Below are 100,235 nucleotides of genomic sequence, written 5' to 3' on the forward strand. Positions count from 1 at the left end.
TGAGGACAACCGTTGGCGCCGTGACGACAAGCTATCGATATCGGGCATCCGCATCTTCGATAGACGAACCCTGTGTAACAAGGGCTTTGCGGTACAGGGATTGCGAAGGGCGCCCGCAAATCTGTCAGGCTCGGCCTATGACAGTCTGCTCTCCAAACGCATCTCCAGATCCATACGCTCGTGAAGGACTGCGACGATGAGCGCCGGTTCGGCCTCGCGTGGCAGACAAAAGATAAAGTGGTTTTCGCAGTAAACCATCCGAAGTCCCGGGTGGAGTTCACTCATCTCGTTGAGCGATCCCAGGCCAATCGCAAGGCGAACCATACCTTGTTCGAGCTTGAAAATATAGGAACGAACCTGTGCATTTCCCCATTGCTTGCGGGTCTAGCGGATGATCGAACGCAAGTCGTCTTCGGCTGCCGCCGTCAGAACATAGGGAGCAGTCAATCCCGGCTATCTTCGCCGGGTTCTTCATCCAGTATCGTGCCAACACTTTTGGCTGAAATGCCGCCCGCCAGACCTTGGGCAACGCGCTCATTCAGAAGTGCTTCAAGTTCCTGCCATGCCTGATCGGTACCCGCATTGGCCGGGAAAAGCCGTTCGATCGCATATTGCCTGATTGTCTTGCCTTGCAAGGCTGCCAAGGCCTTCAAGCTCTGGTGCTGTTGTTCAGAAATGTCGATTGTAAGCCGGCTCATGGGAACCTCGCCTGGGACCCTCGCCAATTTTCACGAGCCCACATCAGCACAAATGTGGGTTTGTTGTCATGCCCGTCTACCGAAAGCAAAGTCGCGGCCCGCCATGCACTGAATGGAATGGACTACCCTCTCATTGCAACTTTATTGATAATGACTTGCAAGATCACCAGCAGTTCCCTAATCGCTCGGCCGAAAGGGAGATCATATGTCCGTCAAGTTTCGCCGCGCCCTGCTCGTTTTGCCGATGACCATCGGTTCAGCTCCGGCCCTCGCCCAGACTCCGGTCAACTTCGATGCGAAGGCAGATGCTCCCATTATCGTAACCGCGGCACGCACCGAGTTGCCCGCCAATGCCTTGCCGATGACGATCGATGTTCTCGACAATGCGACGCTTACACAGCAAGTGGCGATCGGCGGTTCCGTTGTCGACGCGGTGTCTGCCCTCACGCCGTCCTTCTCGCCGACCCGCCAGAAGCTGTCAGGAGCGGGGGAAACGCTGCGCGGAAGATCCCCGCTCTATGCCATCAACGGGATTCCACAGACAGCTCCTCTGCGCGACGGGGCACGCGACGGCTTCACCATCGATCCGTTCTTCGTCGACCGGGTCGAGGTGATCTACGGTTCGAACGCGCTCCAGGGCATTGGCGGCACCGGCGGCATCGTCAACCAGGTGACGGTGGGGCCTGCGCAACATGACGGAATTTCCGGTCGCGTCATGGTGCAGGGGAATGCGGACAACGGCTTCAGCAGCGACGGGATCGGCGGCAAGGTCGCGGGCCTGATTGGCTGGCGTGGCGGACGCTTCGATGCGACCGTTGGCGCCGCCTTCCACAAGCGCGGCGTCTACTACGATGGCAAAGGTCGCCGTATCGGCGCTGACCTGACCCAGGGCGAAACGCAGGATAGCCGTTCCTGGTCCGTCTTCGGCCGTTTCGGCTACGCGCTTTCGGATACGGCACGGCTCGACCTGATGCTGAGTCGTTTCGAACTGGAAGGCGAAGGCGACTACGTCCCCGAGAATGGGGACTACACCATCGATCTGCCGACGACATCGGTGCGCGGGTCACCGCCGGGCAAATCGGCGACGAACCGAACGGAAAGCGCGGCACTGACGCTGACCGACAGCGACTTGTGGGGCGGCAGTTTCATGGCCCAGCTGTTCTGGAACCGCTCGCGCGACACATACGGCGGCGAACCGGTCATCGCCGGCGAGCAATTCATCGCCACTTTCCAGGACGCCTCCATCGCGCCCTTCGGCTCGCTGTTCGACCAATCGCAAAACCGCAGCCGCAAGTATGGCGGCAAGCTCTCCTACGAGCGCAAGGTTCCCGGTCTGGAAGCACTGACGGCAACGCTTGGCCTCGATGTGCTGTATGACGCGACCGAACAGCGTCTGATCGCTACCGATCGCAGCTGGGTTCCGCCTACGGATTATCGCAGCCTCGCGCCCTTCGCGCAGTTCAACCTGGCGCTGCTGGGCGACAGGCTGCGCCTTGCCGGCGGCGTGCGCTACGAAGACGTGAAGATCTCCATCGACGACTACACGACGCTGGCCAGCTATGGCGGATTCGATGTTTCGGGAGGCACGCCCAGGTTCAGCGACACGCTGTTCAACGGCGGCGTCATCCTTGAGCCGGTCGCCGGCCTGCGCGCCTATGCCAGCTATGCGGAAGGCTATACCGTCCCCGACGTTGGCCGCATTGCACGCGCCGTCAACTCGGCAGGGGTGGACATCGACGACTATGTGAACATCAGTCCGATCGTCTCGAACAACCGCGAAATCGGCATAGAAGCGAAACGCGGACCGCTCGATGCGAGCGCCGCCTATTTCTGGTCCACCAGCAAGAACGGCTCGCTTCTGGTGCGGACCGGCGGCGTCTTCGAAGTCCAGCGGCAGCGGGTGGAAATCGAGGGGTTGGAGATCAACCTGTCGGCCAAGACACCGCTCCCCGGTCTCCTGCTATCAGCCGGATACGCCCACCTTATCGGCCGCACCGACGGATCAAATGATGGCATCGACACGGTGGACCGGGATCTCGACGGCGCCAACATCTCACCCGACCGCCTGAACCTGGCCGCCAGCTACCGCAGCGGCCCATTCTCAGCGCGGGTCCAGACGCTGCTTTTCCTGTCCCGCAAATTCGAGCGCACACCCGGTAATTTCAGCGACACGTACGCTTTCGATGGCTACGACGTCACGGACGTGAGCCTGCGCTACGAAACCGGCTTCGGCGCCCTGACACTGGCGGCCCAGAACATCTTCGATACGTTCTACATCGACTACTATACCCAGACCGTGCGCCCCACCGACAACGCCCACTTCTTCGCAGGGCGCGGCCGCAACTTCACGTTCGGTTGGGACTATCGCTTCTGACGTGCCGGCGGTCATGAAGTTGCTCGACACCCTGCACCGCTGGACGGGGGGCCTGATCGGCCTCCTGCTGGCACTGCTCGGCCTGACGGGAACGATCCTGCTGCACAAGGATGCGTGGATCACGCTTCCCCATAGCAGCGACCCGCAAGTGCAGGAGACGGCCCTGCTGGCCGAAACGGCGCAGCGCCTCATGACAGGTGCCGCCAACAGGCCGCAATCGATCACTTTCGCGACTGCCGATTTCGGCCTCGATCGCCTCGCTTTCGCCGATGGCGCGGGCGCCTACGTCACACAGACGGGCGATCGGGTAACTACCTGGTCCAGTCAGTGGCAGCGGCCCGAGCTCTGGATCTTCGATTTCCACCATCACCTGTTCGCTGGCGAGCGCGGCGAGTTCGTGATCGGCATTGCCGCCCTGTGCGGGCTGTTCTTCGTGATCAGCGGTCTCATCCTCTGGTGGCGCACACGCAAGACTTTCCGCTTCCGGCTTGTACCGCCACGCCTCACCCGCCCTGCAATCCTGCGACATCACCGCGATCTCGGTGCCGTCTTCGCCCCCTTGCTCGCAGTTTCGCTTGTGACCGGCGCCGTGCTCGTATTCCGTCCGATGGCGGCCGTCCTGTTCGGGCCCGGCGCACCGGAAGAGATCAGCCAGGCCCTTGCCGCGCCGAGCTACCGGCCCGTAGCCATCGCCAGGGATCTCGATTGGGCTGCAATGATAGTAAGCGCACGCCGGCGCTTCCCCGATGCGGAAGTCCGCAGCCTATCGCTGCCCCGCAATGACAGTGGGCTGATCACCCTGCGAATGCGCGGCCAACAGGAATGGCTGCCCAATGGGCGCACGACGGTCTGGTTCGCGGCAGATACGGGCAAACTCGTTGCTGCGCGCGATGCCGCTGACCTGTCCTGGACCGTCGTCGGCTACAACGCGCTCTATCCACTTCATGCAGCCAAAGTCGGAGGGCTGGCCTTTCGCATCGTGGTGACGCTCTCCGGACTGGCCCTCACCATGCTGGGATCGCTCGCTGTCTGGAGCTTCTGGTTCGCAAGGCCCATGCGCAAGGTGATACAGCCGCGGGCACCAGCGGCACGCAGCTCCTGAGCCGAAAGCCATTTCGGGCCAATGTGCGAAGCGCGGGCAAGAACGTCAGCCCTCGAAGTTGGCCGCATGACAAGCCAAGCCAACAATTACGCACCAGCATTGGCGTAGAGTTGACGACCGACACCGCCCATGACGGCCCCAAGTTTCAGTCGAGGTCCCTCGCGTCAGATTGAATGATTAGTTTCTGCTAAAGATAAGTGCAAAGCCAGCGCGTGGATCGAGCGAAACGAGCCGAATTTGAGCTTCGATCGCTCGCCCGGCGGGCGAATGCCTCGGAACACCGACGAACCCCATCGATAGTTACCTAACAGATTTATCTCATGACCCGCTTTACCCCTTGTTGTTGAATGCATTAAGAGCGCCAATCGCGACATACCAGGCCCTTCACCTGTCTCAGTTGGGGACAGGCAGCTCTTTTATCGCTACGTAATTTCACGGAATCCTGCGGTTTCCCGGTAGGGTTGTGGAGCAAACCACAACCACAATGCTCTCCCATCCTTTTTTAAATTACTTCCATAGGTTAGCTAACCTTCGTCACGGGGCCGATTGATTCGCAGTCGGTGAATAACAGGGTCGCAGTTCCCGGGCGCATACACATGGAAGTGCAATTTGAAGGGGTATAACAAGTGAAGAAGCTTTTTCTTGCCACCGCGGCTCTCGCCGTCATCGCGACTCCTGCCTTTGCCGCGGATTCTGACTCGAAGGACTTCCGCATCCGCGCGAACGTGAAGCCGGAATGCAGCATCGAGGATCCCGAGAACGTCAACTTCGGCAACCTCTCGATCAACCGTGCGCCCGGCACTGATGCCCTGACGCTGACCACCGATTACGACAACAATTACCAGAACGTCTGGGCGAGCTGCAACTATGCGGCCGGCATCACCCTGAGCACCGAGAATGGCGGCCTCACCACCGATGAAGTCAACGACGGCCCCGATGCCGCAGACTTCACCGACATCATCTACTACCACGCTTCGCTGCGTCCCTCGGATGGTTCGGCCTTCTCGCCGGTCTTCCTCAACACCGAGAGCACCCCGGGCAAGACCCGCACCCGCACGCAGACCGACGCCTTCCATGACGACGCGATCCTGCGTATCGTGATCCCGTCGGGCGTTAACACCAAGCGCCCCCTCGCTGGCCAGTACAGCGACGTCGCGACCGTTTCGCTCGGCCCCGTCTGAGCATAGCGCACAGGGGGAGGGGCTTAGCCTTCCCCCTGATTTGCCCGGCACCGTCCCTTTGACAAGGTTGATGACTGCGCGGGCTTCAACGGCCTTACGAATAGAACCAGACTTTCCTATGGGGGGCGCCGGGCAGCAAGCCTGGCGAGCGGATCAATGCTTTCCAGAATTCTGACGGCCTTTGTCGCCGCGTTTCTTGTCCTTGTCCCGCTTACTGCAGAAGCAGCGCGGGTATCGCCCATGATCGTCGATCTGGAACCGGCCGGCCGTAACTCGATCGCGCGCGTCGAACTGACAAACGACAGCACGCGCAATATCCCCTATGAAGTGCAGATGATGCGGGGCGATATCAGCCCCGACGGCGAGCTGAGCCTCACCCCGGCGGACGACCAGTTCATGGTCTTTCCCGCGCAGGCCATCGTGGAGAGCCGCTCGCAGCAGGTCTTCCGCATCCAGTACGTCGGCGAGCAGGCAATGGCAGCCTCGCAGATCTACTATATGTCGATCCGACAGGTTCCGGTCGAGATGCCGGATCAGGCGACCCAGGTCCAAGTCGTGATCAATTACAATGTCCTGGTCAACGTGGTGCCCGATGGCACGCAGCCGCTTCCCGTGGTCAGCAGCGTCGCATTGTCAGAGAGAAAGACCGAGGTCGATCCCGATGCGCCCCAGGATTCTCCAGCCAGCAAGCCACGCATTCTCAAGGGCATTGCCGTCGATGTCGGCAATGATGGCAACCGCTTTTTTCTCGCGGGGACTTCCGATTGGCTGATCAGGGCCACCACGACCACCGGCGAACCCTTCGAGAAGAGCTTCACCGGCGAACAGATTTCCAAGATCATCGGCGTGGGCGTCATAGCCCCGGGCAAGCACAGGCGCTTCTTCGTGCCTGTCGACAAGGACCTTGCCAAGGGTTCTGTGTCAGTCGAGCTGAAGCTCTGATCCGATCATGAGGGGCCGCAAAATCGCCCTTGGGCTGCTGGTCAGCAGCTATGCCATGGCGGTGTCCGGGGCCGCACTCGCGCAAGACGGCACAACGAGCGCGAAAGCCACGGAAAGACCACAGGATTCGCGGGCCGCGGACATTCCGGCACCCCGCCCCGCTTCGCGCGCGATGGCCTTTACCGTGCCGTTGGTTTCCGGAACCAAGGTCCTTGGCGACGTCCTAATCGACGTCGCAAAGGATGGCGGGGTCAGCATCGATAGCCAGACTTTGCGCAGCGAGCTCGACAAGCTGCTAAACGATACCGGCCATGTACGGCTCGATGAAGCGATTGCCGGGCGGCCCTATGTCGCAGCGGCCGACCTGAAATCGATGGGCGTCGACCTTGCGTTCGACAGCAGTCGCCTTGAACTTCAGGTCTCCTCGATCGAAGGTTCTATCCGCAGGGTCGAAACATTGGGTGAAGCAGGCGAGAACCGCGCCCGCATCGATCTGCCGGTCATCGCCCCAGCGGGTTTCAGCTCCTACCTCAATCTCGTCTCCAACGTCGACTATCTTTCAGACACCGGGTTCGCCAATCCGGACGTATTTCTGACCGGCGCGACAAGGGTCGCAGGCCTGGTTCTGGAGTACGACGGTGCCTTCACCGACCAGTTTGGCGAAGGTTACAGCTTTTATCGCAGGTCTACTCGTGCAGTGTACGATCAGCCGGACAAGTACCGTCGCTTCTCGGCGGGCGATCTCCGGCTCAACACGATGACGTTGTTGCGCACGCCTTTCCTGGGCGGCATCGCAGTTGAAAAGAGCCGCCAGATCTTCGATCCATTCCTGCCTGCCGCAAGGCTGGGTGGCCGCGAGATTTTCCTCGACAACTCCTCGACCGTCGACGTGATCATCAACGGCCAGAAGTATCAGTCATTCCAGCTCCAGTCCGGAACTTACGACCTCGCCAGCCTGCCGGTCCAGCTCGGCTCGAACGACGTTCAGCTGCAGATCCGCGATTCCTTCGGTCGACAGCAGACGGTCAATCTCGACTATTTCTTCGAACCACTCGACCTTGCGCCCGGCGATGAGGAATATTCCTTTGCACTCGGCATGATCGCCAGCAACCTCACCTTCGAGCCGGACTACGGCAAGGACCCTGCCTTCACCGGCTTCTACCGCAAGGCCCTGTCGCGCACCGTCATCCTCGGCGGCGCTGTGCAAGCTTCCGAGCGCGTACAACTGTTGGGCGGGACCGCCTCGTTCGTGCCGCAGGTCATACCCGGGGCATTCGACATTGAAGCGGCGGTCAGCCGCGGCAACAACGGGACCGGCTATGCCTTGCGCGCCAATTACCGTTATCGCTCGGGCTCAAGCCTGACCCATTCCAGCCAACTTAGCGTCAATGTCGACTTCGAAAGCCGCAATTTCGATACGATCGGCGATATCGTGCCCAACGATTTCAATCTTTTGAACGTCGGCGTGAATTACACCCAGGGCTTCACCGATCGCACTTATGCCAGCATTGGCGTGATCCATACGCGTCGGGGTGGTGGCCTCAGCAACCGCACAACCGTTTTCGGCGATGTGATCCATCGCCTGACGGATCGGATCCGTCTGACGGCAGGCGTCGAGTATGGCGACAGCGAATTCTATTCAAGCAACTTCGGGGTCCGTCTTGCTCTTTCCTTCGCCTTGGGTGGCGGGGTACGCGCCAATGCCGATTATCGCAGCCGGACGGAAACTTTCCGCTCAACGGTATCAAAGGGCAACGACAGCACGGTTGGCTCGATCGGTTACGATCTCGGCTTCACCGATACGCGCGGCGAAACATCCGCGGACGGGAGCTTGGATTACATCGGCAATCGCTTCGACGCACGCGCGTCACTTTTCACGCAAGGGTCCGACATCGGCCATCTCGCAGATCAGCAACGCGCGCGCCTGCAAGTCGGCACATCAATCGCTTATGCGGGCGGAAGCTTCGGCGTTGGTCGCCCGATCGGGGATTCCTTTGCCCTGGTGAAGCCGCATGAGACGCTGAAGGACAATGCCGTGATCACCTCGCGCAGCCTGACTGGGGCAGAATACTATGCGCGTAGTGGCATTCTGGGAGCGGCGTTGCAGGGAGACCTCTCCTCGTACAATGGCCAGGACATCCAGTACGACGTGGACAGCCTGCAACCGGGCTACGACATCGGCGATGGCACGGTGCGGGTCGATCCACCTTATCGCAGCGGCTATCGCATCACCGTTGGCAACGATCACTTCGTCAGCGCGGTAGGCACGCTGGTTTCGAACGGTGAACCGGTCTCGCTGATTTCGGGGACAGTGCGTGCCGACGATCCGGATGAAGACTTTCAGCCATCGCCTTTCTTTACCAATTCGGCCGGTCGCTTCGGGCTGATCGGGCTCGCACCGGGTAAGTCATATACGGTGACATTGAACGGCAAGCAGGGTCCATTCGTGATCAACGTGCCGAAAGACAATTCGGGGCTCTACCGTCTCGATACGGTAGATCTGCGCCAGGCAGGCGAATAGGAGACAGGCATGCGCATTCTATCATCCCTCCTCGCTATCGGAACGGCCATCGGCTTGAGCGCTGCGACAGCCACACCGGCCCTGGCCGGTCAGGGACAAGGCCAGGGGCAAACCTGTTCGCCGGAATTCGTGCAGTCCTCGCAGAGCGTTACGGTCACGGGCCTCGAGATCGGCACTAACGCGCCGACTTCCGAAAATTTTCAGGTTCGCCTTCGCAATGATGGGAACGGGCAGTGCGGCGCGGCCTTGCGTGTCGCCCGATTGAGCACCTCGCCCTCGTCGGACCTCGCCTTCATTCTGCGCTCGGGCGGTTCGGTCTTCGACATTCTGCCTACGGAAACCAGCCCAGGCACGACCAGCAGCGACGTATATGTACCCGGCATTTCCGGCGGCACAAACGGGCGGGCCCTGCCCTTCGTGCTGACAGTCCCCGGAGAATGGGGCATGGCCGCCGGCACCCGCCAGGAGCAATTACTGCTCTCGTTGATCGGTACGGACGGAACCGTCTTCGATACCATGATCCTCAACATCGTGATCGACGTGCCGCCTTCGGTTGAACTGCGCATTGTTGGCGTTACCGGCAACAATGAGATCGCGGGGATCAATCTGGGTACACTCGATCCCCAGGCGGTGAACGTGTCCGACCCCTTCGGTGTTCGGATCTGGAGTACATCGCCCTATTCGGTGACTTTCCAGTCAGACCACATGGGCAAGCTGGCGCATGATAGTCTTGGCGATGCCATTCCATACAAGCTGCGCATGGACGGTAGCCTCGTCGATGTGAAAGGCGGCCAGGCTGTCCATTTCGGTACGCGTACGGATTCGCTGGGCGACCTGCATCCGCTCGAAGTGACTGTCGAGCCATTCACGGCGCGAGCGGGCGATTACTCCGACAGGGTTCTGGTAACAGTGACGGCCAGCTAGGCCGCGCAGGTCAAATGGCTGTAAGCCCGAATTCGAGCGCGATTGGAGCGCGCAGGTTCGTGGCTTCGATAGAAACCGGCACATAACCGAAACGGGCACCGGACCGGAATGCTACCGGAGACATGCCCGTGAGATCGAGAGTGCTGCGGCTTCCGCCGTAGTCTACCGATATGCTTTCATCTTGTGCCAGCATACGATGGCTTGCAAAGACCTGGAAGCCGCGGTTCGAATTGCAGAATTCCTGCACTTGCCCAACGAAGTGCTGCCCGCTGGCATCGAGTTCGAAAGGCTGGGCATCGAGGTCGCAGACTACCGGAACATTGAGCGAGATCCTGAACCCGCCCGATGCGCTTTCGCCTGCGATTGCAGGGGTTGCGAAGATCGCAGATGCGGCCAGCACAGTGCCACAAACGCGCGCCGGGATGTTCTCTCGCCAAGCCATGGAAACGGCTTAGGCTCAATATCTTAAGAATCAGTCAAATGGCTGCGCGATCGGCAAGTAAGCCCAGAGAATCCTGCGCCGACCTGCCAAAGTTAGCCACCGCCGGTAGCCAATCTGTACAATGCGCCATATCTGCAAGCCATCGATAAAAATGACCAGCGCTTTGTTCGGACGACCACGCGAACTGGCGAGCTACGGCCGTGTCGCGCTGAGAACTGGATGGGCGAGAAAAGCGCAAGGTCAGTTCTCAAACCCAGGAGGAAGCTAAAGCCTCAAAAGTTCGGAGGCTCGGCAGCGGATCGAGTGCTACAATATTGCGCGACTGCACGATGGGATTCTCGCTGTGCAGCCGGTATTTGTACCGGCTACGTAATGGCTGTCCAAGAAAGGAACATCAATCGTGACGCCACGTGCCGCCATCCAACAGATTGCACGCATGGTTCGGGATGATATCCGCTCGGGCGAACTGTCGCCCGGGGCCCACAGCGTCGGAGAGATGCTGGCAGCTCAACCCGAAGCCTTAATCCTGATCGTCAACCTCACCGCTGCCGAAGGGCGCAAGAAGCGGCCTGACGCCACGATGCATCAGGCATATTCGTTCATGCTTGGTCAGGCTCTTGAGCAGCTACGGCAGCGCAGCGAAGCCGGCAACGGCCATGCGGGCATGGCCATGGAGAATGTCAGGGCCGCGATCGCTCAGCAGATGCGTGCCGGCAAGCTCGTGCCGACAGCAGCGGTGGCGCTTGTCTCGGCGTTTTCACGGGCTGGGATCGACGTGGGGGAAGACATACGCAGCGCAATGGATCACGCAATGATCCAGACCGGAGCCGACCAACAGAATCTCCCGACGGCAGATATCGACGAAATGTTGAAGGACTTGGTGACAGCCTGTGAGGGCGACCCTTTCCTGATCCACAGCCAGTTCGCCGAGTTGACGGCCGCCATGCCTGCCGAGCTGCAACTCAGTCTGTTGGAAGGTTTCGTCCTCGCTGACGATTCCAGTCTGCGCGAGGCCGCTATCGGTTGGCTTCTTGCAGAACCCGCGATCACCTTGCCGTTAGCCTCCATGATGAAAGAGACCGCGAAACGAGGGCTCATACCGGCATCGTCGGTTACCAACCTCATGCTGATCCGAAACTGGGTCCCAGAAGATCGGCGCCGTGCAATCGACGCGATCATTAGAGCCGCACGAGCTGTCGACTCGGTGCCGGAGAAGCGCCCCGCAATTCAGGTCAGGGAACTTCTGCTATCCGAGCGCGATGGGGCGGGAGCCCAAAGCATATTCGCATCGATCAAGCAGGGCAGGAAGAACGCGCTGGTTTCGATTTTGGTCAAGCAGGGTCATGGTGTGCGGGACGCTTGGGTAGTGCACTCGCTGAGCAGGCCTGAGATCGAAGACATGCTTGACCATATTGCATCCGAGATGTCGGTCCATGAAGCGACGGCTGAGGATACGGCCATGATCCTGAGCAGCGCAATGGCAGACGGTCCGGCTAACTCGCCGACCCCATTTGGCCTCGTTCAGGCGATCACGCTTATGGGGCTCTCCGATGTCGCGCCCACTTTTCTATCGGTGGAAGATCTCATTGCCTCGATGCTCGCGGAGGCCGACGCTGCGGAAACCGATGCCAAGGCGGTGAAGAGGGCAGTGCGCGCTTCAGGCCGGTGGCTGGCGACCAACCCTCAGATCGATTCCTGGTTTGAGAATGGCGACGATGTCGCCGCAGCGATCAAAGGCAAGCGCAAGATCGAAGACCGGATCGCCGCAATTATCGAGAAGGTGCTGGAACCGAAGCGGGCCTATTGGGCCAGCGTCATCGCTTGGAGTGCATTTGCACAGCGAGGTGACGGCAACGGCTCGGACTGGATCGAAATGGCGCTCGTCGCTCGTGAGATGGCTTCGGAACGACCTCTGAGCGAGATTCCACTAGCGCGCTTCATTGCCGTACAAACGACGGAGGCGGCCCGAACAGGCCAACGGCTTGTTCCGATGTCGTGACGGTCAAGCAGCCAATTTGGCAAATTTTGCCATGGGTGGAAGAAGCGGCCTATGGCGACGATGAACATTTCGCTTCCCGACGCGCTCAAGGCTTTTGTCGATCAACAGGTCCAAAGCCGCGGCTTTGGCACGGGCAGCGAATATGTGCGCGGTAGGCGTGTCCGAAGCCCAGGAAATAGAGCAGCGGATCGCTGCCGAAGAAGCGGGAACCATGCTATTTAACATTGAAGTTGATATTTAACACCGCTGATGTTAGATAAACGGTGCGATGTTAGATGAATTTCCTGACCTGCGATTACGCGCGCTGGCGAACGCATCGGAAACTTATGCGCGCGAAGCTTTCGGTGCGCACCTCCATCTCGATCCCATTAAGCCGCTCGGGCTCCCGCACTTCTTGTATGATCGCTATGCCTTGTGGCGCGGGGAACTGCTCGACAGTCCGACCGTGTTCATCGTTCCGCAAAGCGGCGGAATAGGCGGTGTTGACGAGTTCCTGAAGCATCGGGACCAGATGCGACGCCATATCGATGCCCGCCTGTTCGTGCTGTTGCTCGAAGCTGTACCGGCGGCATTGCGTCGGCGCCTCGTGGAGAAGCGCGTCGCGTTCATCTCGCCGGGCGCACAATTCTATGTGCCCGAAGCGTTTGTCGACCTGCGCGAAACCTATTCCAGCGAACCGGGACCGTCGTCCGAGCGGGTGTCTCCCACCACTCAGGTCGTAATTCTGGCCGCCCTGCTTGGGCACGATGTGAACGATGCCAGCCTGACCCAGCTCTCCGAGCGCTACCAAGTCGCGATCATGAGCATGAGCCGGGCGTTCGATGAACTGGAAGCGCTCGAACTGGCGCGGCCGCACCGCGTCGGCCGCCAACGTCGCCTCAGTCTTCGCTTTGGTGGCGGCGACCTTTGGCGCGCGGTCGAGGGGCGCTTGCAATCGCCGGTGCGCAAGACTCGTTATGTCACGGGCGATCTGCCCCTGAACGAGGCGGTGTTGGCGGGCGAAAGCGCCCTTGCCCGATATACGATGCTCAACGAACCGCGAATTGAATGCAGGGCGGCGCCGGCCGCCGCATGGAAGCGGATGGCGCGGCATCACGGATTGGAACCTGCCTGGGCCTATGACGAACACCGGATCGAGGTCCAGACATGGGCCTATGATCCTAAAGTCCTCAGCGACAATGAGGTTGCCGACCGACTTTCGCTCTATCTGAGCGCACGGCATGACGCCGACGAACGAGTCGCGCAGGCAGCCGATCACCTTTTGGAGCCCTTTGGATGGTAGCTGGCGTCGACCGCTTTCGCGCGCACTTTTCCGGCCATGAGCACCAATATGTGCTGATCGGCGGAGCCGCATGCGAGCTGATCATGGAGGAGGCCGGTCTCGATTTCCGCGCTACCAAGGATCTCGATATTGTCCTCATCGTCGAGGCGCTCGACCCGGCATTCTCCGAGACGTTCATGGCCTTTGTCGAGGCGGGCGGATACGAGATCCGGCAGCGGAGCGAAGGCGAACGGATTCTCTACCGGTTCGCCAAACCGTCAACCGAGGGCTACCCGGCGATGTTGGAGCTGTTCTCCAATGCGCCGGAAGGATTTGAGCTGGCGCCCGGTAGCCAGCTCACGCCGATCCCGATCGCCGAGGAAGCTGCGAGCCTGTCGGCCATCCTGCTCGACGCCGACTATTATGCGTTTCTCAAGACGATGGGGCGGTCGCTGGACGGCGTGCCGGTTCTCGACGAAGCCGGCCTTATTCCCTTCAAGGCGCGTGCCTGGGTTGATCTCAGCCGCCGTCGTGCGGAGGGCGAGAAAGTCGACGACAGAGACGTGAAGAAGCACCGCAACGATGTGGCGCGTCTGTTGCAGCTCCTGAGCGCGGAGGCGGCGTATGACCTGTCCGAAACGATCAAGGCCGATATGCAAGCGTTCATCGACGCTCTTGGCGAACAGGACGATTTCACGCCGAAGCAGTTTGGCGTCGCGATGACAAGAGAGGTCGTGATCGATCGACTGCGCCACGCCTATAATCTCTGAATTACAGGGTCATAACAGCGCCCGGGCCGACTGCGGTGATTATCAGGAGGCCGCGCGGCAAGTCCTGGGGCTGCGCGCGCTGAGTGAGCACGCTCGCCGCAAGCTGAAGGCGCATCTGCGCAGGATCGTGCCTACCCACCGCCGGGACCAATCCGTGCAAAGCCCAATATCGGTACGCCAATGATGAAAACGACCATCGTTTTGTCCGTCTGCCCATGCGGACTGACGACTTGCGGCCTTGCCCCGCTACACATTGGGATCGCGAGAAATGCGCGGGATCGGTTCATAAGCCCACGAGAAGACCAGGCTGCGGATCGAGTGCTATAATAGCCCACGATGGCACTATGGGTTGTCACGGCGCTACGGCTAGTTGCACCGACCACGCAGGATTGGGCGCTTCCAGAGCGTCAGATATCGCAAGCTGAGTCTGCTAAGGCTACTATTTGCGATCTGACTTACGCACGCTTCGGCGTTAACCCATGTCTCGCGACTTGACGACGATGGTATCGCACGAGCTGTCGCCATCCAATCACCACGCCCGAAATCGACATAACTACGCCAAGCGCTGAAAACAGCCACATCAGCGGATCACGCACAATGCGATTCGCGAGAAGAAGCGGCAAGTCGAAGCTATGCAACGCATTGAACAACCAGCGATAGTTGCGCCCGTTTGCGTTCTGCAAAGCCAGCAGCGCGCCGCTGCGTGGTTCGATGGTAGCCCATGTCCGATCAGGATCGCCGAAGATGACGCGGATCACCGGCAGGGGCCGTTCCCGGCCGTGCGCATACCAGTATAGGTCCGGCTCAGTGAGGACCATGACCCGTCGAACGGGCAGGTCGGGCACGATCCGCCGAGCATTGGTTATTAGCTCTGCTTGTGTGAAGCGCAGCGCGTCACCGTTGGGGGTAGCGATTATTGGGCGCCCCTCGCGCGCCACGAGGCTGACGACCGGGCGCCCACCGACCCAGGCGAACCGCGCTTCGCGCGCCTGCGGTCCGCGCACGGCAAGCCCGGCGGCATCCAGTGCGGGAAAGTCCGCTCCATCGTGCGCCGCATAGAGGGCGGCGCTGCCGACAGGACCGTCCCGCGCGAACCAGTCGAATGGATTGACCGAGAGCCAGCCACTGAACATCCAGGTCACTGCGCAGAGCCCTCCGATCAGCCCGCTCAGGTGATGCCACTTCATCCAGCCACGATAGGGCGTGATGGCGCGGCTCCGGTAGCGCCGCCGCAGACGCAGCCGCAGGATGCCGATCCACAGGCCGGTGACACCCACGACCACCGCCGGGCCGGAGGTCCATAGCACAACCTGTCGCCAGAAAGAGCCGTTGCGCCTGACCGCGGTGAGATAGAGCCAGTGCGGCACCGACCCCACCCAGTTCCATGCCCTCTCGCGCGCATCGCTGTTCTGGACCGGCTCCGCCGTCGTGGAGGAAATGTAAACCTGCGTGCCGCGCCCGTCTGCCAGCGAGACCTTCCAGAGCGGCCGCGCCCAGTTGAACCCTTGTGCGACCGTCCACTGGTCGTCATGGCTTCGCTCGACATCGCTGACCGGCGTCCCGCCTGCGAAGCGTCGCGCGACCGTGATCGCGGCAGCGGCATCGGAAGCAGAGAGGCGCCGGCCATCGACAGCCGAGATTGCAGTGCGCCGATTCTCGCCGCGAATGCGCCAGGCTGGCTCTCCCGCCGCCATGTCGAGGCGCAGCTCGGAGGGAAAGCTGTGCTCCCCTGCCCGGCGCAGGGCTTCGGTCGGACCGACCCTGACCCGGCTCCAGTCGATCGGGGCCATTCCTGCCAGTCGTTCCGCGTCGGTCAGCGACGGATAGGGCACGTACATCATGACCAGGCCCGACAGGAACCACAGCAGGAACAGCAGGCAGGCAGCGATGCCCAACCAGCGATGGAGCAAGTAAAGCCACCGCAGGCCAGCCTTCACCAGAGCCGGGCGCGTCATGGCGACTAAAGGCTCATGTCGAGGCGAACGTCGAAGCGCCGGGGCGCTGCGAGCAGCCATTGCGACGAATTGCTGCCGATCGAGTACACCTTATCGAAGGCATTGCTCACCCGTCCGTCGATTGCCAGCGTGTCGCTGATTGTCCATCGCAGGCCGAGATCGACCACTTCGTAGCCGGGCACGCGCAGGGTATTCGCGTTGTCGGTCCAGCGCGGCGCGACGAAGCGGGCCGAGACGCGGGCCTGCAGGGGTTCGGCGACGCGCCAGTTGGCGGAGATGTTGGCGGTCTTCGTCGGTATCCCCGGCGGCGTGTTTCCGGCCCGGTCGATGACGACCCCATTCACGATTTCGCCGAAATCCTTGAACCGCGCCTTCAGGACGGTTCCATTGGCCTCGATCCCGAATGCATCGGTCAGCTGCAGCGCCAGCGTCGCTTCGACGCCTTGCGACGTGCGCTTGCCGACCTGCTGGGTAATCAGGCGGTTTTCCGGATCGGGAGTGAGCAGGCGCCGCTTCTCGATATCGAAAAGCGCGATCGAGGCCGAGCCACGTCCCTCGAGAAGACGCTGCTTTACGCCCACCTCGAACTGCCTCGCGGGTGAGAGCCCGAAGTCTTTCTGCACATTGGACGTGGTGACGAGCGTGCTGATCGGGTCGGTGCCCACCGTGAAGGAGCCATAGAGCGCGGTATCGACCGTCGGATTCAGCACTACGCCGAAACGGCCCGAGGTACTGTGGTAGTTGCGCCGAAAGCCGTTCACCGGAATCCGTGCGTCGATACGCTGCAGGTCGTACCAGTCCTGCCGGAAACCGCCCACCAGCGATACAGATCCGTTCAGCTTGAGCTGGTCTTCCATGAACACCGAGTGCTGCGTGGTCAAGGTGCGGAAGCCCAGGGTCGTGGGCACCGTGGTGATAAAGCCGCCGGGCTCAAAGTCGAATGGATCGACGATGGAACTGCCGCCGTAAGGCGAGTTGTTGAGATGGCGGAATTTGACGCGGTTAAGATCGAAGCCGACCAGCAGGGTGTTCTCAACGCCGCCGCCCAGCGGCGTGCGGACAGTGAGATCCCCGCGATCGCCGATCTGATCCTGTCGGTGCATGATGTTGAGGTAGTCACCGCGCGTCACCAGCCCGGTAGCGGCGGAGAAACGATAGCTCTCGGCATTGAGCCAGTCGCGGTTCGAACTGAGGTAGTAGACCGAGTTGCGCAGCGAAATCGCGTCCGACGCATGCCACTCGGCCGTCAGGCGCGTCCAGCTGTCACGGAAATGGTCTTTGCTGCCCGCGATGTTGAAATTGATGAAACGAAAGCGCTTGTCGAACTTGCCCTCGTTCAGCGGCGCGCCGAAATAGGGCAGAATATCGACGTCGCCATAGTCGGAGGCCAGCGTGAAGCTTAGCGTCGGGCTGGCATCCCAGCGCAGTGCACCGGAAATGGCGAGGTTGCGGTTGTCGCTATTGCGAGCGAGCCAGCCATCGGAACGAGTGGAACTGGCGGCCAGACGATAGGACAGCCCCCCGCCGATCGGGCCGGCCGCATCGCCGGCGATTTGTATCGCATTGTCCGAACCATAGGCCACGCGCGCACGCGCCACGGTGCGGTCGGTCACCGGTTTTTTCATGATGACATTGATCGCTCCCCCGATCGCGCCTTCGCCCGAAATGACCGAACTCGGCCCGCGCAGCACGTCGATGCGATCGACCGTCCAAGGATCTACCGGGAAAGTCAGCGTACCTGAGGCCACGAAGAGGCGCGTGCCGTCCACCAGCAGTTGCACCGAGCCCTGCCCTGAGAACCCGCGCGCCGCCATTGCCGTGTTACCGTTGCCCGGTGTGCCCTGAAAAGTCAGACCGGTGGCACGGCTGACCGCCTCCTGGATGGACAGATCGCCCCGCGCCCGAATCGCGTCGCCGCCGAGCACTTCGACGCTGGCCGGTGTCTCAAACACCGTCAGGCCCAGTCGGCTGCCGCTGCTTCTGGTATCGAGGCTGGTCTCCGCCCGCAGCCCTGTCACCAGGATGGTGTTTGCAGGATCGGCCTCGTCGGCGAGCGCGGTCGAAGAAAGCACGGGGAAGGAAAATACGGCAATACCGCGCGCTGCGCACAGCACAAACTTGGAAGTCGTCATGTAAAAACTTAACCCTGTCCGGCGTCATCGACGTCTGGCGAGGGCGTCCGCGCGAACGGTCGACCCGCGCAACGACACGACGCCCCGGGCGCCGCCGCTTGGGTCGATGCGGCCCTCGCCGCACATGCGTCGCTCAGACGGATTTCACCGTGCCTCGGCCATCCCCTGGACCAGGGCAAGAGCGACCGGACGCTGGCAGGTCTCCTGGCTTGCGGGTCATCGCACGATGCACGGCCTTCCCAGGCCCCGCAGAAATTTGCGTCCGGCCCAGTGGCTGCGGCAGAGCCGGTTGGCCCGCCGCGAATGTGCATCGCACTCGCCGCTTACAGTTGCAGGGACAGCCTCGGATTCGAGGGGCAGGCCCCTCTCACCGCGTTCCCTTTTAAGCTCCCTTTCGGGGGCACCAACGCGATCATTGCCTCCCTGAATTTGAGAGGCAGGAGCGCTCTATTCGAGGCAATCAACATTGGCAAGAGGAACTAAAGCCCTGTTCTCGCGCGGCAAAAAATGGAGGAATGGCAGTCTCCTACCCCTTGTCGGTCGATCAGGCGCCGAATTTCTCACGCCATCAACCGATCGACCAGGATTCACATTTGTGTACTTAACCCGGGCTACTTCGGGCGCCACGGTCAGGGATTTTGGACTCTATCTACGGGCAAATAACCAGTGCGGCGTCCCCCGGCAGAATCCTTCTCCAGCCCGCCACTTTGCGTCGTTTCCAGCATGTCATACTAAGCCTTCCGCTCGGCACGGATCTGAGCTGACATGCGACAGAAGCGTTGTACTGTGCCTTCCGCACGTGCCAACGCAAGATCAGCGATTGCACGCGCAATGCGCCCGTTCCCATCATCGAATGGATAGATTGTTACGAACCACAAGTGCGCAACCCCGGCCTTCAGGACCGGGTCGAGCATCGCCGTCCCGAACCACGCGAGGAAACGGGACATTTCCCGATCCAGTAGGTTTGACGCTGGAGCTTGGCAGTAAGCCCGCTCACGGCCATTCGGCCCGAAGAAGACCTGCATGGGACCACCTTCATTATCCCGCCAAGCACCCACCGTAATCTGGGTTCATCCCGCTTCGCCCCGTCGGGAATAAGGTCGCATGCCAGTCGAAAAGGCACTCAGCTGTCAGAGGTCGACCGTAATTCTGAGTCGCATCCAGCATCATTTCCACGACGCCTTCGACATCGCGATCGGCTTCGACCAATCCACTGATCTCCATCCCGAGGCGGCGAGCAACGGATGAGCGCACTTGCTCCCTATCCAGCACCTCCCCTTCAATCTCGCTGGATTTCAGGACCTTCTCGGTCAGCGCCTGGAGCACCGCTTCTTCGCGCAAAGAAAGTAGCAATGCTTCCATGTGCCCGATCAATCTCCCTTGCCTGTGGCGGACTGATTCTTTCGGGTCTTTTCAAATGTTTCGATACTTCGCAGACTCAGCGCCGAACGATGCGGACGTGGTGCCGTGGTGGCGTCCTAATGACATTCGAACGAGACGATCCCGAAGTTGATGACCGTTCGAGGATTACCTACGAAGCGCATGAAGACATCAGTTCGTTAAGAACGACCCTGCGGCACACAATCGGGGGTAGCGCCAAGTTAAAGTGCTGCATCGCGCCCCTTGAAGCCCGTCTACCCCGCAAGCATAGTATGCCATCGGATGATGGCCCGAATCTCGCAGCCGCAGTATCGCTATCGAAGACCCACCAGCCTTACACGACAGAGCACCCGTGAATGGCCTGGAGACGTCGCTCTGCCCGCGGCGGAACAGACCTGGCGATGATTGTGTAAGGACGGTCAAAGGGCCGCTCCTGCTCCCGTAGGAGCGGCCCTTTTTAGTGAATTGCTCTCCATTTCAAAACTCGCTTATGCTCGTCCGACCAGGTGAAATTCGCACATGCGAAGGTCTGTGAACAAAGCTTAATCTCGGCGTCTTGGCGAACCGGTTAACATGTCAGCTTTGAAGCAGGAGGTTCGAAATGGACCGTCGTATCGGATCAATAATCCGCGGCATCATCAGCTCGCCCAGGCTCAATCCAGCGGCGGCGCGCGATCGGATCTGGAGTCTGGTGAACGGCACCCTCGACGAAGAGAGCATGGTTGCCTTGTTGCATGCCTATGACGTGATCATGGGGATCGCGATCAATCATCTCGAACGAATGGGCGAAGATGTTCACGCCCTGCGCAATCTGCTATCTGCGGACCGCCAAAGCTTCGCGTTGTTCGAGGCGATGCGCAACAGGAATGGTATAGAGCCGCGCACATTGTGTCGGATCGTCGACCGCGAAGAGCAGGCTGGACGAATGAACAGATCCGAGGCTTTGCTGACGTTGGATGCGGCGGCCCGGTATCTGTCGCCGCGGCAAAGAGCGCCAGGCCGCACATCAAGGAACATTCGCTCGTCTGCAGGGTGACGCAGAAGCGGCCCGGGCAAAGTCAAAGCACGTGGAGCCGCTCTACGTTCCCCGTGGGCGGTACCATGTCGACCAGTCGGTCATGCTCGGCAAGGATACGTTCGATTTCCTGGCGCTTGTCAAAGACGAGCTTGGCAACGCCGGCAGTCATCCCGCCTTCGTCACCGACGCGGCCGAGCACCGCAGCAAGGTCCTTGAGGGTCGCCTCTTCGAGACCGGCGTGGAGACCACCTTTTGAATCACGAAATGCAACGCACTGACTGGCCATATTCGCCTCCAGTAGCTGGATCACAGCAACGCTAGTGCGGGGCGGATTGTTGCCGGAAAGGCGGTCCCCGCGTCCGCGAACATGCGCCGATCTTCACCGCCCGACAATCGGAAAGGTGAGCTTCCGGCCGGCACAGGGCACATTTGCCACCGTCTTGGTGGCTTCTGACGTCGCGCACTTTGAAGCTCGATTCGCTTCCGCTCAGTTCGAACGCCATGCTATGAAGGCCGGGCTTCGATGACGGAGGTTCGCATGCGGATTCGCCTTGCTCTTGTTGCACTCTCGATCTTTGTCGCCTCGCCGGTCCTGGCCCAATCTACTCTCACTCCGAAAGATCGCGCTGCCGCGTTTCGTGCGGCCGGTTTCAAGTTCGCGGCCGGTAAGTGGTCAGCCTGCGGCGATCCGGGAACGCCCAGCTACTCGCCGGGGCAAATTGTGTCCGTCCGCGACCTTAATGGAGATGGCCGCCCCGAAGCCGTGATCACCGAGGGCGGCACTTATTGCTTCGGCATGACGGGCACCGGTTACACAATCGTGAGCAAACAGGCCGACGGTACCTGGAAGAACATAACCGGCGGCACCGGCATTCCGAATTTCCTGGCAACGAAGGGTGTCGGGGGCTGGCCTGATATCGAGATCGATGGTCCGGGTTTCTGCTTCCCGGTCGAGCGCTGGAACGGCAAGGCCTACGTGCTCAATCGGCATCAATACGATGGCAAGGCATGTCGACCGCAGATGTAGGTTTGCGGTTGATCGCCGGATAAAGAAGACCCGGCACAATGGCCGGGTCTTCCCGGGTCTGGTCGAGTCAGCCCGGGAACGGGGGCTCCGAAGAATGCCACCGGGAAGACTCGCATCGGCGTATGCAACAGGCTGAAGGACTTTGCTACTTGCGCAAGACCAACCAGACCGAGAATCCGATCAACGCGAACAGGCCGATCAGGAACAGCATTGCCATGACCTCGACGGTGCGCTCAAGCGCGCGCCGGGTCAACGCGGTTTAATGTCGGGAGAGTCGAGAACAGTGGGCGCCGGGGAGTGAAGCGGTCGGCGCTTAATTCAGCCATGGAAGTGGCCCACGATCCGTTCATAACCCGCATCGATCCTGTTCCACAGATCTTCAAAAGCCTACCCACCGCCGAGGCCAATCTAGACAAAGCCCAATATCGGTACGCCGGGGGTGAAAATGGCCATCATTTTGTCCGGCTGCCCATGTCGACTGGCGACTCTGGGCTGTGTCGCGCTACAAATTAGGTGAGCGCGACATGTGCAAGATCATCAAACCCTGGAGAAGGCTGAGGGCCATGCCCTGAGCATAGACTGATGTCTGGATATGGCCGTTTGCTGTCGATTTCAGTGATGCATAGCTTTGCTTCCCGCGGCGGCGAACACAGCCCGAAACGTGACGATTAGCTCCGTCCGGCCAAAAAAATCGCGGCCGATGTCACATCCCGGGGTGCAGCGTCGTCAAGGCTTGCATCACTATCACAGGAGCAAGTCATGTCGCAGCGTCTGGACCACCTTAGGCAGCATCCCGAACTCACCGCCAAGCTCACGGAGCTCACTCTGGCGGTAAAGAAGGGGGCTGTAGAAAGAGACATTCTCTCCCTCGCCGAAATTCGCGCCTCGCAGCTCAATGGCTGCGCGTTCTGCGTAGACATGCACATCAAGGAAGCGACTCTTCATGGGGAGCGCCCGCTGCGGCTACATCATGTCGCAATCTGGCGGGAATCGACCTTGTTCACCGATCGGGAACGCGCGGCGCTGGAGTGGACTGAAGCCGTGACGCGCCTTTCGCCGCAAGGCGTGCCGGACGCTGTCTATGCACAAGCGCGGGAGCACTTCTCGGAGCGGGAACTGGTCGACCTCACCTACATGATCATGGTCATCAACGCCTGGAACCGCGCCTCCATCGCCTTTCGCTCCGTTCCCGGATCGGCGGACAAGGCCTTCGGCCTCGACCGCGCCGGTCTCGCCTGAAGGCAGGAGCAAACTAATGGCTTCCATTCTTTCCATCCTTGCCAGTCCTTACGGCGCTGCTTCGCGCGGCGCAAAACTGGCGGCGCGCGCGGCCGCCAACCTCAGGGCGGGCGATCCGTCATTGGCGATTGTGGAGCGCGATCTGTCCGCGCTTCCGCGTGCCGTGATTTCGCCGGCTTACTCCGATGCGGTGCTGGCGCGGCAGCCGGATGATCACTCAGCCTTCGAGCTATCCGAAGCGCTCATCCGTGAAGTGGAGGATGCGGCCTTCATCACCATCGCCGCCCCCATGCACAATTATACGGTTCCAGCCTGCCTCAAGCTATGGATCGATCTGGTCCTTCGCCATGGCCGCAGCTTCGCGACCGTAGGAGGCGTGAAGTCCGGGCTGCTGGGAAACAGGCCGGTGCTGGTGGTCGTGACTGCCGGCGGCCCGATCACCGGCCGGCATGGAGGGCAACCCGACCATATGACCGGCTATCTCACCGACGTGCTTTCCACGCTAGGCATGACCGATGTGCGCTTCATCTACCTTGATGGCCTCGTGAACCCGGTTCAAGCTGGCCAGGCGCTGCTGGAGGGAGCCGAGGCAATGCTCCAGGATCAGGTGTTTGGAAGAAGCGAGGCGGAGAGGCAGCCATGCCATGCACGGTGAACGAGTGATGGTCATGCAGCCTTCATCTGCCGCATTGGAAGCATTCGGCCCGCTCCGCCCAAGGCTGATACGCGTAGCCTATCGCATGCTCGGCTCTGTCGCCGATGCGGAGGACGTTGTGCAGGAAGCCTTCATCCGCTGGCTGCGCATTGACCGTACTGCGATCCGGGAACCTGAAGCGTTCTTGCGCACGACAGTAACACGGCTGTGCCTCGATCACCTCAAGTCTGCCCGGCATCGCCGCGAGAGCTATATCGGCCCCTGGCTGCCCGACCCGGTGCTGGACGAGGAGGGAGAGGAGGATGTCACCCTTCCGCTTATGCTTGCGCTCGAACGGTTGTCACCACTGGAGCGAGCCGCTTTCCTCCTGCACGATGTATTTGGCGCTGCGTTCGAGGATGTCGCTACTACGATCGGCCGCGATGTCGCTGCCTGCCGCCAGCTCGCGGCGCGGGCCCGCGCGCATGTGCGGGAGGAGCGGCCCCGTTTTACACTGGAGAAACAGCGCGGCCTCGCCATCGCGCAGGCTTTCTTCGAAGCATCGCGTAGCGGCGACATGGCCGCGCTCGGATCGATGCTCGCCAGCGATGTTGCCATGCATTCGGATGGCGGCGGGAAACGCCCGGCCGCAGTGCGGCCGATCTTCGGCAGCCGCCCGGTTCTGCAGTTGCACAAGGCGCTGGCCGTGCTGTTTCGCAAGCAGGGATCGCAGCTGGTCGGCACACGGATGATCAACGGTCTTCCCGGCTTCATCACAAGGGAAGCCGACGGTGAGCTGCAGACCACGGCGCTGGAAATCCAGGGGGAAAGGATCGTCGCCATCTACGTCATGCGCAATCCGGACAAACTCAAACATCTGCACTGAACGTGCCGGGCGGCTGCGCGGCCAGGTCGGCCGCCAATGTCTTGATTTGTCCGCGCCCGAAGCCAGCCATTTCAATTGCGGCCTCCAAACGATTTGACCTACCCAAAAGGAACGCCCGCCCGATCGAAGCCGGACGAGCGTAAGAAATAGAGCCGGGCTTCCTGAGGGAAAAAAGCCCTCTTGTGTCGCACGGCGCAGATAGCATGCGGGTGAACCGGATACTGGACCGCAACGCCAAAAGAGCAGTGCTCACACCTCAGGGCCAGGCCGCAACCGGAAGGCGGAACGGTGCGCCCAGCCTGTTGAAAGCATTCATCGCTGCAATGGCGATCGTCAGGTCGACCAGGTCTTTCGGCTCGAAGGCTTCAGCTGCCGCGGCATAGGCCTCGTCGGAAGCATGTGTCTCGCTCACGCGCGTGACTTCCTCCGCCCATGCGAGCGCTGCGCGATACTGGTCGGGGAACAGATGTGGGACCTCGCTCCACACCGGAAGCAGCGCGACCTTGTCGACCGGCATGGTCTTGAGAAGATCGCGGGTGTGCAGATCGATACAGTGTGCGCACCCGTTTATCTGTGAAACCCTCAGGAAGACGAGGTGAATCAGCTCTTCCGGAAGGGCTGTGCCATCGGTAATGTAATGGTGCACGCCGTAAAGTGCCTTGGCCCCTGCGGGGGCTAGTTCGGACCAATTCAAGCGCTTCATCTGATCTTCCTTCTTTCGTCGAGCCGGGATGGCGGCATCATGCATGACGAGCGAAGGGCATCGAATGTGACATCGCGCCTGGAAAAACCGGCAAGCGACAGGATTGCGGGGAAGAGACCGGTCCGCCCCGGGGTACAGTAAGTCGGCGCCTGAATGACTGACTACCCACCGCCGGGACCAATTCGTGCAAAGCGCAATATCGGTACGCCGATGATGAAAATGACCATCGCTTTGTCCGCCGGGGAGCGCATACCTAGACCGCAAGGCACTTTCGATGCTTGTCGATTGCCGCCGCGACTTCTCCTGAAAAAGGTAGATGCGCCTTTTCCTGATCCCAAAGCGCGTCAAATTGCTCGACGGTCTCTTTGACTGTCGAGATGACGAGGTACGAGGGCAGCCGCGCCTTGTCCGCGATCGTTTCCAGTTCGCGGTAGGTGAACGACTCCCATTCGCGCGAGCGATGGAATTTGAGAGCGGAATCCTCCCCGGGGATATAAGCGACCGTCGACAGGAGGTCGTAGGCGGGGGCGAGGATTGGTCGGCGCCGGTCGGGATAGATCAGCGACCAGTTCTTCAAATGCATGTCGCCATTGCCGATCAGCACGGAATAGGTGAGACGGCGGACAAACTCGACGGCGCTGGCTTCGTCTGTCTCGATCGCGAGCACCGACAGGATTTGGCGATAGCTGGCGTTCTCGTACTTGTCGTCGGCGTACACGCCATAGACCTGGGCAAAGTCCTCGACGTGGATTGCACCTTCCTCGCTCCGATCGAAGCGGCGTATGGCGTAGGCCGACGCCCCGTATCGGGTGATCCCATCGGGCAATCCTTCAATCGTATCGAGCGGCACGAGATCGATATCAGGGACATCGATCCCGAGTTTGGAAGCCAGGTTCATGGCCGCGAATTCGTTCTCGGGAACGTCGGGATGTCTGGCTGAGGGCAGTTTGACGATCCAGTCGCCGCCTGTGCCGTTCACCGGAATGGTGAGGCCGGCATTCTTGCCCTTGTTCTTCAATGCCGAGAATTTGAGTTGGACGCCCGCGAGTGAGAAGCGAAGGGCATGCCTGGCCTGCCCTGCAATGCTACCATCCTCAACATCGTCGGACAGCCCATCTTGTGCATCGACGGGAACGGCCTGGACCGCTCCCGGCAAGTCCCCGCCAAGTTGAGTGAGTAGCGGGTACTCGCGCACCGCTTTGACGCCAGCGCGGCGCGCAAGATAGTCGCGCAAGGTGCCTTCGGGCAGAAGGTTGGAGAAGAATGGCTCGATCCGGGTCTGATAGGCACGCGGCGTATTGACGATGCCGCCATAGGGGTCACGGTAGGCGAGCGAGAGAACTGGGCGATCCTCGTCTGCGAGGTAGGCATCGTCGAAGGTGAAGATGCTGCGATCTCCATCGAGACGCGCGAGCGTTCCGATCCGGCGGTCATGCAAGAGTATGTCGAGCGCGGCTGCGTCGATCATTCGTCATCCTCCTCCAGTCGGTATGCGGGAAGCTGACGCTGTGTCTCTATGAATGGGGTACGCACTTGAATCTTGCGGAAGTGCCTGAGTGACGAAGTTGCTTCCTCAAGCTGCTTTGCCAGTCTGGCCGCACTTCCCGGCGCATCGATCAGGGATTTGAGACGTTTTGCAGGTTGCAAGGCTTCGTCCAGAGCCTTCAGTTGGGCAGCATCGAATTGCAGCCTGGGAATGTTCCGGATCGCGTTCTGATATCCTTCAACCTGCGAGAGCTCGGGAAAGCTACCCTTGATGCGTTCGGCAAGCTGCGCTTGCTCATTGAGCAGGTTCAGAGCGCGACTGGTTTCGACTGGCGTACCGTGGGCGCGAACGGCGCCCTCCACAGCGGGCAGGGCCTTGCGTGGGATAAGCTTGACCTCAAGGCCGAGTGCGCGCGCGATTTCGACAAGGCTGGAAAGTTGGAGATCTACTGCGCCCTTCTCTATCTTGGAGATATGGCTCTGAGGCAGGCCGACACGCTGCCCCAGTTCCTTCTGGGTCATTGCCTTTGTCTTCCGTACCGCGCGAATGCTGGCGGCTATCTCGTCAATTCCAGCGCTCATTCATCTGCTTTTGCATATATTGAATAGAAAATATATGCCATTGCATATCATTCGGCCGACTCTTTGATCAAACGAAATATGCTTTGGCATATACACTGCGCTTGGCATATGTAGTAGCATATATATGCTGGCGTAGCTGCAGGGACACGGCCCTGAAACCGCGGATTTCCTCCGGATTCGTACCTCATGCGGCCTATCGAAAGTGTCTTGTGCCAATCTTTGGCTTGGGCACCGTCGCGCCATCGTGAAGCGGGTCCAACTCGTCCGACCAGAATTGCATCATCGCGACGCGCTCATCCCGGCCTTCTCCGCGCATGTGGCTGCCTGGCCTCAATTGACCCGCTTGCGGAAATGAGATGGCGCAAGAATCAAAGACCTGAAGCGCACAATTCGACTTTTCGGAACATCCACGGCCCGCCTCAGGTTGTTACAAACATACCCGCCCAAAACGCGGAGGAAACCATGAGAAACCTGCTTTTTGGCGCCACTGCCCTGGCACCCGTCCTGGCCGTTCCCACCGCGGCACAAGCAAACGAACCGTCGCCCTGCCCGGATCCGCCCCCACCAGTCGTCCTCCCAGATAGCGAGCCCTCGCAAGAGAGCGATCGCATCTCGGTCAGCATGGGTGCCAACATGGTGACAGAGTACATCTCGCGCGGCGTGATGTTTGCAAAAGAGGTGAGCCTGCAGCCCAGCGTTACCGTTTCGCTGGATCTGGTAGATGATAACGGAGGGCTGGTCACCGATGCCAGTGTCTTTGCCGGCACCTGGACGAGCATCAAGCTCGGGTCGGTACCGCCTGGCCCGGCCGGAAGCCTCAACCGCTTTTTCGAGACCGACCTTTATGCCGGCGCCGCCGTCCAGCTGGCCGACAGATGGAACATCTCTGCCACCTACTATCGCTATGAATCGCTCAGCGATTCCTTCGAGGGATACAACGATCTCGAATTGATCGTAGGATACGACGATTCAGGGACCTGGGACCGTCTGCCGCTGGATAACTTCAGCCTGTCGCCCTCGCTACGACTGGTGCAAGAGGCTGGGCGCCCGGGGCGAAAGGACGCGCTCTATATCGAGCCATCGCTGACACCTTCCTTCGATGCAGAGATCGCCGGCGTGCCCCTCAACGTGGCCATTCCCCTCATGATCGGCCTGTCCGACGAGTACTATGATGGTATCGATGGCGGCAAGGAAACCTTCGGCTTCTTCCGCACCGGCCTTCTACTTTCCGGCCAACCCGCGCCGGAGAGCCTCCCTGGACTTACCATTAGCGCAGGTGCCGACCTGTGGGTTCCGAACAGCGCCGTTGCCAGCGGCATCGACCGATACGACCTTGTCGGCCGAATGGGCATCAACTGGGGCTTCTGACTTACGGAACGCGGGTGGTAACGCTCAAGGCTGACGCTCCGGCCTGCGCCCGTTTCAAGGGGTATGAAGAGATTCGCAAATTGCTGTCGAGGTTGTGCGCTATCGCCGCGAGCGTTGGCAGACGGCGGACAGGAAGCGGCTTATCGCGCCTCTTCCTGCCAGCATCATAGGTGGCTTTGGGCCGGAGCCACGACGCTTCATCGCGGCCGGACACTTTCGGGGACAGGTTACCCTCGACCACCGCTTTCGGCCGTCCGCGCACCAATACGGGAAGACCCCCGGCTGCATCCAAGCCTCTCCTTTTCGCCAGATCGCCACCCAGGATCGACGCTACATGCTCGTCGAAGCCCACAGCGGGCGGCGACGATCACACGCGGGACCATCAGCAGATGATCCTTGGAGGAGGGAAGTCATTGTCAGCGTAGCTTATCAAGCTGGCGCACCGCGAGCTAACTGTTGGTTAACCATCGCTGCCATACATTTCGTGCAACATCGGGGGATGTGCAATGGACCAACGCAAACACGAACGCTTTGTAGTTGAGCGCAAGATTGAATGCTTTGTCGATGATAGACGCCATGAGGTTTCGCTCTACGACCTTTGTTCTGGCGGGTGTATGATCCAGGCTTTGCGGGTTCCGCTCAAGGTCGAGACCATCGTCGATCTCAAGCTAAACCATTTCATCGAGGTGAACGGCCAGATTGTCTGGAAAGCTGGGGCGAGCGCTGGAGTGCGCTTCGGCCAAAAACTTCATGAAGCGGCTGTCAGGTATCTCGGCTTTATGCCGCGACACCAGACTTTCGAGGCGTTGGCGCCGCGTGACCGGTTTGGCCGATTGCTGCCGCCATTGCCACAAATGGGATCGGGATATTGATGTCGCAGCTCCGAAGCCCGGGCATCGTTCCAAGAGATCTGCACAGATGGCAGGGCGCCGCGGCTTTGGGATCGCATTGGAAGCGATCGCGGCTGCAATCTTCAACGCAGTAACGCACGGGCAACAGCATGAGGCGACCGGCGATTCGAGGAAATGTCGCATCTCGCCCATGCAGCGCCGAACTCTTCACATCAGATTCCAGCATCGTTTGCGACACATCGGAATCTCCAGCTAAGTTCATCACCTCATATTCAGGTATAGTTCTTTGCGCAAACTCACCCGAATATTGAAATGAACGCAAAATCACATTTTATTCATTATTGTCGGTCAATTTATTACCCGGTGATTCGGGGGAATTGCAATGGACGAGCGTGAACACGAGCGTTTTATCATTGACCGTGAAGTCGAATGCTTTGTCGGTGAGCGCAGACATGAGGTCTTTGTTTACGATCTGTCTGCCGGGGGCTGCATGATCGAGGCTCCCCATCTTGAACTTGAGGGCGGAACGCTCATTCATCTACGGCTGAACCATTTCATCGAAGCGCAAGGCAGGATCGTCTGGCTCGCAAAGGGGCACGCTGGCGTGCGCTTCGATTGGAGGCTTGCTGAAGTTGAGGTCCGACATCTGGGCTTCACGCCGCGCCAAGAACCCTTCGAGACCATCGCGCCTTGCGACCGGCTTGGTCGGCCATTGCCCGCATACAAACAATATTAAGCCGCGACCGCGCAGACACGGCACTCGGCTCTTTGTGCAAAGCCCAAAGGCCCGGAGGGTCTTCGCCCGGGGAAGCAGCGAAGAAGTCCGGGCCTGCGGAACTGGGATCAAATAACGGATTGATCCCTTGAGGGCATCGATGTTTACCGTCACCGGTGAACTTACTCAATAGGCAAAGCATCGATCTTAACCGCCGCAACATCGCGTTGCATTAGCAGCAATGCCTATTCTCAAGTTGCCCGTACTATAGCCGTCCCAAACCAACCGATTTTCGCGTCCCAGGATGAAGGGGGCAATCGGCAGAGACGTTCCAGCTCACGTCATTCAAAAGCGTTTGTCCTTCGATGAATGGAGGGCCGCTTTCAAAGAACTCACCGGGGCCCGAAACTTCTGCTTCGCCGGCGCCTCTTGTAGATGCCCGAACCGATTCAGACATCGAGGATAGCCCAAGCGATAGCGCTGTCAGCGAGATCGAAGTGGTCAGGATGTCCATCAGCAAGCGCGCATTGGGGTACTTTATTCCCTTCCAGGACCAATTGATTGTTGCGCTTATCTTCCTTGCGCGACAATATAGCCAATGCGGAAATGATTCTTTTGGGAGCACGCGTAGTTAGCAACTGCGCGGGGGAGGAATTGGTGCCGCTATATAAGCTAATCCTGCTTGAGAGCGACAATGGCCCCGAAGAGGTCATTACGTTCGAGGCCGCAGATTCGGTTGCTGCGCTAGTTAAAGCGCACAAGGAAAGTCCCAATAGATCTGCCGAATTGTGGTGTGGCGACAATAGGCTCTGCCAGCTTCGGCGCAAGCCAGTCTCTGAAGAAGCCCTCTGGGCCGTCTTGAGCACAATTGCCTGATCACCCCGTCGATAAAGAAAGCGGCCCAAGTTCGGGTCGCCTTCCCGAAGACCTCGCCCTGCGGAAATGAAAAGGACGAACCTTCTGGTTTCGATGCAATCGAAACCTACCAATTAAACGCACAACACCGCCAGTTTGTTTCCAAGTTCATGACAAATCGCAAGAAATGCTGCGCTGCACCATTTTGGTTGTGCAGTGCAGCGTGATTGCATATATGGAATCACATCCAAGGCTCGACAGAGCCGAGATAGCGAGAGGAAATCTTGAATGGCGCGAGTGGCAATCGTCACCGGTGGAACACGCGGAATTGGCAAGGCAATCGCACTTAGGCTGAAGGAAAGAGGTCTGACTGTGGTCGCCAGCTATGCGGGCAATGAAACCGCAGCCCAGACCTTCACAAAGGAAACGGACATCCCGGCATTCAAATGGGATGTGGGAGACCATGATTCTTGTCTCGAAGGCTGCGCGCGCGTTGAAGCCGAAGTCGGCCCGATCGATGTCTTGGTTTACAACGCAGGAATAACCCGCGACGGCACACTCCACAGAATGAGCTGGGATGATTGGAGCGAAGTCATCCGAATCAATCTGGGCGGTTGCTTCAACATGGCCAAGGCGACATTTCCCGGCATGCGAGAGCGGCGCTGGGGGCGCGTGATCAATATTGGTTCGGTCAATGGTCAAGCTGGGCAATATGGCCAGGTCAATTATGCCGCAGCCAAATCTGGCATTCACGGCTTCACAAAGGCGCTCGCCCAGGAAGGGGCGAAGTTTGGTGTAACAGCCAATGCAATTGCGCCTGGATATGTCGATACGGACATGGTCGCAGCCGTCCCCGATACGGTGCTGGAGAAGATCGTTTCCAACATTCCTGTTGGACGCCTGGGCCACGCCGACGAAATTGCCCGTGGGGTCGCCTTTCTTGCTTCAGATAACGCTGCCTTCATCACCGGCTCGACCCTGTCGATCAACGGCGGGCAGCACATGTACTGACCCCTGGCCGCTGCGCTTGGGCACACATGCTCATTCAGCGGCGACCATGCTGCACTGCAGCAATCGTCATCACTTTCGGCCTCTATTTATCCGATCGCGAGGCAAAAGAGGTGACTGATTGCAACTTCCACAGGAAGGCCGAATTTTTACTACGGAGAGAGAAGAAAAAATGGATACTACGACAAAGACGAGTGCCGAGAAGATTCCCTTCGACGCAATCAGCGACAAGGCAAAGACTGCCATCGATAAAGGGGCGTCAGCGTTTGGGGCTTACGGCGAATTCGCGAAGGCAAACGTCAGCGCACTTTGGGAGGCGGGAAAGATCTTTGCCGATGGCCTGCAGAAGCTTGGAACCTCTTACTCTGAAGACAATCGAGCCAGCTTCGAAAATCTTTCAGAAGGTCTGAAGAGCTTGGCCGCTGCCACGTCACCGGCAGAATTCTACAAGCTGCAGAGTGAGCTTTTGCGCCGCAATGTAGAAACTGCGATCGCGCTTGGCACGAAAAACAATGACGCCCTTGTGAAGCTCACCAAGGCTGCAGCTGCCCCTCTTGCAAAGCAGGCCGATGTGAACGTGCGAGCCCTTCAGAAGATTGCCTAGGGGCTCGTTCCAGGAACAAATTTAGGCTCCCCCGGATTTGCTCAACACCTTCGCCGCGCAGATCCGGGGTATTTTTCCATTCTTTCTGCCACCTCAACTCTGTGCCGGCGTACTCTCGGGCTATGCGGTGATCCTTCCCCCAAACCCTGCATCCATTCCGGAACAGGAAGCGATGAAGGCAACCTTGTCACCCCGTTCCGGTCGTCACGCGCGACAACCGATAAGTAATGTGGGGCAGGTTCTGAGGACCCCGGATTTTACGTTGGCCGGCAGACAGGTCCCAGACGTCGTCGTTCTTGCCCGTCAGCTTTGTCAGTCCAAGGCGAAAGCTCCATCAGAGGATCTCGGCTCATGCACGAGCGTGCTTCGCGGGCGGGTCGCTCGGTTGCGACGTTGAGTCATATTCATAGGCATTGAGCGAAGGGATTTCCCATGTCCACCGCATGCCCGATCATCCAGATTGTTTGAGCGATCCCGTGGCTTGCCCGGATAGCCGACCAACCTTCGATGATTCCTGATCACTTTCAGCCGTGCCGTCGCCAGACAACTGCCAGGCGCAGCCCAACGCAACAGCGCCTGCCAAAACGTGGACCCAGAAGGCGGAAGCGCTGGAAGGCCCAAAGCCGACAATCGTCGGTGCCATCAGCGTTCCAAACCCCGCCAGCATCAAAAGCCCGGTGAACCAGGATTCGTTCTGCCTTACGGCAGCCGTCACAAAAAATCCGGCTGCGCAGGTCCAAGAGCTCCAGGTGGCTGACTGGTTCGCATCGAACCCCAACAGGTGAGGGGCAAGAGCCAACCCAGTCCCACTCGCGACGAGCGCCCAACACATCGTCCGAAATTGTGAAACAGAACGTGCTTGCATATCCATCCTCCACCCTTCCCTTCTCGGGAATTTTCAAGAGCGGCTATTTCGGATGATTGTCCGCTAATTCGTGGCCGAATTGGAAGGATCCGCGCCGGGCTCATCGAGCGAACGCAGTGCGCTGAAAACTTCGTCGACGCCAAATGGCCTGCTGATCCCCTTTGGCTTGCGCAAGGCTGGCTGGTCTTTCACTGCCGAGCGATCAGATGCCCACGAGGCCAGGATTGCGCGCTTTACCTCCGGTTCAAGACTGGGATGACGCGCGACGTCGAATGGATGAAGAAACCGAGAAATTGGCCGCGACATGGCTATCCTCCTTTCGTTCTTGCCGCTTCTGACTCGATATCTAGCTTTCGGCTGCAAGGAATTTTGGGATTTTCCATTTCGGCGTCAAGAGGGTTTTGGCACTCTACCCACATGAGTGCCAAGGAGCATTTCAACCCCCGTTTCAAAGGCGAAATTATCTTCTCCAAGTCCTTATGGAGTCCTGCCCGGAGGCAGGGTCTACAGCGTGTCAGCTACTGGAGCGGTCATTCAAGACCGGAATCCTGCGAACTTGTTGCTTCGCATCAGTCTGCGGCATAGTCACTGTCAGGACCCCACCATTGAAGTTGGCTTCGCAGTCATCCTCTTCCTATCAAGAACGGCCAGGAAGTGGCTTGCCGCCCGCCACTTGCGCGGCGGTGTCGGCAAGCCCATTTTTAATCAGCGCTAAACCGCTTCCGGTTCTTGGGCCTTGGATGCCGTAATTTTGCCTTGGACCGGCTCGCTTGCACCGATATCGATCTTGCGCGGCTTCATGGCTTCAGGAACGCGCCGCTTCAGTGAGATGCTGAGCAGGCCGTTCTCGAAGTTGGCCGACGTCACTTCAACAAAGTCCGCAAGCTGGAAGCGACGCTCGAAGTCGCGCGTCGCAATGCCGTGGTGCAGAAATTCGCCCTGCTCTCGGGCATCTGCCTGCCTGCCGGTAATGGTCAGCTGGTGCTGCTGCGCGACGACATCGATTTCATCACGGTGGTAACCAGCGAGGGCAAGGTCGACCCGATAGCTGTCCTCTCCCTCCTTCACGAGGTTGAAGGGCGGATAATCGCTTACATCCGAGCGCGTGGGGCTGTCTAACAAATCGAACAGACGATCGAAGCCCACCGTGGAGCGGCGATAGGGTGTAAAGTCAAAGTTCGTTCTCATTTCCAAATCCTCCAATGAGCAATCTGAGCATGAGATGCGCCGGGATGAGAGCCAGCGCCCTCTGTGTCCAACCGGACCCGCAAATAGGCATCCGGTACTTCAAGATTTGGGATCGGCAATACTCGGTTCAAGAGCAGAATTGAAACACGCCTAGCGGCGCTGAGCGAATTTCCGCACCGGGGATCCCCTCGCGACGACTTGAGCGCAGGTCTGCGGACGCCAGCATTCAAACGCCGCGTGTTAATCGCATACACCGTAAATGGAACGGTCGTAACATTGCAGCGAATTATCAATGCATCCCGCGATCTGGCGCCGGTTCTTCAAAACCCATGAGATGTTCGGCGGTCATCGCCGCAAGTGGCCCCGCTCAAGGTCCTCGTACATTCGAAATGAGGACGTGATTGCCATTTCTGGCACCGGTCATTGCCAGCGCGCAGGGCGAAGCAATGCAGAGCCGGTCGCGGCATTCTCAAAACTGTCCGATCGGCTGTTTCCCGGCAAGGTGAAGGTGCGGTCCCACGACCAACACCGTGCTACAGGTATCGTATGGAGGGCAGGTCGGCGGGCAGGTTTTTGTTGTGCAGCTGGATGGTCGCATCCGTCAATGCGGTGTAAAATTGGGTGTGGCCAGCGGGCTGCAAGTCCTGTTCGCTATAGACGGTAAGTCTGTGTGTCGCGATGGCTATCGTGACCATATGGGCTCGATTACGTGCGCGAAGCTTAAGTTTGATGGTGTCGATGTGCCCCTCGACAGTGCGAGGTGCAATGTTGATTTCCTGCGCTACTTCTTTTGCTGAATAACCTTGGGCAACAAGTTCCAGAATTTGGAATTCCCGTTGAGTCAATTCGGGCTCAGAATCCGGCTTCATATTCCTCTCCATCCCCCAAAATTGCCGGACATTTCAATGCGACGATATCATCGGACTTCGTTACATCAAAATACCATGAGTGTAACTCATGGTATTTCCGGCATTGCCCTGACATCTCTGTGAAGAACAAGCGTAATCACTAGCCCGCCTTATTCACCAAAAGTGTCCTGAAGGGTTGGCGGGAGTGGCGTAAGCCTCTGATCTGAATTAGGAACTTGGTGCCTAAGCCGAACCTGCCGCAGGGCAGAAAATGCCACAAGCCACACCCGCCATGAACGACGATATCGCAAGCTCATTTGGATTCTCAGCAGTCGGCCGCAAGAAAATAACAGCTGCATTCGACGGTGGCCGGCTTACCTCGGATGGCGGTGTTCTACTGCTTGCACAAGCCGAGCGCGCGATGGGGATTTGCCAGCGCCTGGCGGCTTGTATTGCCGATCCGCGCGATCCAGCGCGGGTGATCCATCGCCTGGATGACATTCTGCGTGCCCGTGTGTTCGCGATCGCGTGCGGCTATGAGGATGCTGATGATCTCGATGCTCTGCGCGACGATCCAGGCTTCCGTCTGGCGCTCGGCAAGCTGCCGGAATCGGGCGCGGGGCTGGCCAGCCAACCGACGATGAGCCGGTGGGAAAATGCACCGACTACGCGCGAACTGGCCAGCATGATGGCCGCGATGATCGACATCTACTGCGCCAGCTATCCCGCCCCACCGACAGCGGTCACGCTGGATATCGACGACACGTGCGACGTCGTGCATGGCTATCAACAGCTCTCGTTCTGGAACGGGCATCATGGGGAGCGCTGCTTCCTACCGATCCATATCTACGACACCGCGACCGGCAGGCCGGTGGCCATGCTGCTGCGCACGGGCAAGACGCCTTCTGGAAAAGAGGCGGCGGGGCACATCCGACGCCTGGTGCGTCACCTGCGCCGTAACTGGCCCGATACCCACATCACCATCCGCGGCGACGGGCACTATGGTCGACCCGAGGTCATGGCCTACTGCGATGCGGCCCGCGTCGATTACGTGTTCGGCCTGCCCACCAATGCAGCGCTGCGCGCCGATCCCGCCATTGTTGCGGTCGCCGATGCCTGCGCGGTCAAGCGCGCCCAGCGTCAGTGTCCCGTCCTGCGCAACTACGCAGAGACCCGCTATGGGGCAAAGACCTGGAAGTGCCAGCGTCGTGTCGTTGCACGGATCGAGGCCAGCACGCTGGGCATGGACATTCGCTATGTCGTCACGTCGCTGACCGGGGCCTCAGCCGAGCACATCTACGATGCGCTTTACTGCGCGCGCGGGCAGGCCGAGAACCTGATCAAGCGGCACAAGGCCCAGCTGGCCAGTGATCGCACCTCGTGCCGCTCGGCCAATGCCAATCAGATGCGCCTGATCCTGCACACTGCCGCCTACTGGCTGCTATGGCGCATCCAGCAGGCGATGCCCAGGACCGCTGCTCTGGCAAGCGCCGAGTTTACAACCTTGCGCCTGCGGCTGCTCAAGGTCGCTGCGCGCGTCGTAGAAAGTGCTAGCCGCATCCGCATTGCCTTCGCTTCGGCCTGTCCGGATGCCGATCTGTTCCGCGCCCTCGTTCTCTGGCTCAAGCCTGCGCCGACGTAGCCCATGCGGCAGTGCCGCAGAACTCCGAGCCCAGCCCTTCGACCCGAAAAGCCCATCAATCCGAATGCGGTGAAACAAACGCCAGCGACGCCGGTCGTCCGCGCAACACCGCCAGCGGCAGCAAATGCCCAGAGCGGGCCTGAAACCGAGCGTCGTGAATAAGAGAGGCTAGATATATCGTTTTTGGCTGCCCATTAGATACTGATGACATGTTTACTGCAACATATCTTCCGAAATACTCCTTAATGATAGTCCGATATATTCCATGTGGAGCAGACTTGGTGCAGGCGACCATTGGTCCGTAAATTTACGTAGATCAAAATACCCCGGAGTTTGACGATTCGACACGCCTCCAAACTCCCGTCTGATTTCAACGCACAGCAAAACTATACCTAAATACCAACAAGATGAAGATCATTTTGGAATCGAATCTTATCTACCTGCATAGCGTAGTGCCGCTTGCCGAACGGGTGTGAGCCCCCGTGGGCATGACAAATCGCAATATGCCCGTGCAGGAGAGGCATAGACTGAGTCAGGTCTGCATGCGTGGACGAGTCTGCGGCTGCCTGCCGTTTCAGGTTCCAGGGGGCGGGCGCTCGCATCAACAAAATGGGAGTGAAACATGAACAGGAAGCACATCTTCGCAGCCTCCGCCATCGCGCTCGGCATCGCACTCAGCGGTCCCGCATTCGCCGATGATCGCCGGGGCGGTCACGACACGAGCGGAGGTACCGAGCTCGAACAGAACCAGGGTCAGGCCCAAGGGCAAGCGCAGGGCCAAGCCCAGGGGCAGGCGCAGAACACCAGCGTCGATTCCGACCAGAGGCAGTCGAACTCGCAGAACCTCGCCGTGGTCCTCGACAACGACTACACCGTCGATGTCGACGTCAACAAGGACTACGTCATCGCAGATCAGGAACTGAGCGCCAGCAACGTCAACTTCATGATGGACCAAGTCGTGGACATCGGCGACGAGTATGACAGCGGCAGCAACACGGTCAAGGACAGCGCCTTCGCTTCCTTTGCCGGCATTCTGACCCAGGCCTGGAACACGGGCATCAACGTTAACACTCAGGCCGCGACCAATGTCGCGGCGCGAGGCACCGTGTCCATCGGCAACTGATCCTTGCGGATCACGCTGATCGGGTCGGCTCTCCGGGTCGGCCCGATCTCCCGCCGTCGCGAATGACGGCTTTGGGGGAGATGTGACATGATGCGCAATGTCTGCCTGAGCCCGGCAGTGATTGGGCTGATTCTCGTTTGCGCCTCACCTGCCCGTGCGGAGGCCGTGGCGGATTCGTCACATAACGTGGCGGACGTAGAAGCGGCGGCGAAGGCTGCGCCTCTCAACGACGATGATCTTGCCGATTTCCGTGGGGGCCAGGCGATTACGATCGCCAATCAGACCATGACCTCGATAGTATCCGGCGCGAACATCGGCGGTAATGTTTCCGCAGGCGCGGTGAACCTGACCGAAAACGCCCTGTCCAGCTTCAACGGCCTGGGCAATATCGTGATCAACACCGGATCGCAGGTAAGTCTGCAGTCGGGGATGAACCTCATCGTCAACGTCAATCAGTGAGCAAACGCCATGTTCACGCAATCTCGACGCCACTTTGAATGCTACAGGCGACGAATGGTCATGTGGCGCTTGATCGCGCTTCTACCGGTGGCTACGGCAATTGCCCTCGCCGTGCCCGCGAAAGCTGACGTGCGCGTCGGCGGCGGTTCGAACGGATACTACACCGTTCAGGTCAAGAGCTGGTGGGAGATCCCCTTCCGCACCGTGGTGCGCCAGCACTATGACTTCAGCTGCGGTTCCGCAGCCGTCGCGACACTGCTGACTTACCACTACGATACACCGACCAACGAGAATGCCCCCTTTGTCGCGATGTGGAAGGCAGGCGAACAGGACGCCATCCGCAAGACCGGCTTTTCGATGCTCGACATGAAGCACTATCTGCAGAGCCTGGGATTTCAGGTGGCGGGCTTTCGACTGGACGCCCAGCAGCTTTCGGCGCTGGATCAGCCCGCGATCGTGCTGCTCGACCTCAAGGGCTACAAGCACTTCGTTGTCGTCAAGGGCGTCAGCCGCGGCGAGGTTCTGATCGGCGATCCGGCGCTGGGCCTGCGAAAGTTGAGCATGGATGATTTCACCAGCGCCTGGAACGGGATAATCCTGGCTATCGTGAAGACGCCAGACAACAGGAAGGCGATCTTCAACCGGGCTTCGGAATGGGACCCATGGGCAAGAGCGCCTGCAAGGCAGGGGGTCGATCGCCGTTCGGTCGGCGATCTGATGACGTTCATTCCGCCGATCTACCAGATTACCCCGCAGATTCTGATCGACTTGCGTCCGGGTGGGAACTGAAATGGTCGCGCTCTCCTGCTGCACCATGGCGATACTGGCGATCCGTCAGGACATCGGCCTGTCGGCAACGGCGCCGCCGCCAATGGCGGAAGATGCGGTGATCGCGGCGGAGCAGCCATTGGCAATCGTTGCTCCGGCTTTCGGCGCGCCTGCGCAGGTGGCCGGATTGACCGTGCCGCTGCCTGCGCCAAAGGGGCCATCCGCGAAAGCAGCAATGGATCCCGCCAACGCTTCTTCCCAAGCTGCAATGTTCGGCGGGCTCGTCGAGGAGGTCGGTGACGATCTCCTGGCCCAGCAGCGCGGCGGCTTTTCGATTGATGGCTTGGACATCACGCTTGGAGCGCAGATCGAGACATTTATCGACGGCCAGCTATCGCTGATCACCACTGTCAACTGGACAGCCACCAGCGCCACCACCACACAGACCGTTTCCGGCCTCCTCACCCCCGCCAGCGCCGCTGAACTGCAAGCCGGATTGCTGAACACGGGCCAGATCAGCATGAATGTCGGCGATGCCTCCGTCTATCTGGCAAACGGCGGCCAAACGGCGGTCATTCACAACACCGACAGCGGCATCCAGAACGTGCTGATCAATACCGCCAGCAACACGAGCATCAAGACTCAGGTTACAGCGACCATCGACCTCAGCGGCTACTCGGCGTTCAAGGAAAACTTCCTGGGCGGAGCCTTGGCCACCAGTCTGGGCCAGGCCATGGGCGCGGCCACACTGAACACCATCATGAACTGAGCCGCAAAGCAATGGCCGGCAATGGCGGCGAGGGCAAATCCGCTGCAGGGCAACGGATGAAGTCGCATCCCCGTCCCGATCCGGTGCCGATCACACATCGTCGCGTCTTTGCCTTTCTCGGCACGGGCAAAGCGTAAGCGATCACTGCTATAGATGAACGTTTATCGGCAGCCGCAGGGTTATGGCAACATTTGGCGCGTCATTGGTCACGCCGAACTGGAAACTCCAGTTCATCGTCTGTTTCTCGGTCAGGCGATAGGACATGCCGAAGGCAAGGGAACCGACCTGGAGCCTTCTCGACTTCTGCACCGTATCGCCGATTTCACTCTTCGTCGGGAAGATATAGGCGTGTTCATAGCCGAGCGAGAACGAAAACCGCGGATTCAGTGCGAAACCGAAGCCCAGATTGCCTGAAATCGCGTCACCCGGGTCAACGTGGCCCACTTGGGCGCCGCCGATCGTTCTGTTGATGTCCCTGCCGATGTTGAACAAGTAGCTGGCACTGCCATAGATCACGACTGGATCGGAAGGCAGAAGGAAGTTGAGCCCGGGCTGGACGCTCCAGAAGCCGGATCCGGTGGCGAGATCGGTCGCGATTCCGAACTCGTCGTAGTCTACATCGAACGGACCGATGCCGGTGTCGCTCTTGACACGGACGCTCCCGACAAAGATCGGTTGCTGCGCCCGCTTGGGATTGTTGAGCTGGTAGCGCAAGGCGAATTCCACATCGCCGATGTCCTTCTCTTCGTATTTCAACGTGCGGACTATGCCTTCGTCGCGCTGCTGGACGAACTCGACAGTGTCATGCCGATAGACAAAGGGAACCCGGACCTCCGCTTCTAGCCGATTGGTCACGCCGTAGCGCATGGTGCTCGTGGCGACTATTGTGTTCCTGTCGGCGGTGCTGGCCTCGATCACGCCGATCTGGAGGCCGGGCACCAGCTCAATTCCTCTGAATACCAGTCGGTTGCTCGACGATTGCACATAGGCGATCGACGGCTCGATACCCAAAGTGCCGCGCGGTGTTAGAACGCCTTGCCCCTCGGGCACGGCCTCCACATGGGCTCGCAGCTGTTCCTTCTGGCTTTCCCCTGACGGCGCTTCGCCAACGGGGCCCGTGGGGAGCGGCTCTGCGGCAGCCTGCCGGTTCGGTGAGGCTGCCGTTGCCTGCGCATCATATGACAAGGATGGCTGGGTCGGGGAACCGAGTCCCCGGCCCTTCATCATCACCAGTTCGCTGTCTTGCTCGCGCAATCGCTGCTTCAGGGTGTCGATCTCGGCTTGCTGCTGAAGGAGCAGGGCCTCGAGCCTTTCGAGCCGTTGGATGGCTGATGCTTCCGGAGCCAGGTCCTGAGCGTGAGCCTCGCTTCCAGCCAGGGAAGGGCAGGCAAATGCAACGGCCGGTAACAAGGTAGCTCGAGATATGACAATAGCATAGCGTTCCATGATCGGGTCGCTCCCTTCACCTTGGGTAGTGGGTCCTGTGCGGGGGGAAATTGTCGCTTGCATGGCCAGGAGGGATTTCGTCGGTTCCAACGCCTGCCAATGCCTCGAGACGCTCCTGGTCGATAATCTGCACCAGATGATCCTCCAGCTGCGCGATAAGGCGCTTGCGTCTCAGTTCGCTGAACATTCGGCTGACCGTCTCCACGGTAAGACCCAGATAGTCCGCGATATCCGCCCGGGGCATAGGCAGCGGAATCCATTGAGAACCTTTGGTGCGCAGGCGGATGTCTGCCAGGAATGCCGCGACGCGGCTCAATGCCGTGCGGCGACCGATCAGAAGTATTGAGTTTTCCAGAAGTCCCAGAGACTTATTCAGTGCACGCTCGTCTTCGGCGCTATCGCCCCAGCAGAAGCGCCGCACGCGAGCCGTCTCGCTCACAACCTCCGCCGACGTCTTGTAAATCCCCTGATCCGTTCCGAAGACCTCACCCTCGAAACAGAAGCCCGTGACCTGCCGACGGCCGTCGGCAAATAGATACGTCGTACGGATAACGCCGGCGGCGACTTCGAAACGAAACCGCGCCAGGTCGTTCTGATGATAGATGACCGCTCCCTTTTGTGCGCGACTGATGGGGAAGACGTTTCCCTTCATGCAAGTAATTGCATTTTCGAGATAGTTCATTGCTCCCCCCATTCTATCGTCACTCAGAAAGCAACGCGAAGACGCTAGTTGTAATGCGCAAGTTCTATGCTCGAGTGATCCAGTTCTCGCTCCCGTATATCGTGCCATCGAGCGATTTCACGAGTGCACGAAATGCCCAATACTCTGTAATTTCGAGATAAATTTCGAAACGATCTTTCATTGCGAGGAACGTTACCAGCTGTAACGACAGCTGAGGAGAGCACTCCTACCCGGGTAATTTTCCGGTAATGGGGAGCATCTTTTCCAACGAAGGGGTTGTGTCCCGGGGTGAATCAGACCCAATAGTCATTGTCGATTGATTGTAAGCACGCAAATCTCTGCACCTGTACACGGCAGCCGGCCTGATTGAGTGTGTTCACACCTGAGACTATGGACACAATGGCATTGGGTGACACGATTTCAGGGCCGCCATATGGACGCGCACCCGGGGCAATCCATTGGTCTGCGTTGGTCCGATATCGCAGTGGCTTGAGGCCGCAAGCGTGGAGGAACTTGCCCTACGCGTTAAACATGAGCAGTTGTGCTTCACGTTTGAGCCCGCACACATTTTCGAACCGGGCAAGCGCACAAAAGGGGCGCATTTACGCAACTCGGCATTAGGTTTCGTCGCGAGCGCACCCAGTTGCGCCGTTCGGATCTCAGGACAATGCTCGCATTTCGGCGCGGTTTTCCTACGCCGCTTCTACGATCCGTTCCACCTTGATCTCATCTTCATGCGCGCGTGCGCCAGCCAGGTCATAGGCCGACTGCATGCGAAGCAGGGTGTCGGCCTTGATCCCGAATGCCTTCTCGAAGCGGATCGCCATGTCGGCCGAAATCGACTAATGCCCGTTCAGCAGGGTGCTGAGAGCTTGGCGCGAAACGCCAAAGTGCCTCGCCAGATCCTTGATCGTGTAGCCGGAAGGATCCACGATCTCTTCCTTGAGCCAAACCCCGGCATGGACACGGAGCGAAGGATGCATCTGCAGAGCCATCAGTGATAATCCTCCAGATCGAGGTCGGCGATCGTTGTTTCGTCAACCTTAGTGAAAGTCAGCCGCCAGTTCTTGATGACGGTCATGGCGAAAGTCCCTGCCCGCTCACCGGACAGCGGGTGGAAGCCGAAATTGGGAGGACACGCCAGTTCATCAAACGAGCCTGCATCCACGATGTACTGAAGCATGTTGATCACGCGACGATGCTCGATAACGCCTTTGGTCAACCCTGTGGTGAACATCTTGCGAAGCGCATTGTGCGTGATGCTTTCGATTTCCACGTGTCAAGTCATGGGCGACACGGCGGTGCGTGCCAACCAGCGCTTGACAGGGGCGGCCTAGCTGTACCGGGCCACAACACACATCACCCTTCATCCGCAAAGGCGATTGATCCTCCCCGCTGCCGTCCGTTGGCGCTTCGAGCGAACCCCATTGCACCCGTCTGCGGCGGTTATGCCAGCGTTTCGTGAGAGCACGCCTTTCTGAAACGCCGCGATTGAAGATGCATTGGCGACATGTCACCTTTGCATCGCGGATTTCGGGGCGGCACAACGATGGAACTTCTTGAATGGCTGAGATCGGGTGTGGAGCTAGCGCTCGAGTGGCTCAAATCGAAGGGCGCGCCGGAGTGGATCGAGAGCATTCCGACAGCCATCACCATCATCCTGGCGCTGGTCGCTCTCCTGCTGATCTATCAGGAGTTTGCGAAATGCTTCATCCTGCTTCGCCGAATGAACCCGAACCAGAGGCGCGGTAGTTTCAGCCAAGTGTTTGGAAGCGTGCTTCGCCTCGCTTTCACGGACCGCGCCTTGCTCTCTCTCGACCGACGCACCCTGGCCAGGCGCACGCGCATATTGATCGAGCACGAGATGTTCTCGACCAAGCCGCAGCCAGATTGGCGAGACTCAGGGACTGAGCCAGTGGAGAGTCTGTTTCCCATTCGGGCCATCATGACCCTGGGGCGCTGGCGCAAGATGAAGGTCGCGTATTGGAAAAAGCGGCGCGAGTGGTGGAAAAGCATGCGGCGCGCGCTGGCGATCGAGGGTAATTGGACGATCTATGTCGACAATCCGGCGCTCGTGAGCGCCCGCATTGAAGAGATCGATCGATACTTCGAATGTCTGCGCTCGCTGGGCTATGAAGGCGAGGAGGGCGATCGCTTCATTTGCCCGATCGAGATCGCATCGGGGTTCGTCACGCCCCTGCATCTGTTGACGGGGCTGCTGGTAAAATTCGACCAGAAATGGCCGCAGATCCTGGAGTCATTCGATCGGGACGCGAACACAGGAGCGCAACACAAGCCGCTATCGGCAAGCGACCGCGACCTTCGGCAGATCCAACTCTTCATCTACAATTGCTGGCTGCTCTGGGGGCCCAGCATCCCGATCTGCGAATGCCGCAATTGGGCCGCCCGTTACTCGGTCATCCAGTATGGCTTTGGCGACGAAAACAACTCCATCGAAATTGTCGGTGAAAGCAAGGAAATCCGTAGCAGCCTCGATCAGCTGATGGCAGCGCAGATCGAGCACGAACGCGCCATTCGTACCATAGGCGCCGATCGCCCCGAACCAAAGCCGTTCACGGGCATGGCTATTCCCGCAAACGTCATTGGCCGTGTGCGACTATCGGGCAGTCTGGGCGGACGCCAAAAGGAGCAAGTCAATGCGCTGCCGCGTGCGGCGCTCAGCAGTTGGGGCGGATCGCAAGACGAGCGACCGGTCTTGTTCATTTCCGAAATCGTCGCCTCGAATGCGGTCGAAGGCGACGTCGAATTCCGCGGCGCGCGGCGCGGTCGCATCGCGGCGGACGCAAACGCACTGCCATCCCGATATTACTCGGCCTATCTTTGGGCGGCGATCGTGGTGCTGGTTCCCACCGCCGAGGGGGCGATCGCAATAAATAGCCTGCCCACCGAGGGTGCTGAACCGTGGAAGGACTTCATCCCCTTCTTCGAACACGGAAATCTGGCTGATCCCGAAAGCTGCCTGTTCGGAAAGCGTCAGCTCGCAACGAAGGTGATAACGGGCCTGGCCTCCGCACTTCGCGACTGGGGCGAGGATCGCGAGCCGCTTCACTTCGCATTCGCCTGCGCAATCGACGAGGCGGGGTGCGGGCATTCGCTCGCGTATCCGGAGTGGTCGGGCCACGTAACAATGCGTGAACTGATCGGTGAGGCGCTGAACACCCTCGCCCTCACTGACCCCATCATAAAGCGTATGCGCGACGATAAGCTCCTCGATATGAAGCACTTTAGCGGCGCCCCGGGGCAACATGATTTCTCGGCCTGCGGTTTCCCGACTATCGTCGCGTCACATTACGCGCGCATGGAGAGCGCCGAACGGATGCTGTAAGGGCGATCGGGGCGATCGAGCTCTGCTACGGGATCGTTGAGGGCCCTGAGATATGGCAGCGGATCGAGCAGCGCGATCGGCTCGTCCGCCGCCCGCATCCGTTCCAGCGCATTCAGTTGCTCGGTCGCAACGGCGACCCGGTCGAGCGGTGCGCCCTTGAGAACCGAGATCCCAAAAAAGCCCGCCAGGTGGTGGCGCAGCACGGCCGGATCTATCTGGTCGCCAGATATCCCCATGACTGAATAGACGAGCGTATCGTCGGCACTCTGTTCATCTGACAGCGGCGGCTGAACGTAAGGGAAATCGACAACGCGGGCCTGCATGCGCGCCCAAATCAGCAGACGCGCAAATTGATCCATGCCACTGTGTTCAGAGTCGCGTTCATAGGCCTCGCGCGACATGCTAAACGGGTCATTCTGCTCGATGAAGATGGCGACCCCAGCGGCATCGTCTTTACCGAACAGCGATCCGATCAGATCCGACAACGCCCCGATAAAGGTCCGCAAGGCACCCCGTCCCCGCGCGGCCGGACAAATATAGAGGTAGTTGAGATTGGCGGTGGCCGGCAGGCCAGGCGCCGCAGGTGCTAGCGAGATAAAGTTCGCGCCGCCGATCATCTGACCTGAATGGGCGTCACGCGCAACAACGCAGAGCTCGCGAAACGCCCCAAACTGACGCGCCAACCGGGCGTGTTCAGTTCCGTGATTGAGCGCCAGGCAGCGCGAAAAGCCACTGCGATCTTCAGTCTCCTCGGGGAGCGTGAAGTTCTCCTCATAGCCATCAAAAAAGCAGTCGAACGTTGCACTTTCGACGGTGTCGGTCACTTCCAGAGAAAGATGGAGATTGGTCATATCCTTCCTTCACCACAGCATCTCTCTTGCTTCAACCATCACAGACTGAAGGGCAACAGATGTGCAAGGATAAGACAGTCCGCCTTGATCTGCCGATCCCGTGAAGCGGCAATTCTCTTTCAGGCTGAGTTAGGGTCGCTGTGCGAGGGCAAGGGCCGCAAGGACCGCATGATCCCGATCGGCGAACGCGCACTGCGCTGGGTCCAGCGATACCGCGAGGAGGTGCGCCCCGACTTCGCCTGCGGCGCGGATGACGGCACGCTGTTCCTGACCAAACTGGGCGAAGCGTTCGCGGCGGAGCGCATGACGCAGCTCGTGCGCGGCTACGTCACCGCCGCCGATCTCGGCAAGACCGGCTCTTGTCAACTGTTCCGGCATAGCATGGCGACCCAGATGCTGGAGAACGAGGCCGACGAAGAGGAAGGGTCAGATGCTATCCGCACTCTCAAGAAGTGACGAAAAACTGCCAATCCCGCCAAGCGTCCCGGAACGAGGGTGCCGATAGCATCCCCTCAAACCCGCAGAAAACCGGCATGCAGCCGTGCGTAAGGTGTGTATCCGAATTATGGGTCCGATGCGTCAGCATCACGGCCCTTCCAGCGGTCCGGGAATAGGGCTGCCCGGTCAGGCCGCGCGCAACACGTCGCGGGCCGCGTCGGGCAGCCGGGCGATGACCAAGAGATAGGCGCTGGCGGTGGCATCGGGCTGACGGCGGCCCTGTTCCCAGCCCTTCAGGGTGGCCAGCGGGATATGGTAGGCGCTGGCGAAAGCCTGCTGCGACAGCCCCAGTTCCTCGCGAATCGCGCGCACGTCGGGCACCTCGATCGTATGGACGCGGGCCACCTTGCCCTTGCCCTGGGCGTGCGCTGCGGCCTCTTCCATCGCCGCGAACAGGTCCTTGTCAAAGTCCGACATCGCCATGCTCCTTACGCTCAATCCACCGCGCTCTTGATCATCGCCGCGAAGGCGGCCACCGCCTTCTTCTTCTCCGCGCTCACGTCCGTTGCCTGCGCCTTGGCATAAGCCAGCAGCAGGTACAGCGGACAGTCGGGGCGGTAGTGGAAATAGATCACCCGCGCCCCGCCGCGCTTGCCGCTCCCCGAACGCGCCTAGCGCAGCTTCCTTACTCCGCCGGTGCCGGGGATCACGTCGCCCGCCTCAAGGTTATGGGCGACGTGATCGACCAGTTCGGCCCGTTCCTCCTCGCTCCAAATCTTCTCGGCCGCGAGCAGAAAAAAGTGCGTCGCGGCAACGGTGATCGGACGGGTCTTCACCGCAACCATATACGTCAATGACGCCCAAATAGCGAGCCGGTGTTGAGCTGCTCATCCGCTCCCGTCACACCTGCTGCCATGATCGTGACGGCCCGCACATCACCTTCTCAGCCGCTGACCCTTCCGGGCCGCAAAACCGCCTCTGGCGGTCTCGCAGCCGTGCCCCGGCTTCGTGCCCGTCGCCGGGGTCGAGTAGCCGCAGCAGATTACTCTGCTGCGGCTCTCTCAGAACCGGACATGCGGGCCACGCATCCGGCTCTTTGGATTGATATATCAGAGCGCCAGCGATAGCTGGTTCGATACCAACGGCGGGTTCAGGTCGAACCACCGGGCCTGCAGCGAAGTCAGACGCACCTTGAACCATGACGGCGGGTAGGCTTGCACGCTTCGGCCAATCCCGGTTTTTGCGACTTCGCGGTTGCCGCTCGCATCGTGCAGGATCGTACGATCGCCGACGGCATTTCGCCGGATATCAATCCTACAAGCCGCACCTTGCTCGTGGCTCTGACCGAAGACGGTTCGCTTGGTGCGTTGCTGAAGGCAGGAGCCCGCCTGCATCAGGCCGGCTGCAATGGCTGCATTGGAATGGGCCAGGCACCCGCACAGGGGCGCAACAGCCTGCGCACGGTTCCGCGTTTTTGGTGTTTGACAGCATGATAGCTTAGCGCATGCATGTCCGTGGTCCTAGGACAGCGGACATACGGGTTCATCATGAAAAGCCAAGACATCGTCATATTGCTCAAGCTGGTGAGTTTGGAAGACCAGATCAGGCAGGGCTGCCTTGATGAACCGGTAAGCTCCGACCCATTTGCATTGCGCAGTCTGGAAGGCGCATTGGGCATCAGCAAATCGGAGATAAGCGCATCACTCCGGCGCAGTATCGCTGCGAAATTAGCCATCAAGTCCAACGATCGTCCGAAAGTGAACCGCCGCAATCTTACCGAATTTGTCCAGCACGGGCTGAAATATGTGTTCCCCGCCAAACCTGGTGCACCACAGCGGGGCGTCGCCACTGGCTTTGCTGCGCCCATGCTCGAAGGGCAACTCGTTAGCTCCGGCGCGGATATCTATGTGTGGCCTCAAGCCGAAGGAAGCCAGCGAGGGTCATCAATAACGCCATTGTTCAAATCTGTCCCCGAAGCAGCTGTCAAAGATGAGCGACTTTACGAATTGCTGGCGCTGGTCGATGCGATCAGGCTGGGCAATCAGCGCGAAGCAATTCTGGCCAAAGACAGGTTCGAAGAACGGATGGCGCGCGCATGAGCCTTCAAGGTGAACTTCTCGCAATGTTGGAGACTGTCGCCGAAGCATTGGGCGATGATCTGTGCCGGCAGATGGTGTTTGTAGGCGGATGCTCAACCGCCGTGCTCTTCACCGATGAAATCACCTTGCAGGAGGTGCGGGCCACTGACGATGTAGACCTGATCGTGGGCCTGTCCGGCATGGCGCAGTGGATGCAGCTCCAGGAAACCTTGAACAGGAAGGGCTTTACGGTATCGGGAGAGGACGAGGTCATCTGCCGAATGCGGCTCGGCAACCTCAAGGTCGATTTCATGCCCGACGATCCGGACATTCTCGGGTTCAGCAACCGCTGGTACAAAGAAGGCATCTACACCGCGATCAAGTACGTCCTGCCGAGTGGGCGCGTAATAAAGCATCTAACACCGCCCCTATTTCTGACCACCAAACTCGAAGCTTACGCTGGGAGAGGACAGAACGACCCCTCGGGAAGCCACGACCTGGAAGACATCATCAATGTCGTGGACGGAAGGCCGGCACTCTTGAGCGAAGTGCAGGCAGTACAGGGCGAGGTGCGCGGCTACCTGTCGGAGCAGTTTCGGGCGCTGCTAGAACATGCAGACTTCGAGAATTATCTCTACGGAAATATCAGAGGCCCTGAAGGCAGAGCCGAAATTGTACACACGAGGGTACAGGCGCTGGCCGCACTGGGGTAAGAGCCGCCGCCAGAACTACCCACCGCCGAACCAATCCAGGCAAAGCCCAATATCGGTACTCCAATGATGAAATTTGCCATCGCTTTGTCCAGCTACCCATGCGGATTGGCGACTTACGGCTCTGCCCCGCTTCACATTGGCTGCGTGAGATATGCGCAGAATCGGTTATCAAACCCGGGAGAAAGCCAGAGCGCTGAAAGTTGCGGAAGGCTGGCCTGCGGATCGCAATCCGCAGCGATCAATCCGGCACTCCTCACACGGGCCGGGCGGATGGAGCAGCCGCCTGGGCGGACGACTGCTCCTGCGACCCGGGCGCACCTTCCTTGCAGGTGCGCCTCAGAAGGCAACGCTGAGCGAAGCACGGGCGGACAGGTCGGTGCTATCCGAGGTCTTTTCCATCCGCGTCGCGATCTGCCAGGTAAAGTCGTAGCCGCCGGCGAGCATGCGCAACTCGCCGATCCAGGCCCCCTGCAGGTCATCGGGCGTGATCGTGAAGGCATCGCCCGCATCGTAATTGTCACCGCCGCTGAAGTAGGCGGTGGTCTTGCCATAGCTGCCTGCAAGGACCTCGCGACGGCCGCCTTCTAACTGGAACGTCAGCGGGCGCCAGTCCGGCGATATGGGACCGAGGCTGTAGGAAGCCGTAATCGTAGGGGTTACCGTCGTCGACCTGCTGGTGCGATCGGCCACCGTCAGGGGCATGGCATCGCTGTCCGCGGATTCCGTGTAACCATCTTCCTTCAGCCAGAACTGTTGCAGCTCGACTTTCGGCTTCAGGCTGAACCGGCGGGAGAATTCCTTCTTCCATGAAGCCCCGGCCATGCCGGAAAGCAGCCACCCTTTCCACTTCGCATCGGCTTCATAGGTGAAATCGTCATCATCGATGGTACCGGTGAAAGTCCGCGTCGAGTCGACCGAAATGCGCGAAGCACCCAGGCGGCCCCAAGCCATGAACGGCCCTTTTTGTGTCCGCCAGAACAGGCCGAGGTCGTGCTGGCCGATACTGAGATCGCCGGTGCCCGCCCTGTTCTCGACCGAGCCATGCAACCAGGCGTAGGACGCACCAACGTAACCGAGAGGGGTGAGCCGCTCGAAACCGGCGGAAAGTCCCCAACCGCTGGCGTCGTAACCGGCGGTTCCGGCCTTGTCCCTGGTCGACTTCCAGTAGATGGGCTCGAACCAGCCATCGACTTCACTGATGTCGAAGGTCGATGCATCATCGCCGATGTGCCGGGAAGCAAGGCGCGTGCCACGCGTCACCGCATCGAACACGCCCCCCGACCAGTCGGGCAGAAGGCCGTCGACCTGAGACTGCAGGGTGTCTGCGTCTTCGACCTGCAACAGGCTCTGCGTCAGGTAGTCATCGTTCTCAGCCGCTAGGTACACGGCATCCCAAACCGCTCCCCCAGCACTGTCGAGCCCCAGCTCGGCGACGGACTTGCGCGAGATCGACAAGGTGATGCTGCTGTCATCTGCCGAGACGGCGCCGTTGTAGATGAACGGAAGGTCACTGACGCCTGCGTCCAGCGTGCCTTCGATGTCGAGGGTGTCGGCCGTCAGTACGGTGTAGTCGCCTTCTGCGGTCGCCAGGTCGCTGACCGTAGCAGTCACGCTGGCCCCGTCCTCGAAAGTGGCGCTGTTGACTACGAAAAGCGAGCTTTCATCGCCATCGACATAAACGCCAAGCGTGCCGTCGGCGGCAACATAGAGACTGTCGAAGGTCGAGGTTTCGGTGTCATTGGCGGTCAGGATGCCGCCGTTAACGGTGACCGCCAGATTCTCCGCGCTGGAGCACAGACCGGAATAGACGGCCGAATCGTTGATTGTGAGGGTCGCGGCATTTCCGGCGAAATCCATCGTCCCATCGAAGCTGGATTCGCCCGAAAGGGTGGCCGTCGCAATGCCGCTACCGAACCAGACGTCACCGGTATACGCGGTGTTTCCCGATAGCTCGAGCGTGTCGTCGCCCGCATTGAAAAAGCTATCGCCTACGATCGCACCGGAGGACGCAGTGATGAGGTCATCGCCCGAGCCGGTATAGATGTCCCCGTAGATCCGCGTGTAGATCGTTGGGTCCTCCTCTTCGTAGTCCTCCACGTACTCAGCGCTCGTCTGCGCATCCTCGTCATTGAGGTACTGACGAATGGTGACGCCGCTGGTGTTGGCGGAAAGGTCGACGGCAACGCGCGTGTCCGTGCTGGAGCCGCCTGCCGTGATGAAGCCGGTGTTCGCGATCGTCGTCAGCGTGCCGGAAAGGTCCTGGATGGCCGTAGTCACGCCTTCGCCAGGCGAAGACAGCGTCGCGGTGATCGTACCGCTGTTATAGAGCGAACTCACATAGCTGCCTTCGTTGATCAGCAGCGCAGTGGCACTCGAATCGTAAGTGGTCGCCTTCAGGGTGCCGGTTACGCCGATGCCGTTGGTCAGGATGACGTCGCCGCCCTCCCCACCAATGACGAGTCCGAAGGCATCGGTATTGCTGTAATAGGAATTGGCGGTAACCGTGCCGTCGATCGCAATCGAGTAAGTGCCGGAATTGCTCGAGACGCTGCCGATGGTGATGGCCTCGGCGCCGCCGACCTGGATCGCCGGGCCATTGCCGTAGGACACGACTGCACCGGTGCCCTCTTCGTCATCGTCGACACCATCATTGTCTTCGTCGTCGTTGTCGTCATCGGTGTCCGTAGGCGGAGCGGCGATGTAGATACCGCCATCGACATTCCCGGTTATCGAGACGGCGGGCGTTCCCGAACGCAAATCGGCCCGTGAGAGATAGACCGAATCGCCCTCATCGTTGGTGTAGGTATATTTCTGGGCCACAGTCCCCTGCACGGTAACCGTCCCGGTCACGTCTCCGTTGACGGCCAGCGCAGTTGCACCGTCGCCCACGACATAGACGGTGCCTTCGACAGTGACATTGCCGACGACGTCCTGTGTGGAAATGCCGGTCGAATTGTCGCCGATGACAGAGATCGAGCCGGTGTTCGCAATGTCTCCGGTGTAGGTCCCGTCGACGCGGATGCCGCTCGAGTTCAGGCCCTCGACCTTGATATAGCCTTCATTGGTGATCGTCCCCGACGCGCCGTCCGCTGCGTGGATGCCGTAGCGATCACTGGCCTGGGCAATCGCGCCGTCTGCGATGCTGTTGTCGTCATCATCCTCCGCGATGAAGTCCTCGAGCACATAGATGGACGCATCTTCGCCAACATAGACGTCGGACGAAGTCCCGGACTTGACGGCGATCGCGCTGGCGCCGTCGGCATCGCCCAGTTCGATACCGCCTTCGAGATCGACGGCGTTGTCGCTGTCTACGGTGATCGCAGTGCCACCTGCCAGGGTAATAGTTCCATCCTCGGTCACCGTCACGTCGCCAGCGCCAGAAGTCGCAAGGGCACTGGTCGTGTCGGTCTTGATCGTGGTGGCGGCAATCGCGGACTGGCTGCACAGCGCCAGGACCAGCGCACCAAGGCTGGTGGAATTCTTCAGGGATGACATGGATTTTGGTCTCTTGTCGAAAAGGATGATCGCGCGAGAGGCGCCCCTCTCGCGATCGGGAGGAGGTCAGACGGCAATCCCGATCACGTTGGTGCCAGAGTAGCCGGCCGTCACGCTGCCCGAGAGCGTTGGCGTCATTTGAGCCAGCTGGGCCGAGGAATTGTCCCCGAACACATTGTCGGAAGAGAGCGAGATAGCGTTGTAGTTAGCGATGCTAGAAGTGTAGCGCGTGTCGCCGGAAAAGACTGCGGTGTTGTTGGCAGCCGGCATGGCGATCTGCGAGATGAGGTCGGCAGTCCGACCTGTGCTTGCCGAAGTCAGACCATCGAGGAACACCTCGAAATGGATGTGCGGCCAGCGACCTGAATAGCACGCAGGGTAAATCGTGGTGAAAGTGACCTTGCCATCGGAGTCCGTGACCTGCACGCCGCGCAGATAGCTCTCGGTGGTCACCCCGCTCGAATAGAGTGAGTAATGCCCATCGGCATCGCAATGCCAGATGTAGATCGCCGCGCCTTCGATCGGGGCGCATCCGGTATTCACGTCAACCAACTGAAGCTCGAGATCGAGCTGGACGCCATCGGCGGTCGTAGTCGAGCCGATGAAGCTCGATCGGATATCCGAACGTTCGATCCCGCTCGATTGCAGGACGTTCGAGGTCGATCCACTCGAGGTGTTCGTACCGTCCGCCGGATAGGGACCATTGGTCTCGGTAGGATCGGCCACGCAGCTCGTATCGGTGCTGCCGCTCGAGGACGAGGTGTTCGTGTCGCTCGGCGACGAAGATGTCGATGTACTCGTGGTCGAACCGGAGGAGCTGTCATCGCTCCCACCGCAGGCGGCTACAAGGGTCGCGGTCCCTGCACTTGCCAGTAAGCCCAGCGCACGGCGGCGCCCGATCAATTGCTTGCGGATGACTTCCAAGTCTTCCGACAATCCATGCCCGTGCTGCTCCAAACCAACCTCCATCTTGCTCTGTCCCGCCATCCGACCGGCTCATGACCGGGACGGGGCGTCGCAAATGCATCTGGACAGTTGCGGTTGCCCTGAGATTTCAGCGAGATTTCATGCGAATTTCGCGAGATTGCCGCAGCCCCGCGAGAGGTCGAGCGCGGTGAGCATGCTGCTCAGGCGTTGGCCGAAACCGGAGGGACGAAGAGATACCCCTCGTTGCGCACGGTACGGATGATTTCCGAACCGCCGTCGCCATCTGAGATCTTGCGGCGCAGGCGGCTTAACTGGACATCGATGGCCCGGTCGTAGTGATCGCTGTCCTCGCCGCGCGACCAGTCAAGCAATTGGTCGCGGGTAAGGACCCGGCGCGGATGCTCCGCGAAAGCGCGCAGCAGGCGGAACTCACCATCGGAAAGCGAAATGAGCTTACCGGTTGGATCGAACAGCAGGCGCAGGCCCAGGTCCATGCGCCAACCGGCGAAATAGAGGCAATCCCCCGAGTTGTCATCGCCCTGCCCGGCCCACGCGCCCGCATCGGCATCTGGGGCCGAGGCCACACGGCGACGCAGGACAGTGCGGATGCGGGCCAGCAGTTCGCGCGGATTACAGGGCTTAGCGAGGTAGTCGTCCGCGCCCATCTCCAGTCCGACGATCCGGTCGACATCGCTGCCCACTGCGCTGAGCATGATCACCGGCGGCGCGTCGGTACCCAGGTTGCGCAAGGCGGTAAGGCCGTCTTCGCGCGGCATCATCACGTCGAGCACGATGAGGTCGATGCTTTCGCGCGCGAGGATTTCGCGCATCTGTGCCGGCTCGCCGGCGGTTATCGTGTCATAGCCGTGCTTGGCGAGGAAATCGCCGATCAACGAACGGATGCCCTCGTCGTCGTCGACGATGAGGATGCGGGTCTGAAGGTCCATTGCGGGTTGTTCTAGAATCATGCCGGAGGATTAGGAAGCCCATGTACCCGACGAATTTCAGTCGCGGTTACAGCTTGCGACAGCCGTGAAACACCGTTGCAAACTCGCTGAAATCCGGCCGCAAACTGGCTCGCCCACTTATCCGGCATGAAAGGTTCACCCAGCCAATGGTCGTTTCGGGCAGGTGACTTCGCTCTCAATTCGGCGTCCCCCGTCGTGTCCGATGCGAAGTCGTTTACGCCCGAAGTGATCGGCGACGCCGTCCAGCGCAGCACCGCCAAGGTGCCGGACGGTGCCGGGACCGCCGAGCGTGCAGGTCATTCAGTCGCACCCGCCCTGCAACTCGGCGGTCCCGGAACTGCAATGTTTCAGTCTTACTTGCCGCCCCGGCATTACCAGTACGCGCGGCATCATCGCTCGGGCAGATTCCTTCCAAACCCGGCCTTGCGGGCTCTTGACCGCGAGACATGCCATTTACGAGGTGACCGTTCCCGTCATCCAACCTGCCGCGAGGCAGGCGCAGCGGCGGGAACGCGGAACGGGAACGGGAGGGTGGTGTCCCTCTCTCCCGGTCCCGTTCCGCAACCCAGCCTGCCCCATCGCCTTGCCGCAGGCCTCGCGCCTCGAAATTGTCCGATTGGCGTGGCAATGGCTGCTCCATGACTCCTCCCAGCTTTCCGCGCCGGTTCGGCCTGCCACTGGCGATGCAGATGATCGCCATCATCGTGTGCGCCCTGATCGGCGCGCAGCTCGTGACGCTTGCTCTCACGGTCATCCTGCCGCCCAGTCCAACGGCGCGCTGGGACCTCGACGAAGTGGCCGCGGCGCTCAACGGCAAGGACGCCGGCGAACGACTTGAACGCAAGAGCATGGACGGTCCGCCCGACGTTTCGGGACAGGGCTGGCTCGTTTCCGAATCCTCGCGCCAAGCCCTTGCACGACGTTTGGGGCGCAAACCCGGAGACATCGTACTCGCCTTCTACACCCAATTGCCGGTCGGCGGCGTGGCCGTACCTCCCGGTGCCCACTCGCCGCTGGCAGTTGTGCAACCGGCGCAGAGTAGCATCTTTCCCGGCCTGCTGATCGAAGATGCACAGGCCCAGTCGATCCCCGGAGGCCCGCCTCCAGGCGGCGCTCCTACGGCAGGCGGCATGCCCGGCGGAGGCTTTCCCGGCGGAATGCCGCCAGGAGGATCCATTCCGCATGGCCCCACCATGCCGGCCGGCTCACTGCCGCGCCTTCCCTCACCCCCTGCTGGAAGCACAACATCGGGCAACATCCAGGGCCATCCAGGAGGAGCGCTTCCCGGAAATGGCGCCATGGGAAGCGGCTCAGCCCCTGCTTCGGGTCCAGTGCAAATCCCATCCGGCCCGGGCAGCACTGCTGCTACCGGCACTGCCGGACTGGGCACTCGCCCCAGTCAGCCCTCAACCAACCAACCGGCACCCCGCCTGTTGGTACCAGGCGGAATGAGGGGGCCAACCGTCCAGGCAGGCAGCGCCTTGCCCCCGATCACCGCCATTCCGCGCAGCACCACCCCGAGAATCGATGCCCAGCCACTGGCGAAACCGCGAGCAGCGCCCTTTGCCAGCCAACCTGCGCCGCGAGCCGAGCCGAGCCTGGCCCCTGCGACACCCAGCCCGCTTGCTGCGGCCTCGCCTACCAATCTTGCAAGTCCAGTGCCATCGCAACAGCAGCAGCACACACCCGGCGCCGCACCCGCCAAACCGCAGCCGATTCCTTTCAAGCGCACCCGCAGTTCGCTGTTTGATGCCGCATCGCCGCCCTTCATCGAGGGCGACTTCGTGGCGGCCGCGCGCCAGCCCGACGGACACTGGCTTGCTGTTGCCCCGCGCGCCGAGCCGTTCCCGAACAGTTGGCAGCAGCGGGTCATGCTCTGGTTCCTGCTTTCGCTGGCGATCGTCAGCCCGCTCGCCTGGCTCTTCGCGCGGCGCATCGTCGATCCCCTGCGCGAATTCGCCAAGGCAGCCGAACAACTGGGCCGCGACCCTTCCGCTACGATCCTGCCGCTCTCGGGACCGGCCGAGATCGGCCGCGCGGCGAATGCGTTCAACCAGATGCGCTACCGCCTTCGCGCGTTCGTCGACGACAGGACTGCCATGGTCGGCGCGATCAGCCACGACTTGCGCACGCCGCTGACCCGCCTGCGTTTCCGCATCGAGGACGCACCGGACGAACAGCGCGAAGGCTTGCTCAAGGAAGTCACCGAGATGGAGCAGATGATCAGCCAGGTCATCACCTTCATCCGCGACGCCTCGACTCCTGGCCCGCGTGAACGTCTCGACTTTGCCGAGCTGATCGCCGGTAGCGTCGCCGATGCCCGACTGGTGGGCGGCGACGTGGAAATCGAGCAGAACGCGCATATCCCGGTCGATGTCGACCCGGTAGGTATAAGGCGCCTGCTGGGCAACCTGCTGGAGAACGCGGTGAAGTACGGCGAACGCGCGCGCGTGCGTGTTCGACTCTCCGGTGGCGAAGCCATTGCCGAAATCGTCGATACCGGCCCGGGCATTCCCGAGGATGAGTTCGACCGCGCTTTCGAGCCCTTTTACCGCAGCGAAGCGGCCCGCAAGTCCGGCCGCACCGGCAGCGGCCTCGGCCTTGCCGTATGCCGCTCCATCGCCCGCGCTCATGGCGGCGACGTCAGTTTCGCGCATGGGGCCGACGGTTTCACCGCCCGCGTGTCCGTGCCGGTGGCGGCCAATCCCATCATGCGCAAGGCAGCATGATCATTCGCAAGTTCGTGCAACTCCTGCTAGCCGCCGCTGCGACCACGCTACCGCCTGCAGCGCGGGCGCAGGAAGCGGCTTGCGGGAATATCGGTGAGACTTCTTGTGCGCAGACCGAAGCCCAGCCTTTGCCGGATGTGGAAAGCCCGTCGGTCCATCTCTGGTCGGCTTCCGTATCAGCCGGTATCTCGACCCTCGACGATGGTCCTGACGGCAGCTACCAGGCGCTGTCGCTCACCCGCAGCGTAGGCCGCGGGTATGTGCGTGCCGGTTTCATGCGCTATCATGGAACGCTGTTGCAGGCCGACATCGCCCTGCCCTCGGACTATTACGTGGGAACGATCGCGACCGGCGGAAATTTCGATAACTGGGTGACTGACGGTTGGGTCAGTTATGGTCGCCAAGTCTATGGCGACATCGACAGCAGCGCAGGCCAGCGCAAGAGCACGGGACCGACCGGGAGCGATTATTACGCCTTTGGCGGCGATTTCGGCCGCATCATCACGCTCGCGCCGAACTGGTACCTGACATCGACTGTGGCGGGATCCTACGCTCACGGAAAGTTGCTGCGCCCGGCTCCGACCGGGATCGAACTCCTCGACCTCGAAACTGACGAGCCGACCTGGTCGGGCACCGCAACGCTTCGCGTGGACCACGCCTTCGGCGCATCCCGCCGCCACTACATCGGCCTGTCGCTATCCCGGAACTGGACAAGTAACGCAGTTTCGCAGCTGCGTTTCGGCCCACCCGTGGAGGATGCAGGCTCGCTAGTGCCCAGTTCGCTCTACAGCAAACACTATGCAGACAGCTGGTTCGAAGTGGGGGCAACCGCGAACATGCAATTGACCAACGACCTTGCACTGGACCTGTACGGCACCCGGCGCTTCAGTGCGTTGGCCGGCAACATAGTTTCCGCGGGCGTTTCCCTGCGCAAGTCCTTCTAACGCCGCCCGATCCCGCAATGCGCGCCCATCTTCGCGTAGAAAAATCGATGCTGAAGCGTTCCTCGCCCTGCTGGGGATGGTCGGGGCCAAGGCCGGCGGAGCCAAGCTCCTGCGCCCGGTGGCCCGCGTAGTCTTCTGGGGCGCCTTGGCGATGGGACCTACGGCCGCGATTGGCAGCCTGGTGGGGACAAGTGTGTGAAAGGTCGCGGAATGGTTGCACCGGGACCAGGAGCGGACTGGCAGGTGTTGGAATATCCCGCCGCAAAGCCGCCGTTCCTGCGGCCTGAACCGCTCTTCGGAGCCAGCCATTGGTTCACGTCGCTTCGCGACCCATCAACGACGGGAACCATTGCCCTTAGCTACGACGAAACTTTCCTATTTTAGCCAAATATTTACTGGGCATATCTACGGATTTTTGCCCAAGTCCCAGCCCGCCAAGCTCCGTTAAAGGCATCGGCCCGGCTCAACGACCGGGGGGCGTGGGAGAGGACAGAATTGATGATGCACAAAATCGGCCCCGAGCTGATCAGGCGAACGCCAATCACGCTATTGGCGCTCACCCGCCATCGCGTGGAACCGCACGAGGAGGACTGGTTCGCGCGCTGCCGGAGTGATTACCTTCGCTCATTCCCTTTCACCCTGCTCGAATTGGTTCGGCTCTCTGCTCTTCTCCTGCTTGTCGGTCGCTCGAGCAATCTGGCTTTTATCTGCGCGGTGCTGGTAGGCTTTGCCCTTGTGATGGGTGCCCAGGCGTCGCTCAGGCACCGTGAGGCGAATCTCCAATGCAGTCAAACGCTGGCACTTCGCTATCGCAGGAACACATTTTGCATCCGCGCCATCTGGTGGTGTGTGATGCTTGGCTGGTCAATCGTGATTGCGCCGCAAGATCAATTAATGGGGCTGACGGCGCTGGGTATCACCATGATGGTGATCGACGGTATCAGCATTCTAGCCTTGCCGCATTTGGCGCTGGGCGCCATGTTCGCGAGTGCTTGCACCATTATTGCAGGATTGCTCAACCGCGAAGGAATGGCTGCGGCGCCCGTTGCGGTCGTGATAGTACTTCTCGCCTCGTTCCTGCACTGGTCGATTTATAACCTTTTTTATCTGTTCGCCACACGGCGCATCCGCACGAAACGATTGGCGCAGTCGAACGAAACGATCCAGCTGCTCCTCAATCAATACGATGACGAGGGCAGCGACTGGCTTTATGAAATCGATGCGGAGGCACGCATTTCCAACCCGTCGCCGCGGTTTTGCGATGCCTGCGGAATCGATGCAGATCGGCTCGACGGTATGCCCTTGGCAGTCCTGTTCCATGAAGGCATCCATCGGCAGGAGCTCCAGGCAAAATTGAACTGGGGCGAGAGCTTTCGCGATCTAATTCTTCCGCTGAAAGTTCGTGGGGAGGAACGCTGGTGGTCGCTAAACGGGCGCCCCATTGACCAACTGCGAGGCGAAACGGGCGGGTGGCGCGGGTTCATTGCCGATGTCAGCGACGCCAAGCAGGCTGAAGCAAAGATTTCCTACATGGCCCACTTCGACCTGTTGACCGGTTTGCCTAATCGCACCCTGTTCAATGCGACCCTGGAACGGGCCATGATACGTCTGTCGACCCGCCGATCGGCGGGCCTGCTGTTCGTGGATCTCGACCATTTCAAGGAGGTCAACGACGGATATGGCCACGCGGCCGGCGATGCTCTGCTAGTTGAGGTGGGACGCCGACTCGAGCAGGCGGTTCGTCCCGGAGACCTGGTTGCAAGGCTAGGCGGTGATGAATTCGTAGTCCTCTTATCCGATCTGCCCTCTCGCGACGAATGCCTCGAGGTGGCTCAGCGCCTGCTTGGGGAGTTTGAGAAGCCGATTGAGATCGACGGGCAAAGCATGACGATCGGCGTGAGCATTGGCGCTGCCATCGCCCCGGACGACGGGACGACGGCAGACGAACTTCTGCGCGCGGCCGATCTTGCCATGTATGAGACGAAGGTCGGCGGACGCAATGGCTTCTCGGTCTTCGACGCCAGCATGCGCGAACAGATGCAGGAAAGGCGAGATCTGGCGACCGGGCTGCGAAGCGCGATCGGACGCAACGAACTGGAGCTTCACTACCAACCGCTTGTCGATCTACCCACCGGACAGACCGGGGGATATGAGGCGCTCGTGCGCTGGAACCATCCCGCCAAGGGAGTCCTGAATCCCGATGTTTTTATACCGATCGCCGAAGAGAGCACGCTTATCAATGAGTTGGGGGAATGGGTTATCCGCAATGCCCTCGCCGAAGCGGCCACGTGGCCGGATCATTTGACTATCGCCGTCAACGTCTCGCCGGCCCAAATGCGGGACAAGGGCTTTCTGAGGCTCGTTGCAAACGCGCTCGCCGCAAGCGGTGTGCAACCTCAACGGCTTGAGCTCGAAGTGACCGAAAGCCTGTTCATCCGGGACGAGGACGAAGTTCTCAAGCTGCTTCAGAGTTTCCGGAGAATGGGCGTGCGGATCAGTCTCGATGATTTCGGAACAGGCTATTCCTCTTTGAAATACCTGCAATCGTTCCCGTTCGACAAAATCAAGATCGACCGCAGTTTCGTGTCTGGACTGCTTGACCGCGAAGACTGCCAAGCCATTGTGCAATCCGTCATCGCCTTGGCCAAAGACCTTGAGATCAGCACGACCGCTGAAGGTGTCGAGACCGATGACCAATTAGAAGCCTTGCGACAACAGGGCTGCGCCCAAGTGCAGGGTTTCCTTTTCAGCAAAGCGGTACCTTCGCGAAAGTTGCCCTTCAACCGGACAGAAGGATCCGCTGAACGAGATCTGGAATCCAGCTTGGAATTGTCCGATGACAGCCTATCCCCAGTGCTCAAGGCCTCCTCTCAACGCAGAACGAGATGATGGGGAGAACGAATGCCGGTAATCGCCGAATTCGGTGGCGTTTACACCCACTCGGCAGTCCGATGGAACTTGCCATTCATTCATCGTAACTGCTGCACGGGGCCCTCGCTGGAGTTGACGGGGCAGTCGACAGAGCCCCGTCATGGTTCGTGCGAGGGCGCCGTAGCCGTGGATGAACCGGAAGATCTCGGACACCATACGCCAGGTTTCGGCGAGAACGTGATTGGCGGACGGATCGCCGAGTAGATCGATCCAGAAAAGCAGTCGATCCAGTGGTTTCGAACTTCCCTTCGGCCCAGTCGCTAACCCTGATGCTCCCGTCTTCGAAGCAGGTCAGACACAACGAAATTGGCGGTCAATTTTCGGATGCCCGGCAAATTTGCCAGCAGGCCGCTTTTGACGTGTTCGTACTCTCCCACGCTCTTCAGGCAAAGGCGTAGAGAATAGTTCATGTCGTTGGACAGCAGCAGGCATTCTCGCAGATTGGGCCAGTTCAGCACGGCCTCTTCGAAACGCGCGCGATAGCCTGGTTGGCGCCGATCGATTTCGATCTGGATGATGACATCGATGCCGGTTTGTTGCTCGGTGGCCGGTTCAGGCAGGGTGGATAAGCCTTCGGCCCGCAGCGGTTTCGCCTCGACTTGGGGCGCCTCCAACTGGTCGCCCTGCACAACTTTGATGACTGTCAGCAGTCGCTCTTGCCCATCCCGGTCTGGCCAAAGGATGGATTGCCCCTCGCGCAGACCGACAAGGCCTGCGCCTATCAGGGTGAGTATGGAAATTCGCCCCTGAACGATATCGGCTTCGCGGGGGTAGACCAATTGTACCCAGCGTGCGGTGCCATTCGCTTCGTCGCGATACTTCACTGTGGCGCGCATGGTGACGACGTCTTTCGGGATGCGCTCGGCTTTCAAGACCTTGGCGCGCAGAATCTCCTCAAGCAGGAGCTTGCTGACGTCGGGCGCAAGCTTCTCCGCTGAGTAGGCAAGCCCCGAGAGCGCATCAGCTTCGACGTCGATCAAGTGAATTGGCGGCCGCTTTGCCGCCCCTGACTTTGGCATGGTTGTAACTTTCCGGTGGATGGCGTGGAGCAGCGCCGCTGTCGGGCGCCGTAGTTTCACCTTCACCCCGAGTTCGGGGCGCTATCCACCTGAACTCGGGGCTAAATGCCTGCGAGAAGCTGCCCCCCATGGCGGGCGTACCGGAAATGCCGAAGGTCAAGAATCATGAGGGTGACGTTGCCGCAATCCGTGAGAGCAGTCAAACTGCAAGCCCGTGATCGGTCATGGGTTGGTCTTCACCGATTTCTCGCATCTGGCCAGCCACACATCCCAATGCAGCCCCGCGAAACTCGATCAAGTGCGCGCCATGGTCGCCCCATGGCGTAACACCTCGATCCCGAACAGCTAACTGGCGAAGTGCCGTGGTTCGGAATGATCGCGTTGTCCATGAGGCCAACGCCTCCTGCACCGTCCTAAGCGATGATATAGCGATGCGCATGCGGCCGCTGCCGCCCTCGCCTTAGACCCCATGTTCGCCTGAGCGGACTAGGTAAGTGGCCTCTCCTGCGGCATTCTGCGTTCGAGGGTTGCACCAGGTTGGCTGGTGCCGAGCCTCAAGAATGGAGGAGGCAGCATGAGCAGAGGCCGATACAACTCAAGGCACCAGTCGCGACCACGAAACCGCTCAGCATATCGGCGGGATCGTCGTCAATAGAACCCGCGATACGTGCATTCGCTTCGTTTTTTATCTTACTCTTAGAGTTAATTAGCATCGCCTTTGGAACCGTCCGTGATGGGGGGCATTCTTGAAGTTTCACCTGAGACCGAAGAAGTTTGCAACGAGCATCGAAGGAAAAGCAAAGGAAGCAGCCGGCTACATCAAAGGAAAGGTGTACGAGCCCGGCACCCGCGCTGCGAAATAATCCAGCAATTGTCGGGATGGCGCCGCTCCTCACCGGGGGCGGCGCCGTCGTTCGAGAAGGCTGCCACCCTTCATCAATCATGTACAGGGAAAGGAGACGTTGCAATGAAACAGGCTGGCTCAACTCCGAAGACAACGGACAAACCGTCCGACACCGGCGCGGGTGCGCGCACGGACCGCGAAGCCAAGTTCACAGTTGCCAGCAAGCCCGGCACAGATGGCCACGCCCCGGTCGACTCTGGCAAGCCGGAGCCTGACGCACCCGATCCTACCAGCGATCGCCCGGAACGCGGCCCATCCGGCGCAGCGACGCAGACGGAATTCATCAAGGAAAAAACCGAGAAACGCTGAATGCGCAGCGCCCTTTTGACTGGTTTGCTTCGTCAGTATTCGAGGCCTACCGGGATACCCTTGCTCGCTGGCGTCTTGGACAATTCATCGTGGTATTCGAGCGGCACCAGCGCGTTTAGCTCAGGAAAATAGCCTACGACCGTGCGCTCAGGCAGGTCGTAGGGTTTGACCGCCAGGCCTTCGACCCGGCGGTTCACACCATCGGCATATTGAGTGGCGAGCGCGATCTGCTGGTCCTCCACCAGCCCGAGCCGCTCCATTTCCGATGGCGCCATCATCACGATCATGCGGCTGCCCTCGAGACCGCGCAAGCGGTCCGAATAACCGTAGATCGTGGTGTTGAACTGATCGTTTGAACGCAGCGTCACGAGATGCATGCCGCCCGGATTGTCAGTGACCCCGCAAGCATTGAGCACGGTGGGATCGGTGAATTCGGCTTTGCCGCTCTCGGTCTTCCAGATGCGCTCATGCGCCGGGTTCCCGCGATAAAAGCCGCCGGGCTGATTCATCCGCGCGCTCATGTCATGGAACTCGTCTGGAAAAGTGCGGGCGATAAGGTCGCGGATCACGCCGTAATCTGCGCGCCATGCGTCCCAAGTCCAGCGTGGATTGGCGGGCAGCGTCGCTTTGGCCAGTTCGCAGATGATGGCCGTCTCGCTCATCAGGTGCCCGCTCGCGGGTTTGCGCTTGCCCTTCGAGCCGTAGATGTGGCTGAAACTGTCCTCGATCGAAACCCACTGACTGCCGGTCTTCTGAATATCTTCCTCGGCACGCACAAGGCAGGGTAGGATCCACGAGGACTTGCCAGGCATGCAATGCGTGCGGTTGAGCTTCGTCGCAATGTGGACGGTGAGTTCCATCTGCCGCCACGCCGGATGGACGCGGCCATGATCGGGCACGGCGCGGGCAAGGTTTCCACCGAGACCGATATAGCCCTTGTTTGTGCCCTCGATCACCGCTTGGAGAAACTCCACTGTGGTGTGGCCGTCCTCCTCCGGCGTCTCAAGTCCGAACAGCTCGCGATATTTCTCGACCGGCGCAAGTTTTGTCTTCTCGGTAATGCCGACGGTGCGCTGGCCCTGCACATTTGAATGCCCGCGGATCGGTGAGCAGCCCGCCCCCTTGCGGCCGATATTGCCGCCCAGCAGCAGCAGGTTGACGAGCAGGCCGATCGACTGACTGCCGTGGACATGCTGGGTCAGTCCCATGCCATAGATACCGATCACGGTATTGGCGCTGGCATAGACGTCGCCGGCCTCGATCATCTCTGCGCGTGTAAGACCGCTAGCCTGCTCGAGTTCATCCCAAGACGTCGCCCCAAGTTTGGCAAGGAACGCGTCGAAGCCGTGCGTGTGCTTTTCGATGAACGCGCAGTCGAGGATGCGTTGTTCCCCGGCGGCCTTCGCCGCCTCGTCGCGTTCAAGCACGCGTTTGCACACGCCCATCAGCGCGGCGATATCGCCGCCGGGCCGCACTTGCAGATAGAGGTGGCTCATCTGCGTCGGCTTGCCGACCGTCATCTGTAGCGGGTTTTGCGGATTGACGAACTCGACAAGACCTTTTTCCTTCAAGGGATTGAAGACGACGATCTTGCAGCCGCGTTTCACCGCCTGCTGAAGCGGGTGGAGGATGCGCGGCGAATTCGTGCCCGGGTTCTGGCCAAGGTAGAATATCGCATCACAGTGGTCGAAATCCTCCAGCTGACAAGTGCCGACGGGCGATCCTACGACCTTCTTCAGCCCTACCGATGTCGTCTCGTGGCACATGTTCGAGCTGTCCGGCAGGTTGTTATGCCCGTACATCCGCGCAAACAGCGCATATAGATAGCTCGCCTCCAGTCCAGCTTTGCCACTGGCATAGAAGGTCACCGATTTGGGATCGAGCTTTTGCAGCTCAGCCGCTATTCCCGCGAATGCCTCGTCCCAGCTCGTTCGAATATAACGGTCACTCGCCGCGTCATAGCGCATCGGCTCGGTTAGGCGGCCCAACATTTCCAGGTCGTGATCCGGCCACTCGGCAAGCTCGCTGACTGTATATGCCGACACATCCTCGGGTCGACAGCGGGCGCTGGTGAGATCCCAGAGCGTGGCCTTTGCCCCGTTTTCGCAAAATTCAAAGGGATGCGGCTCAGCGGGCTTCACCCACGCGCACGAACTGCACATGTATCCGGCCGGCTTGTTCTGCTCCTTGAGTGTCTCAAGCGCGCCGGGCCCGGCTTTCTGCGCGATTTCGCTGCGCGCTATGCCTTTGAGCGAGCCCCAGCCCCCAGCTGGGCCTTCGTATTCGATGGGGTCGACGGTTTCGGCCATGCACGTTCTCCTCAAGGTCTGTCTGTCCAACGGGTCGGCAGTCCCATCGGTTTCATGCAACCGCTTCATTTTATCGCTGCGTGGGCGCGCGCCGCAGCCATCACATGCGGTTGAACTGACTGGCCAGGATCCACATAGTGCCGCCGATCATCAGCGCAACGATAAGGCCTGTGAACAGGATCAGTTGAAGTTCGTCGGGATGGGATTTCTTCAGATCAATAGGGAGGAATTATCGCGTTTCTGTGAAAAGCCGAATCGCGCCTCTTCTCTGGACCGCTTCTCCTCCCCGCATCCCGTCGGCTACCGCCACGGAGATCGTTGCTTTATGGACATCAAGCCCGATAAACATGCTATCCTGCATGCCTCTCAAAGATCCCGATGGGGGACAAAATTAGCCGCATAAGAGTGCTGATGTACGATACCGACACAGGTCACGGTTGATATCTCGCCGTCCCGACGGAAAATGCGACACGAACCGCGCGCGGATTGAATTTCCTTCCTTGGAACATCCAAGCTCTCAACGGACATGGTGTCCCCATCAAATTGCCCTTCGTATCGAGCCACCCTCCTATGTTTCCCGTCCCGGAACTCTACGGCGCCGCTCAAATCTACCAGAACTGATCGGCAGAATAGGAAGCTATTCTGCGATCCTGGATAACCTGCTGCTTTGTTTCCGTACTCACACCGTCCTTGCAGTTCGCGAATTGCGCCCGGGTCCGCAGCTGTCATCTGGGGCAATCCGAGCGAGCAAGCCGCAAACAATCCCAAAAGTAATGGATCTGTGCAGATCTGCCTCACAACGGTTCTCCTACCCGATTTTCCTAAACGCGCCCAGGCTGCAATTGGTTCAATAAACATGCAGCATTTTCGCTTCAGTCGATCAATGTAACTTACCCACCGCCGGGACCAATTGCGGATTCCGAAGGAAGCCGGCCGGGGATTCCGATTTGAAGCCGGCCTCCTATTCCGACTGATGTCGGCCAGGGATTCCGAAGAATTCCCGGCCACCTGATTGAAGTCTCTCCGAGGGAAGTTCCCCATCGGGCAATCTGCCTCTTCGGCAATCGAGGAGTGGCGGATGCCCGCGAAGAGAGAGATGAGTATGCGACAGATACGACTGGTGCTGCGACTTGCCGGAGATCTGCTGCGCTAGGATGTCGTCAACTCGGCCGAGCGGGTGGTCGAGGTGCGGCTCGAAGCGCCGACCGATGTCGATGACATTGTCGTGCGTCAAGCCAACGGTCACCGCGACTGGATCCAAGTCAAACTCGACCTCGATCCGCGCGGCAACTCGTGGGAGAAGCCTTGGACCGACCTTGCGCAGCAAGTCGCGCGCGAGAAGATCGGCCTCGATGCGCTCGACGCTCAAACGCCGCACATAATAGACGACCGATGGGAAGATTGACGCTGCCCTATGGGAACGGATTCCAGTTTCGTTTATTTCGAATATGCGCTATTGAATTGCTCTACCACGGAGAGATCCCATGACATTGCCTGCGCATTCAGAGCCGTTCGGCGGCCATATGCCATCGGCTGATGATCGCCAGATCGCTAACCAGCTCCGTCGCATGCTTGCTGCCCAAAAGTCGGGCGAAGCAACCTTGCGTGTACGGGAGCCGGAATCTAAGAAGCCGGTCGAGATTACTCTCACTCCCGCTATGTCTGACCTGTTTCTTGAATTGCTGCGCCATATCGGCAGCGGCAGTGCGGTAACACTCGTACCGATCCAGGAAATGCTGACGACGCAGCAAGCGGCAGATCTCCTCAATGTGTCACGCCCCTATCTGATCAAGCTGCTTGAGCAGGAGGCAATGCCCCACACTCTAGTGGGGCGACATCGCCGCATCCGGGCCGATGACGTGTTCCGCTACAAGGCGGAACGCGATGATGAACGTTCGCGGGCCCTCGACGAACTCAACACTGGCGATGCCGACTTGGTCTGACCGAGTGTTCGCAAACCGCTACACTGCCCTAATTGATGCCTGTACGCTCGTCAGTGTCTGGCGGCGCAACTTTTTACTGTCGCTTACCGAAGCCGAATTTTTATTCGCTGGTCAGAGCCCATCCTGACAGAGACCAAAGCAGCCCTGATCAAAATGGCCCGCGAGCGCGATCTCGATGATCCTGAGGCACGAGGCGCGCGAGCGAAAAAGCCATGCAGACGGCATTCCCAGAAGCAATGGTCGAAGACTTCAAACTGATTGGTAGTGCTCAGTTTGGCCTACCCGACCCTGGTGACGAACACTTCATTGCCGCTGCCGTCAAAACGCAAGCCCAAGCCCTCGTCACCGAGAATGGCGTCACCTCAAGGTTTGTGCGCCAAACAACGATTTCTCGGACATAATATGAACATCGGCTTCAGTGTGCTCGCCGCCCGGCAGAATGGGCGGTTTCGGTATCTATGCGCTCGTACCGAGTGCTTTCGATAGCGCCCTCAGGGCACTTTTCGCCCTCCGACGAGGCCTTCCGCCTCAAACCCCGGGTCGGTCAGAAACCAGGCGAAGCCCATTTCTGTAGCACCCGGACCAAAGAAGGCTCCATCAAACCTGCCCGATCCACGCCCCGGGGAACCGGAAGCCGTGTCGGGCGACAACGTGCCAGCAAAACCCGGTCCGCCACCGGTTATCGTGCCGTCTCCAACATACCGCCAGTCGAAGTTTGACACCGTAAGGCGCATGTCGGAATGCACTTTACCTGCTGCGAAGTCGGCAGTGAATGTGAAACTGGAATTCTGCGGAGCTGCACCAAGGCCGTTGATCAGAACTCCGCTTCGTATCGAAGCGGTCGTGTAAGTTGCAGTTCCAGTCTTCGGCATGTCGTCCCTGCGGGTTGGCACGCCTCCGACAGCCAATATGACCTGGGTATGCGAAGTCGCATGCCCCCAACCGATCATCGTGGTGTAGGTCATGGGCACGCCGTTGATCACCGGCGCAATGATCTGCGCGTTGTCGATCAGGGTACCGTCGTTGCGATTGTAGACGACTTGGTCGGCCACGGTGTTGCTGGTGAATTTATCTTGAGGCCCAAACACAACCGAGTAGCTCTGGGGTGACGTAGTAGTGAGCGTGTAAGTGTCTGCAGCAGCGTCGTATCCAATCCTGGCTTGGCCTGAGTACGGCAATGAAGAGCCGGTCGACCCGGTACTTTGTCGATCGATGTGAATGCCGGTCAGCTCGAACGACCGGCTTCCGGTCATTTCACTTAGTTTCTGATAAGTTGGCTGTGGAGTTGGGACGGGCGTGGGGGTGCTGTTGGTGCCGCCTCCACCGCCGCCGCAGGCAGCCAGCGCCAGGCTCAACACCATTACCGAGGCCGTTGCCATCAGCTTGCCGGAACGAAACGAATGCATGAACATATCCCCCATCAGAATGCCGACGTCACGCCGAATTCGGCGGCGACGCGGCGATAGTCGTAGATTTCGATCGAGGAGCGGTTGCGCTCCCATTTGACGCGCACCAGCGGCGCGAAACTACCCAGGTGCAAGGCCCGCAGCGTAACGGCGAGGCTGGCGTTGTAACGATCCTCGATCCGGCGCCTGGGATAGAGGAACAGCCGCTCGTCGGCCTCGAGGTGGCTGTAACCCAGCGTGCCGACGAGCGCCGTGCGCCCGATCTCGCGAAACAGATAGACCGAGGCTCCGCCGCTCGCCAGCGAATAGCTGGGATCGCGCGCTGCCCCGCGGAAACCGTAAACCTGCACGCCGCCGCCCGTGCGCGCGCTGAACGCGCGGTCGAGGCTGGCGGAGAGGGTGAAGTCGTCGGCTGTCTGAAGCGCGTTGCGCTTGTTGTCGACATGGGCAATGCCACCATCGAGCCGCAGCTGGCTGCGCTTTCCCACGGGGCGCTGCCAGCTCGCGTTGCCGCCGATTGTCGTGCTGTACGGTTCGCCCCCGTACCAGCGCCATGACGGGCCGAACGACAGGGTGAGCTGATTGGCGCCCCAGTTGTACTGCGGGCCGGCCTGGATGCCTACTGTGATGTCGTTGAAGTCGGGATCGCGGTAGAGCGTCGCGCTACCCGAGGCGCGCACCAGCAGGTCTGCGCCGGGCTCGATGCCAAGACGAAAATAGCCCTGCCCCTGCAAGTCGAGCCCGAGGCCAGACTTTGCCTGCGCATCCTTGTCGAGCGCGAAATCTCCGATCACGGTGCCCAACGTGTCCGAGCGGGTGGCGCGGTTGATATTGCTGTCAGGCGCCAGCGCCAGTTCGACCGATCCGCCCAGCGGCTTTCTCGCGTTGAGCGCGCGCGAATAGAAGCGCACGAGCTGCTCAACGGCCGGCGGCAGGCCTGCGGCTTCGGCGGCACGCAGCTCCTTGCGGGCGGCACCCATGTTCCCGAGCATCGCCTGCATCCGTGCCAGCTCCAACCGCACGCGCGCGGCGTTCGGCTTGTCGTCTAAGATCCGGCGGAATTCGAGCGCGGCTTTTGCATAGAGCTTGAGGTCGTCAGCGAGCATCATGCCGAGGCGGAACCGCGCCTCGGTTCGAATCTCGACATCGCGGTCTTGCGTGAGAGCGCGATAGGTCGTTTCCGCCGTCGCGAAGTCGTGGCGCGCGCGCGCTTGATCGGCCAACGTGAATAGTTGAGCGGCCGAAAAGGTTTCATTGACCGATTGCGCGACTGGGGGATGTCCGGCAAACTCTCGGCTCGCCACTTCCTGCGCACTAACAGAAGTAGCCGTGCCCGCCGCCACTGCGGCTGCCGCAATTCTCCAAATTAAAGCCCCCATTTGAGCGGGCTATTACCTGTCGGGAAGAATGCCTGTCCAGAGGTGACGATCTCGACTTATCGCATTTCCGACAAAGAGTTGTCAGGATGCGTCATTAGCGCGGGACGGTGTTAGACGATGGACCAACATCAGCCTGAATGAACCGAAGAAGGTTGGCAGTCCGCTTTCAAGAGCCTGACCGCGGCCCGCGAACGACCGGAAAGTTGCGCCCAGCGGACGAAGCGGCGATCGACCGAATGATTGTTGGATTCGGGGCGGCTCTTCGGCGCGCGCCAGTGGCCATACCAGATCTGCGGTAACCCATGTGTCGCCGGCAAATACCTGTTATGCCACGAGTTTCAAACGGGCCATGGGATCATTGAGCGCGCGGAACTCGCCGGAAGGGATCCGCTTTGCGTTTTGCCAGAGATAGTCACCAGTCAAGCTGACATGCGCCCAACCCATGGGAGACAGGTGGGCGAGGAGAGCATCGTCGAAGGTGTCGCCGGATGCTCTGAGATGCTGGGCGGCCCTGTTCACATAGAGCGTGTTCCAATAGGAAATCGCTGCGATCAGCAGGTTCAGGCCCGATGCTCGATATTCCTGATTCTCGATCGAGCGGTCCGTGAACCGCCCCTGCCGGTTGGTATAGATCGCGGCGGCGAGGGTATGACGGGCTTTACCTTTGTTGAGACCGGCCTGGCAGGCCCGACGCAAGTCGGGCTGCTCAAGCCAGTCGGCCGTGAACAGCGTGCGTTCGATACGGCCGAGTTCAGCCAGCGCGAAATCCAGCCTGTTCTGGCGCTTGTAAGCGGCGAGCTTGCGCAGGATCGCGGAGGGCGCGACAGCCCCCTCCTTGATGGAGAAGACGATCCTGATGATATCGTCCCAACGGTCGCTCTCCGATGAAAAGCTTGCCGAACTTCGTCGCCGCGTCGCAGCCGGCGAGCGTAAGGCCGCCATCCCCTGCGATCTGGGTATCAGCCGCGAAACCCTATACTAGTATCTGCGCGCGGCCGTCTGACAACCATGTTCTCATTATGTCCGCCAAATCGTTGTTTGGCGCACAGACCTTGAGGTGACGCCAGAATCTAAAAGATTTCCCGGCTGACATCTTCGGCCAACTCAACATCGAGGCACGAAGTGCCGACGACTTCCTCGCCGACATGATTGCCCTTGAAGAAGGGCGGGCGATCGCCGCAATTCGTAAATTGCGGGAGCACCTGAAGAGACCTGAAATGTCACCTGAAGACTTTTTACGGGCCTTGGAAGCCAACGGCTTGCTCGAAACAGCTTCAGCCCTCACTCCCCACCTCAGCTCAATCTGAAGGCTCGCTCCCCATTACGACCTGTCGCGGACGTTCAGCTTGCCGCTCGAGACGTACTGGACAGCTTCCCTTGACCCACAAGGCGTGCCGCCTCACGAACGGATCGTCGCGCCCTAGTCCGTCTTTCCCGCGCCGCGCATCCTGCCCAGCACGCGGGCTGCGGCGTTGCTGCCGACCGCGAGTTCGCGCGCGTAGTGCAGCGCCGTGCCGGGCGAGGACCAGCGCAGCGCCAGCGCGATGCCGGCGCCGTCTTCGCCCGCGGCGAACAGGTCCTGGGTCAGGCCCACGCGGAACGAGTGGGCGCTCAAGGCACGGATCGCCGCTTCAGCGCGCTCGGGATCGATCGCCGCATGCCCTAGCGCGATGGCGGCGCGCGCGCGGCGGCGCAGGATCGCGACCACGCCCTGCCGGGTGAGCGGCTTGTCGCCGATCGTGTGCCGCGCGCCCCGCTCCTTCGCATCGCCGGGCCGCTCGGGAAGCAGGTGGACGCGGCGCAGCACCGCGCCGTCGGCAATGTCTGCGGCGCAGAGCCAGGCGGCAAGGCGGCGCATCGTCTCGGGCGAGATCCAGGCGAGCGCGCCCTCCCCCTCCTGATCGGTCTTCGAGCGGGGAATGACAAGGCGGCCGCTACCATCCTCGTGCGTGGTCAGATCGCCGACCTGTACGGCGACGAGTTCGGAGACGCGCAGCCCGGCATCGTAGGCGAGGCTGATCAGCGCGGCATCGCGCAAGTCCAGGATATCGCTGCCGCAGGCCGCCAGCAGCGCCTCGACCGTCACCCCCTCTGGCGCGGCCTGCCCTTCGGCCATGGCAGCCCCGAGCCGCAGCGGGGCGGCCTGGCGCTGGCGCTCCTGGCTCTGGCGGCGAATGGCCTTGAGGGTGTCGCGCACCATCCCGGCCTGCGTGGATAGCGGTTCGCTTTCGCCGAAGCCGAGCACGCGGTGGATCCGGGCGATCGAGGCGATCCGCCGCGCCAGCGTCGCCGGCCGCGCCGGGGAGCGGCCCGGCGAACCGGATGCCAGCCAGCGCAAGTAGTGGACGAGCGTTTCGGGCGCGGCGGGCACGGCCTGCACCGGCGGGTGGCGGCGTGCGCACCAGGCAAGGAAGCACTTGAGGTCGGCGGTAATCGCCGCGCGGGTCGCCGGCGCCATCGCCGCGGTCGCCGCCTCGAGCGCGAGCGCGCTGGCCCCGCGCGTGTCGATCAGCGCGCGATGCGCACCCAACACCAGTTCCACTGCGGAAGGAGAAGCGCGGGCAGGGATCACACGGAGCAGGCGGTTTGCGGCGGGGTCATCGGCAGCGATTCTGGCGAAAAACCCGCATTTCGGCAATAACGTTCTTACCATAATGTCCGATTATGGAAAATAGGTGAAAAGCAACTATACCAGAAGGTGTATAGTAAAATGGAGTTGGCTATATATCGGCTGCCGAGGGACCGGTCCCTGCGTGCTGCCGAGATCAGCAATAAACGCCGCGCTCGATCCGGGCGATCAGCGTGAGCACCTCTTCCAGCCCCTGAGCCGAGAGGGCTGCGCGACTGGCGGGCGTTTCTCCCAACGCGACGGCAAAGGCAGCCATCCAGTCGCCTGCAGCGGACATCTCGCCATCGAAGAGGCGCTGCGCGGCGGCCTGCTCGGCCTGAGCCACCCGGTAGTGGCGGGCGCACAGGCACCTCACCGCATCTGCCAGTTCGCGGCGGGTCGCCTCGGCCCCGCAATCCTCGCAAGTGGCGGCGGCTGCCTGCCTCGCTGCCGCAAGCAGGGGTGCGAAAGGTCCAGTCGCAACCTCACAGGGAGCCAGGCCAATCTGCAGTTCCCCGCCTTGCGCTCCAGCGAAAGTGACCAGTTCCATGCAATCGCTTTGGAAAAGCCCGACGATGAGACGGTCGTAGATTTCGCGCCACCCCGGCGGCACGCCATCGCGCATGGCGATGTTCTTGACGAGACAATCCGCGGGTTCCTTGATCTGGCCGGTCATGCTTGAATTCCTCTCTGGTGCATTCTGGCAGGCGCTCACGCTGCGACCTTCAAGAGATCGTATAGCGCGGCTCGCCTGCCCAGCTTCATGTGCTTCAGGAACGGTTCTCCGCATATCTGGCGAAGAATACCATGGACGCTGGGGGATCTTCCCCGCGGCCGAATTGCTCCAGTGTCGATCGCATGACCGGAGAGAGGAAGAAGTCCGCGAAGGGAACCTTGACGCTTCCCTTTGCCAATCGCGCCCGGTGGGCCAGTTCGCGGCCGAACTCCAAAGCGATCCTGCGGCGAAATTCGTCCTCGTCGCGAGCAAAGCCGGCGGCAAAGTAGGCGCCCTGCCCAACTCCGGTGGCATAGTCCTCGGCGCCTGCGCACCAGACATGGCGCGGGGCTTCCAGGCAGCTCTCGGTCAATTCCCATGGATAGGCCGGTTCCGCCGCCGCTGGCTCGGCAACCGCCTCTCCTGTTGCCAGCAACTCACCTGCCCGCGCGATCGTAGCGGCCCATTGATCGAGCGTTTCCTGTCCTTTTCCGGCAAGCAGGCGTGCCATGGTTTCGGAAACCAGAGGGGTTTCGCGGCTCATGCTGCAGCCTCCCCGACATTCGTATGCTGGCGCCACGCGCTCAAGGCAGCTGCATAGCCTCGATCCGAACAGAGCAGGTGACAGGCCCCGCGGAGCCCGTTCACGCTCAGAAAGCGCGACAGGACGATGCAATGGACGTGGCTGCCATTTCCTTCCAGACCTGCCGTCCCCGGTATGTGCGCGACGAGAATAACGGGAAATCGGTCGGCGAAATGGTCCCGCGCAAAGGCCCGGACGCGTTCGTAACCCGAGTGCCACGGCTCGCTTTCGTCGAGCGCCAGCTTCACCTGCACCATGGCGTGGCTTTCGAATGGAGGCAAAGTCTCGTCGAAGCGCTGCAACAGGAAATCGATGTTGGCATAGTCACCCGGCGCGCAGGGCGGCAGCAGCACCTCGCTGCGCGCTGCGTGACCGAAGATCGGGTCGTCGCCGGGCCTCAATTTCTTGCGAACCCAAGGCGAAATTCCATCGCGGAGGCCCTCCCCCTGCCACCAGTAGCGGGTGAAGGAGAAGCCGGGATGCTCCCCCTCGCCCTTGGAAAACGATCTGAGAACGGCGCGTTCCTGGGCATGGGGCCCCTCGGAAAGCGAGGCGGCGAGCTTTAGCATGTGCTTCCTGGTCATGATCAGAACCCCGCCTCGAAGATGGGCTTCACCATGGTCAGAATGATGCCGGCCTCGCGGTCTTCCCGATCGATGAAGGGCGCTTCCCGTTCGCGGGCCAGACCCGTGGGCAAGGCGCGCAGGTAGGGCCCCTTCCCCAGTGTCGGCACGAACCATAGGTCACCGCCCGCGCCGCGCCACGGCGCATATCCGCACAGGATGTGGCGACGATCCTGCAGGAGAATATCGAAGCTTACGCCCCGCGTCACATCGAAGCGCAACAGAACCACTTCGAGCCCGGTCTCCCGCGCAAGCTGGATCATTTCGGGGAACAGCCAGGGCCGCGGACAACTGGTGCCGGCAATGAGCAATTGCGCGAAGGACATCGTGATGGTTCGGGCGAGGGTTCCAGCCCGTTCGCGCGTCTCCGGGTCGATCTCGGCGCCAATAGCCAATGCCAGTGCCATCATGCGGCTGCGCACCCGCTGCGTGGTCCATGGCATCACGGGCGCGCACGTGCCTGCGGTCTCAATTGCTCTTACATTCATAGATTGGGTACTTCCTGGGAGAGCCGCTCTGGCAACGCACGCGGCTCCGTCCGAAATTTCTTTCAAACTGCCTTGCCGACAGGCCTTCTTCCCTTCCTTCCTGTGATCGGGTCTGCGCACGCGCTTCAGCGGAAATGCAGACATCCTGAATGGCTCGTTTTCCCGTACGGGGTATTTCCTTGAAATACTCCCGCCAGAGCCGTGATATTTCCCGAACGGGTAAATATGGCTTGAAACCTCCGCAGAACGGGAACATTGTCCCGAACGGGTATACTATAGGTATGGCATGGACACGGCCGGGATCGGGCGGATCATTCGCGAGGAACGCAAGGCGCTGGGCCTGCGCCAGGATGAGCTGGCTGCGGCAAGCGGGGTGGGCTTGCGCTTCATCGTCGAGTTGGAGCGAGGCAAGGTCACGGCGCAGATCGGCAAGGTGATCGCGGTCTTGTCGGCGCTGGGCTGCGAAGTGCAGGTCCTGCGTCCCGGCGATCTCCGGCCGGGAGAGCGCGGCGATGGCTGCTGACATTCTCGACCGCCTCGTCGTCTGGTCCGATCGCCGCATCGCGGGCGAACTTGGGATTGATCGAGGCGGGGCGATGCATTTCGCTTATGCCGAGGACTGGCTGGCGGATCGCGGGGCCCCTGCCCTGTCCCACGCCCTGCCCAAGCAGGCGGGAGCCTTCGGCGATGCCTTGTGCAAGGCCGTGTTCGGCGGGCTGCTTCCCGAGGAAGGGCAGCGCACGGCGATTGCCCGTGCGCTGGGCGTTTCACCCGACAATCCGTTCCGGCTGCTGGCGGCGCTGGGCGGTGATGTTGCAGGCGCCCTTGCCTTCCTGCCCCCGGGGGAGCAACCGCCCCCTGCCCCGACCGAGAGGCCCGCAGAGGCGCTCGATGACGCGGCGCTCGCCGATCTTCTCCAGCGCCTGCCCCGGGTTCCCATGCTGGCCGGCGAAGGGGGGGCACGCCTCAGCCTTGCCGGGGCGCAGGGCAAGCTCCCCGTGGTCCTGGCAAACGGGAGGATCGCCGTACCGCGCATCGGCGAGCCTTCGACCCACCTGATCAAGCCGGAGCCCGAACGCTTTGCCGGTCTGGCCGCCAATGAGGCCTTCTGTCTTGCGCTTGCGCGCGCTGTAGGGCTCGATGCAGCGACCGGGCAGTGGCAGGCAGTTGCCGGGAAGCCCTACCTGCTCGTCTCGCGCTACGACCGGGTTGAAAGGAACGGGCAGATCCAGCGGCTGCATCAGGAAGATTTCGCGCAGGCGCTGGGCGTGCCGTCCAACCGGAAATACGCCAGCGAGGGCGGACCCACCTTCCGCGATTGCTTTGCGCTCGTGCGGCAGGCCACCACGCGCCCGGCGCGCCGCGGCTCTGGCTGGACAAGTCGAAACGGCGATTGCCAGGGGTGTCGAGGTGCCCGGTCTGGCAGATGCGGCCCTGCCCGGCGAACTCTCTCAGGCCATCTCGGACCGGGCCGGCCGACTGGTTCTCAAGGCACGCGGATAGGCATTTCGCTTCGGTAAAGGGAGCGGCCTTCGCCTTTTGCCTTCATCACCTTTTTCAAACCAGAACTCAGGCATCCTGCCGGTTAGAATGGTATTTAGGGAATCTGTTACAAGGTTAGAGGACCGCGCTTGCCTTCGAGTCCGGCGCAATCCGCTGAGTCGCGTGCCGGGTGCCGTTCCCGTTGGATCGTCGATCCGTTCCTGAAGTGTCGGCGCATGCGTTCCCGATAGGTCGTTGACCTGTTCCCGAAGGGTCGAAGAACCGGTTCAAAGCGTTCCCGGAGTGTCGAAGACCGCAAGAGGCAGGCGTTTTTTGAATCTCTTTTTGCGGCTTGTTGGAAATCGACGTTCAATCGGTGCGTGTCACCGCATGAAGAGCCGACTCGGCCCATGAAGGCGAGGTCCCGACGCGACACTTCGGGAACGGCAAGGCGGATTCGTCTCTGGATCGGGGCGGGCTAATCTCCATGATCGCCATGGTGCGCACCACGGGCGCAAGGCGATGAGGCGGTCCGCAGGGGCCTTTGGGAGGCAGTTGCCGGCCCATCGCAGCGGGCTTGGGATGGCCCGGCCCCTGCGTAACGGCTCGAGAGAAGATGGGTGGATCGGAGGCGGCACGCGCGCCGTACCGGTCCGAAAGGGAGGGCGTGGCGGTGCTCGTGCATACAGCCCTCCCCTCGCCCCCCGCGCGCTTTACCCGCGCAGGGTGTGCCGGTGCTTTTCGTGATGGCGCTTGACCCATCCGATGAAGGCGCGCTGCCAGTCGGCCGGGGTGCGCTCGGGTGAGGCAGAGACCCAGCGTTCGAATTCGGCGTGAAGGGCGTGGAGATCCCAGCCCGGGCAATTCTGGCGCAAGTAGTCGATCGTCTCGTCGGTCATGAAACCGCGCGTCGCGGCATCGGAAAGACCGGCAAGGGTCGAGCGGATCAGCTTGCGGGCATCGATGACGTCTGCTTGTGCGTCGGGCGTTTGAACTTCGGGTGCAGCAGACTGCCTGCCCCCCTGCCCTCGCCGGTCTCCGGTCTTGCCGGGTGCGGTCTCGGCAGGCGCCTTTGCCGGAATCGTCCCTGCGTGTTTCCCCGGGGAAACATGAGGCTCTGCAGGATTGGCCGGCAGGTTCGATTCCGCCCCGCCCTTCCCGTCGACGCGGCGCATGCGTAGCATCGGCTCGCCGTCCTTCGCCGTTTCGACGCAGAGGCTGTAACCGGGCAGTTCGTTCTTTTCGGCAAGCTTGAGCATCTCGAACTTGAAGCGCCGATATTGCCCTTCGGCGCCGGACTTCTCGAACAGCACCGGCATGGAAATCGCGAAGCCGGCTTCGCCCGCGCCGCCGGCATGTTTGCGCGCGACGCGGTAGAGCCAGCGCTCGCGCCCGCCGGTAATGTCGAAATAGGCGCGGTCGATGGACAGCACCCCGCCCTTCATCATCACGCCTTCCCAGAACCAGTTCGACAGCTCCAGCGTCATCCCGCGCGAACGCTCGGTGCGTTCATCGACAAGCTGGGTCCAGCCATCGAGCCAGGAGAACGTGGCCTCGCGGCGGTTCTCGGCGCGGATGTTGGTCTTGATCGTGGTCGAGACGAGACGGTCGAGTGCCTGGCCCAGCAGCTCATAGGCGCGCCCGGTGGTCGGCCGCCCGATCGCGCGCAAGAGGTCGTAGGGCATGATATGCAGCTTGCGCGGCACGTCGTTCGCGCCGCGCCTTGCCATGTCGGCCAGCACGCTGGCGCAGTAGATCAGGATGTCGGCATCCCAGATCGTCGCCATGCCGTAATCCGGGTTGGCGGAGACATGGACCCAGAGCTTGCCGTCGGGGCTGGTGTAATCGATCGCCTTCACGCGCTTGGATTTGGCCAGGCTGAAGAAGGGCCGCTCCATCATCTCGCGCTGGTCGCGCAGGGGCAGGTCGGCGATGTAGGGCAGGAAGAGATCGAACTGCTCGGCAATGGCAGCTTTGCGTGCGCGGCTCATCCCGGATGTTTCCCCGGGGAAACACGCTCGGCCGACATCGCTCGATACCGAGCGGGCAGGGGGGCCGGAGGAGAACCCACCCCCGCCGTTGCAATGGCGCAGGAGGTCACCGCTGCAGCCCCCGGCCTTCGCTATCGAGCCGGTCGAGGGCATCGCGCACGGCGGCGAGGACTTCGTCGGCATCGGCACCGGAACCCGCGTGGAGGCGCAGGGTCACGCCCTGCCGGTTGGAGGTCTGGACGCTCACCAGCGGGCGGCCGTGAGAAGATGTGACGACAAGAGGCGCGGCCCTGGTCTGTTCGGCCTCGGGAGCGGCAAGCAGCGCCTTGAGCACATCGGCAGCGGGCAGGGCGGGGCGGCCCGATGCGCGCCGGGCCTCCTGTTCCCTCGCCAGGCGCGCGGCCTCCTTGCGGATCGCCGGGGCCTTGTCCTTGTCGTCGAGCATCTGCGCCAGCGGGTAAGCAGGCTTCAGCTGGACGTCGGCGGGAGAGGCGAAGGCGGCCAGCACCGCATCGGGAATGGCGGCGACCTTGAGCATCTTCGAAAGCCATCCCTTGGACAGCTTGAGACGCTCGGCCATGCGGGTCATGTGGTTGCCGTAGTGATCTTTCAGCGCTGCGGCATAATTGCGGGCGCGTTCCAGATCCGACACGTCCTTGCGGGCGCGGTTCTCAAGATCGGCAAGGCGGAACGCGGCCTCGTCGTCAAGCTGCGCCACTTGCGCCACGAACTGCATGTCCGGGTAGGAATGGGCGCGCAGCCAGGAGATCGACCAATGCCGCCGGGTTCCCGCGATCACCTCGTAATCGTGATCGGGGTCGCCATCGATGCGCCGCACCACGGCCGGCACTTTCTGCCCGCCTTCGGCGATGATGGAATCGATCAGTTCGCGGCAGGAGTCTTCCGAAAGGTGGGCATAGCTGCGGGCATTGCCTTCCCAGACGCGCACGCGCGCGGGATCGAGCAGCAGTTGCGTAACCTGGCGCACTTCCCCGGTCGCCACGCGGGCCAGCGCGCTCTCGCGGCCGAGCAGGGTCGTCCCGCGGGCGCGCTCGGATCGCGGCGCTCGCTCTGTCGGGGCAGGGGAGGTCGCTGCCTCTTGCGAGGTTTCGGCCGCCGGAGCGGCCTCATCTTCGTCAGAGAGCAGGGCGGCGAGATAGTCTGATTGCTTGCGGGCCATGGCTTACCTCGGGCGACGCGCGGAAAAAGGGCTTGGCAGGGAGGAGGTTTGGAACATATGGTGAACATTCCTTGTAGGAAAGTCCTTTTGTTCCATCCCGGACAAAGGCTTAGCCATTGACCAACAGCTCCTCGTCGACGCGCTGCGAACGGCCCCAACCGGTCCGCACGAGCTGCTCAATCTGGCCGAGTGCCTCGTCCAGGTTGGCGCGGCAGCGCTTGTGCGTGCGCGGCGTGCCGATCGGCTTCTCCAGCTCGTAAACCGTCATCATGCGCAGCGCGGCATGGCTGATTTCAGCGCTTTCGAGGATCGGAACCGGAAGCAGGGCCGGGCCGAAAGCCTGCTCCATGATGGTGCGCACCATTTCGTGGCTTGGATCGCCCTGGTCGAACTTGGAGCAGATCAGCCGCACGAAGCTGTAATCGACGGCGATCCCCACACTGGTCAGCTGCTCGAGGACCTGGTCCATCATCGAGAGGAACTGCACCGTGGAGCAGAAGTCCGGCGTCGTTGCCGCCAGCGGCACCAGCAGCGCATTGGCCGCCTGCATCACGGCAAGGCTGATCGTGCCGAGGGCAGGGGGGGGATCGAGGATGACGACGTCATAGTCGCGCGCCAGGTCCATCAACCCCTGCTTGAGCTTGCGAAAACGCGCGGCCAGCACCGATTGTCCGTCCGCCCCGGCCGCGGCCAGTTCGTACTCGACGTCGAACAGCTCGAGGTTGGAGGGGATGAGATCGACATTGGGCCAGGGCGTGTGCTTGACCGCATAGAGCAGGTCGGCCTGGGTCGGGTCGATCGAGAGGTAGGGGTAAAGCGTTTCCTCGCGGGTGATGTTGAAATGCGGGTTGAAACCGAACAGCGTCGTCGTGGTCGCCTGGCTGTCGCAGTCGACGACGAGGACGCGGTAGCCTTGCACCGCGAAATAGTGGGCGAGGTGGGTGGTGACGGTCGACTTGCCGACGCCGCCCTTGAAGTTCTGCACCGCGATCATGGCCGGAACGTCGAGCGGCGCGCGGGCAGGGGAGGCGCCCAGCACCTCGCGCATGTGCAGCATTTCCTCGACCGTGTAGCCGACCCGGCGCCCGTTCTCGCTGGCCGGGGGAGGGGGCAGGCGCCCGTCGTCCTCGGCCATGCGGATGCGATTGGTCGAACAGCCGAGCAACTGCGCCGCCTCGGCAATGCCGAAACGCACGTTGAGCCCCTTGCGGCTTTCAGGCAGAAACGCCTTGCGCCGGAGACGCTCGATCATTTTCTCACCAGCTTGAGCAAGATCGCCGATCTGGGAACCGATTGAACTCACATAGCCTCCGCAGGGAAATTTTGAATGTTGCGGGCGGCAAATTGCACCGAATGAGTTCAATTCGCAACTTCTATCTGGATAGCTCCTGCAATTGGGCGTTTGGTCGCGATATAGACGGAGCTTTGCGTTGAGCGAAGTAAATCAGGCGCGCCGATATCTAACTCTCAAATGCACGAGCCGTCAGGGAGCGAACTCGGTTCCATTCCAGCGCCAGTTCACCTTTGCGGCCAGAGCACTTCCGAGAATTTCGGTTTGGCTATGAAGCAGGCGCAATTCCTCTCCAAGCGTCACTCCCGGTTCGAGGCCAGCCAGATTGCGCCATTTTGCCCACTCGGTCGGTTTTGCCTTCTCGGGGTCGGTAATTGCCGGTCCACCGGGTTCGAAACCGGTATCGGAGAGCAATTCCTCCAGAATGACGAACCGGCCTGCAGTGACCGTGACGGAGGCGATGCCGGTAGGGCCGGTCTGCAGAGCTTCGTAATCTGTTGCCGCAACTTCGATCGAACCCGTACCGTCACTGCGTGCAGCCAATTTATACGGGGCGCTTGAACCGCTTTCGCGAACGAGGGCGAGTGGGTCGGTCGCCGGATCGGTCAGGGCAAGAGCTCCAGCCAATCGCAATGTACGACCGACATAATCCAGCGGATCGATGATCGTCGTCAGCGGACTTTCTGCAGGCGGCAGCGCATAAGGTCCGGCCAGCATCGACAATGTCGCTCCGCGTTCGTGCAGCCTAGCCATCGCCGCCTTTATGAGGCCCGCAAAGTCGCTGCGGATCAGCACGGTAACGGGGAGGCTGGCCTGGAAAGGTCCTGTCGGACGATCGTTGATTACCGGCGTAAAGCTGAGGAACGTAGCGATGCCGGCATCGCTTAACGGAGGATTGGGACCAGCTACCCCGAGGATCCCGGCAAGGACCTGCGAGCGCATGTCCAGTTCGTTCAGGTTAGTGAGCAGGTTCAGGTAGCCGCCAATCTCCGTGATGTTGCGAGGCGGCGGTACACGGGAAGGAATGACATCGCCCTGCAGCGCGATGCGGCGCAGAATGATGTTCTGCGCTTCCAGCGCTTCCGGAGATGTCGCGTTCTTGAGCAGGTCGATCAGCGTATCGCCTGCGATGGATGCGAATGCCGCGGTTCCTGTCGTTTCGTCGGCCGCATCACCGCCAGGGTCGGCGCTACCGCTGCTCGACGGAGTTGGCGTTGGTGTCGGCGTTGGCGTTGGCGTTGGCTCGGGCTCGGCATTGCTGGCAGGTCCGGAAGACGGGCCTTCTCCGGCCGATCCCACGGGACCTGCTCCGACGCCGGCTTCCGCCAGATCGTTCGCCGAAATCGGATCTCCGGGCACGGCGTCCGGCATCATGGGCGGAAGAGCGGGCATATTCTCGCTTGTGGCAGTTGATGTGTTAGCCATGACAGTGTTCCCTTCAAGACGTGCGCCGCGCTGTCATTGCGGTCCGGGGACAGGGGCAGGTGCGGGGTCAGCTCCGCCGCCACCTGCGTTGCCACCCTGGTTTCCGCCTCCCTGCTGTCCTCCGCTTCCACCGGCCTGGCCGTTTGCCGGACTTGGCGATGGCGTGTCCGACTTACCGTCGGTGGATCCGCTCGGGGTTTTGCCGTCGCCCGCCGCTGGCTTCTTTGCGCCTGACTGCTGGCCGCCATTCAGCGCTGCGGCAGCATCCGAACCGGCGGTTGGATTGCCTCCGTAGATTCCGCCAACGATGTTCCCGGCCGTGGCAATGACCTGGGCCTGCAATTCCTTGCTCGTCTTGAGCGCATCTGCCCGGGCATCGTTGGAAACATTCTGGGCATTGGTGATCAGATCGGCAAGTTGTCCGGCATTGGTCAAGGCGCTGTCGAAATCCTTCTGCGCAGCGGCGTTCGCACCAAGTGACTGGAGCAGAGCCGTATCCGGCGTTGGGGCGGTAAGGACGTTGTTGATGAGCGAGGGCAGGTTGGTAAGCGAATTGGGCGCACTTGCTCCCGCCGTGAGGGCTGCCGAGCCGGTGGGCAATTCGACCGGAGAGATTGTCGGGGCTGTGTCCGAAGGCGAATCCTGCCAGTTCCAGAACCGGGTGATATCGATCTTCTCAGCCGACGAGCAGCGGCCCAGGACAGCTTCGCCAAGTACGCCCTTGGTCGGCAATGCAATAGTCGAGTGCGGCGGCTTGAACGTTGCCTGTTGATAGGCGAGCAGGGATTCCTGAATTTCGGCCGGATCGAGCGGCTGCCCGTCACTGCCTGCATGGGCAAGGACTTGGGGGATGAAGAAGGGCATGATCATCGAATTGCCGAAGAAGCCCAGCACCCTGTTCTCGACGCAATTAAGCAAGGGAACCATCTGGCTTGGGTCCTGGATTCCGCCGACCGGAACTCCGATTGTGTAGCCTTCGAGCAAGACTGCCCGCTCTTCGGCGGTCAGCGAAGACCAGACCGCGCGTGAGTAGCGCATGGTGTTGCGCACGACATGCTGGGTCATTTCCTCGATCTCGAGGATTTCCTTGAACCGCAGGACGGGCGCCAATTGCAGTGCCGGAACAGGGTAGGGCGCATTGGGCAGTTCGACCCCGCCCATGCTGTTCTGGGCGTAGTTCTCTCCCGGGCCGACTTCATTGCCGTTCTGGTCCAGTTCCACGACATGGGCACGGAAGCTGTTTACATTTGGACCACCGACCTCCCTTTCAAGGGCGGCTGCATCGAGCGTAATCGTCTGGCGCGCCGTACGGGCCGATCCCTGGCTGAAAGCTGACTCAATCGCCTGTTCTATCCAACTGGCCTGCCCGCCGAAAAGGGCCTGCAGGGCATTGAGCTCCTGCTGTTCTTTGGAAATGAGCGTGTAGCTTGCCGAGCGGAAACGGCGCGTGATCTCGAAGCCGATGATTGTGCTGCGGTTCATCGATGGAGGCAGCGCCAGCGCACCTGTGAAGACATGGGCAGAATGTTGGCGCTGAATCTTGAGCCAGGACACGAATTCTTCGCGCGAAGCGAACTTATCAGCAGGAGGCGTGGGTGCCGTATTGTTGAGCTGGACGGGGCCGACGCGGGTGCCGCGGTTGGTGACGGCATAAATGGATATAAGGTCCGCTTCGAGGAAACTGCCCTGGATCGTGAACTTGATGACGTCCGAGGCGACCCCGCCCGCAGCTTCTACTTCCGCAGTCGGATCTGCAGCGAACTGCGTTAGCAGCTTCATGCCCTGATGATACTTGCGCGGGAGCCAACGTTCCAGGACGTCAGCGTGCTTGCAGATCGACTTGTAGCGCAGCAGGACTTCGGCACGCGTGTCGAGCTGGAAGGGGCTCGTGATCGTGAGCGGAACGTTCGGCGGCAGGAATCGCACGACCTGAAGCGGTATCAGCACTGTCATTGTGAGGCCGTCGATGGCTGTAGTCACATCGTAAAGGCGCAGGACTTCCCAATATTGCATGGTCAGGGCGCGTGTATGGTTGTGGTTGGTGATCGTCTTGGTCGTCACCGACTGGCGTTCGCTGGCAGACGCAATTCGCATGCCTGTGCGGGATGCAGACCGGCGCGCTGCCGCGGAAGACTGGGCGCTGGAATGGGTGGCCTGGGCAGCATTCTGAGTAGTGTTGCGTTGGCCGGATAGGGAACTGCTGGTCGTTCCGCTCGAAGAACTGCTCCCGGAGCCGCCACTGATAAGCCCGAAGAAGCTGCCTCCGACACTCGATGTGTCGCTGTCGGTTCGGAAGGAACTGCGGCCATTGATGACCTCGTTGAATGCCGAGGCGAAGGTCGCTGTCGTCGAGGTGTCTGCGGTTGCGCTTTGCAGAAGTGCCTGCGATTCATCGAAGAATTCGCTTTCGAAAACAGCTGATGTGTCCCGCCGTTCGAAGATGGCGACCTGCTGCTGCTCGCCAGGGGCAAGCGGGAGGGAATAGACCAGATCTCCAAGCGCAAGTCCTTGAAAGGTCCACCGCTGCGACATGTGCAGGACATATCCAAGGCCCAGAGTGCCGGCCATGGGCACAGTCTCGTCTGTTGAGATGAGGCCGTTGGGCTTCACTCCCACGAGCCTGTCGCGGAAACCGTCAATGCTGAGCGGTTGCTCTACCGGGACCCGGTCGACGTAACTGACCTGTTCGGTACTTGTCGCACCTGTCACATAATAGGGAAGGTAGCCGAACTTGCGATCGCCGAGGGAAAAGCGCCGAACCGCGCTGGAAACGCTGGCACGTGGTTCGACGAGGCGGAAGAAGACGCCATAGGGGAACTTGTCGATCGACTTGTTCGCGCCGAATTGCAGCAGGCATTCATCGCAGTCCCCCATCGCCAGTACCGGAAGCACCGGGGTATTGTCTGGCGGTGGTTCGGCGGCATCGGTCGGCGGCGGTGGTGCCAGCGATTGCAGCGAGGCCAAGATGCTGACTGGAAGCGGAGGCAGAAACTGGTCGAGCGCGATCGTTCCTGCAAGGCCGTTGGAAGCAATCTGCTTGAAGGGGATGCTGGTGCGAACGGCGCTGTTGGCACCATGCAAAACGAGCTCGAGGGAGCCGTTGTCGGCAAGTGGAAGCGCACTGGGCAAGGGCATGGTGAAGGCGCCATCCTCGCCCGTCATCACGGTGACGGGCTGTCCCCGGCGCCCGACGCTGGCAGGATCGAATTCCACCTGAATGCGGTTGGCCGGACTGCCGTCGGGCTGGATCACCGTCGCGAGCAATTGGGGCGGTGCCATGCGGATCTTGAGTTCGGTCCTGAGTATGTCGAGGCTCTGCCTGACTTCGCCCATTCCCTTGAACAGGTGCGTGATGTTGGATTCACGGATTTCGAGGAAAAGCTTTTCTTGCTTCTCGTCGAGAGCGCCAAGCGTATCTGCAGTGAGCGGGATGCGCTGGCGGGCGACCAACTCCTTGTCGATTTCTGTAGCGACTATGTTTTCATTCGGTGCCGTACCGCTGACGGGTTGCCGTGCCATGATGATTGCCTCCCAATTTCAGCAATTTCCGCCACCCGGGCCGCCGTAGAACAGCGTGATATTCCAGGGCGCGGTATAGCTTCCGATGAACTGGTCGTAACAGCCGGGCGAAGGCGATTGGCCGGTGAGGCTTGCCCACTGCGCGCCGCCGGACTTGGGCATAACGAAGACAGCCCTTTGCCAGGCAGCGTGCGGATAGATTGCTCCCGAGAACGCTCCCGAGCCCATTTCCGGCCAAGGACCGGCCGCGCCGCATACCGTCTCTCCGCCGAACAGCGCCTTGGTGGCATTGCTTGCCATGGCCCCGCCGTTGAACAGGCTGGCAGGATAGTAGCCCACTGCATGCTGGGCACTGAGTCCGCCCAGATACAGCCACCAGTTGCCGCCGTTCAGGTAGAAAGCGATCTCTATCTCGTATTGCTGGCCGCCACCGCTGCCTACAGGCGAGAGTGTGCCGCCAATCGTCCAGTCGGAATTGGTTTGTACGAAACCAGCCTTGTCCAGATTATAAGCGCCGCTGGGCCCATAGTTGTCCGCGGTCCAGTAGATGAAAAGCACGGGCTGGCTGTGGCCGTACTTGGCCGGATAGACCTGCCACCCGACCTCGACGGTTTGGTGGGCTGCGCCGGCACCTGCCGAGTACCAATGCTGACACAAGGAGAAGATCTGATCGCCTGTCACTGACGGGGCGCGGACATTCAGGAATGAATGACCGCCCAGGTTGTCCAGCGTCTGGTGAGCATAGGCGTAGCGATGGTTCAGCGAACTGTTCGCAGCCGGAGCGCTTGGCGGAGACAGGGGCTTGGCGCCGGTTTTGCTGAAGAACTCTGCCAGGGTTTCGAACCGTGCCATCTCTTCGAGGGTCACTCGACGCACCGGCACGAAGCCTGCAGGACATTTCATTGGATTGCCGAAACGATCGAGGTCCGGTTCCGAATCTTCGACAGGCGATACAGGTTCGTCTTCTGCAAGGCCTATCGCTTCTGCAAGCGATGGGGGCGTGGCAGGCGTTCCGCCGCCTTCCCGCAAGGAAGGTTGTTCACTGATCGGAATACAGTCGAATACCTGTCCGCCGGCATCGACGAAACTCGTGACCGCGTCCGTATCTGCGTAGAGCTCGTCGAGATGGGATTTCATCGCCTCGAGTTCATGTTCACTGCGCACACGAACGCGTGGGTCCTTGCGTAGCGAACTGAAGCGGGCTTCCTTGATGGCTTGCGAGTAGTCGCGTCTAGGGAGGATACCCTTGGGTCCTGATTGCGAACTGGCCATAACACATCCCCGCCCGATTTGTGCAGTTTCAGCCACGCAGGACTGGCTCGCAAAAAATGCGAGTTCATGATCCTATCAAGTGGCTACTGGTATCTCGAAAGCTAATGCGAGTTGAAGTACTGGCTAGGGTTGCCAGACTCTTGCATTGAATGTTCTGATGAGACGACTCTTTTATTATTTTATGCGCGTCATTTCAATTGAGTAATTACAATGGTTTAATGAAGTTAACCATTCATGAGCCTGAATGAGTGGTATATCCCCCTATCAGCGTTTGCGCACAGGTCGACGACCCGTTCCCTGTCTGCGACAAAGTGACTATTTTGAAGCAGCGGACGGGATCGACGCATAGAATGCGCGGCCGATGTTGTCCGGCCCCTGCGCTCTTCCTGCGCGACTAGCCGGTCTATTTCCTCAGGCAGGTCGTGGCATGCACGGCGGCGATGTTATGCGTGCCGCTCGCACATTGTGGAGCGCTTGGAGAAATGCAGGGCACCAGAGCAGTTTCCAACGCGCTCGGCCGTGATCGGGGCTTTACGAGCAGGGGGGCAAGGGACTAGCCGTCAGATTGTCTATGGTTCCAAGGGACGTCAACGAGAACTCTGGGACAATTGCCTCAGACATCCTGCCGCGCGAGCGCTCGAGCAGCGTGGTGCGCGACATCCAGCTCGAGGACGAGGCGCCGCTGGTCCCGCTCGTCCTCGAGCGCCAGCACAGTGATACTCCGCTGTGGTTCAAGGAAGTGTGCGTCGACGACCCACGGCGGCATCGACCATGAAGCGCCAGGCATTGGCGGCGTCATTGCGATAAGCGTCGTCAGTTTCCCCTTTGTGGACTGCACGGATGACCTCCGAGCCTGCGTCCTTCATTTCTTCATCGGCCTCGCGCAGCGCGTGAAGAACGGCACGAACCGCTTCATAGTGCCGATCACGCTCTGCGGCACTCAGTTCATCCCAACGATTGGTTCCAGTCTCGTGCTCTGCCAAAGCGCGAGCTGCGCGATCGATGAGCGTCATACTGAATTCTCCTGCAAGGCATTGTCCCGACTAGGACAGGACCTTGCCTGCCGCAAGCTACCTCCAGTTGCGCGCGGGCCCGATAGACACCAGGCGACGCTCAGCGTTGAGAAGGTGCTCCTCAACGACTGTCATTTCCTCGACCTATGCTCACGAAATGTTGAAGGAGGAAGCTCTTGCGCGCCCTTTTATGCGTTATTTTCAGATGACTTTTTCGAGCACACTGATCAACTTGGACCAAAATCCCATTCATCAACCTCGAAAGCCCATCGACCTTGCTGTTGTGAAAAACTCCGATGAAGCCGCTCTGTTCCTCTGGCCTCCAGATTGCGGCAGAACGTGCCCGGTGTTGCGGCCTCATGAATAATGCAGGCTAATGAGCAACGGAAAAATTATCAGACGAAACTTCTGAGAGTTCATTATAATTCAAGTATGTTGGGAACATATAAATATTATCATTAGATCTTGTCACTTCGCTTGAGAACGAATGATGCAGGACTTCCGGATAGATGTTTAAAGGCGATTTGAGGGATGGCGTGACTACACCATCGCTATGGCGGATAGCCAAGATTATACTTGTCTTCTCTTTACGGACATCGGGGGTGTCTGTGAGATAATTCTCAGATGGCAACTGGCGGAGGGGAAATTCAGTTTCATCTGCAGCATATTTAGCTGGGTATGGACCTTCGTCGGCCTGCAAGATGATTGTGGCGGGCCGTGCTCCCGAGAGAATTGAATCAATCAACTTGATCAATTGGTCGTTCGAATACTTGACTTGATCCACATAACTTTCACGCCTTCCGAGGCGTCTGGCGTCTTCGATAGACTTGCAGGTGCCGTCTGGATTGAGAACGTAGGGCGGATGAGGCAGTAAGAAGTGCGCGAAGATGAACTTTTTTTCAGAACTCCGTGAGAGTTCTGTCAGCTGTTCAAATTTGTACTTCTCACGTTCGCATTGGTCATTACGGCCATCGGTGTAAGGCATATGCATCATCTTACCCAGAACGCCAGGGACCGATTGCTCAAGCAGAGTTCGAGGGAGTTCTCGCAGTTGTCTGAATTCGATGAGATTGTCAGCGAGCGAGTTGCTGCCCGTCACATCGGCCCATCCACCAGCGAAAGTGAACTGGTAGCCGCGTGCTTTGAAAAAGTTGAAAGCCGCGCTGTGATCGATTGCTCTGAACAGAGGGACGTAATCGACAGGAGAGCCTAGTTTTTCCGTGTACGGGCGAAGGTACGAGGCGTTTAGCGTTGAGGCCAAGGACAGCGGCGTTATCTGGTAGTTTGAATGAGCGTGATCGGCGACCGAGAAACCACGTTGCCGCAAGGCGTTTACAAAGTCTCTGTTATCGAAGCCGAAGTTTTCAGCCAAAGTTTCCTGACCCGCGTAGCGGTCCATAACGATATGCCAGACATCAGGGCTATTTGGACCGACACTACCGGAGAAGTGTTCAAATGAGTCTTGGGGATCGGGTCTGCCAGCTTCTGCCTTGACTTGCTGCGTCGCAAGGCCGCCTGCAACTACGGCAACGCTGAATCCGCAAATAAGCGTTGCGAGACCGTTTGCCTTCAAAAGTCGAGCATTCTCACTTGGGAGCTGCCGGACCATGTCCCAAGCGAGCAGGAGGCCAATTACGATCCCGCCTAGCGAAAACCATTCATTCGTGCTGATCAGCCCCAAGACAGAGGGAAGGTATAGCAGGACTGCGAGCCAAATTCCTGCAGCGAGCGAAGCCTTCGGCCAATTCTTGATCCAGTATCTCACCGCCAAGAGCACAATTGCTGAAGTCGCGAAGAGAAAGGCGACTGTAGGCAAGGCCATGTCATAAGATACGCGCGTGATATTTCTGATCCAAACCAGCAGGAAGGCTGGCATCGGTACAAGAAACGGAAATAGAGGTAGGGCTGACAACTTCCTTAGTGGGGATTCCATGCCTCAATACCTGTCGTAACGAACCAGGGTTCGTTTGGTGCCCTCGATTGGCTGGGAGTCCACGATCCGCGCTCGCGCTCGCAGGTGGTGCATGAACGCATCCAAGGAGTAGTCCGGATAATCGTGGGAGCGAGTGGCGAGGAGGGTGCTAACCATTGCGTCGCCCTTGTCTGGAAACTCGATGACGCCAGTCGGAGCCAGGGAAATGAGCCAGTTCACCGCCATTTCCAACGGAATATTCCGCGCTATCGCCAGATGATGAATGAAAGCCAGGGCCAGGAGAAAATCCGGGGCCGCGCGTTGACTGAAGCTCATTCTCTCCTGTTCGGCCCAGCCTTGGGAAGGGGTGGGATTGGTCGCGTCGAGCCACAGCGGCAGGAAAGGCGCATCGCTTTTTGCAAAGCGTGCGAAAGCTTGCTCAAGGGCGCCAAAATCGAAGTCGAAGCCGATCACGTTTTGAGCGCCGTTGACCAATGCCGTCTGCGAATAATCGCCGCTGTTGCAACCAAGGTCGAACAGCAATTCCGGCTGCACCTGCGCCACGTGTCCAGCCACGAATGAATGCTTGGCCGCCCGACTGTCGTCATCGTAGCTATTGTTTGTATCGTAGCCTCGCCATACCGTTTGCATACCTAGCGGGGAAAGGCCGGAGATATAGTCGCGAAGGCCGATCAGAATCGCTTCAAAGCGTTTTCTTGTTAGCGTTCCTATGGGTTTTGCGTGCTCCTTGCGTTCTTGCGCAAGTGCCTGACGCTGGACCTTGCTTGGCCCGATGATGTGAGCAAGGACGGTGAAGGAAAGACGGTCCCTGAAAGACAACAATGGCAGAAGGTCTTCGGGAGGTATCCCTTCGAGACTTCCTCTGAACCACGGGTTTGGAGCCACGCCTTTCTTCGCCCAGAGGATCAGGGGCGCGAGAAATTGCATCACGAACTGACGCTGCCCGATCCATGCTTCTCCATCTTGGTATGGAATGATGGAGAGGTGATCGATGAAGACAGGCTTCGTGCCCCGGAATTGCACATTGTAAGCCGTTGCGTCAGACAGCGTGAAGCCATCTCCCAGAAGCTCGAGGTGCAGATCGAGATGCAGGAGAGCTGCCGCCTTCAGCCCTGAGAAGCTCCATTCGTAGGGATACGAAACGAAGTTCAAGCGCGGATGTTCAAGGAGATAGCTAGCCGTTCGATCCATCGCAGGCAGAGATGACAGGTCGAGCTGGCGATAAGGAAGCAGGAGGGACCGTTCGACAGCGCGCTCCATAATGCCTGCGTCCATCGCTGCTTCAAATGCCTTGCGGCCAGGTTCGAAGACTGCGCGAAGAATGCGTTCTCCGTCGGCGAGTACCCTGCCTGCCGGATCGCGGTAGGACCCCGGATCGTAAAGCATCAATCGTCCTTGCCCGGCGTCTCTACATCCGATTTTTTATTGCCTTTGAACAACGCCTTGATGCGGCGAATGTAGCTCTTGCCCGTAACGATATAGGCCGCGCCGATCCCAACGAGAGCTTGCAAGGCAAGGCTGGCGCTCGCGGCGTCCAGATAGGCATGCGCAGCGCTCATCGGTATGGCGAATGTCACGCCAAGAATAAGAGCAAATCTCTCTGCAGGTCCCATTTAGCCCTCCAATCGCAAAGCATTCGATCTTGAATGCCACTCTAGAGCGATATGCAGCAAGGATCCTTATGAAATATTAACCGTACTTGGGCGGCCAAATGCGTTCGCACACGGCGATTGCCTTCCATGGGTCCGTTTGGAAAATCACAGATGAATGTTTCATCGCAGGAGGTTGCCGCCCCTGACGACGAGGATCATGACCTTCAAAACTTCGATGAGTTTATCGTAGACTCAGACGATTCTGCGCCACTGAATCATCCAGCCAAAGGTCTGCTCGACGACCCATCGGCGGGGCGAAACCTTGAAGACCTGCTGCCGATTGCTGCGGCGGATGACCTCTATGACGAAGTCCAGATAGCCGACCTTATCCATGAGGTTCAGGCGATCATAGAAGCCATCGTCAAAGAGATGCAACCCAAGGCTTGCGCCTGCGGATGCGGGAAGTAGGGCCTATTACCGGAATTTAACCTAGCCTCGCGCACAACCCCGATGCAAAAAGATACAGGTACATTTATGGACCAGCCTGTGAATTTCTTTGAAAAGCTGATGACGACCGTCGCTGTTTTTTGCATATGCGAACGGATGGCCCTACTGGCCGAGATCGTCACTTGAATTGAGCGAGCAGCGATGAGCAATTTCCCGACAGTAATACCCGTCGTCCTGTCCGGCGGTTCAGGCACCCGACTATGGCCGGTGTCGCGCCCCGAACGCCCGAAGCAATTGCTCGCGCTCACTGCTGAAGAAACTATGCTACAGCTCACGCTGAAGCGGACCAGCAATCTTCCCGCCACTTCTGTTGGCCGTCCTATCCTTGTTGCCAATGCAGCCCATGCTGACATCATTGACGAGCAACTCGCGACGTCGGGCATCGAGGACTATCTCGTATTGCTCGAGCCCTTCGGTCGGAACACAGCACCGGCGATTGCGCTTGCCGCCATGGAAGCTGAGCCCGGCGATGCCTTGTTGGTCATGCCTAGCGACCACACGATTGCGGATCTGCCTGCATTTCACGAAGCGATCGCGCGCGCCCTGTCGCTTGTAGCCGAGGGCTGGCTCATCACATTCGGTATCACGCCCAATGCGCCTGAAACCGGTTATGGGTATATCAAGATGGGCGAAACTTGTGGCAATGGCGTTCATAAGGTCGCTCGATTTGTTGAGAAGCCCGATGCCGAGCGAGCCGCACAGATGCTTGATGAAGGCGGCCACGCCTGGAATGCCGGCATTTTCATGTTTCGTGCCGACGCCTACATTGCTGCATTGGCAAAGCATCAGCCCGAGATGCTCACTGCAGTGAAGGCCTCGCTAGAGCGGGCGCAGCGCAGTGGTAATCGGGTTACTCCCGAAAGTCAGGCTTTCGCGGCCTGCCCGTCGGACTCTGTTGATTATGCAATCATGGAACGCGAAGACCGCGCAGCCTGTGTGCCGGTGGATATGGGCTGGTCAGACGTTGGCAGCTGGGACTCGCTGCACATCATCAGCGCCAAGGATGCAGGAGGCAATGCCTTGCGCGGCGATGCTCTGGCAATCGGCTCGAGCAACTGTTTCGTTCACTCGGATGGTGCGCGGGTCACGCTTGTTGACGTAGACGATCTGATTGTCGTGGTTTCACAGGGAGAAGTCATGATCCTGCGCCGCGGTGAATCGCAGAAGGTCCGCAAGGTCACCGAAGCGATCCGCAACACCGAGTCGCTGAAAGCGGCGGAATGACACTGACGATGGCGCGCACCGTTTCGATCGCCGCGATCATGGCCGATACCGGCGTTGCCTTTGGCACTAGTGGCGCGCGCGGACTCGTCGTCGCTATGACCGATGAAGTTTGTTTCGCCTATGTGTGCGGTTTCCTGCAGCACATGGCCGACATCGGCCAGTTCACCCCGGGCCGAGCAGTGGCGATCGCCGGAGACCTGCGCCCGTCGACCCCGCGCATCCTCGCCGCATGCGCCGCCGCGATCCGGCACATGGGCGGGAATGTCGCCAACTGCGGCTTCGTGCCGTCACCCGCCGTCGCGGCCTACGGATTTGCGCAAGAAATCCCGTCGCTGATGGTGACCGGAAGCCACATCCCCGATGATCGCAACGGCATCAAGTTCAACCGGGCTGACGGTGAAGTGCTCAAGCCCGACGAGCTGGCGATGCGGGCGCAAACGGTGACGCTGCCCGACCTGTTCGACGCCGATGGCATGCTGATCCACCCTGATGACTGCGGCCCACTGATCGACGTCGCAACGCCCTATGTGGCGCGTTACGTCGACTTCTTCGGACCTGACGCGCTGCGCGGCCTGAGGCTGGGGATCTACGAACATTCTGCAGTGGGCCGCGACGTGCTGGCGCAAATCGTGGAAAAGCTTGGTGGTGATGTGGTGAGGCTCGGGCGTTCCGAAACGTTTATTCCCGTCGACACCGAGGCTGTTCGCCGAGAAGATCAGGAACTGGCCTGCAAGTGGTCGAAGGAATTCGGACTGGATGCGATCCTCTCGACCGATGGCGATTCAGACCGCCCTTTGCTGGCCGATGAAACTGGAACTTGGATGCGCGGTGATGTGTTGGGAATTCTGTGCGCTCGCGCTTTGGGGATCACTGCAGTGGCCGCCCCGGTGAGCTGCAACACTGCCCTCGAATTGTGCGGAACATTCGAAGAGATTCGCCGTACGCGCATTGGATCACCTTTTGTGATCGAAGCAATGAATTCCCTGATAACGGATGGACGAACGACTGTTTGTGGTTACGAGGCCAACGGCGGTTTCCTCACCGGGTTGCCAGTTGAGCGGGAAGGTCGTGTCCTCGATGCACTGCCGACCCGCGATGCGGTATTGCCGATGATTGCTGTGCTGGCCAACTCCCACCGTCTTGGCGTAAGGCTCTCGGCGCTGCAGGGCCAGCTTCCTGCCCGCTATACCTTTAGCGAGCGGCTTAAGGACTTCCCTACTCATGAGAGCCAAGCTCTCCTGACTGGACTTCAGGAAGGGGAGGCGGCGGACGTTCTCAACCGATTGACTCGCATGTTCGGACATCTTTCCGGCGCCGCCGCTGCTTTCGACACGACTGATGGACTTCGCGCCACTTTCGAGAACGGAGAGGTTATCCACTTGCGCCCGAGCGGTAATGCCCCCGAGCTTCGTTGCTATACCGAGGGCGTTGCGATGGAACGGGCCATCACGCTCAATGCGCAAGTTTTAGCAATGATATGAAAAAGCAAAGGCTCGACGATGCGACCGTGATCTGAGCCCACAGATTTCCTACAGACTTGAGCAGCGCCAGGCCCAAAAGACGGCGGACTTGGTCCGCATCCTTATCTTTGGCGCGGCGAGCAAAGGCCCGAGCCTGCCCAGCGCTCAAACCACTTCGAAGTCTGACCGCCGCTGCCATCGCAAAACTCCAACCGTTTGCGATGGTGAATCACGTCAGCGCCAAACCCGATACCACCAGTGAGTGAGATGGATGGATCGAAGAACCGGATAGTTTGCGCTTGTAGGCTGATAATTTGGGCATTGCTGGTGGTTTGCAGCGACGATTTGTTTTTGATCCGGCTATTTGCCGCTTTTCCGGTACGTTGGATCGGCTGATCAGATGGCATTGACGCGTTTGAGGTACAGGAAGCGCCTGATTTTGAAGACGAGGTTGGCGAGGCCGACTTTCATCTCGGCCCTTTTTATGCCGACGGTGCGGACAATCAGGCCCATGTGTAGCGCGACAAACCTGATGAGGATTCGTGTTGCCTCATGAAGCGATGTTCCCGAGCGGCTTGTCCATTGCCTCACGTAAATGCTCCCTACAGGAGATCGCCCTCACGGACTATTCCTTGCGCGACTGGGTACCGCGCAGCGGAGCCGGAGGCGACGCGGTGCGGTACCCAGTCGCGCGGCAACGAAGAGACGGTCTCTGCTCGCAAAGGCCTGCCATCGGAGCTAGCTGACGGGTTGAATACCAAGGCACGCGCCTGCTCTGATCGCCACACCTTCAACCGGCGCTGCACAGTCCGCAGCAGACCATCCGGATAATCGCCAGGCTGCTCGGCCTGTAGCCTCTCGAGCAGCTCCCGACCGGTGCGCCATGGCTCCTCCTCGAACCACGCCTTCAACTGTTCGGTCACCGTGACAAGGGGATCAGGACGGCGGCGCCAACGCTTCTGCGGGGCCTTTGCGGTTGCTGTCGGCCTTGCCTCGCCTTCGTGCCACAAGGTCCGCAGGCTCGTCATGAACGCATCCAGCGTTGGCGACGAGGGTTCCGATGGGTTGATTACGGCTGCCCCGTCGGCCAGTCGCACCAACTTTTCTTGCGCCGTCCGAATGTCCCGCAACAGCCGGACGGGATCGAGATCGGCGAACGCCTCGCGGAGGTTCCGGCGCGTCTCCTCGGAGGTCCGTGGGTCTGCCAGCAACCGCTGGAACGGCGTCGCGGGAGCATGGTATCGCTTGTAGACCTTGGCGCCCTCACGTTGCTTCTCTGCCAGCTTGAACGATGGCTGGAAGAAGTTCACGAACAGGCGGGCCGCCGTGTACAATTCCGCTAACGCGCCGGCGGCTTCCAGGCCTTCGAACCGGCGATAGCCCGTCAGGCGCCGAACGACCGAACCGTTCTTCTGCTCAACCCAGGCCTGATCATTCTTGCGATAAGGACGGCAGCGGGTGAACGCGATCCCATGAGCCACGCAATAATCGCGCACCGTCTCGTTGATAAATACGCTGTCGTTGTCAGAGTCGAATCCCAACAAGGGGAAGGGCATCAGCCTGCGCAGTTCGGAAAGCACCGCCACCAGCAGCGTCTGTTCGCGCACCAGTAATACCAAGGAGCGCTGAGGCTGACTCACGCCAGGGATTGAACGAACTCGCTGACGCTCGACTGGTGCCCTTGGGCTAGCGGGAATGCCCTCCTGGTGGGAAGATTTGGTTGCTGAAGACCAACCCCTCACCAGGAGTTCATCCCATGACAAAAGCCACAGTAACGGTCAGCCCGCTGCGCCGTCGTATGATCGACGACATGAGCTTGCGCAACCTGTCTCCGGCCACTCAGCGTTCCTATTTGCACGCCGTGAGCAAGTTCAGTCGGTATTTCGGGCGGTCGCCGGATCGCCTCGGGCTTGAAGATGTCCGCGCCTTTCAGGTCTACCTCGTGTCGCAAGGCATATCGTGGGGCGCGTTGAACCAGATCGTATGCGCGCTGCGCTTCTTTTACGGTGTCACGCTGGATCGGGCAGAGATCCCGGAACGGATCGTTTACGCGCGTACACCCCGTAAGCTGCCGACGATCCTGAGTGCCGATGAGGTTGTCCGCTTTCTGGAAGCGGTGCCATCACTGAAGGCGCGCACTGCACTGACCACCGCTTATGCCGCGGGGTTGCGCGCCTCCGAAACTGCGAACCTCAAGGTGGCGGATATCGACAGCGATCGCATGGTGATCCAGATTCGCCAGGGCAAGGGCGCCAAGGATCGTACAGTTATGCTTTCACCGCAGCTGCTCACGATCCTGCGGACTTATTGGCGTCTCGCGCACCCTCAGGATTTCCTGTTTCCCGGGCGCAGTCCCGATACGCCGATCTCTACGACCTGTCTCCATGCCGCCTGCCGGTCCGCCACCAAGGCGGCAGGATTGACCAAGCGGGTCAGCGTCCACACGTTGCGGCATAGCTTTGCGACGCATCTGCTCGAGAGCGGTGTCGATATTCGGATCATCCAGGTTCTGCTCGGGCACAACCACCTATCGACAACGGCGCGCTACACGCACGTCGCGACGACCACGATCGCCGCGACGCAAAGCCCGCTCGACCGTCTCAACCTGGACGCGGTGCCACCCAGCTGAGGACGTCGCTGTGCGCCCGGCTTTGGAGGTGGCGGATATATTCCGCCGCCACGGCCCTGCTTACCGGATCGCCCATGACGGGCACCTTGGCTACGTCGAACGGCGAGTCATGGAGGCGATCGAGCTGTGCCGGACCCCGGCGCTTGGCGGCCATGTCGAGGCATGTGACAGCTGCGATCACAGCCGGATCTCTTACAACAGCTGCCGGAATCGCCACTGCCCCAAGTGCCAGGGGATGGCGCGCGAACGCTGGTTGGCCGCGCGCGAAGCCGACCTTCTGGAGATACCCTATTTCCACGTTGTGTTTACGGTGCCAGCCGAGGTCGCCGCGATCGCTTATCAGAACAAGGCTGTGGTCTATGCCATCCTGTTCGACGCCGTAGCCAGCACACTCAAGACCATCGCTGCCGATCCCAGGCATCTCGGCGGTCAGCTCGGCTTCATCGCGATTCTTCACACATGGGGACAGACGCTCACGCACCATCCGCATATCCACTGCCTCGTTCCAGGCGGCGCACTGTCCGAAGACGGCTCCCAGTGGATCGCATGCCGGCCGCGCTTCTTCCTGCCGATCCCGGTGCTCTCCCTCTTGTTCCGCCGGCTCTTCCTGGCGCGGCTCCGGGATGCCTATGCGGCCGGGCGTTTGCAGTTCTTCGGCACACTTGGCGATCTCAATGACAGCTGCGCCTTTGCCGCTGCGCTCCAGCCTCTGCGCAAGACATCCTGGGTGGTCTATGCCAAGCCGCCCTTCGGTTCACCTGCGCATGTTCTCGCCTATTTGGGGCGCTACACCCACCGCGTCGCTATCGCCAACAGTCGTCTTGTCAGCATGACCGGTGCCACCGTCACCTTCCGGTGGCGCGACTATCGTCATGGCAATGCCCAAAAACTTATGTCCCTGACCGCAGGAGAGTTTATCCGCCGCTTCCTGCTCCATAGCTTGCCCGACAGATTTCATCGCATTCGCCATTACGGCTTCCTCTCCAATGGCTGCCGCCGCACGCGCTTGAAGACCATCCGTAGCTTGCTGGCACAAGCTATGCCGGATCCCGATCACGAGAGCATCATGACGCATCGCGCATGCCGCAATTTCGATCCCACCGTCTGCCCATGCTGCGGCGGGACGTTGCGCATCGTCGCGACCTTGCCACGCGACACCACCTGGCGTGCTCGCGCACCCCCAGCCATACCATGAGACCGCGCTATTTCCTCGGTTCTGATCATGCGAACACCACGGCAATGCAGCCGACTGGTGCAGGGAATCTGACAGCCATGCACCGTCCAGATCGCCACCGCGTCAGCCGATATCCGATCGCTGCACGCCCACAACGACTGCTTACATCGGCTTCATCCCATTATCGGACCGAATCCAAACCTGTTCACCCGAACAGCATCGCACTTCCACAGCAACCGTCCAGTCGCTCAAGACCGGCAAGGGAACCACTAATCCCATAGTGCCTGCCAGGTCAGCGAGTTCGCTCAATCCGGCTTCAATGAGGTCGCGCAATACGCCAAAATGCGCGCCTTGCGCCGCGCGACCTCACAGAACCCTCGGGATTCCCAAG

At 60.3% G+C, this 100,235-nt stretch carries 91 protein-coding genes, 6 pseudogenes and 1 riboswitch; of the genes and pseudogenes, 47 read left to right on the plus strand and 50 right to left on the minus strand.

Annotation, left to right across the window (positions count from 1 at the left end; translation table 11 throughout):
* Positions 1-135 precede the first annotated feature (135 nt).
* Positions 136-369, minus strand: a pseudogene (locus J3474_RS22610) (type II toxin-antitoxin system RelE/ParE family toxin); the annotation flags it as partial.
* A 74-nt stretch (positions 370-443) separates the two neighbouring features.
* Positions 444-698 carry an antitoxin gene (locus tag J3474_RS07670; protein ID WP_207093665.1) on the minus strand — a complete coding sequence of 85 codons (255 nt, stop codon included), beginning with the start codon at positions 696-698 and terminating at the stop codon, positions 444-446.
* A 205-nt stretch (positions 699-903) separates the two neighbouring features.
* On the opposite strand from J3474_RS07670, the gene J3474_RS07675 reads away from it, so the two are divergent.
* The 6 genes from J3474_RS07675 (at position 904) to J3474_RS07700 (ending at position 9,742) form a co-directional block, all read left to right on the plus strand.
* On the plus strand, positions 904-3,072 hold the full coding sequence (locus tag J3474_RS07675) for a TonB-dependent receptor (protein ID WP_207093666.1): 2,169 nt from the start codon (positions 904-906) through the stop codon (positions 3,070-3,072).
* A gap of 13 nt (positions 3,073-3,085) precedes the next feature.
* Positions 3,086-4,174, plus strand: coding sequence for a PepSY domain-containing protein (locus J3474_RS07680; protein ID WP_207093667.1), 1,089 nt, complete (start codon positions 3,086-3,088; stop codon positions 4,172-4,174).
* A 626-nt stretch (positions 4,175-4,800) separates the two neighbouring features.
* On the plus strand, positions 4,801-5,355 hold the full coding sequence (locus J3474_RS07685) for a hypothetical protein (protein WP_207093668.1): 555 nt from the start codon (positions 4,801-4,803) through the stop codon (positions 5,353-5,355).
* Between the two features lie 156 nt (positions 5,356-5,511).
* Positions 5,512-6,297, plus strand: coding sequence for a molecular chaperone (locus tag J3474_RS07690; protein WP_207093669.1), 786 nt, complete (start codon positions 5,512-5,514; stop codon positions 6,295-6,297).
* A 7-nt stretch (positions 6,298-6,304) separates the two neighbouring features.
* Positions 6,305-8,818, plus strand: coding sequence for a hypothetical protein (locus tag J3474_RS07695; protein WP_207093670.1), 2,514 nt, complete (start codon positions 6,305-6,307; stop codon positions 8,816-8,818).
* Between the two features lie 9 nt (positions 8,819-8,827).
* Positions 8,828-9,742: a hypothetical protein gene (locus J3474_RS07700; protein WP_207093671.1), complete on the plus strand. Its 915-nt coding sequence runs from the start codon at positions 8,828-8,830 to the stop codon at positions 9,740-9,742.
* Between the two features lie 10 nt (positions 9,743-9,752).
* On the opposite strand, the gene J3474_RS07705 is transcribed toward J3474_RS07700, so the two are convergent.
* Positions 9,753-10,184, minus strand: coding sequence for a hypothetical protein (locus tag J3474_RS07705; protein ID WP_207093672.1), 432 nt, complete (start codon positions 10,182-10,184; stop codon positions 9,753-9,755).
* A gap of 400 nt (positions 10,185-10,584) precedes the next feature.
* Between J3474_RS07705 and J3474_RS07710 the strand changes: the two genes are divergently transcribed.
* From J3474_RS07710 to J3474_RS07720, 3 genes are all read left to right on the plus strand, one after another.
* Complete coding sequence (locus tag J3474_RS07710) at positions 10,585-12,183, plus strand: hypothetical protein (protein WP_207093673.1); 1,599 nt, start codon at positions 10,585-10,587, stop codon at positions 12,181-12,183.
* A 445-nt stretch (positions 12,184-12,628) separates the two neighbouring features.
* On the plus strand, positions 12,629-13,465 hold the full coding sequence (locus J3474_RS07715) for a hypothetical protein (protein WP_232512208.1): 837 nt from the start codon (positions 12,629-12,631) through the stop codon (positions 13,463-13,465).
* The gene (locus tag J3474_RS07720; RefSeq protein ID WP_207093674.1) at positions 13,459-14,214 is read left to right on the plus strand and encodes a hypothetical protein; all 756 of its coding nucleotides are present in this window, start codon (positions 13,459-13,461) and stop codon (positions 14,212-14,214) included. The genes J3474_RS07715 and J3474_RS07720 overlap by 7 nt, the downstream gene beginning before the upstream one ends.
* Before the next feature lie 455 nt (positions 14,215-14,669).
* Here the strand turns inward: J3474_RS07720 and J3474_RS07725 are convergent, their stop codons facing one another.
* From J3474_RS07725 to J3474_RS22620, 4 genes are all read right to left on the minus strand, one after another.
* Positions 14,670-16,169, minus strand: coding sequence for a PepSY domain-containing protein (locus J3474_RS07725; protein WP_207093675.1), 1,500 nt, complete (start codon positions 16,167-16,169; stop codon positions 14,670-14,672).
* 5 nt (positions 16,170-16,174) lie between these two features.
* Entirely contained in the window at positions 16,175-18,241 is a 2,067-nt protein-coding gene (locus J3474_RS07730; RefSeq protein ID WP_207093676.1) for a TonB-dependent siderophore receptor, read from the minus strand.
* A gap of 236 nt (positions 18,242-18,477) precedes the next feature.
* Positions 18,478-18,724, minus strand: a riboswitch (cobalamin riboswitch).
* A gap of 308 nt (positions 18,725-19,032) precedes the next feature.
* The gene (locus tag J3474_RS22615) at positions 19,033-19,326 is read right to left on the minus strand and encodes a Fic family protein (RefSeq protein WP_242528246.1); all 294 of its coding nucleotides are present in this window, start codon (positions 19,324-19,326) and stop codon (positions 19,033-19,035) included.
* A 13-nt stretch (positions 19,327-19,339) separates the two neighbouring features.
* A complete protein-coding gene (locus J3474_RS22620; RefSeq protein ID WP_242528247.1) occupies positions 19,340-19,663 on the minus strand; it encodes a DUF4172 domain-containing protein in 324 nt (107 codons plus the stop codon).
* A 619-nt stretch (positions 19,664-20,282) separates the two neighbouring features.
* Here J3474_RS22620 and J3474_RS07740 point away from each other — a divergent pair.
* Entirely contained in the window at positions 20,283-20,717 is a 435-nt protein-coding gene (locus tag J3474_RS07740) for a hypothetical protein (protein WP_207093677.1), read from the plus strand.
* A gap of 22 nt (positions 20,718-20,739) precedes the next feature.
* Here the strand turns inward: J3474_RS07740 and J3474_RS07745 are convergent, their stop codons facing one another.
* A complete protein-coding gene (locus J3474_RS07745) occupies positions 20,740-20,985 on the minus strand; it encodes a hypothetical protein (protein WP_207093678.1) in 246 nt (81 codons plus the stop codon).
* Positions 20,986-21,237: 252 nt separating this feature from the next.
* Here J3474_RS07745 and J3474_RS07750 point away from each other — a divergent pair, with 252 nt between their 5' ends.
* The 4 genes from J3474_RS07750 (at position 21,238) to J3474_RS07765 (ending at position 24,485) form a co-directional block, all read left to right on the plus strand.
* Entirely contained in the window at positions 21,238-21,726 is a 489-nt protein-coding gene (locus J3474_RS07750) for a hypothetical protein (protein ID WP_207093679.1), read from the plus strand.
* Between the two features lie 759 nt (positions 21,727-22,485).
* Positions 22,486-22,965 carry a carboxymuconolactone decarboxylase family protein gene (locus tag J3474_RS07755; RefSeq protein ID WP_013831418.1) on the plus strand — a complete coding sequence of 160 codons (480 nt, stop codon included), beginning with the start codon at positions 22,486-22,488 and terminating at the stop codon, positions 22,963-22,965.
* Positions 22,966-22,981: 16 nt separating this feature from the next.
* The gene (locus tag J3474_RS07760) at positions 22,982-23,620 is read left to right on the plus strand and encodes an FMN-dependent NADH-azoreductase (RefSeq protein WP_207093680.1); all 639 of its coding nucleotides are present in this window, start codon (positions 22,982-22,984) and stop codon (positions 23,618-23,620) included.
* Positions 23,610-24,485 carry a sigma-70 family RNA polymerase sigma factor gene (locus tag J3474_RS07765; protein WP_376706516.1) on the plus strand — a complete coding sequence of 292 codons (876 nt, stop codon included), beginning with the start codon at positions 23,610-23,612 and terminating at the stop codon, positions 24,483-24,485. The genes J3474_RS07760 and J3474_RS07765 overlap by 11 nt, the downstream gene beginning before the upstream one ends.
* A gap of 256 nt (positions 24,486-24,741) precedes the next feature.
* On the opposite strand, the gene J3474_RS07770 is transcribed toward J3474_RS07765, so the two are convergent.
* From J3474_RS07770 to J3474_RS07780, 3 genes are all read right to left on the minus strand, one after another.
* On the minus strand, positions 24,742-25,188 hold the full coding sequence (locus J3474_RS07770) for a carboxymuconolactone decarboxylase family protein (RefSeq protein WP_207093681.1): 447 nt from the start codon (positions 25,186-25,188) through the stop codon (positions 24,742-24,744).
* A 253-nt stretch (positions 25,189-25,441) separates the two neighbouring features.
* Positions 25,442-26,656, minus strand: a complete 1,215-nt coding sequence (locus J3474_RS07775) for a type II toxin-antitoxin system HipA family toxin (protein WP_207093682.1) — start codon at positions 26,654-26,656, stop codon at positions 25,442-25,444.
* A complete protein-coding gene (locus tag J3474_RS07780; RefSeq protein WP_242528248.1) occupies positions 26,653-27,195 on the minus strand; it encodes a helix-turn-helix domain-containing protein in 543 nt (180 codons plus the stop codon). The genes J3474_RS07775 and J3474_RS07780 overlap by 4 nt, the downstream gene beginning before the upstream one ends.
* A gap of 681 nt (positions 27,196-27,876) precedes the next feature.
* On the opposite strand from J3474_RS07780, the gene J3474_RS07785 reads away from it, so the two are divergent.
* The 5 genes from J3474_RS07785 (at position 27,877) to J3474_RS07805 (ending at position 32,656) form a co-directional block, all read left to right on the plus strand.
* A complete protein-coding gene (locus J3474_RS07785; protein ID WP_242528249.1) occupies positions 27,877-28,623 on the plus strand; it encodes a hypothetical protein in 747 nt (248 codons plus the stop codon).
* A 506-nt stretch (positions 28,624-29,129) separates the two neighbouring features.
* Entirely contained in the window at positions 29,130-29,495 is a 366-nt protein-coding gene (locus J3474_RS07790) for a PilZ domain-containing protein (RefSeq protein ID WP_207093685.1), read from the plus strand.
* A 361-nt stretch (positions 29,496-29,856) separates the two neighbouring features.
* Complete coding sequence (locus J3474_RS07795) at positions 29,857-30,210, plus strand: PilZ domain-containing protein (protein WP_207093686.1); 354 nt, start codon at positions 29,857-29,859, stop codon at positions 30,208-30,210.
* A 1,122-nt stretch (positions 30,211-31,332) separates the two neighbouring features.
* Entirely contained in the window at positions 31,333-32,055 is a 723-nt protein-coding gene (gene phbB / locus J3474_RS07800) for an acetoacetyl-CoA reductase (protein WP_207093687.1), read from the plus strand.
* Positions 32,056-32,224: 169 nt separating this feature from the next.
* Positions 32,225-32,656, plus strand: coding sequence for a phasin family protein (locus tag J3474_RS07805; RefSeq protein WP_207093688.1), 432 nt, complete (start codon positions 32,225-32,227; stop codon positions 32,654-32,656).
* 451 nt (positions 32,657-33,107) lie between these two features.
* Here J3474_RS07805 and J3474_RS07810 read toward each other — a convergent pair whose 3' ends face one another.
* From J3474_RS07810 to J3474_RS07815, 3 genes are all read right to left on the minus strand, one after another.
* Positions 33,108-33,527, minus strand: coding sequence for a hypothetical protein (locus J3474_RS07810; RefSeq protein ID WP_242528250.1), 420 nt, complete (start codon positions 33,525-33,527; stop codon positions 33,108-33,110).
* A 57-nt stretch (positions 33,528-33,584) separates the two neighbouring features.
* Positions 33,585-33,827 carry a hypothetical protein gene (locus J3474_RS22625; RefSeq protein ID WP_041558037.1) on the minus strand — a complete coding sequence of 81 codons (243 nt, stop codon included), beginning with the start codon at positions 33,825-33,827 and terminating at the stop codon, positions 33,585-33,587.
* Positions 33,828-34,232: 405 nt separating this feature from the next.
* Positions 34,233-34,709 (minus strand): Hsp20 family protein, encoded by a 477-nt coding sequence (locus J3474_RS07815; protein ID WP_013831394.1) that lies wholly within the window; start codon positions 34,707-34,709, stop codon positions 34,233-34,235.
* Positions 34,710-34,820: 111 nt separating this feature from the next.
* Here J3474_RS07815 and J3474_RS07820 point away from each other — a divergent pair, with 111 nt between their 5' ends.
* A complete protein-coding gene (locus tag J3474_RS07820) occupies positions 34,821-35,042 on the plus strand; it encodes a type II toxin-antitoxin system RelE/ParE family toxin (RefSeq protein WP_207093744.1) in 222 nt (73 codons plus the stop codon).
* A 200-nt stretch (positions 35,043-35,242) separates the two neighbouring features.
* Here the strand turns inward: J3474_RS07820 and J3474_RS07825 are convergent, their stop codons facing one another.
* Positions 35,243-35,578, minus strand: a complete 336-nt coding sequence (locus J3474_RS07825; protein WP_207093689.1) for a response regulator transcription factor — start codon at positions 35,576-35,578, stop codon at positions 35,243-35,245.
* Between the two features lie 271 nt (positions 35,579-35,849).
* Between J3474_RS07825 and J3474_RS07830 the strand changes: the two genes are divergently transcribed.
* The 5 genes from J3474_RS07830 (at position 35,850) to J3474_RS07850 (ending at position 40,318) form a co-directional block, all read left to right on the plus strand.
* A complete protein-coding gene (locus J3474_RS07830) occupies positions 35,850-37,199 on the plus strand; it encodes an IS1380-like element ISSp1 family transposase (protein ID WP_376706517.1) in 1,350 nt (449 codons plus the stop codon).
* A gap of 622 nt (positions 37,200-37,821) precedes the next feature.
* A complete protein-coding gene (locus tag J3474_RS07835; protein WP_207093691.1) occupies positions 37,822-38,322 on the plus strand; it encodes a hypothetical protein in 501 nt (166 codons plus the stop codon).
* A gap of 87 nt (positions 38,323-38,409) precedes the next feature.
* Positions 38,410-38,781 (plus strand): hypothetical protein, encoded by a 372-nt coding sequence (locus J3474_RS07840; RefSeq protein WP_207093692.1) that lies wholly within the window; start codon positions 38,410-38,412, stop codon positions 38,779-38,781.
* 60 nt (positions 38,782-38,841) lie between these two features.
* Positions 38,842-39,570, plus strand: a complete 729-nt coding sequence (locus tag J3474_RS07845; protein ID WP_207093693.1) for a C39 family peptidase — start codon at positions 38,842-38,844, stop codon at positions 39,568-39,570.
* Between the two features lies 1 nt (position 39,571).
* On the plus strand, positions 39,572-40,318 hold the full coding sequence (locus J3474_RS07850) for a hypothetical protein (protein WP_207093694.1): 747 nt from the start codon (positions 39,572-39,574) through the stop codon (positions 40,316-40,318).
* Positions 40,319-40,465: 147 nt separating this feature from the next.
* Here the strand turns inward: J3474_RS07850 and J3474_RS07855 are convergent, their stop codons facing one another.
* The 5 genes from J3474_RS07855 to J3474_RS07870 form a co-directional block, all read right to left on the minus strand.
* The gene (locus J3474_RS07855) at positions 40,466-41,764 is read right to left on the minus strand and encodes a transporter (protein ID WP_207093695.1); all 1,299 of its coding nucleotides are present in this window, start codon (positions 41,762-41,764) and stop codon (positions 40,466-40,468) included.
* A gap of 16 nt (positions 41,765-41,780) precedes the next feature.
* Entirely contained in the window at positions 41,781-42,446 is a 666-nt protein-coding gene (locus J3474_RS07860; RefSeq protein ID WP_242528251.1) for a helix-turn-helix domain-containing protein, read from the minus strand.
* 692 nt (positions 42,447-43,138) lie between these two features.
* The gene (locus J3474_RS22630; RefSeq protein ID WP_242528252.1) at positions 43,139-43,273 is read right to left on the minus strand and encodes a plasmid maintenance system antidote protein; all 135 of its coding nucleotides are present in this window, start codon (positions 43,271-43,273) and stop codon (positions 43,139-43,141) included.
* Positions 43,274-43,288: 15 nt separating this feature from the next.
* A complete protein-coding gene (locus J3474_RS22635; protein WP_242528253.1) occupies positions 43,289-43,441 on the minus strand; it encodes a hypothetical protein in 153 nt (50 codons plus the stop codon).
* On the minus strand, positions 43,441-43,722 hold the full coding sequence (locus tag J3474_RS07870; protein ID WP_207093697.1) for a type II toxin-antitoxin system RelE/ParE family toxin: 282 nt from the start codon (positions 43,720-43,722) through the stop codon (positions 43,441-43,443). The genes J3474_RS22635 and J3474_RS07870 overlap by 1 nt, the downstream gene beginning before the upstream one ends.
* A 273-nt stretch (positions 43,723-43,995) precedes the next feature.
* On the opposite strand from J3474_RS07870, the gene J3474_RS07875 reads away from it, so the two are divergent.
* A complete protein-coding gene (locus J3474_RS07875; RefSeq protein WP_207093698.1) occupies positions 43,996-45,792 on the plus strand; it encodes a hypothetical protein in 1,797 nt (598 codons plus the stop codon).
* Here J3474_RS07875 and J3474_RS07880 read toward each other — a convergent pair.
* Entirely contained in the window at positions 45,756-46,643 is an 888-nt protein-coding gene (locus J3474_RS07880) for a hypothetical protein (protein WP_207093699.1), read from the minus strand. The genes J3474_RS07875 and J3474_RS07880 overlap by 37 nt on opposite strands.
* Positions 46,644-46,727: 84 nt before the next feature.
* Here J3474_RS07880 and J3474_RS07885 point away from each other — a divergent pair, with 84 nt between their 5' ends.
* Positions 46,728-47,099: a tyrosine-type recombinase/integrase gene (locus tag J3474_RS07885; protein WP_207093700.1), complete on the plus strand. Its 372-nt coding sequence runs from the start codon at positions 46,728-46,730 to the stop codon at positions 47,097-47,099.
* Positions 47,100-47,267: 168 nt separating this feature from the next.
* On the opposite strand, the gene nadS is transcribed toward J3474_RS07885, so the two are convergent.
* From nadS to J3474_RS07900, 3 genes are read right to left on the minus strand one after another with little or no spacing between them, the layout of a single operon-like run.
* Entirely contained in the window at positions 47,268-47,558 is a 291-nt protein-coding gene (gene nadS, locus J3474_RS07890) for a NadS family protein (RefSeq protein ID WP_207093701.1), read from the minus strand.
* A gap of 17 nt (positions 47,559-47,575) precedes the next feature.
* Positions 47,576-47,716, minus strand: a complete 141-nt coding sequence (locus J3474_RS07895; protein WP_207093702.1) for a hypothetical protein — start codon at positions 47,714-47,716, stop codon at positions 47,576-47,578.
* A 36-nt stretch (positions 47,717-47,752) separates the two neighbouring features.
* Positions 47,753-47,917: a hypothetical protein gene (locus J3474_RS07900; protein ID WP_207093703.1), complete on the minus strand. Its 165-nt coding sequence runs from the start codon at positions 47,915-47,917 to the stop codon at positions 47,753-47,755.
* Positions 47,918-48,349: 432 nt separating this feature from the next.
* Between J3474_RS07900 and J3474_RS23005 the strand changes: the two genes are divergently transcribed.
* From J3474_RS23005 to J3474_RS07915, 3 genes are read left to right on the plus strand one after another with little or no spacing between them, the layout of a single operon-like run.
* The gene (locus tag J3474_RS23005) at positions 48,350-48,574 is read left to right on the plus strand and encodes a hypothetical protein (RefSeq protein WP_376706520.1); all 225 of its coding nucleotides are present in this window, start codon (positions 48,350-48,352) and stop codon (positions 48,572-48,574) included.
* A 54-nt stretch (positions 48,575-48,628) separates the two neighbouring features.
* Positions 48,629-49,180 carry a hypothetical protein gene (locus J3474_RS07910; protein ID WP_207093704.1) on the plus strand — a complete coding sequence of 184 codons (552 nt, stop codon included), beginning with the start codon at positions 48,629-48,631 and terminating at the stop codon, positions 49,178-49,180.
* Positions 49,177-49,872: a hypothetical protein gene (locus J3474_RS07915; RefSeq protein ID WP_207093705.1), complete on the plus strand. Its 696-nt coding sequence runs from the start codon at positions 49,177-49,179 to the stop codon at positions 49,870-49,872. The genes J3474_RS07910 and J3474_RS07915 overlap by 4 nt, the downstream gene beginning before the upstream one ends.
* A gap of 336 nt (positions 49,873-50,208) precedes the next feature.
* On the opposite strand, the gene J3474_RS07920 is transcribed toward J3474_RS07915, so the two are convergent.
* From J3474_RS07920 to J3474_RS07930, 3 genes are all read right to left on the minus strand, one after another.
* The gene (locus J3474_RS07920; RefSeq protein WP_207093706.1) at positions 50,209-53,367 is read right to left on the minus strand and encodes an autotransporter domain-containing protein; all 3,159 of its coding nucleotides are present in this window, start codon (positions 53,365-53,367) and stop codon (positions 50,209-50,211) included.
* A 66-nt stretch (positions 53,368-53,433) separates the two neighbouring features.
* A complete protein-coding gene (locus tag J3474_RS07925) occupies positions 53,434-54,336 on the minus strand; it encodes an intradiol ring-cleavage dioxygenase (protein ID WP_207093707.1) in 903 nt (300 codons plus the stop codon).
* A gap of 158 nt (positions 54,337-54,494) precedes the next feature.
* Positions 54,495-55,241 carry a response regulator gene (locus J3474_RS07930; RefSeq protein WP_242528255.1) on the minus strand — a complete coding sequence of 249 codons (747 nt, stop codon included), beginning with the start codon at positions 55,239-55,241 and terminating at the stop codon, positions 54,495-54,497.
* Positions 55,242-55,900: 659 nt separating this feature from the next.
* Between J3474_RS07930 and J3474_RS07935 the strand changes: the two genes are divergently transcribed.
* The 4 genes and pseudogenes from J3474_RS07935 to J3474_RS07945 all read left to right on the plus strand — a co-directional run bounded on the left by J3474_RS07935 (position 55,901) and on the right by J3474_RS07945 (position 61,824).
* Complete coding sequence (locus J3474_RS07935; protein WP_207093709.1) at positions 55,901-57,991, plus strand: ATP-binding protein; 2,091 nt, start codon at positions 55,901-55,903, stop codon at positions 57,989-57,991.
* Entirely contained in the window at positions 57,988-58,935 is a 948-nt protein-coding gene (locus J3474_RS07940; protein WP_207093710.1) for an autotransporter domain-containing protein, read from the plus strand. Before J3474_RS07935 ends, J3474_RS07940 begins: the two co-directional genes overlap by 4 nt.
* Before the next feature lie 58 nt (positions 58,936-58,993).
* Positions 58,994-59,134: pseudogene (locus J3474_RS22645) on the plus strand (VIT family protein); the annotation flags it as partial.
* Positions 59,135-59,433: 299 nt separating this feature from the next.
* Positions 59,434-61,824, plus strand: coding sequence for a bifunctional diguanylate cyclase/phosphodiesterase (locus J3474_RS07945; protein ID WP_207093711.1), 2,391 nt, complete (start codon positions 59,434-59,436; stop codon positions 61,822-61,824).
* A gap of 302 nt (positions 61,825-62,126) precedes the next feature.
* Here the strand turns inward: J3474_RS07945 and rnk are convergent, their stop codons facing one another.
* Positions 62,127-62,885 carry a nucleoside diphosphate kinase regulator gene (gene rnk, locus J3474_RS22975; protein WP_207093712.1) on the minus strand — a complete coding sequence of 253 codons (759 nt, stop codon included), beginning with the start codon at positions 62,883-62,885 and terminating at the stop codon, positions 62,127-62,129.
* A 967-nt stretch (positions 62,886-63,852) separates the two neighbouring features.
* Here rnk and J3474_RS07955 point away from each other — a divergent pair.
* Entirely contained in the window at positions 63,853-64,098 is a 246-nt protein-coding gene (locus tag J3474_RS07955; RefSeq protein ID WP_041558032.1) for a hypothetical protein, read from the plus strand.
* Between the two features lie 32 nt (positions 64,099-64,130).
* On the opposite strand, the gene J3474_RS07960 is transcribed toward J3474_RS07955, so the two are convergent.
* A complete protein-coding gene (locus tag J3474_RS07960; protein ID WP_207093713.1) occupies positions 64,131-66,407 on the minus strand; it encodes an FdhF/YdeP family oxidoreductase in 2,277 nt (758 codons plus the stop codon).
* Between J3474_RS07960 and J3474_RS07965 the strand changes: the two genes are divergently transcribed.
* The 4 genes from J3474_RS07965 (at position 66,406) to J3474_RS22660 (ending at position 68,751) form a co-directional block, all read left to right on the plus strand.
* Positions 66,406-66,810, plus strand: a complete 405-nt coding sequence (locus J3474_RS07965; RefSeq protein ID WP_207093714.1) for a hypothetical protein — start codon at positions 66,406-66,408, stop codon at positions 66,808-66,810. The genes J3474_RS07960 and J3474_RS07965 overlap by 2 nt on opposite strands.
* A gap of 783 nt (positions 66,811-67,593) precedes the next feature.
* The gene (locus J3474_RS07970; protein ID WP_207093715.1) at positions 67,594-67,812 is read left to right on the plus strand and encodes a hypothetical protein; all 219 of its coding nucleotides are present in this window, start codon (positions 67,594-67,596) and stop codon (positions 67,810-67,812) included.
* 79 nt (positions 67,813-67,891) lie between these two features.
* Entirely contained in the window at positions 67,892-68,350 is a 459-nt protein-coding gene (locus J3474_RS07975; protein WP_207093716.1) for an excisionase family DNA-binding protein, read from the plus strand.
* Between the two features lie 212 nt (positions 68,351-68,562).
* Positions 68,563-68,751: a PIN domain-containing protein gene (locus J3474_RS22660; RefSeq protein WP_242528256.1), complete on the plus strand. Its 189-nt coding sequence runs from the start codon at positions 68,563-68,565 to the stop codon at positions 68,749-68,751.
* A 90-nt stretch (positions 68,752-68,841) separates the two neighbouring features.
* On the opposite strand, the gene J3474_RS07985 is transcribed toward J3474_RS22660, so the two are convergent.
* The 3 genes and pseudogenes from J3474_RS07985 to J3474_RS07995 form a co-directional block, all read right to left on the minus strand.
* Complete coding sequence (locus J3474_RS07985; RefSeq protein ID WP_207093717.1) at positions 68,842-69,771, minus strand: transferrin-binding protein-like solute binding protein; 930 nt, start codon at positions 69,769-69,771, stop codon at positions 68,842-68,844.
* Entirely contained in the window at positions 69,771-70,979 is a 1,209-nt protein-coding gene (locus J3474_RS07990) for a surface lipoprotein assembly modifier (protein WP_242528257.1), read from the minus strand. The genes J3474_RS07985 and J3474_RS07990 overlap by 1 nt, the downstream gene beginning before the upstream one ends.
* 480 nt (positions 70,980-71,459) lie before the next feature.
* Positions 71,460-72,011, minus strand: a pseudogene (locus J3474_RS07995) (Tn3 family transposase); the annotation flags it as partial.
* On the opposite strand from J3474_RS07995, the pseudogene J3474_RS22665 reads away from it, so the two are divergent.
* Together J3474_RS22665 and J3474_RS08000 are read left to right on the plus strand one after the other, a co-directional pair.
* Positions 72,004-72,117, plus strand: a pseudogene (locus tag J3474_RS22665) (helix-turn-helix domain-containing protein); the annotation flags it as partial. The pseudogenes J3474_RS07995 and J3474_RS22665 overlap by 8 nt on opposite strands.
* 163 nt (positions 72,118-72,280) lie before the next feature.
* Positions 72,281-72,442 carry a hypothetical protein gene (locus tag J3474_RS08000; protein ID WP_207093719.1) on the plus strand — a complete coding sequence of 54 codons (162 nt, stop codon included), beginning with the start codon at positions 72,281-72,283 and terminating at the stop codon, positions 72,440-72,442.
* Between the two features lie 113 nt (positions 72,443-72,555).
* Here the strand turns inward: J3474_RS08000 and J3474_RS08005 are convergent, their stop codons facing one another.
* The 5 genes from J3474_RS08005 to J3474_RS08025 all read right to left on the minus strand — a co-directional run bounded on the left by J3474_RS08005 (position 72,556) and on the right by J3474_RS08025 (position 76,107).
* Positions 72,556-73,707, minus strand: a complete 1,152-nt coding sequence (locus J3474_RS08005; protein ID WP_242528258.1) for a tyrosine-type recombinase/integrase — start codon at positions 73,705-73,707, stop codon at positions 72,556-72,558.
* Positions 73,708-73,900: 193 nt separating this feature from the next.
* Positions 73,901-74,419 carry an antitoxin Xre/MbcA/ParS toxin-binding domain-containing protein gene (locus J3474_RS08010; RefSeq protein ID WP_207093720.1) on the minus strand — a complete coding sequence of 173 codons (519 nt, stop codon included), beginning with the start codon at positions 74,417-74,419 and terminating at the stop codon, positions 73,901-73,903.
* A gap of 94 nt (positions 74,420-74,513) precedes the next feature.
* Positions 74,514-75,002 carry a hypothetical protein gene (locus J3474_RS08015; protein WP_207093721.1) on the minus strand — a complete coding sequence of 163 codons (489 nt, stop codon included), beginning with the start codon at positions 75,000-75,002 and terminating at the stop codon, positions 74,514-74,516.
* Positions 74,999-75,625, minus strand: coding sequence for a hypothetical protein (locus J3474_RS08020; protein WP_207093722.1), 627 nt, complete (start codon positions 75,623-75,625; stop codon positions 74,999-75,001). The genes J3474_RS08015 and J3474_RS08020 overlap by 4 nt, the downstream gene beginning before the upstream one ends.
* 2 nt (positions 75,626-75,627) lie before the next feature.
* Positions 75,628-76,107 carry a hypothetical protein gene (locus J3474_RS08025; protein ID WP_207093723.1) on the minus strand — a complete coding sequence of 160 codons (480 nt, stop codon included), beginning with the start codon at positions 76,105-76,107 and terminating at the stop codon, positions 75,628-75,630.
* 331 nt (positions 76,108-76,438) lie between these two features.
* Between J3474_RS08025 and J3474_RS08030 the strand changes: the two genes are divergently transcribed.
* Both J3474_RS08030 and J3474_RS08035 read left to right on the plus strand, forming a co-directional pair.
* Positions 76,439-76,675 carry a type II toxin-antitoxin system Y4mF family antitoxin gene (locus J3474_RS08030; protein WP_207093724.1) on the plus strand — a complete coding sequence of 79 codons (237 nt, stop codon included), beginning with the start codon at positions 76,439-76,441 and terminating at the stop codon, positions 76,673-76,675.
* Entirely contained in the window at positions 76,665-77,672 is a 1,008-nt protein-coding gene (locus tag J3474_RS08035) for a HipA domain-containing protein (RefSeq protein WP_242528259.1), read from the plus strand. Before J3474_RS08030 ends, J3474_RS08035 begins: the two co-directional genes overlap by 11 nt.
* A 675-nt stretch (positions 77,673-78,347) precedes the next feature.
* On the opposite strand, the gene J3474_RS08040 is transcribed toward J3474_RS08035, so the two are convergent.
* From J3474_RS08040 to J3474_RS22670, 11 genes and pseudogenes are all read right to left on the minus strand, one after another.
* Complete coding sequence (locus tag J3474_RS08040) at positions 78,348-79,625, minus strand: replication initiator protein A (RefSeq protein ID WP_207093725.1); 1,278 nt, start codon at positions 79,623-79,625, stop codon at positions 78,348-78,350.
* 106 nt (positions 79,626-79,731) lie between these two features.
* Positions 79,732-80,805 (minus strand): ParB/RepB/Spo0J family partition protein, encoded by a 1,074-nt coding sequence (locus J3474_RS08045; RefSeq protein ID WP_207093726.1) that lies wholly within the window; start codon positions 80,803-80,805, stop codon positions 79,732-79,734.
* A 109-nt stretch (positions 80,806-80,914) separates the two neighbouring features.
* Positions 80,915-82,057 carry an AAA family ATPase gene (locus tag J3474_RS08050; protein ID WP_081474100.1) on the minus strand — a complete coding sequence of 381 codons (1,143 nt, stop codon included), beginning with the start codon at positions 82,055-82,057 and terminating at the stop codon, positions 80,915-80,917.
* A gap of 231 nt (positions 82,058-82,288) precedes the next feature.
* Positions 82,289-83,521, minus strand: a complete 1,233-nt coding sequence (locus J3474_RS08055) for a hypothetical protein (RefSeq protein ID WP_207093727.1) — start codon at positions 83,519-83,521, stop codon at positions 82,289-82,291.
* Between the two features lie 33 nt (positions 83,522-83,554).
* The gene (locus J3474_RS08060; protein WP_207093728.1) at positions 83,555-87,040 is read right to left on the minus strand and encodes a hypothetical protein; all 3,486 of its coding nucleotides are present in this window, start codon (positions 87,038-87,040) and stop codon (positions 83,555-83,557) included.
* Between the two features lie 18 nt (positions 87,041-87,058).
* Positions 87,059-88,312 (minus strand): neprosin family prolyl endopeptidase, encoded by a 1,254-nt coding sequence (locus tag J3474_RS08065; protein ID WP_007015711.1) that lies wholly within the window; start codon positions 88,310-88,312, stop codon positions 87,059-87,061.
* A gap of 731 nt (positions 88,313-89,043) precedes the next feature.
* Positions 89,044-89,325 (minus strand): hypothetical protein, encoded by a 282-nt coding sequence (locus J3474_RS08070; RefSeq protein WP_013831347.1) that lies wholly within the window; start codon positions 89,323-89,325, stop codon positions 89,044-89,046.
* A 373-nt stretch (positions 89,326-89,698) separates the two neighbouring features.
* Positions 89,699-91,201 (minus strand): sulfatase-like hydrolase/transferase, encoded by a 1,503-nt coding sequence (locus J3474_RS08075; RefSeq protein WP_242528260.1) that lies wholly within the window; start codon positions 91,199-91,201, stop codon positions 89,699-89,701.
* 60 nt (positions 91,202-91,261) lie between these two features.
* Positions 91,262-92,644, minus strand: coding sequence for a class I SAM-dependent methyltransferase (locus J3474_RS08080; protein WP_207093730.1), 1,383 nt, complete (start codon positions 92,642-92,644; stop codon positions 91,262-91,264).
* On the minus strand, positions 92,644-92,817 hold the full coding sequence (locus J3474_RS08085) for a hypothetical protein (protein ID WP_207093731.1): 174 nt from the start codon (positions 92,815-92,817) through the stop codon (positions 92,644-92,646). Before J3474_RS08085 ends, J3474_RS08080 begins: the two co-directional genes overlap by 1 nt.
* Positions 92,818-93,030: 213 nt before the next feature.
* Positions 93,031-93,307 (minus strand): annotated as a pseudogene (locus tag J3474_RS22670) (transposase); the annotation flags it as partial.
* 191 nt (positions 93,308-93,498) lie between these two features.
* On the opposite strand from J3474_RS22670, the gene J3474_RS08095 reads away from it, so the two are divergent.
* Together J3474_RS08095 and J3474_RS08100 are read left to right on the plus strand one after the other, a co-directional pair.
* Positions 93,499-94,581: a mannose-1-phosphate guanylyltransferase/mannose-6-phosphate isomerase gene (locus J3474_RS08095; RefSeq protein WP_207093733.1), complete on the plus strand. Its 1,083-nt coding sequence runs from the start codon at positions 93,499-93,501 to the stop codon at positions 94,579-94,581.
* Positions 94,582-94,589: 8 nt separating this feature from the next.
* The gene (locus J3474_RS08100; RefSeq protein ID WP_207093734.1) at positions 94,590-96,062 is read left to right on the plus strand and encodes a phosphomannomutase; all 1,473 of its coding nucleotides are present in this window, start codon (positions 94,590-94,592) and stop codon (positions 96,060-96,062) included.
* A gap of 101 nt (positions 96,063-96,163) precedes the next feature.
* Here J3474_RS08100 and J3474_RS08105 read toward each other — a convergent pair whose 3' ends face one another.
* Positions 96,164-96,448, minus strand: a complete 285-nt coding sequence (locus J3474_RS08105) for a hypothetical protein (protein ID WP_207093735.1) — start codon at positions 96,446-96,448, stop codon at positions 96,164-96,166.
* A 195-nt stretch (positions 96,449-96,643) separates the two neighbouring features.
* Positions 96,644-97,654 (minus strand): annotated as a pseudogene (locus J3474_RS08110) (transposase); the annotation flags it as partial.
* Positions 97,655-97,761: 107 nt separating this feature from the next.
* On the opposite strand from J3474_RS08110, the gene J3474_RS08115 reads away from it, so the two are divergent.
* Positions 97,762-98,670 (plus strand): tyrosine-type recombinase/integrase, encoded by a 909-nt coding sequence (locus tag J3474_RS08115; RefSeq protein WP_308632783.1) that lies wholly within the window; start codon positions 97,762-97,764, stop codon positions 98,668-98,670.
* A 10-nt stretch (positions 98,671-98,680) separates the two neighbouring features.
* The gene (locus J3474_RS08120) at positions 98,681-99,865 is read left to right on the plus strand and encodes an IS91 family transposase (RefSeq protein ID WP_207093736.1); all 1,185 of its coding nucleotides are present in this window, start codon (positions 98,681-98,683) and stop codon (positions 99,863-99,865) included.
* Positions 99,866-100,235 lie beyond the last annotated feature (370 nt).

Source organism: Novosphingobium sp. PY1, from assembly GCF_017312445.1.
In the GTDB taxonomy this organism is placed as follows: domain Bacteria; phylum Pseudomonadota; class Alphaproteobacteria; order Sphingomonadales; family Sphingomonadaceae; genus Novosphingobium.

Coding starts and splice junctions, on each gene's coding strand:
- J3474_RS07670 (WP_207093665.1), bottom strand. CDS start 698: ATGAGCCGGCTTACAATCGACATTTCTGAACAACAGCACCAGAGCTTG.
- J3474_RS07675 (WP_207093666.1), top strand. CDS start 904: ATGTCCGTCAAGTTTCGCCGCGCCCTGCTCGTTTTGCCGATGACCATC.
- J3474_RS07680 (WP_207093667.1), top strand. CDS start 3,086: ATGAAGTTGCTCGACACCCTGCACCGCTGGACGGGGGGCCTGATCGGC.
- J3474_RS07690 (WP_207093669.1), top strand. CDS start 5,512: ATGCTTTCCAGAATTCTGACGGCCTTTGTCGCCGCGTTTCTTGTCCTT.
- J3474_RS07695 (WP_207093670.1), top strand. CDS start 6,305: ATGAGGGGCCGCAAAATCGCCCTTGGGCTGCTGGTCAGCAGCTATGCC.
- J3474_RS07700 (WP_207093671.1), top strand. CDS start 8,828: ATGCGCATTCTATCATCCCTCCTCGCTATCGGAACGGCCATCGGCTTG.
- J3474_RS07705 (WP_207093672.1), bottom strand. CDS start 10,184: ATGGCTTGGCGAGAGAACATCCCGGCGCGCGTTTGTGGCACTGTGCTG.
- J3474_RS07720 (WP_207093674.1), top strand. CDS start 13,459: ATGGTAGCTGGCGTCGACCGCTTTCGCGCGCACTTTTCCGGCCATGAG.
- J3474_RS07725 (WP_207093675.1), bottom strand. CDS start 16,169: ATGACGCGCCCGGCTCTGGTGAAGGCTGGCCTGCGGTGGCTTTACTTG.
- J3474_RS22615 (WP_242528246.1), bottom strand. CDS start 19,326: ATGCAGGTCTTCTTCGGGCCGAATGGCCGTGAGCGGGCTTACTGCCAA.
- J3474_RS22620 (WP_242528247.1), bottom strand. CDS start 19,663: ATGGAAGCATTGCTACTTTCTTTGCGCGAAGAAGCGGTGCTCCAGGCG.
- J3474_RS07740 (WP_207093677.1), top strand. CDS start 20,283: ATGGACCGTCGTATCGGATCAATAATCCGCGGCATCATCAGCTCGCCC.
- J3474_RS07745 (WP_207093678.1), bottom strand. CDS start 20,985: ATGGCCAGTCAGTGCGTTGCATTTCGTGATTCAAAAGGTGGTCTCCAC.
- J3474_RS07750 (WP_207093679.1), top strand. CDS start 21,238: ATGCGGATTCGCCTTGCTCTTGTTGCACTCTCGATCTTTGTCGCCTCG.
- J3474_RS07755 (WP_013831418.1), top strand. CDS start 22,486: ATGTCGCAGCGTCTGGACCACCTTAGGCAGCATCCCGAACTCACCGCC.
- J3474_RS07760 (WP_207093680.1), top strand. CDS start 22,982: ATGGCTTCCATTCTTTCCATCCTTGCCAGTCCTTACGGCGCTGCTTCG.
- J3474_RS07765 (WP_376706516.1), top strand. CDS start 23,610: ATGCACGGTGAACGAGTGATGGTCATGCAGCCTTCATCTGCCGCATTG.
- J3474_RS07770 (WP_207093681.1), bottom strand. CDS start 25,188: ATGAAGCGCTTGAATTGGTCCGAACTAGCCCCCGCAGGGGCCAAGGCA.
- J3474_RS07775 (WP_207093682.1), bottom strand. CDS start 26,656: ATGATCGACGCAGCCGCGCTCGACATACTCTTGCATGACCGCCGGATC.
- J3474_RS07780 (WP_242528248.1), bottom strand. CDS start 27,195: ATGACCCAGAAGGAACTGGGGCAGCGTGTCGGCCTGCCTCAGAGCCAT.
- J3474_RS07785 (WP_242528249.1), top strand. CDS start 27,877: ATGGGTGCCAACATGGTGACAGAGTACATCTCGCGCGGCGTGATGTTT.
- J3474_RS07790 (WP_207093685.1), top strand. CDS start 29,130: ATGGACCAACGCAAACACGAACGCTTTGTAGTTGAGCGCAAGATTGAA.
- J3474_RS07795 (WP_207093686.1), top strand. CDS start 29,857: ATGGACGAGCGTGAACACGAGCGTTTTATCATTGACCGTGAAGTCGAA.
- phbB (WP_207093687.1), top strand. CDS start 31,333: ATGGCGCGAGTGGCAATCGTCACCGGTGGAACACGCGGAATTGGCAAG.
- J3474_RS07805 (WP_207093688.1), top strand. CDS start 32,225: ATGGATACTACGACAAAGACGAGTGCCGAGAAGATTCCCTTCGACGCA.
- J3474_RS07810 (WP_242528250.1), bottom strand. CDS start 33,527: ATGGATATGCAAGCACGTTCTGTTTCACAATTTCGGACGATGTGTTGG.
- J3474_RS22625 (WP_041558037.1), bottom strand. CDS start 33,827: ATGTCGCGGCCAATTTCTCGGTTTCTTCATCCATTCGACGTCGCGCGT.
- J3474_RS07815 (WP_013831394.1), bottom strand. CDS start 34,709: ATGAGAACGAACTTTGACTTTACACCCTATCGCCGCTCCACGGTGGGC.
- J3474_RS07825 (WP_207093689.1), bottom strand. CDS start 35,578: ATGAAGCCGGATTCTGAGCCCGAATTGACTCAACGGGAATTCCAAATT.
- J3474_RS07830 (WP_376706517.1), top strand. CDS start 35,850: ATGAACGACGATATCGCAAGCTCATTTGGATTCTCAGCAGTCGGCCGC.
- J3474_RS07835 (WP_207093691.1), top strand. CDS start 37,822: ATGAACAGGAAGCACATCTTCGCAGCCTCCGCCATCGCGCTCGGCATC.
- J3474_RS07840 (WP_207093692.1), top strand. CDS start 38,410: ATGATGCGCAATGTCTGCCTGAGCCCGGCAGTGATTGGGCTGATTCTC.
- J3474_RS07845 (WP_207093693.1), top strand. CDS start 38,842: ATGTGGCGCTTGATCGCGCTTCTACCGGTGGCTACGGCAATTGCCCTC.
- J3474_RS07850 (WP_207093694.1), top strand. CDS start 39,572: ATGGTCGCGCTCTCCTGCTGCACCATGGCGATACTGGCGATCCGTCAG.
- J3474_RS07855 (WP_207093695.1), bottom strand. CDS start 41,764: ATGGAACGCTATGCTATTGTCATATCTCGAGCTACCTTGTTACCGGCC.
- J3474_RS07860 (WP_242528251.1), bottom strand. CDS start 42,446: ATGAACTATCTCGAAAATGCAATTACTTGCATGAAGGGAAACGTCTTC.
- J3474_RS22630 (WP_242528252.1), bottom strand. CDS start 43,273: ATGGCGATCCGCTTCGAGAAGGCATTCGGGATCAAGGCCGACACCCTG.
- J3474_RS22635 (WP_242528253.1), bottom strand. CDS start 43,441: ATGGCTCTGCAGATGCATCCTTCGCTCCGTGTCCATGCCGGGGTTTGG.
- J3474_RS07875 (WP_207093698.1), top strand. CDS start 43,996: ATGGAACTTCTTGAATGGCTGAGATCGGGTGTGGAGCTAGCGCTCGAG.
- J3474_RS07880 (WP_207093699.1), bottom strand. CDS start 46,643: ATGACCAATCTCCATCTTTCTCTGGAAGTGACCGACACCGTCGAAAGT.
- nadS (WP_207093701.1), bottom strand. CDS start 47,558: ATGTCGGACTTTGACAAGGACCTGTTCGCGGCGATGGAAGAGGCCGCA.
- J3474_RS07910 (WP_207093704.1), top strand. CDS start 48,629: ATGAAAAGCCAAGACATCGTCATATTGCTCAAGCTGGTGAGTTTGGAA.
- J3474_RS07915 (WP_207093705.1), top strand. CDS start 49,177: ATGAGCCTTCAAGGTGAACTTCTCGCAATGTTGGAGACTGTCGCCGAA.
- J3474_RS07920 (WP_207093706.1), bottom strand. CDS start 53,367: ATGTCATCCCTGAAGAATTCCACCAGCCTTGGTGCGCTGGTCCTGGCG.
- J3474_RS07925 (WP_207093707.1), bottom strand. CDS start 54,336: ATGGAGGTTGGTTTGGAGCAGCACGGGCATGGATTGTCGGAAGACTTG.
- J3474_RS07930 (WP_242528255.1), bottom strand. CDS start 55,241: ATGGACCTTCAGACCCGCATCCTCATCGTCGACGACGACGAGGGCATC.
- J3474_RS07935 (WP_207093709.1), top strand. CDS start 55,901: ATGACTCCTCCCAGCTTTCCGCGCCGGTTCGGCCTGCCACTGGCGATG.
- J3474_RS07940 (WP_207093710.1), top strand. CDS start 57,988: ATGATCATTCGCAAGTTCGTGCAACTCCTGCTAGCCGCCGCTGCGACC.
- J3474_RS07945 (WP_207093711.1), top strand. CDS start 59,434: ATGATGCACAAAATCGGCCCCGAGCTGATCAGGCGAACGCCAATCACG.
- rnk (WP_207093712.1), bottom strand. CDS start 62,885: ATGCCAAAGTCAGGGGCGGCAAAGCGGCCGCCAATTCACTTGATCGAC.
- J3474_RS07955 (WP_041558032.1), top strand. CDS start 63,853: ATGAAACAGGCTGGCTCAACTCCGAAGACAACGGACAAACCGTCCGAC.
- J3474_RS07965 (WP_207093714.1), top strand. CDS start 66,406: ATGCACGTTCTCCTCAAGGTCTGTCTGTCCAACGGGTCGGCAGTCCCA.
- J3474_RS07960 (WP_207093713.1), bottom strand. CDS start 66,407: ATGGCCGAAACCGTCGACCCCATCGAATACGAAGGCCCAGCTGGGGGC.
- J3474_RS07975 (WP_207093716.1), top strand. CDS start 67,892: ATGACATTGCCTGCGCATTCAGAGCCGTTCGGCGGCCATATGCCATCG.
- J3474_RS22660 (WP_242528256.1), top strand. CDS start 68,563: ATGCAGACGGCATTCCCAGAAGCAATGGTCGAAGACTTCAAACTGATT.
- J3474_RS07985 (WP_207093717.1), bottom strand. CDS start 69,771: ATGGGGGATATGTTCATGCATTCGTTTCGTTCCGGCAAGCTGATGGCA.
- J3474_RS08000 (WP_207093719.1), top strand. CDS start 72,281: ATGATTGCCCTTGAAGAAGGGCGGGCGATCGCCGCAATTCGTAAATTG.
- J3474_RS08010 (WP_207093720.1), bottom strand. CDS start 74,419: ATGACCGGCCAGATCAAGGAACCCGCGGATTGTCTCGTCAAGAACATC.
- J3474_RS08015 (WP_207093721.1), bottom strand. CDS start 75,002: ATGAGCCGCGAAACCCCTCTGGTTTCCGAAACCATGGCACGCCTGCTT.
- J3474_RS08020 (WP_207093722.1), bottom strand. CDS start 75,625: ATGACCAGGAAGCACATGCTAAAGCTCGCCGCCTCGCTTTCCGAGGGG.
- J3474_RS08025 (WP_207093723.1), bottom strand. CDS start 76,107: ATGCCATGGACCACGCAGCGGGTGCGCAGCCGCATGATGGCACTGGCA.
- J3474_RS08030 (WP_207093724.1), top strand. CDS start 76,439: ATGGACACGGCCGGGATCGGGCGGATCATTCGCGAGGAACGCAAGGCG.
- J3474_RS08035 (WP_242528259.1), top strand. CDS start 76,665: ATGGCTGCTGACATTCTCGACCGCCTCGTCGTCTGGTCCGATCGCCGC.
- J3474_RS08040 (WP_207093725.1), bottom strand. CDS start 79,625: ATGAGCCGCGCACGCAAAGCTGCCATTGCCGAGCAGTTCGATCTCTTC.
- J3474_RS08045 (WP_207093726.1), bottom strand. CDS start 80,805: ATGGCCCGCAAGCAATCAGACTATCTCGCCGCCCTGCTCTCTGACGAA.
- J3474_RS08050 (WP_081474100.1), bottom strand. CDS start 82,057: ATGATCGAGCGTCTCCGGCGCAAGGCGTTTCTGCCTGAAAGCCGCAAG.
- J3474_RS08055 (WP_207093727.1), bottom strand. CDS start 83,521: ATGGCTAACACATCAACTGCCACAAGCGAGAATATGCCCGCTCTTCCG.
- J3474_RS08060 (WP_207093728.1), bottom strand. CDS start 87,040: ATGGCACGGCAACCCGTCAGCGGTACGGCACCGAATGAAAACATAGTC.
- J3474_RS08065 (WP_007015711.1), bottom strand. CDS start 88,312: ATGGCCAGTTCGCAATCAGGACCCAAGGGTATCCTCCCTAGACGCGAC.
- J3474_RS08070 (WP_013831347.1), bottom strand. CDS start 89,325: ATGACGCTCATCGATCGCGCAGCTCGCGCTTTGGCAGAGCACGAGACT.
- J3474_RS08075 (WP_242528260.1), bottom strand. CDS start 91,201: ATGCCAGCCTTCCTGCTGGTTTGGATCAGAAATATCACGCGCGTATCT.
- J3474_RS08080 (WP_207093730.1), bottom strand. CDS start 92,644: ATGCTTTACGATCCGGGGTCCTACCGCGATCCGGCAGGCAGGGTACTC.
- J3474_RS08085 (WP_207093731.1), bottom strand. CDS start 92,817: ATGAGCGCTGCGCATGCCTATCTGGACGCCGCGAGCGCCAGCCTTGCC.
- J3474_RS08095 (WP_207093733.1), top strand. CDS start 93,499: ATGAGCAATTTCCCGACAGTAATACCCGTCGTCCTGTCCGGCGGTTCA.
- J3474_RS08100 (WP_207093734.1), top strand. CDS start 94,590: ATGGCGCGCACCGTTTCGATCGCCGCGATCATGGCCGATACCGGCGTT.
- J3474_RS08105 (WP_207093735.1), bottom strand. CDS start 96,448: ATGCCATCTGATCAGCCGATCCAACGTACCGGAAAAGCGGCAAATAGC.